This window comes from Bosea sp. F3-2 (assembly GCF_008253865.1).
Taxonomy (GTDB): Bacteria; Pseudomonadota; Alphaproteobacteria; order Rhizobiales; family Beijerinckiaceae; genus Allobosea.
Map to the genome: position 1 here is coordinate 3,217,642 of NZ_CP042331.1, position 92,359 is coordinate 3,310,000.

Here is a 92,359-nt window from a genome sequence, read left to right on the forward strand (position 1 = left end):
CTTGGATAAGCACGTCAATTGCATCGCTCAGATATTCGCGCCCAAACAGGACTGTCGGCTCCGCAATGCCATCTGCCTCCGCCCCCTGCAGCCAGCAGAACTCCACCCGCGTCGCACCGGCGGCATTCCGCAAATTCTCATGGGCGAAGGCGATCCCGTCATCGATCACCGCCATGATGGCCGCCGGCGGAACAGGTGCGGAGGGGCAAGTCGCGTAGCGTTCGGTGATATTGTCAGGATGGAACCCGAGATGCACAGCCGATCGCGGAATCCGGGAGTTGATGCGGATGCCCGTTTCCTGCGCGGCAGGCCGCTTTGCGTGCTCGGATTTGAGCTGCGAGCAAGCTGAGGCGAGATCGCGCAGGCGGTCCGCCCCCGTGCCTGCAACCGGCTCGGCGGTACGCAGCACGGCCGGACAGAACACCCGCTCAGCGCCGTCAAAGGCAGCGGACCAAAGCGTAGGCAAGAGCACTGCCGGGCTGCTGCTCCCCAACGAACCGTTGTTCGCCAGCCCCGCGGCGATCGCATATGGGTCCGTTCCGGCGGGCCACTCCGCGGTGGCTGCCATGAACGGGCTGTCCGCGACGGTGGCTCCCGCAAACGCATAGGCCGCGCCGGTCCCGTGCGCCCAACGCTCATAGGGACCGATCAATTCTGTGAGGTCATCGGACATTGGAGAACCCCGCTCGGATCTGCGTCGCTGTCGCTTCAGGAGAGCCGAAACTCGTCCAGGCTTTTCCTCCACAACCAGTCGAAGAGACTGCTGCGGCGAACAGGGACTCCACGTCCATCGACGTCACGAGAAAGACCCGTGATTTTCGGATCAGCATGATCCGCTGGGACGCCAGGCCACAGATCCGGCCGGAAAGCGCTCACAGAGAAGTCGATATTCTGAGCGACATAGGTTCGCGGCGTCACTTTGACTGATTTTGCGCCGCAGAGGGCCAAAACAATCTGCCCCACCGCCTCGCCCAGAGCGGCCCCCGCCCAGCTATCGATCGGAAAATGCATGCCTGCCACGGTGCGGTTCACGGCAATCCGTTCGGCCTGCTTGAAGACCAGCCGCGCCAGCCGTTCGGAAGACGGGTAGTGCTTCATCGGCGCCACCGCCTTGAGCAGCCCTTCGATAACAGTTGCGACCGCGAAGGCTTCGGCGGCATGAGCGCTGGGAAAAGTTGCATGGCCGGGCGTTGAGATCATCGGCATCACCGTCGTCCCGAGCCGATCCGGCCGCCGGCACGCGAGATGGTGCTTCGCAACCATCGCGACATGGGAGGTGAGCACCTGCGTGGCGGCGATCAGCTCGAACGTGAACCGATTGCGTGCGGCGTTGAGGCCGAGAATTGTCGCGAAATAATCAATCGGATAGCCGAGTTGGGTCAGGATCTCAGCCGACCGCTCGCCGCGCAGATCCATATATTCCCGTACCAGTGCGACCTGTTCGAGGAAGAGCTCCATCGACGGCCTGTGCAGCGAGAGGAAGGTCGGCCTCTGCCATGAGAAGGAAACAGCCCCGATCCCGCCGCGGGCGTCTGCTCTCCAGTCAAGCTGACGCAGGAATTCGCTGAGATAGAGCGACGCGCGGACCCATCCCTCGAAGCCCGCCAGATTCTCGGGATCGGACATCTTCAAGGAGGACGGCCTCTCAACCGGCCCGCTGCCTGCGGCATGCATGATGGCCTGGCTGCAGATCAGCAGGCCCTGTGCTGTCAGTGGATCGACAGGGCCGCCGCCGATGAAGGCGCCAAGGCCGGTGAGGTTTGTCCCTCCCGTGCCACCGGTTCCGCCAGTCCCACCGGTTCCACCGGTGCCCCCCGTACCACCAGTGCCTCCGGTACCGCCTGTTCCGCCAGTGCCCCCAAGTATCGACATGCCCCCTCCCCCTTCACGGAATCCCGGCCGCACGAAGAGCCGCTGCGGCGTTTCGACCGAATGCGTAATCAGCTGCCGGATGACTGCGCTGATACCCCGCGACAGTGAAATCCGGCTGCCGGCGCAGAAGCTCCTGGCCGGCGACGGCCGCGTCCTGGCCCCGCCCCAGATTGTGCAAAGCGACGATCTTCGTGCGCAGCGTCGATAGATGCCGATCGTTCTGGCTTAAGGAACGATCGGCCAAGTCGAGCGCACGCTGGTGATCGCCCATTGCCAAATGCGCGGTCGCATTCAAAGAGTCGTAGAAGTAACCGAAGGGATCGAGGGGCGAGAGCCGACGCGCGCGTTCCGTAGCCTTGACTGCGGATGCTCCCTCATCGCGGAAAGCATGTAACGCGCCCTTGAGAAGCCAGGACAGGCCAGCGCTCGGGTTTCGCTCCAGCGCCGCCGCATAGCGGGTATCGGCGATATCGAGGCGGCGCAGAAGGTTATTCTGGGCAAAGCCGTCGATGGTCAGGCAGAATGCGTTGTCGGGCTCAAGGTCCAGCGCGCGCGCCGTGCTGTCGAGCGCATGCCGCGTCTCCTGCGCAACATCTGCGCTCCAGCCGTTGAAGACGCTGAGCACGTACCACTTGCCGAGCCAGGCATGAAGCTCGGGCGTATAGGGCGCGCGGCGTGCGGCCTCCTCAAGGAGTTCGCGAGCGCGGGCGAAGTCCCGCAACGTGGCGCGGTGCATGAGCGCTACTCCCGCGATCAGGAGCCAGTGATCGTCGATCGCGGCCGGGACTTTGCTCCGCACATAGACGAGTGCTTGTTCCGCGATCGCGGCTCCGACCGCCGCAACGATGGCCGCAAGACCTTCCGCCGACCCGTCGATGAAACGCTCTGCCGCCTGCATGAACTGGCGGGTCCAGAGGATGCGCCCCGAGCGGGTATCCACGAAATCGGTGTCCAGAACGAGGTTGCCGCCCGATCGACGCAGCGTCCCGGTAACGCAGTAATCTGCCTGCAAGGCATTGCGTACGGCCGCCATGTCGATCTGCGCTGACGCTAGGGCCCGGCAGGACAGATGCGAGATAACCGCGAGCAGATGAGAGCGGCTGAGCGACCGGCAGATCTCCTCGGCGACCCAGTCGCCCAAGACACGCGTCGGATGCTCACCGTCAACGGCCCGAAACGGGAGGACCGCCACGACCGGAAGCAGCGGAGAGAACAGCTCCTGGCTGCCTCTGAACAATCCGGCCAATTGTCCAGGGTTCTGTCGAATGCCGGCCACCCATGCGACAAAACCGGGTTCCCGGATGTCGAGGCCCTCGAGGAACGGGCCGGACGAGACATGCCCGAGAAACCGCACGCGTGAGAGATCCAGGGAGAGATCTGCATTGCTACCCGCGATCAACTCTTCGTAGCTCTTCCCCATGATGTGCCGGAGGTCCGAAAGCGCCCGACGAAGACTTTGCCGCCCCGTGTCATAGCAAGTGGCCCCCCACAGCGTCTCCTGAAGGAACGCGCGCGTGCGACGCCCAAAGGGAGCTGTTGCGAGCAGTGCAAGCAGGGCTCGGTGCTTTGCGCCGGACACAACGAAGCCACCGGCCTCGGCTGACGACACCGTGCACGCTCCGAACAGGTTGATAGTCAGTAATTCTCCCAGCATGACGTAGCGCCCCATACGCTCAACCCCAAGTTATGGCAGCGAGCGGAGCGAAGCCAAGCGGTTTCACAGTTTTTTCACGCGCCGGCGAACGCCGAGGCAGCTAGCCTGATCGGCATGACGAATTCAGCCAAAACGACAGAAAATTTCGGGGCCCGGATCATTCTGGTGCCGCCGCGCGACCTCGCCGATTTCTACTTGCGATGGCCAGAATTTCGGATCGTCGCCACTGAAATCGCCGAACGCGAGACACTCAGCGCGACCGAGCAGGAAGTCATGAAGTGGTTGTTGCGGCTCGCCGACCGGGTCGGGCCACGAGACCTCGCCTGAAAGCAATGTCCATTGAAACCCTGCTGACGCAACTGAAACTCGCACTAGACGAGCACCGTACCGCAGTGACGAAATACGAAGCGCTAGCGAACCGGGAAAAAAGTGCGCGGAAGGCCGCAGAGTTCTATTGGATGGTGCAGTCCCATCGCGTGGCGGCACGGGGTTGTCTGGAAGACATTGAAAAGCTGCTGATCTTGGCCCGTTCGATGCAGCGGAGCAGCCCAATCAAGAACACTTCGGGTGCGGAGCCTACCTCGGCCGCCGCCAACCACGAGAACGGCCGCGATATCGTTGCGCCGATCGAAGCCGCCTGATCGTCTTCGGTATGCTTTCTCAATACCTGAAGCTTTAGGGGCTGAATTTTGCGCTTCTATCTCCTGCTACGCTTATGCCGGCCCGGTTTGAAACATTGTGTACCGCGTGGGGCCATCATGTCGCTGAAGCAAGATTATGGACGTTCCATTTCGAGTTACGACGAGTGCTCCGTGCACCTGCTGAGCGCATTTTTTTGTGTAACAGGCCACACCGAGCAAGACGAACGCCTGCGCAAGGCTATCGAAACGGCGTTGGTCAGTCTCAGCAGGGCTCAGAACACAGCCGCTCCTTCGAACATCATCCAGTTCTGCAAAAGAGATGCGCGCCCGAGCCACCGAGCCTAGCGCCCGCATCGCTGCGGGCCGGTCCTGTCTGGCGTGGCATCTGACCCCATGCCGAGTCCCTCGTGATTGGCCTCGACCTTGCGGTAGCTAAAACCATCAGGCCGAGGCCGACCCAATTTGAACTGCGCAGGGCATTGATGAAGTCAAAGCGAAATCAGCTGCGTTTCATTTCGAGCCTGGCGGAGAGTCTGCGATAGTCCATGGCGCGCAGTTCCCGGCTCCTCGTCTGCTCGCCCACGGATATGGCGAACTCCTCCCAGACCCATTGCACCAGATCGATGATCCGCCAGCGCACGCCCCCGTGGCTGGCGGGAATGGGGCCACTCTCCACGATGGCCGCGAGCGCCTCAGTTCCGGACGATCTGGACCGTCACGCCGTCGATCTTTGCCGCCTCGGAGCGTGTGCCCTCATGGATCGCGGCAAGGGGACGACGCGCTTGGGTGCCAGCCGGCATGACGCGGCATCGAAATCAATCCGAAGCGGCAAGGTTCCCATGGCGAACTCCCTCGTTCGCCATGTTGAATCAGAGCAACGTCGCCTTGAGAAGCCCCGACAGAGTCAGCCTCAGTGAGGCTTGCTATAAGGCCGGCCATTGCGCGTCTCGTAATGCTGCACATCCCTCATCGATCATTCGGTGCGCCTCGAACTGGCGCAATGCCGATGCGCAGATGGAATAGCGTCGACCTGAGGGGCCTGATCGTTTAACATCCGAACTGGAGGTCAGTCGCCCCTCTCATGGCGGTTTCGCTGCCGAGACTGCGATCAGGGTGAGCATTTGCGTTCAGAGAGTAAGGCCTGCCCTTTGTATCATTGGGTCTCGTGCGTTTGTAGCTGACGATCCGGCGGCGCCGCTGTACCCATGGCGGGAGGCGCGTCATGAGGCGAGTTCTACGGAACCTCACTACGGCCTTGACCGTAGCGGTGATGCAAGCTGCGGCTGCTCGTGCGGAGATCGTGATTGGCGCGGCGGGGGCCCTCACGGGGCCCAATGCCTATCAGGGCGATCAACAGCAGCAAGGCGTCGAAATGGCGATCGCCGACCTCAATGCCGGCGGCGGCGTCCTCGGCCAATCGCTGCGGCTCATCTCATTCGACGACGCTTGCGACAGCGGCCAAGCCGTTGCCGTGGCGGGAAGGCTCGCAGCCGCCAAGGTGCCGTTTGTTATCGGGCACCAATGCTCTGGTGCGTCGATCCCGGCAGCCAAGGTCTATGAGGCAGCCGGAATCATTCAAATCTCGGCATCCTCGACCAACCCGCGGCTGACAGAGGAAGGCAGGTCAAACGTCTTTCGCGTCTGCGGCCGCGACGATCAGCAGGGCGCGATCGCTGGCGACTATCTTGCTGAGCGCTGGCGGGATGCCAAGATCGCGATTCTCAGCGATGGTTCTGTCTACGGCAAGGGCCTCGCCGATGAAACGCGGCGACGACTCAACAAGCGAGGTGTTGCGGAGGCACTCTACGAAGATCTCACGCCAGGCCAGAGCGACTATGCCCCGCTCATCGCGAAGTTCCGGGCCGCTGGGGTCGGAATAGTCTATTTCGGCGGTTATTACCAGGAAGCGGCATTGCTGGTCCGCAGCGCGCGGGACCAAGGCTACAAGATGCAACTCGTGTCGGGGGATGGGATTGCCAACGAAGCCTTCGGGGAGGTCACCGGAGAAGCTGGCGAGGGAACCCTGTTCACGTTCTTCCGCGATCCGCGCCGGAATTCTGCCGCCGCGCCGGTTGTGGCCCGCTTCCGCCAGCAGGGCTTCGAGCCCGATGGATATACCCTCTATAGTTACGGAGCCGTCCAGGCCTGGGCGCAAGCGGTGACGAAGGCCGGTTCGCTCGATGTAGTGGCTGTTATCGGCGCGTTGCGCGCGAACGAATTCGACACAATCCTGGGCCGGATCAGCTTCGACGCCAACGGTGACGTAAGGCAATCCGGCTTCGACTGGTATATTTGGCGGGGCGGCAAATACGTGCCCCTGGAATGAGGGAGGGGGTTCAGCCCTCGTGGATCATGCCCATCCGGCCTAGCGTCCGCTGGCGTCTCCTCCTCGCCTTCCTCGGCATTAGCGCCTTTGCCGTTCTCGCGGCTGCCGCGGGCACCTACGCATTCCGCCAGATGGCCTATGTCCTCGAGCGGATCACCGAGCAGCGCGTGCCCTCTGCCCTCACCGCGCTCGATCTGTCGCGGCAGGCCGAGCGCATCGTCGCCGCCGCCCCGACCCTGCTGGGCGCGCGCTCCCAAGGGCAGTACCGAGAGGTCTCCACTGCCATCATGATCGAGGTCGACCGTCTCGAGACCCTGCTCGCCCAGATCAGGCGCGGCGCCGTCGATCCCGGGGCGCTCGCCGCGATGGAGCCGGCGGTCTCGGGGCTCCGTCGAAATCTCACCGCGCTTGCCGGTCTCGTCGCGCGCCGGCTCGACGTGTCGGAGCGCAGGGATGCCCTGGTCCGACGCCTCTCGAACGCCACGGTGGCGGCGCAACGACTGGTGGCTCCGGCCATCGTCGTCATGGATTCCAAGATCGCGGCCCTGCGCCGCGCCGCCTCAGGCGACGGGCCGCCGCCGGCGGACTTCGCGCAGGAGATCGCAGCGAACCTGCCGATGCAGAAGGCGCAACTCGAATTCGCGGCGATCAACGATGGCTTGCTCAAGGTCGCTGCGGCAGAAAGCCCGGCGGATCTCCCGGTCTTGGCCTTTCCGCTGAAGCGCTCGCTGGCGGCGTTGCAAGAGATCGCCGCCGGAATGACGGACCCACGCCTGCGCTCCCGTTTCGAGCAGCGTGTCGCCGACTTCGCAAAGTTGATCGAGGGTCCGGACAGTATCCTCGACACGCGTGGGACCGAACTCGGCCTGGTCGGGGAGGCCGAGCGGCTCCTGTCCGAAAACACGGAGTTGTCGGCGCGGCTGACCGCCGCCGTCGACGCACTCGTCACCGCTGCCGGTCGCGACATCCGAGAGGCTGGAGGGGAGGCGCTCGCGGCGCAGCGCATCGGTCGCGGCGTGCTCCTCGGCGTCGTCGCGCTGAGCCTCCTGAGCTCGCTCCTCATCGTCTGGCTCTACGTCGACCGCAATCTCGTCGCACGACTGAGGGCCCTGAGCGACAGCATGATGGCCATTGCCGGTGGCAACCTGCGGGCCCCTTTGCCCTCCGACAGTGCGGACGAGATCGGACGCATGGCGAAGGCGCTCGCGGTGTTCCGGGACACTGCGATTGAGATTGAGGAGAAGAATTTGCGCGAGGTTGCCAACGCCCGGCAGCATCTGATCGACGCCATCGAGAGCATCAATGAAGGATTCGCGTTTTACGACGAACAGGATCGCCTTGTTCTGTACAACAGCCGCTATCAGGACCTCCTCTATCCGGAAACCGATATCGCCATGGTCCCCGGGACGACCTTCGAGGACGTGATTCGGCGCGCCGCGGAGCTCGGCCTCATCGAGGAAGCCAAGGGGCGGGTCGAAGCCTGGGTCACGGAGAGGCTGGTGCGTCACCGCAATCCGCTCGGCGCCGAGATCCAGCATCGCGCCGGCGACCGCTGGATCCAGGTGAGCGAACGCCGGATCGCCGGTGGCGGGACTGTCGCCGTCTACACCGACATCACCGCGATCAAACGCCACGCGGCGCAACTGGAGCTCGCCCGCGATCAGGCCATGGACGCCACGCGGGCGAAGAGCCAATTCCTCACCAACATGAGTCATGAGCTCAGGACGCCCCTGAATGCGATCATAGGCATCACCGAGATGCTGAAGGAGGAGGCCGAAGAGGACGGCGACGCCTCCCTGGTCGAGCCGCTCGACCGGATCCACCACGCCGGCACGCATCTCCTAGCCCTGATCAACGAGATCCTCGATCTCGCAAAGATCGAGGCTGGCAAATTCGAGCTTCATCCTGAGGAAATCGATCTCGCAGCGTTGATGGCCGACATCTCGCACACCACCGAGGCTCTCGCCTCCCGGAACGGCAATCAGCTCGTCGTCGAAGTTGAACGAGATCTCGGGACGGCCCGGGCCGATCCCATCCGCCTCCGTCAAGTGGTGCTCAACCTCCTGAGCAACGCCTGCAAGTTCACCAATCGCGGAACCGTGATCCTACGGGCGGGCCGAGTGGCCGGACCGGCCGGAGACCGGCTCATGATCGCCGTGCAGGACACCGGCATCGGGATGACCGACGAGCAGGTCCGCAAGCTCTTCGAGGAATTCAGCCAAGCGGATAGTTCGACGACGCGGAAATACGGGGGAACTGGGCTCGGCCTCGCCATCAGTCGCCGGCTGTGTCGTCTGATGGGCGGCGACATCGCAGTGACAAGTACCGCGGGCGTCGGCAGCACCTTCACCGTGACGTTGCCCGCAGTGGCGGGCAATTTGACCGGGACCATGGCTCCGGCTCCGCCCCCGAATAGGCCCATCGGGCAGAGCCGACGCGCGCTGGTGATTGATGACGAGGAGACGACGCGGGACCTCTTACGGCGAATCCTCGTTCGTGACGGCTTCGATGTGGTGACGGCCGAGGACGGCCGGGCGGGGATCGAACTTGCCCGGCAGGTCAAGCCCTCGCTGATCACCCTCGACGTGCTGATGCCGGGGCTCGATGGCTGGAGCGTCCTGCAGGAGCTCAAGCGCGACGACGACCTCGGCGACATTCCCGTCCTCATGGTCACCATCGTTGACGAGGAGAATCGGGGCTATGCCCTCGGCGCCGCGGCCTATCTGACCAAGCCGGTTGACCGGGACCGCCTGAGGAGAGCGCTTGTCTCCTGCCACCCCGGCCTTGCCAGCCGGCGGGTCCTGATCGTCGAGGACGACGACCATACGCGCGCGCGGCTCTCACGCATCCTGCGCGAAGACGGGTGGGAAGTGGCCGAGGCCGAGAATGGGCGTGTGGCGCTCGATCGGTTGGCCAAGGCGCACCCGGACGTCGTCCTTCTCGACCTGATGATGCCCGAGATGGATGGCTTTGAGTTCGTCGACGAGATTCGTCGACACGAGGAGACGCGCCGTTTGCCCGTGATTGTGCTCACCGCCGCCGACCTCGATGCGGAGGGGCATCGTCGCCTCAGCGGCGGCGTCAGGCGGATTCTGCGCAAGAGCGCCGGCGGACGGGAGGAGCTTCTTGCCACACTGCGGGAGGCCATTGCTGACCGCCTGCGGCCCGTCAGCGGAAACGAACGGGAACGGGCATGAGCAGGATCCTGTACGTCGAGGACAATGAGGACAACGTGTACATGCTGTCTCGTCGCCTGCGGAAACACGGGTTCGAAATCAGCGTTGCGTCCGACGGTGAGCAGGGCGTCGCGATGGCCCGCGCCGAGAAGCCAGACCTGATCCTGATGGATCTCAGCCTGCCACGCCTCGATGGCTGGGAGGCATCGCGCCTGCTGAAGCATGCGCCTGACACGTGTTCCATCCCGATCATCGCGTTGTCGGCACATGCGATGGCTGGCGACCGGGAGCGGGCGCTCGCCGCCGGCTGCGACGACTACGATGCCAAGCCGGTCGTCCTCGAGAGCCTCCTGACGAAGATCCGGGCGCTTCTGCGGTGTCGGAGCGATCCATGATCAGCGGCGATGTGCGCATCCTGGTCGTCGACGACAACGAGGACAACCGGTATACGCTGGCCCGGCGGCTGCGGCGCGAGGGATGGGCCGATCTGGTTATGGCCGAGAATGGGCGCGAGGCCCTGGACAGGATCGCGAACGAGCGGTTCGACCTCGTTCTCCTCGACATCATGATGCCTGAGGTCAATGGGTATGAAGTACTGGAGCGGCTCAAGGCGGATCCGGGAACCCGCGATATCCCCATCCTGATGATCTCGGCGCTGTCGGAGATCGAGAGCGTTGTCCGCTGCATTGAACTTGGCGCCGAGGATTACCTGCCCAAGCCCTTCAACCCGGTGCTGCTAAAGGCTCGGATCGGCGCTTGCCTGGAGAAGAAGCGGCTGCACGATCGGGAACTAAGCTACATCGCTGAGATCGAGCGGCAGCGGCGCCGCGCCGAAGACCTTCTGCACGCCATCCTCCCGGCACAGGCGGTGGCCGAACTCGAGAGTTCGCAGACCGTGACGCCGCGCCGATATGATGATGTCGTGGTTGTCTTCGCGGACGTCGTCGGCTTTACCGCGCTCTGCGATCTGCTCGCGCCTGAGGCGGTCGTGGCGAATCTTCACCTGCTTGCCTCGACATTCGAGGACGTCGCGGCGGAGTACGGCCTCGAGAAGATCAAGACCCTTGGCGACGGGCTGCTCGCCACCGCTGGGCTACTGCTACCCAATCCAGATCCCGTGATGGCGAGCATCGGGTGCGCGGCAGCTACCATCGGCGCGGCGCGTCGGCTGCCGACACCTTGGGATGTGCGGGTCGGCATTCATATCGGCCCCGTGGTTGCCGGCGTCGTCGGCCGGCAGAAGTTCAGCTTCGATATCTGGGGTGACACCGTGAATGTCGCCGCCCGCCTCGCCAGCTACGGCACAAGCGCCGGCATCCACATGAGCGCCGCCGCCTGGAAGCAGGTCGACGCTCGTGTGAAGGGTGAACCGTTGGGACTGGTTCCGATCAAGGGCAAGGGCGATTTGGAAGTCTATCGTATTGCGCTTCCCGATTAAGTGTTTCGTCTGAACTGCGCTGTGGATGGGAGGCTCAATAGTGATCCACGACGGAGGCTCGCTCCCTCACCGGCCCTCACCCTCATCAATGGGCTTCAGTGATCCAACCGAACATCCAAAAACGCTGTTTTGTGATAGGTTTGGCGGCAAAGATCGGCGGCGTGACGGTCCAGATCGTCCGGGACTGCGGCGCTTGCGGCCATCGTGGAGAGTGGCCCCATTCCTGTCAGCCACGGGGTCGTGCGCTGGCGGATCATCGACCTGGTGCAATGGGTCTGGGAGGAGTTCGCCATATCCGTGAGCGAGCAGACGATGAGCCGGGAACTGCGCACTATCGGATAGGCGCCGACGCATCGGTGCGCTTGCCGAGGGAGTGGAGTCGATCGGTCGCGTACGTCCGCCTCCGAGAAGCTCATGCGTACCTTTGCGCGTCCGTTTAGGGCGCGATCCGGACATCCGAGAGGTGCCCCGCGAACTTCAGCAAACAACCCCCAAGGCGGTCATTTGGGTCCGGCAAATGCTCACGGCTGTGTTGCGCCAACAGCATACGTAATCGGGCGGACCCGCGAGGGGCCAAGCTCCCATTAGGATCTCGGCAGGTCCGAGACGAAGGGAGACGAGATGTTCTACGCTGCGCTGGATGTGTCGCTGCGCGGTGGCGGTCTGCATCATCGACCATGACGGTAAGATTTGTTTCGAGCGCTCGGTGCGCTCCGACGTGCCGGATGGAGCAGCGATAGCGCAGGCAGATATCCGGGATTGGCAAATCGTCAGGCAACCCGTCCAGGCTGATCTCGACGCACCGAACACATGGATTGCACCAAATCTCAGCGCGCGTGTGGCTCCTCTCACACGCTGCGGGTAACCGCGCGCGCCCCCTTTTTTAGGGTCGCGGCCGGGCTGAGGACTCGTTGATCAGAGCCAGAAGACGAGCGACTGGTCGAGGTCTCACATCAGGGCTGGAAGCATTCGCACCGGCTGGTTTTGTCGGACGAAGGGCTGCTGGCCGCGCTGCAGAATCATGACGTCGATGGCGTCAGCGAACTCGCGATTGCGAACAAGAATCCTTAGGCTGGTATAGGCTGGGACAGGCCCTGATTGCACAGGTCCCGCGATCGCGCCCAATGAGCTCGGCTCGCTTCGCCGATGGAGGCGACGCTCAGTGCAAATTGGTCATGCCATGCATTTGCAGGGCTTCGACCACGCCGTCAAATATCAGGCCGCCCCCGATCGCGGAAACAAAGAACCCGACAATGCGCGTGATAGCATCGATCCCCATCGGGCCGATTCTTTGCGTAAGCTTCTCGGCATAGAGCAAGCAGAGATAGGTCGTGAACATCGTCGCGACGATTGCCGCTGATATGGCGATGAACGAGAGGATCTCCTTGGATGAATCCTTGATCGTCGCAGTCATCCCGATGATCGTGGCGATGCCGCCGGGACCGAACATGATCGGCATTGCCAGCGGCACGAAAGCGATATTCGCCTCGTCGGTGTCGGCGTCCGAGAGGCCCAGATCGTCGCCCGATTTCCTGGGCATGAACAGCTCGAAGCCGATTTTCATCAGGATGATGCCGCCGACGACCCGCACCATGCTGAGTGGGACACCGAAAATCCGAAGCAGAAGCGTTCCGAAAATGAAGAAGAAGAAGCAAAGCAATAGCGCATAGACAGAGGCTTTCAGGGCAACCGTGCGGTGCGTTGCGCTATCCTTACCGGACAATAGCTTGAGGAAGACAGGCAGGACCTCGAACGGATTGATGATGGCAAGCAAGGTCGTGAAAGTGCCCACGAAGAGAGAAAGCTCGCTTCTCATCCGCATCTCCCCTCCGGTTGCGTGTACGCGCAGCCTGTATTGTCAGGAGGCCGCTTCCGATCGGCGCCCGGGCGCGAGGCCGATCCGCATGCGCGCGCCAGCAAAGCCGTCGATCCAGTCCACCGAGCCGGAGCGGGCGATCGCCACGTTGCGCCCGAAGCTGAGGTCGCCGACGTCGACGGTCGCGCCCGCATCGAAGAGAGATCGGCGCGGGCGGCGCCGAGCCCGAGGATTATCGACAAGGTGAAGCCGCAGGCCTTCGCGTGGCTGAGTGTCATCGCAATCCCCATTTTTGCGATTCATGCTGCGAATTCCACGACCAGCATCCGCCGAACACTGCTCCCGCTCAATGCGCAACTTGCTTCCCACCGCAAAGCAGCGATGGGTGTGACATATTTACTTATCCGGTCTGCCCGAATTCGACGTCGAAATCACTCGCCTTGCCGGCATGGACCTGGATTTGCTGCTTTTACACGGCCCGTGGCAAGAATGATCCGACGAATTCGTGTCGGCTTCGTGAGAAAATTACCGGCACATTCGTCGTCGCCCGGATTTGCTTCGAACAGGATCGCAGCCTCAACGCACCGAATACTGGCGCAGGTACAGCGGAGACTCGCCGCGACCTTCGCTGCATGTATCCTGAAAGCAACACAGATTTAGATTTGCGCATAGTGAGCAGCCCTTAATCTGGCGCGCCAAAGGGAACTCTGTTCCACTGTTTTCTGGCAGTCTGGACTTCAGGCGGAGCGCATCATGACTGGACGACGCACAGGCTGCGGGCGGTTGGGACTGAGGCTCGCGCTCGCCATCTCAATTGGCTTGGCAAGCTCCTTCGCCATTGCACAGGAGGAGCGCGAGAAAAGCACCGACGATCTGGCCAAGGCGGCGCAGAACCCCGTTGCCGACATGATCAGCGTGCCTTTCCAGAACAACTTCAACTTCAACGTCGGCCCACACAAGCAACTGCAGAACGTCCTCAATATCCAGCCCGTGATCCCGATCACGCTCAACAAGGACTGGAACCTGATCACGCGCTGGATCACGCCGGTGATCGCGCAACCGGCCCTGACGGTGACTGGCGAGCGCGAGTTCGGCCTCGGCGACATCAACCCGAGCTTCTTCTTCTCGCCCAAACAGCCGACGCACGGCATCATCTGGGGCATCGGTCCGACCTTCGTGTTCCCGACCGGCACCGACAAGACCCTCACGGCCGGCAAGTACTCGGCCGGGCCGGCCTTCGTCGCCCTGGCTATCGAAGGCCCCTGGGTGGTCGGCATCCTCGTCAACAACGTCTGGTCCTTCGCCGGCAAGAGCAACCGCAGCGCGGTCAATGCGATGACGCTGCAGCCCTTCGTGAACTACAATTTCCACGGAGGCTGGTATTTGACGTCGTCTCCGATCATCACCGCCAACTGGGAGGCCGGCCATGGCGACCGCTGGACGGTGCCGATCGGAGGCGGTTTTGGGCGCGTATTCAAGATCGGCAAACAGCCTGTTAACGCGCAGCTCGCAGCCTATTATAACGTCGCAAAGCCCAGCGGCGGCGCCGACTGGCAGCTCAGAGCCCAGCTCCAGTTCCTGTTCCCGAAATAGCACCGCGAACAAGCGAGATCGCCTCCCGTTCTGGGTCGCGCGCCGAATTTGGTCGGGGCGCGGGTGGCCTCCGGCCGTCCAAGATGCGTCTGGCAGCGCTCTTCGACCTAACGCAGGAGGTGCCGGGCCAAATGGCCGATGACGAAAGTGACGACATCCCATCCATCGATCTGCACACCACCAAGGGTCATGTTGGTGTCTTCGTTGGGGGGCAGTCAGTCAATCGAAGAGGGCTAATGATCGGCAGCAGGCGATGCACGGTGCAGTGCGTCGGCGAGCTGTCGACGCGGAGACCGCAGATCTCGCCGCCTCTCCCATTGCTCTCATTGCGAGATCCGGCGGTGCACCCTGGACTCGGGCGCGGAGGCCAAGGCAATGTCAGAGGCGCGCGATAATGGGTCAGCCTACCAGGGCAGGATACTAGCCCGTGGAGCAGGTTCCCTTTTCCCATCGCGACAATCGGGTTAGCCCTTGGGTCTCCGCGCCAAGGCGCGATATGCTGCCGGAGAATGGGACTTTCGGCGGGTGAGGCCCCCGGGGTAGCAACGACCGAGATTTCAGGCCGCCTTTTTCCACTTGGAGCGTCAATCACTCTGGCGGGTACTGCACTCCCCCGGATCAATCCATCACAGGAAGGTGAAGCCGCATCTCAGTTTATTTAGGAACAGAACGATCTGACCTTTTGCGAGAAGCGCCACCCGTCGAGGAAACAGCACGAGCTAGATCAAACCCTTTGAGGAGGAAGGTCATGCGAACTGTGTCGCGTCTGCTGGCCACGCTGTCCCTGTCGGCGACCCTGATCAGTCCGACCGCCTTTGCTAGCGGTTTCGAGTGCGGCTGGCGGCCCAGCGCCGATATCCCAGCCGGGGCACAGGATATAGTCTCAATGCTGCCGGTTTCGGACCAGCTCGACCATCCGGCTTCCCTCAATGCCACGGTCGACAAGCTGCGCGAGCAGGGGCTGAGCAATACAATGATCGTCGACAGTTTAATCGGCGCCTATTGTCCGCTGGTGGCAAAGGACATGATGCTGAACGACGCACAGAAGACTGCCCGGATGCAGAGCTTTAGCCTGAAGGCCACGCGCGCCGTCTACGCAATCGAAAGCGCCGAGCGCATCTTCCTCGATGTGCCGCTCAGGCCGGACGTCGTCGACGCGGTCAATGCCAAAGCGCGGGCGGCGGGACTGTCCCCCCAGGACTGGGTGGCGCAGGCGATAGGCAAGGTGCTGGCGGCGCAGCCATGAACGATCCGGCTTCCCCCAAAACAGGAGCGACACAGAACAATCAATGGCGGCCGGAATTGACGGTCTCCAGTTCGTCAGCTTGATTACGAACTGACTGGAACGGGCGTTCCAGGATTTGACGCTCGCCGTAGCCCGGCAACCCTATCCGGCGTTGTGGGGCGTCGAGCGACCGTTCCTGTGGGGTTTGCGCGACAATCCCTAACTCGTGACCCGAGAGCCTGATCCTCGTCCGGTCTGAGGGAGACTCCTGGGTTTCATTTCTGGCCTTAGGCGGCCTGTTTTTCCAGGCCGGATTTGAGTGCGAACTCGGCGGGCGTCATGTTGCTGAGGGGCGTCGTCCGTCTTCTTGAATGGCGGGCACTACCCAAGTCTGGGGGAGGATCAGGGGCTCACGTCACCAGTCATCCGCAACGGGTGACACAAGCAGGGGCGCGTCGCGTGGCCTCGGTCGCCTTTACCCGTTGAACGGGCGTCGGATCCGAGGCCTAATGCCAGGCTGGACGGTGAAACCTGCATACGAACAGACAGAGCTGCGACGAGCTCATCTCCTGCCAGACAGGACAAAGAATTTTGCGATTGCTTGCGCGCCTATTCCAGAGATTGCTCATTTTCTGCCTGGGCGCATTCAGCGTCTGGCTGATCGTCTTCGTCGTATTCGATACGGCGGACCACCGACTTCCATGGATCCTAGCAGTAAGCCTCACTTACGGGCTGGCAGCCTATGTCATTTTGCCAACCGTGGTCCGAATGGGGCTGAAGGTTCTTCACCGGAAACTTATCCCTAGATACACGATCACCGGAGATGGCTTGCCCGGCGATCCGGTAAACCTCGTCCTCATCGGCACCCTTCAACAACTCTGCGATGCGTTTGCAACGGCGGGTTGGTCAACAGCGGATCGTTTGGGAATCGCGAGTTCGTGGCGAATGATACGCGCGTTTTTACTCAACTCTCCGTATCCCACAGCTCCTTTCAGCTCCCTCTATCTCTTTGGACGGAGGCAGGACATAGGTTTCCAAGAGCCCATCAACAACAGCCCGCGCAAGCGCCATCACGTCCGTTTCTGGGCGTTGAGCCTCGCCCACTCGGAGGACGATATGGCAGCGGCGAGATTCTGGTTGAACACGGATAAACCGTCGACCGATCAGCGCGTACTTTGGGTTGGGGCGGGCACCAGAGACACCGGCCTATCACTGGCCCGACTAACGCTCCAAGTGACCCATGCGACCGATTCAGACACGAATGCGGAACGCAACTACGTCATCACCCAGTTAAAGGCAAAGCGGGTGATCGGGGAGGTCGCATTGCACCAATCCGGATCACGGTTGCAGACCGGAAAGGTTAACCACTACATTACCGATGGCGAGATCGCCTTCGCCAGCCTGATAGAAAATTGAACAAGGATCTGTACGACCGCTACTCTCGCTCGGATTCGTGGATCCGCGCTGGGAATCGGTGGGCACCGAAGCCGGCAGTCGAGCTCGAAACCGCATGTGCGACGAAGGCCGATGAGAATTACACGACCAGCGACGTTCTGGCTCGCGGTCTCTGCGCTCGCGTTGGTTACGTTGGTGCTGTTGCGCCAAATCCTGCTGCCGTTCGTGGTCGGTACGTTGCTTGCGTACCTGCTCGTTCCGGTGGTCGACAGGCTGGAGCGGCTCGGGATGAACCGTTCCCTAGCGGCTCTGGCCGTCTTCCTTCCGCTGGTCGCGGCTCTTATCGCCTTTCTGCTCGTGATACTGCCGGCCATTATTGGCGAGCTCAGATTTTTCGTTGAGGAGTTCCCCGCCTACGTCACAAGACTCCAGTCGCTCATGAGCGATGCAAGCCGCCCCTGGCTGCACAGTGTCATGGGCGACGAACTCCACATCGAGCAATCCACCGCCGAAATCGCGAAGACGATGGGCAGCAACTGGCTCGATGGCTTCCTTCGCTCGTTGTGGTCGAGCGGACTGGCCTTGATTTCCCTTCTTTCGCTCATCGTCGTCACGCCGATCATCGCCGTCTATCTCGCAATTGACTGGCAAAGAATGATTGCTACGGTCGATGGCTGGTTCCCCCCGACATACCGCGACGATATGCGGGCGCTTGGGCGTGAAATCCACGATACGGTCGCTGGCTTCGTGCGTGGGCAGGTCGTCATCTGTCTCGTTCTTGCCGTGCTTTATGCGACAGCTCTGAAAATGACAGGGCTCAACCATGCCATTTTGATAGGAATGACCGCAGGCCTCATCAGTTTTGTTCCCTATTTCGGGGCCGCCACCGGGTTCTTAGTTGCGGCCTGTGTTGCAATGGCCCAATTCTGGCCGAATTGGGCACCTGTCGCCGTGGTGGGGGGCATCTTCGTCGTCGGAGAAATGCTTGCCGATTATGTGCTGTCGCCGCGCTTCATCGGTCGCCGCGTCAACCTCAACCCGGTCTGGATGATGTTTGCGCTGTTCGCTTTTGGATGGCTGTTCGGCTTCATCGGCGTGTTGTTGGCGATACCTCTCGCGGCATCGCTGGGCGTGATCCTGCGGTTTGCGAGGCGGCGGTCTCTGGTTAGGTCGTAGCCTCATAAGCGCGAAGCCAAAGCCGCATTTTTGCCTTGTCGCCAAGAAGAGGACGTTCCGGAGATGAGGTTGTCCCTCGCGCCAGGCTGGTTTGGCTAGTCGTTGACGATCGCTTGCAGGAAGCGGCGCGTGCGTTCCTGGCTCGGATTGGCAAAGAAGCTGCGGGCCGGCGCCTCCTCGACGATCTCGCCGGCATCGAGCAGCATGGCGCGGCTGGCGACGCTCTTGGCGAAGCCGATCTCGTGCGTGACCACGACCATGGTCATGCCGTGGTCGTGATGAACCTTGCGGATCACCTGCAGCACCTCCTCGCGCATCTCGGGATCGAGCGCCGAGGTCGGCTCGTCGAACAGCATCAGCGTCGGCTTCATCGCCAGCGCACGGGCGATCGCGACGCGCTGGCGCTGACCGCCGGATAGCTGGAACGGGTAGGAATCGGCCTTGTCGGCCATCCCCACGCGTTCGAGGAGCCGGCGGCCCTCGTCACTGGCCTCCCGTGCAGATTGGCGCAGGATCTTCATCGGCGCGATCGTGATGTTCTGCAGCGCCGTCATATGCGGAAACAGGTTGAAGTTCTGGAAGACGAAGCCGGTCGAGAGTCGGATCGACTGCAGTTCTTCCGACGTTGCGGTCGTGACATTGCGGCCGCCGACCGTGATGGCGCCGGCATTGATCGTCTCCAGCCCGTTGATGCAGCGCAGCAGCGTGCTCTTGCCGCAGCCGCTCGGCCCGCACAGCACCAGCACCTCGCCCTCGGCGACATCGAGCGAGATCCCGTTGAGGACCTTCACCTCGCCATAGGATTTATGGACGTCCTGGATGTGAATGAAGTCACGCGCGGCAGGCATGGCGGCCGTCGCCCTCAGATCGGTTGCCATTTCTGCAGCCTTTCGATCATCCGCATCAGGATGGTGTAGCCCCAGATCAGCGCGACATAGAGCAGTGCTGCGCCGGTGTAGAATTCGAGGGGGCGGAAGAACTGCACCGTCAGCTCCTGCGCACGGAACATCACCTCGGGCACCGCGATCAGCACGGTCACGGTCACGTTCTTGATCACGGTGATGTGGACGTTGGTCAGCGAGGGCAAGGTGGCGAAGAAGGCCTGCGGAAGGGTGATGTAGCGCATCACCTTCCAGCACGAGAAGCCGAGCGACTGCGCCGCCTGCACCTGCGTCTGCGGGATCGCCTCGAGTCCGCCTCGGAAAGCCTCGCAGGCAAGCGCCGCGCCGTTGAGCGAGAGCGCGATGATCGAGCTCGCCGTCGGCGACAGCGAAGTGCCGGTCAGGATCGGCAGCACATAGTGGATCCAGATCAGCAGGACCACCACGGGCAGCGTGCGGAACAGATCAACGAAGATGACGGAAGCGCTGCGCACCAGCCTGCGGCGAGACATGCTCATCGCGGCCAGTACGACACCGAGCAGGGTCGAGAACAGGATTGCCGGAAAGCTCGTCCACCAGGCATGCCAGAGGCCGCCGGCGAGATACGGCCCGTAATCGCTGAGAACGCCGAACTGGAAAGTGTAATTCATGTCCCGACCTGGCCAGAATGCAGGCGAAGAGGGACGCGCCGCCGAACGCGACGCGTCCCCGGGGTGAGGTCAGCGCGGCCCGGTCGCGAGTTCGGACGGCAACTTCCACTTCTCGGCGAGGCTGCGGTACCAGCCGCGCAGCTGCATCGCCCGGACATAGGTGTTGAGGAACACCACGAGGTCGAGATCGGAGTAGCGGACGGCGTGATTCATGCTCGTCCACTCGGTCTTGTCGGCCGCGAACCTGACATTGCGCAGCTCGGTCGGGCGCTCCTCCGCGCGCATCGCGTTCGAGACGGAATCGCCGATATAGGCGGTCGACCGCCCCTGCATGACTTCCAGCACCGCGGCCGCGGTGTCGGAGAGCGGGTTCACCTTGGCGTTCTTGAAGGTCCGCTGAGCGAATTGCTGGGCGGCCGTACCGGTGACGACCGAGACGACATTGCCGGGCTTGTCGAGGTCTTCGGAGCTCTGCACCGGGCTGTCTGCGCGCACCATCGCGGTCGAGGACAGGTAGCCGATCGGATCGGTGAAGGCGACGGCGGTGGCGCGCTCGGGCGTGGCGCCGAGGCCGCTCATCACTACGTCCCATTGCCCGGCCTGAAGTCCCGCGACCAGCCCGCTCCAGGTCGTGTTGACCAGTTGGACCTTGATCCCGGTCATCTGCTCGAAATTGCGAATGTCGTCGGCGATGAAGCCCTCGTATTCGTTGGTTTTCGGATTGAGCAGGACGAAGCGGTTCCAAGGCGCGACGCCCACGACCATCTTCTTCTCCTTGATGATCCGGTCCAGCGTCGGCCCGGCCTTGGCGGCCGAGGCCGAGAGCGCCGTGACCGCGGCGAAGGCGGCGACCATCGTCATGGCTACGAGGCGTTTCAACATGCTGTTCCCCTCCCTGCTTCAGGCTGTCTCTCCGGCAGCCCATTGATGCTGTGCGAGCGCGACCTCAGTGAACGGCGTCGGTGGTGAGGATGCTCTCGAAGCCGACGATCGGCGCCGTGGCGTCCGGGTCGATCACGACATCGAGCACATAGGGTCCATTCGCCGCTTGTCCGCGGGCGAGGCCGGCAGCGATCCCCGCGGGGTCGGTGATGCGCTCGCCCTCGCATTTCAGCACGCGGCCGAGATCGGCGAAGTCGATGTCGAGGAAGTCGCATTCGAGATAGCGACCCATCACCTTCTGCTCCCAATGGCGCTGGAAGCCGAGCGTTCCGTTGTTAAAGACGACGACCAGGACCTCGACGCCGTAACGCGCGGCGGTCTCGAGCTCGTTGAAGACGTAACCGAAGGCGCCGTCGCCGGTGACGCAAACGATCCTGAGCGAGGGATCGGCAAGCTTGGCGCCGATCGCCGCCGGCAGGCTCCAGCCGATGCCGCCGGTGCCGCGCGGCGAGAGGATGAAGCGGCCGGCCTTCGGCACGTCGATATGGCTCATCGCCCAGCCGGTGACATAGCTCGCATCGGTGACGATCAGGGTCTTCTCGTCCGCACGCGCCGAGATCTCGGCGAGCAGGCGCTCGGGCCGGATCGGCATCCGGCCGGAGGTGGCGGCAGGCCGGAATCCCTCGCGCCAGTCGCGGGTCAGCGCATGCAGGCGCTCGCGGCCCGCCGCGTCAGTGCGCGCCAGCCCATCCTCGGCGCAATGGGCGAGCAGGTCGCGCAGCGTGTCGCGGACGTCGCCGACCATGGCGATGTCGGTCGAGAAGTTGCGGCCGATCTCGGCCGGGTCGATGTCGAGATGGATCAGCTTGGTGCCGGGCTTGGGCAGCGACCAGTCGCTGTAGCAGATCTGCCCGGTGCGCGAGCCGAGCACGAAGACGACGTCAGCCTCGGCGAACAGTGTGTTCGAGATCCGGCCGCGGCCATAGCGCCCGCCCGTAGTCGAGCCGAGCGGGCCGGCGGCGAGAGGGTGGCCGTCGGGGATGGCGCCGCGCCCGGTCATGGTCGTCGCGACCGGCATGTCGAAGAGCTCCGCCAGGATGCGGATCTCCTCCTCGGCGCCCGAAATGATCGAGCCGCCACCGGCGATCAGCAGCGGCCGGCGCGCGCCCGCCAGCAATTGGGCGGCACCGGCGATCGACTCCCGGCTCGCCCGGACACGGTTGGCCGGAAAATGGGTATAGGCCGGATCCGCCCAGGTCTCGGCCTCAGCCTCGGCCGCCATCACATCGCCCGGGCAGAGCAGCACGACCGGGCCGGGGCGCCCCGTCGTCGCGATCCGGAATGCCTTGCGCACCGCATCGCCCGCCTGCTCGGGCATGTCGATGCGAATGACTTCCTTGACATAGGGGCCGAGCGCCACCGCGTGATCGAGCGCGCTGCTGGCATGCTTGTTCTTGAGCCGCAGCGCATGGTCCTGCACCAGCGCGATCACCGGCACGGAAGAGCGCTGCGCCTCGAGGAGGCCGGTGATCAGGTTGGTCGCGCCGGGGCCGAAGGTCGCCGCGCAGATGCCGGGACGGCCGGTCACCTGCGCATAGCCATGCGCCATGATCGCCGCATGCTTCTCGTCGCGCACGGTGACGATGCGGGTGAAGGATCGATCGACCGCGTGGAAGACGTGGATCGGGTCCTCCATCCCGAACAGGCACTTCACCCCATAGCTCTTCAAGGTCGCATAGAGCAGCGCACCGCCGGTTCCTCGCATCGTCTTCTCCCTTGACGTTTTGATTTTGTTGCGTATTATGCAACATGTTGTTTATTCATCGTGGCGGCGCTTTGCCGCCGCGTCAAGCCGCAATGCGAGGCGGGATGAAATCGATCGAGAAGGCCGTCAGCGCGTTGCAGCTCATGGTTGAATCCGGTGGCGAGCTGCGGGTCGGCGATGTCAGTCGTCACCTCAAGGTGAACCGCAGCACGGCGTCACGTTTGCTCGCTTCGCTGGCAGGTGGCGGCCTGATCGAGCAGGACCCGCTAACCCAGCGTTATGGCGCAGGAATTCTCGCCGTCCAGCTTGCCGCGGGCTTCCATCGCAAGTTCGACATCGTCGAGCAGGCGCAGAAGGAAATGGAAGCTCTCGCGCGCGAGACGCAGCACACGGTCTGGTTGGGGGTGCTCTCCGGAGCGGAGGTCGTCGTGCTCAAGACGGTGCGCGGCTCGCAGCCGATCCAGTTCGCGGTCGAGCCCGGGCACCGGCTGCCGGCGCATGCCGCGGCGATGGGCAAGGCGCTGCTCTCGCTTAAGCCCGACGCGGAGATTCGCGGCCTGTTCGAAGGCTCCCTGGCTGCGACCACCAAGCAGACGCTCCACTCGGTCGACGAATTGCTCCGCGAGCTGGCCCTGACGCGGCTGCGTGGCTACGCCATCTCCAATCAGGAGCTCTTCGACGGCGTCAAGGCAATCTCGATCGCCCTCACGGAGAAGCACAAGGGCACGTCGATCGCCGTCAGCGTCTCCTATCCGCTCTTCGCCCTGTCTGACGGCAACGATCAGGTGATCGTTGATGCGCTGCTTGCTTTTGGCCGCCATTTCGGCGCCCGCATTGGTGATGCCCGGTGGACACGCTAAGTTATCGATCCGCGAGAAACCTCACAGGTTGAAACGCGGATATCGACACATCGAGCTTCTATTGGCTGGAGAGCAGTCGAGCGCCAGTTGCAGACATTGGGAAGCTGCCCGAGAGATGACGTATCGCGGTGGCTGCGCGCGATCTGGGAGCGGGAGTGCGCGGCCCTTCACATACGGTGCCGGAGAGGTCGGACCTGACCTCGGCAGCGAGCGAAGGAGCGACGGCGATGGCGCATTTCGTAGGTCTGGACGTGTCGGTGCAGGAGACGGCGGTGTGCGTCGTCGACGAAGCCGGCAAGGTTGTGTGCGAGCAGAAGGTTGCGACCGAGCCGGACGATCTCGTCGGGCTGCTCACGTCCATCAGTGGCGACTATGGCCGGATCGGGATAGAGGCCGGTCCGCTCTCGCAGTGGCTGGTGAATGGCTTGGCGGCAGCAGGCCTGCCGGTGATCTGCGTCGAGACGCGGCACCTGAACTCGCTCCTGAAGGCGCGACAGGTCAACAAGTCGGACCGTCACGACGCTCGTGGCATCGCGCAGATGATGCGCGTCGGCCTGTTCAAACCGGTCCACGTCAAGACGCTGGCGAGCCAGGAGAAGCGGATGCTGCTGACCAGCCGGAAACTCCTGCAGCGCAAGATGCTCGACATCGAGTTCGACCTGCGCGGCACGCTGCGCAACTTCGGCCTCAAGGTCGGCGTGGTCAGCACGGCCGGGTTCGAGGCTCGCGTCCGCGACCTGGTGGCGGGCATGTCCAGTCTGTCGGCGATCGTGGAGCCGCTGCTCACCGTCCGGCGCGTCCTGCGCCAGGAGTTCGCGCGGATGCACAAAATGCTGCTCGAAGTGGTTCGCCAGGATCCCGTGTGCCGGCGGCTGATGACCGCGCCTGGCGTCGGGGCGGTCGTGGCGCTCACCTATCGGGCGACGGTCGATCAGCCGCAGCGCTTTGTTCACTCCAGGGCGGTCGGCGCGCACGTTGGTCTGACACCTCGACGCCACCAGTCCGGCGAGAGCGACTATGATGGCGGCATCTCCAAGTCCGGCGACACCATGCTGCGGACGATGCTGTACGAGGCCGCCCAGACGCTGCTTACGCAGAGCCGGCACTGGTCCTGGCTCAAAGCATGGGGCACGCGGGTCGCGCAGCGGCGCGGCATGCGGCGCGCCATCGTGGCCGTCGCCAGGCGACTGGCGGTGATCCTGCATCGCATGTGGGTCGACGGCTCCGACTTCCGCTGGGGGCGCGACCCGGCAGCCACCGTTGAGGCGGCCTGACCCCGCCCCGCACAGGAGCAGCGACAGGTTCTGCCACGGCAGGAAGAGGTCCTCACGGGGACGGTGTGAGACGAGATCGTAATGTCCGCAGCCTCTGCCGCGCGACGGCGGCAAGAGCGCCCGAAAGATTGGTCCGCCTCATCCTCTTACCCCATCATGGGGCGGCCACTGCGCCGACCCCGGAGAGAAGCGCGACCCCGTGCGGCGACCTCACACCGAAATGCCCCCGAGGAGGAACCGACCGCAGCTGGACGCGATCCGCACTGCCGTCGTCACCGCTGGCACAACCGGCGGTCGATCGGTGCCGCCTCTTGACTTAAACCGCGATAGAGAAGTGGACATTACGCACTGACGGGTCGGCTGGCAGCTCTCGACCGAAGTGGGACATAGTCGCCCGCTAGCGCTGTGATCGAAAACGGCCCATTCAGGACTTTGGAAATGTCCTCTAACGGATAAGCCCTGCGACGCTACTCGGCAGCCGATGACTAGGGTGCTGAAAAAGGCGCCGAACGATGCCTTCAATCTGGGACTGGAATCCGGCTTTGAAACGCCTCGGTGTGTCTTCAGGCGGGGTCATACCCCCGTATATATTGCGCGGTTTTTGTTCATGGAGAATGATCCGTCTGCGGTTGTCGTTCGAGACCAAATGATCACCGCATTCCGGAGTGTGTCTTGCTCTGCCCATTTTGCAGGACGCATTGAGCCGCCGCATCTATGATGCGGCGGCTTCTTGCTGATAGTTTTGCGAGGAATTCTCTGTAGAGCTTCTGTCTTTTGTCTGAGAAACGACGTCGTGGCACGCTCCCCTCAAGAGATTCACTGCAGTTGTAGTGTGGGCAGATCACTCCTCTGGATGGGTGAAAGACAAATACCGTTTTGCTCCAGCTTTGCGATTTGGCCATGGAGAGCCCAGCATGTCGAAACGCAACGTCGCCGAACTGATCGTCGAAACGTTGGGCCGTGCCCGAGTCGAGCGGATCTATGGCGTGGTCGGCGACAGCCTGAACGGGCTGACGGAGGCGTTGCGCCAAGCCGGCACGATCGAATGGGTCCACGTGCGACATGAGGAAGTCGCGGCTTTTGCCGCCGCCGGTGAATCTCAAATCACCGGCGAACTCGCTGTCTGCGCCGGATCCTGCGGGCCGGGCAATCTCCATCTGATCAACGGCCTCTACGACGCGCAGCGCAGCCGTACGCCAGTGCTAGCCATCGCCGCTCAAATTCCGTCGGCGGAGATTGGTGGCGGCTACTTCCAGGAAACGCACCCGCAGAATCTATTCCGCGAATGCAGCGTCTATTGCGAGACGATCTCAGACCCGAGCCAAATGCCCTATGTGCTGGAGAACGCCATACGAGCCGCGGTCGGAGAACGTGGCGTCGCCGTTGTCGTGATCCCGGGCGACATCGCGCTGAAGGAGGCGCCCGAGCGCGCCGTTGCACCCGCCGAGGGCCTGCTGCCGCCGCAACCAATCGTCAAGCCTGGCGATGCGCAGGTCGAATCCCTTGCCAACCTGCTCAACAACGCGAAGCGGGTGACGCTCTTGTGCGGGCGCGGTTGCGCGCATGCGCGTGGGCAGCTGATGCAGCTCGCGGAGATGCTGAAGGCGCCCATCGTGCATGCGTTGGGCGGGAAGGAGCATGTCGAATACGACAATCCCTATGATGTCGGAATGACCGGGTTCATAGGGTTCTCCTCCGGCTATGCAGCGATGCATGCCTGCGATCTGCTGCTGATGCTGGGCACCGACTTTCCTTACAAGCAGTTCCTCCCGAGCGGCGTGACAATCTCGCAAGTCGATATCCGGGCGTCGCAGCTGGGGCGGCGGTGCAAGCTCGATCTCGGCGTCGTCGGCGATGTCGGAGCGACCCTCGACGCTCTGCTGCCGCGTCTCATCGAGAAGCAGGACCGGAAGCATCTCGACGATAGTCTCGCCCACTACCGGCGCTCGCGGGAAGGCCTCGACACATTGGCGCGCGGGACGCCGGGCCGCAGACCGATTCATCCGCAATATCTGGCGAAAGTCGTAAGCGACCAGGCAGCACAGGATGCCGTCTTCACCTTCGATGTCGGCACGCCGACAATCTGGGCCGCGCGCTATCTCATGATGAACGGCAGGCGTCGGCTGGTCGGCTCGCTCGTGCACGGATCAATGGCCAATGCCATGCCACAAGCTATCGGCATCCAGGCGGCACAACCCGGTCGGCAGATCATCTCGCTCTCGGGCGATGGCGGCTTCACCATGTTGATGGGCGATCTGATCACTCTCAAGCAGCAGAAGCTGCCGGTGAAGGTGGTCATTTTCAACAATGGGACGCTCGGCTTCGTTGCGCTGGAAATGAAGGCTGCGGGCTTCGTCGAACTGGGCACCAATCTGGAGAATCCGGATTTCGCTGCGATGGCGCGAGCCATGGGCATTCACGCGGCCAGGGTGGAGGATCCAGGTGACCTGCCGGGCGCGGTCGCGGATATGTTTCGTCATGACGGGCCTGCCGTCCTCGACGTGGTGACCGCCACCCAGGAGCTCTCGATACCGCCGACCATTTCGCTGGAACAGGCGAAGGGCTTCGGGCTGTGGGCGCTGCGGGCCGTCATGAGTGGGCGGGGCGACGAGGTCGTGGATCTCGCGAAACAGAATCTGCTGCCGCGCTGAAGCTCCCTTGAATATGCGATCGCCAGACGAGGCCAGTGTCGGTGTCCGGCGCAGCGGGGTCGCGGCGACATGACAGAGCGAGGGCGGATCATGTCCGCCCTCGCTCCACGACGGCTTAGAAGGCACAGAAGCCCGTCAGCCCTCGATGAAGGCGAGCTCAACGGGCATTACGAGGCGAACGACCTCTCGTCATGGCTCGCCTCCAACCCCGTCGATGTGCTCGCGGCCAATCTCCACCTTCCGCGCCAGACTGCCGAGAAGCTGCGACGCCGGCCGCGTTTCGCGATCCCCGGAGCGCGGTCGCCTGCAGCCTGAGCCCCATCAAAGGAGGCGCGCGGGTTTTCCGCTGCAGGACTGCCTCATCTCGCCTCCCGATCGCCTTTACCGCATCCGAGTCCCGCCGCCATCGCACCCGATCGGCGCGCGAGGACAAACGAAGACCAACGGCGATTGGCCCCAATGGCGTCAGGGGATAAGCAGCAGCTTCCCTGTCGTTGCGCGGCTCTCGATCGCAGAATGGGCAGTTTCGACTTCGGACAGTGCAAAGCTGGTAGCGGGAGAAATGCGCAGCCGCCCTTCGCGAACCCATTCGAACAGTCGCAATGTGCGGGAGCGCAGCAGCTCGGGCGTGTAAATATGGTCGAAGAAGACGGCGTATCCGAGCTTGATGCTCTTGGGCAGCGACATGATCGGCACCGTAGTCTGCGAGCCCAAGACGGGGCCGAACCAGCAGAAGGTGCCCGAGCGGCGGAGCGCAGCCAGCGAACCTTCAAAAGTCGCGGGCCCCGATCCATCGAAGACGACATGGACGCCTTCGCCTCCCGACAACCGGATTGCTTCTTCAGCGAAAGCCCCCTCCGCATCAACGATCACATGATCCGCGCCTGCAGCCTTCGCTGCCGCGACTTTGGCTTCGCTCGACACCCTTCCGATAACGATCCCGCCGCGCATCTTGATGATTTGGCTGAGGAGCTGGCCGACGCCGCCGGCTGCGGCATGCACCAGGGCGATGTCTCCCTCCTGCACCGGATAGAAGTCGGTGGCAAAATGACTGGCGGTAAGGCCCTGCATCATCAGCGAGGCGGCCGTCCGATCGTCGATGAAGTCCGGTAGCGGCACGAAGGAAGTGGCACGCCCGACGACACGCTCCGCGTAGCTGCCGGGGACATAAACCCAGGCAACACGCTGGCCGACGGTAAGACCCGTCACTCCTTCGCCGAGTTCGACGATCCTGCCAGCCCCTTCGACGCCCATCGCGTGCGGGAGCGGCACCTCGAGCATCCCGCGACGAATGCCGATATCCATAAAGTTGACGCCGCTGGCGGCAACATCGACCGCGATCTCTCCCGGGCCGGGCTTTGCATCAGGGCGTTCGACGATCTTCAGAACATCAGTTCCTCCGACGGCAGTCATGACAGCGGTTTTCATCTTGCGTTCCTTTTATTTGAATGATCGTTCCATAACGTCACAAAAAAGGGGTTACTTCAGCGCTCGTATGGTCAGTTCGGCGATCGCTGCAACATGTTCGCGGCTGGCGCCCGATCGCGCTGCGATACGCATGCTTGCAATCGCGCTCAGAAGGAATGTAGCGAGTTGTGAGATTCCCAGTCCGGTGCCGACGTCACCTTGAGCTTTCGCTTTAATCAGCGCCTCCACGACAGCCTCGTTGAGGTATCTGCCGAACGTTTCGCGAATTTCCACGAGGTCCGGCTGAGAGCACCCGAACTCGACGATCGACCCTATCCCGAGGCAACCGAGCGAGGCCTGGCTGACCACGCGGTCCAGCATGGCGCGGATCCCGTCGATTCCTCGGTCGCAGCTGGCGAGCATATCGCGATGGGCTCGGGTCTCGTTCTCGGAGTATTGGGCGAGAGCTGCGCGGTAGAGCCCCCATTTGTCGCCGAACGTGTCGTAGATGCTCTGCCGGCCGATACCCATCGCATCCACGAGCATCCGGGCCGACGTACCCTCATAGCCGTGCTCCCGGAACACCGCCACGGCCGCGCTCACCGCATTGTCGACATCGAACTCTTTCGCTCTGCCCATACCGCACAAATAGGATATTTGACCGAACGTTCAAGATTTTTCTTACCAGCGCCCTTGCGGCACGACAGCCAGAGCGAAAACCTGCCACCGCCGCGCAAAGGCATGTTCGACCGCAGCCGCGCTCGCGAAGTTTCCTGACCACTTCAGTCTGTTGGCCTCGCCATCGAGCAGATCGATGAGAATCTCACAGGCTTCCTCGACGGTTCTTGCGTTCCAGCCCGAACGGGGCGTGGCCGCTTCGATCGCCCGGCGCAAAGGCTCGAGAGAGGTCGTCGCCCATTCCATGAGCTTTTGCCGCAAATGCGATGAAGTCGCTGCCTCCAGCGCGACGGCGGAGTACAAGGCCGAGTAGCTGGGAGACGACGAGAAGCCGAAATATGCGCGGGCTATCGATTGCAACGCGTCAATGGGATCCCCGGACGCTCCGCCGGCATCGCGCATCGATCGCTTGAAGCGTTCGACATCCCGATCGACGACCGCTTCGAGCAATGCAAGCTTATTGGGAAAGCGGTTGTAGACAGTGTGCTTCGACCATTTCAGCGTATCCGCGATCTCGTCGATCGACGCGCCTGCATAGCCGCGCTCGCAGAAGAGCGCCCTCGCAATGTCCAGAAGGGCCTCGGTTTTCGCTGCCGCCTGCGCCTTTGTCGGTCGCCCTGCCCCCGTTCGCGAATTCACAATCGTCGCTCCCGCAAAACCGGCTGGTTGCATCGCAACTCCTCCCTATATAATAGCACGTTAAAGTGCTATTATATAGGGACGGTCTCGGAGCGAATGGTCTCGATTAGCGCATCTGACCTGAGCTGGACGACACCTGACGGGCGTTTCGTGCTGAAAGGGCTCGATCTTCAGCTCGGCCGCGAGAGGGTCGGACTTGTCGGCCGCAATGGAGTTGGCAAGACCACGCTGCTCCAGCTTCTTGCCGGCAAACGCAGCGGTGCGGGCGGCAGCGTGACGATCGACGGCCGGGTCTGCCTCATGCGGCAGGACGTACAGGTCGCGGTCGAGGCGACGATCGCCGATCTCTTCGGGGTCAGGGACGCTCTCGCAGTGCTGCGGCGGGCGGAGCTCGGTACGGCGAGCGTCGAGGAGCTTGGCGAGGCCGACTGGACGCTCGAGGAGCGAATGCGGCAAGCTTTCGCCCAGGTCGAGCTGGATGTCGATGGATCGACTTTGCTGCGCATGCTGTCTGGCGGTCAGCAGACACGGGCCAGGCTTGCGGCGGCCATTTTCGAACAACCCGATTTCATATTTCTGGATGAGCCGACCAACAATCTCGACCGCGAAGGTCGAGGAGCCCTGCTCCGTTTCGTCGATCAGTGGACGATGGGGCTGGTCGCGGCAAGCCATGATCGCGAGCTGCTGGAAAAGATGGACGCCATCATCGAGCTGACCACGATCGGGGCTTCGCGGTATGGGGGCAACTGGAGCCAGTACATGGCGCGTAAGGCCGTCGAGCTCGAAGCTGCCGAGCACGATCTCGCCGACGCGCAAAAGAGGCGCGCGGACACCGAGCGAAAGGCACAGCTCGCGAATGAACGCAAAGCCAGGCGGGATGCCGCGGGATCGCGCAAGGCAGCCCGTGGCGACATACCGCGCATCCTGACAGGCGCACGCAAGAATGCGGCCCAAGCCAGCGGCGGCAGCGGCGCTCGTCTCAACGAGAAACTTTCGGTGCAGGCCGCGGAAGCAGTCACGGCCGCGCAGGCGAAAATGGAGGTGCTTCAGCGGCTATCGATCGCCCTGCCCCCGACCGGGCTGCACGCTGATCGACGGGTCCTCGAGCTGCTCGCCGTCGCTGCGGGATACGAACGGGAACGCCCCCTCCTGGAGGGCCTCGAACTCACAATCGTTGGGCCGGAACGCGTCGCCCTCGCCGGCCGCAACGGTATCGGAAAGAGCACCGTATTGAAGGTTGTCTCGGGCGCCCTCACGCCACTCGCGGGTCAAGTGCGCGTGGGGACTCCGACGGTCATGGTCGATCAGCAGGTGTCCTTCCTGGACCCCGCGCGATCGATTCTCGCGAACTTCCGCGTTCTCAACCCGGAGGCGAACGAGAACATGTGCAGATCCGCTCTCGCCAGCTTCCTGTTTCGCGCCGACGCCGCCTTGCAGACCGTCGGTACGCTGAGCGGAGGGCAGATGCTGAGGGCGGGCCTCGCCTGCCGTCTGGGCGGCCCGAGACCGCCGCAGTTCCTCATTCTCGACGAGCCCACCAACCATCTCGATATCGAGTCCGTGACTGCCATCGAGGCGGCCCTCGCGACATATGACGGTGCATTGCTGGTTGTCAGCCACGATGGGACCTTCCTCCGCAATATCTCCATCCAGCGCATCGTTGATCTCGATGCGATCACCGCCCATCGCAGAGGCCTCGAGGATGGGCTGGAGAAATTCCGATGATGCGACCTGTCTGGTTTCGATCGCTCGATGGGACGGGGCGCAGGGCGTTCTGGAGCTCCTATGCGGGCTTCACCATCGATGCGATGAATGTTCAGCTTTACGCTTTCATCCTGCCTACGCTCCTGGCGCTATGGGGGCTGACTCCCTCGGGCGCCGGGCTGCTGGCGTCGGCTGCCCTGATTTCCGGCGCCCTCGGAGGCTGGCTCGCCGGTTCCCTGTCCGACCGCATCGGCCGCATCAGGGTCCTTCGCGGCACGATCATTTGGGTGGCGGCATCCACGCTGCTGTGCGGCCTCGCCCGCGATTATGACGAGCTTCTCCTCGCACGGTTGATCCAGGGCATCGGCTTCGGCGCGGAGTGGGCTGTCGGCGTCGTGTTCATGAGCGAGATCGCACCTCCCGCCACTCGCGGCCGTATCCTCGGCACGCTGCAGAGCGCCTGGGCCGTCGGCTGGGGCCTGGCGGCTGCAACGGTGGCCATCGCCGTCGCATGGCTGCCGCCTGAAATCGGCTGGCGGGTCGTCTTCTTCGTGGCCCTCCTTCCGGCCCTGGCGTTGCTCCTGGTTCGAAAAAATATGCAGGATTCACCCGCTTTTGCGGCGACACGGCAACGGCAGAGCTGGCACAGGATCTTCTCACGAGAGGTCTGGCCCAGCACCGTGAAAGGCAGCATGCTCGCGACGGGTATGCATGGTGGGTATTGGGCCATCGCGACATGGTGGCCGACCATGCTGCGCGTGGAACGGGGGCTGACGACCGCGGAGACTGGCGTTCATACCACCGCACTGATCGGCGGCTCTCTCCTGGGATACGCGCTCGGCGCCTGGCTGACCGATTTCGCGGGACGACGGTTGACTTTGGGAGCATTCGCGCTCGCTGGCATCGTTACCGTGCTGGCAGCCACTCAATTTCAGCTTTCGACCCATGCGCTTCTGGTGCTCACCCCGGTGCTGGGCCTGTTCGCCCTCGGAATCTACAGCACGGTCGGCCCCGTCCTTACCGAACTCTACCCGACGTCCCTGCGCGGATCGGGATTGGGATTCTGCTACAATATCGGGCGTGGCTTCGCGGGGATCACGCCTATCGCGGTCGGAAGCAGCATCAGCGCCCTCGGCTTCAGCCAGGCGATCGGCCTCTATGTTGCGGGTTCATATGCAATGGTGCTGATCGTCGTGGTTCGGCTGCGAGAAACGCGCGGCATCGACCTGCTGACGGGCGACAGCGGGGAAAGCCAAGGCACAGAGCGAACCGCGATCGCCAGCGCGGCTCGATCAGAGGCCTAGTTCGGAGAGCGAGGGATGGTCTTTGGGTCGGGGACCTGCGGCCCAGTGCAGCATTCGGTCGCGTTCCTGGATTGCCTGTTCGTTGGCCGAGGTAAAGCGACGAGCGATGAGGCCAGATTCGCTGAACTCCATCTCCTCGCTGCCGTGCACCCTGAGCCACGCGCCGCTGTCATTGCGAAACTCGGCGGCGAAGCGAAGCGACAGCCGCCTGTCCGTTTCCGCCCAAGGCTCCAGGATCAGCCGGCGGTCCATCTCTCGCCTGAGCTGGCGTTCGATGTAGAGCCGGATTTGCTCGCGGCCCCATAGAAAATCAACGCGATTGCGCCATTGGCAATCGATCGTGTTGCTCAAGACGAGCCTGTCGGAGTCACCCGTGTTCCAGGCGCTTTCGGCGTCGCGGACCCGCTGCTGCATGGCCCGGCTCAATCGCAACATATTGATTTCCGTAACATTTTTTGCCAAGCACTACTCCCGACTTCCAGATGATCTCGAAGTCGTCAGCGCTTGTCCGGTCATGATGACGCGTTCCGGGCTCTCCTCCAGTTAGCTCCTGTTAGTTCCTCCAAGCGCGGCCTCTCCCCCTCGCCGCGGCGAAGACGGACGCGCCCGCGCGTCGCTCGCACGGCATCACAGCGATTAACAGGCGCGTGCGAGGAGGCGGGCGTATCCATTTTGCCATTGCCGATCGCTTTGCAATGGAGAGAAACCATGACCGAACAGCGTGACATCGCCGATCCCCACCGCCGCGAATTCGTACAATTCGCGGCGGCTGCGGCTGCGACGTTCGTCGCCGGCAGCGCCGCCGCCCAGACACCGTCCTCGCATCCGGCGCCGTCGCGCCCCGTCGGGTCGCTCGGGCCGATCAGGCAGGTGGACGCTGGCGTCCTCAGCATCGGCTATGCCGAGATGGGCCCGGCCACCGGAGCGCCGATCCTGCTGTTCCATGGGTGGCCCTACGACATTCACGCATACACCGAGGTCGCCCCACGGCTTGCGGCCAAGGGCTATCGCGTGATCATTCCGCACCTGCGTGGCCATGGTTCGACCGTCTTTCGCTCCGCATCGACCCCGCGCAATGCGCAGCAAGCCGCTCTGGCGGCTGACGGGATCGAGCTGATGGATGCGCTCGGCATCCAGAGGGCGATCGTGGCCGGCTTCGACTGGGGCGCGCGGACCGCCGATATCATGGCTGTCCAGTGGCCGGAGCGCTGCAAGGCCCTCGTGTCGGTCAGCGGCTATCTGATCGGCAGCCAGGCGGCCAACGCAAAGCCCCTGCCGCCCGATGCGGAGCTGCAATGGTGGTACCAGTTCTACTTCGCCACGGAGCGGGGCAAAGCCGGCTACGCGGCGAATACCGACGCCTTCAACCGCCTGATCTGGCAGTTGGCCTCGCCGCAATGGAAGTTCGACGGGGCGACTTTCGACCGCACGGCGGCGTCCTTCCTGAACCCCGATCACGTTGCCATCGTGATCCACAACTATCGCTGGCGGTTGGGTCTCGCGGATGGCGAGAGGAAGTATGACGAGCTCGAAGCCAAGTTGGCGGCGGCCCCTCCCGTGACAGTCCCTTCCATCACTATGGAGGGTGATACGAACGGCGCGCCTCATCCTGCTCCCGCAGCGTATCGGGCGAAGTTCACCGGCCCCTACGAACATCGGCTCATCACCGGCGGGATCGGCCACAACCTGCCTCAGGAAGCACCGGCCGCCTTCGCACAGGCCGTCCTCGACGTCGACAAGCTGGCGGGATGAGCGCTCGGCGCGCCGCCATGTGCGGCGCGCCACGTCCGCTTTCAGGAGGATGCCATGAAGAAAACGATCGCCCGCGCCCTCGCCTTCGTCGCGATTTCGGCGGGCCTTGCCGCCTATGTCTCGGCCCAGTCCCCGGACGAGCTGGGCTCGCCAATCTACGGCGTGAAGCTTCCGGAAGGCTACCGGGATTGGAAGCTCATCAGCGTCGCCCAGGAAAACGGGCAGAACAACGATATCCGCGCCATCCTCGGCAACGAGATCGCGATCAAGGCTTACAGGGAGAACATGCGGCCCTTCCCGGATGGTGCGATCATCGCGCGGCTGGCATGGCGATACCAGTCGTCCCCGCGCAACGACTCCGTCTTCCCGGCTCCGCAGTCCTTCGTGGCGGGTCCGCCGACGAATGTGCAGGTCAGCGTGAAGGATTCCAAGCGTTACGCCGAGACTGCAGGCTGGGGCTACGGCCAGTTCGAGAACGGCTTGCCGACGAAGAACCCTGCCGTCGTGCAGTCCTGCTTCGCCTGCCATGCGAAGCTGCAAAAGCTCGAAGCCAACGCGGATTACGTCTTCACCGACTACTCGCACTGACGCCGGCGAGTCGGCTCTCCCGCCACCCACCGGGGACGTCCCGCAAGGGCCAGTCCGCGCATCTCGCGGCCTGGCTCCTCTTTGCCTTTCGGACGCTTGAGTGGCGCCTCGATCGCAGCGATATCGCCGCGTTCGGCATTCGCGCCCAGGGACAATTGTTCTCGCGCCCTGCGCCAGATGGCAGCCCCGTTGCAAAGTTCCAAACGATTGCGGCCGGCTACACGACAGCGTAGCCGGCCGCAATTTCCGTCATTCCCCCGGGGGACGCGCCACGCGGCGGAAGGCTGCCCTTATTGCGCGGTCGCCGCCTTCTCGATCAGCGTGGCCACGGCGGGCGCATGCGAGACCATCACGACGTGTGACGCCCCCTTGATCTCCACTGTCTGTCGCGACCTGGCGCGCTCGGCCATGAAGCTCATCGCGGCAGGCGGAATGTTCCTGTCCTTCGAACCGTAGATGAACCACGACGGCACGCTCTTCCAGGCGGGCGCCGTCGAAGCTTCCGAAAGGGCGGCTTCCGCGATCGGCCGCTGGCCGGCCGCCATGAGACGCGCCTGTGCGACAGGCACGTCTGCAGCGAACTGCTGGGGAAAGCGCGACTGCTGGATGTAGAGGTCGTTCCCGCCCGACGTCAGCTTGACCGGCGGAGCGAGCGCCCCGCCCAGGCTGCTTCCCGGGAACTTCCCGGTCAATCCGATCGCAGTCTCGCCAGTCTCGGGCGCAAAGGCGGCAACGTAGACCAGCGCCTTGACGTTCGGACGCCCCTCCCCGGCCTCGCTGATCACGGAGCCGCCATAGGAGTGCCCCACGAGAATGACCGGGCCCTCGATGCCTTTCACGACATCCGCGACGGCATCGGCATCGGCGCGGACGCCGCGGAGCGGATTCGCGGCCGCGACGACCTTATAGCCATCCCGTTCGAGGATGGCGATCACGCCATTCCAGCTCGACGAATCCGCAAACGCTCCGTGGACGAGCACGACTGTTGGCTTGGTAGGCTGTGCCTGCGCTATCGGAGCGATCAGTTGGGCGGCAAGCATCAGCCCGCCAGCGATGAGCTTCTTCATTTCAATCTCCAACGGCTGCTCAGACGAGGGAGACGACGGCGTCGATATTGCCCTTGATCGCCTTCGAATATGGGCAGGTCCGATGCGCGACCTCGATGATCTGGCGGGCGACCTCGGGGGCGACACCGGGAGCGCTGACGTTCAGGCGTGCGGCGAGCGAGTAGCCGTCATCTCCGTGCCGGAGCTCGACCTCGGCATCGATGGCAACGTCCGCCGGAAGGGTCACGCCCTTCGCCTTGGCGGCGATCGCCATCGCGCCTTCGAAGCAGGCGGACCAGCCGGCAGCGAAGAGCTGTTCGGGGTTGGTGCCCTCACCGCGGTCGCCGGGCGGCGCAAGCTTGACGTCGAGGCGGCCGTCCGCGCTACGGGCGCTGCCTTCGCTGCCACCGACGACATGGACCTTGGCGGTGTACAGGGTCTTGGTATCTGACATGGTGGTTTTCCTTCACGTGGCTAGGGGTCACCGGAACGGGCGGAACGCGGTCCGCACTTCCTCCGCGAAGATCTGCGGCTGCTCCCAGGCGGCGAAATGGCCGCCATTGCTCGCTTCGTTGAAGTAGACGAGGTTCTTGTAGCAGCGCTCCGCCCAGCTCTTCGGCGCGCGGAAGATCTCGCCCGGGAACACGCTGACGGCGACGGGCAGGTCGATGAGGCCGCGCGCATTGAAGTTATTGGAATGATCTTCCCAATAGATCCGGGCAGCCGACGCGCCGGTGCCGCTCAGCCAATAGAGCGCGATGTCGTCGACGATTTCGTCGCGCGTCAGGACGCGCTCGGGCTGGCCGCCGCTATAGGTCCACTGGGCGATCTTCTCATACATCCAGGCCGCCATGCCGACCGGGGAGTCGACCAGCGCGTAGCCGATGGTCTGGGGCCGGGTGTTCATCATCGCCGCATAGGCGGAGTTGTCGCGATAGAACGCCTCCAGCTGATCGAATGCTGTGCGTTCCTTGGGCGACAAGCCGGCGGGAGCCGGATCGCCTGCCGCCAGGGTCTTTGCGATATCGGCCGGCACCACCGCAGGCATATTCAGGTGAATAGCGAGAAGGCCGGGCACATGTTGCAGCGCCATACGCTGGGAGATCACCGAGCCGCAATCGCCACCCTGGCTCACATACGCATCGTAGCCCAGGCGCCGCATCAGGACCGACCAGGCACGCCCGATCTGATCCGATCCCCAGCCCAGCTTCGACGGCTTCGCCGAGAAGCCGAAACCCGGGATCGAGGGGATGACGAGATGGAAAGCGTCGTCGGCGGTGCCCCCATGCGCCGTCGGATTGGTCAGCGGATCGATAACCTTCAGGAATTCGAGCACCGAGCCCGGCCAGCCATGGGTCAGGATCATCGGCAGCGCATTTTCGTGGCGCGAGCGGACATGGATGAAATGGATGTCCAGGCCGTCGATCTCAGTGAGGAACATCGGCAACCCATTGAGCTGCGTCTCGACCTTGCGCCAGTCGTAGTCGGTCGCCCAATACCGCAGCAAAGGCTCAAGGGTTTGGCGGCGTACGCCCTGGTTGTCGTCGGAAGCAGGCTCGGCATCGGCCCATCGGGTCTCGGTAACACGGCGCTTCATCGCGGCGATGTCCGCCTCCGGAACCGCGACCTTGAACGGCCTGATCACGTTGCCGACGGTTGCCTGAGCGTTTGCGACCGAGGGAAGCGCGCTCATGACTCCCGCGAGTGCTGCACCCGCTATGAGCTGGCGACGCGATGTCGAAAATGTCTCGTGCACGTACTTTCTCCTCAATCGGGAATCCGAACTGATCCCAGATTAAGGACGCGGCGGCGCGGCGCCCGTTAGGTTCGATGATGGAGCGTTAGCGTGTCACGAAGCTGATGAGGTCGGCGCTGAGCGTTCGATTGCGATCGGCGATCAGCTCGCCCTGCCAGGAACTAACACGGGTCATCGTGCCATAACATGAAGCGAGCGGAGACAACCTCCAGACTGCGAGCCGAGATACCGTCTCGTCGCAAGGTTCACCATCATGGCTCAGAGCCACACAATCGGTTTTGTGACGGCCACTCTCCTGGCGGGTGGCGCCTCGGCGGCGGTTGGCCTGACGGGCGCCATCATCGGCCCGGGCTTCGGATTTGGAGCGCTCGGCTCTGCCGCCATCAGATCCTCGCCGATTGGTGCTACCGCGAGCCCCTTGTCAGTGCTGCAAAGGGCAAAGCCTTGGCTTGCTGCCGTTCCCGGCGGTCCGCTGGCGCTGCGGGGTAAGGTCGTCCTCGTTAATTTCTGGACATACTCGTGCATCAACTCGCTGCGGGCGCTGCCGCATCTGCGCTCGTGGAACGAGCGATATGCGAGCAAAGGGCTCGCCGTTGTGGGCGTCCACGCGCCCGAATTTCAATTCGAGCGCGACGCCGCGAGGGTGCAACTTGCTTCCAAACAGCTCGGCGTCGCGTATCCGAGCCTTCAGGACAACAATTATTCCGTCTGGCAAAGCTTCGCTAACGAAGGTTGGCCCGGGTTTTATTTTATCGACGCCGATGGTCGCATGCGGGGCTACCGAGTTGGCGAAGGGAAGTATGCGGAAGTGGAGCAGTTCATTCGCATCCTCCTCGCCGAAGCAGGACAGGACCTTTCCAACATACCCTTGGCGCCCGCTACCGGCGCTGGCATTGAAGCCGAGGCCGACTGGAATAATCTTCGATCGCCGGAATCCTATTTGGGGTACGGCAAGGCGGAGCGCTTTGCATCCCCTGGCGGGGTGGACCGAGATTTGTCTCGGGACTATGCAGCTGCTCCTGGGCTCCCGCTCAATCACTGGGACATTGCCGGGCAATGGACGATAGGGACGGAGTTCGCCACGCTTGATAGTAGCCGCGGTGCCATCCGGTTCCGCTTTCACGCGCGCGATGCTCATCTTGTCCTCGGCGGCGCAGGCGATGGGAAGCCGATCCGCTATCGTGTCACCATCGACGGCGTCGCACTGGGCGTGAATCGCGGCGTTGATGTCGACGCGGATGGCTGGGGCGAGGTCAAGGAAGACCGCCTTTATCAACTGGTCCGACAAGCGGGCGAAATCGCCGATCGCACGATTTCCATTGAATTTTCGCGCCCAGGCGCCCGGGCATATGTCTTCACATTCGGCTGACCTCAATCGGACTGTCGCTAGAACATTGCCTGTATTTCTTGAACGATAGTTCCAGAATGTCATGAGCTGTGCTACGGACCAGCTCATGATACGCACGTGCTTGATAACTGCCAGATCGCGCGGTTTCGGGCGCACCTTATCGAGAGGGTCGTTGAAGCCGACATGCAGCTTCGCCATTGAGTTGTTTCAAACGCGGGCTGTCGCGCAGAATTCGATGATCGCTTCTGAATCTAGCTTCGCATGTCGCCGTTATCTGTCACCGCTATTTTTAGTACGCGTCTATCGGATTTGGGAACGAGGGGATCGTGGCTGACTTAGGCAACCAGCAAAATGGCGAACGTCGCGCCTTCGGTCCCTTTTGCCTCTCTCCGACGGAGCGACTGCTGACGCGGGACGGCAAGCGAATTGAAATGGGCGGCCGGTCTTTTGACCTCCTCGTGGTCCTGACAGAGCAGCCCGGTCGGGTTCTGTCGAAGCGCGAGCTACTCAAGCGCGTCTGGTCGGATGTTGTGGTTGAGGATGGAAGCCTCCGGTTTCACATGGCCGGCCTACGCAAGCTCCTCAACGATGGCGAGGATGGCGCCCGATACATCGCGACCCAGGTAGGCGTCGGCTACGCGTTTGTGGCGCCCGTAGAGAGGATCGACCCTCTGGGGGCGCTCGTGTCGTGGTCGGTTCCTGTCGCAAATGAGGTTGCCTGCAAGCTTCCTGTCGGCACGACCAACCTTCCGCCGCGTCTGCCGCGCCTCATCGGACGAGAGCGCGATGTGCGGCTTCTCATGGAACGCGTAGCCGATACGCCCCTTTTTACGATCGTTGGATCAGCGGGCGTTGGCAAAACGTCGCTTGCCGTGGAAATCGGGCATCAGCTGGTGCCCCAATTCGAGGGCCGGGTCGCCTTCGTCGATTTCAGCATGCTCGAGAATCCGACCGTCGTTCCATCCATGATCGCCGGGGCGATGGGCATCGCGGTCCAGAGCGAGGACCCTCTCGCCGTTATTCTCGGCCATATTCGCGATCACCGTTTCTTACTCGTGCTCGACAATTGTGAACACGTCATCGAGCCCGCCGCCAACATCGTCGAGCGGATTGTTGACGAAGCGCCTAACACCCGCGTGCTCGCCACATCGCGCGAACCTTTGCGAGTTCGCAGCGAAAATGTTCACCGTCTCGACGCCCTTGCTTACCCCGACAATCCGGCAGAGCTGAACCTCGAACAACTTTTGGAGTTCCCCGCGGTCCAGCTCTTCTGCGAGCGAGCCGCCGCCGCAGACAGTTCTTTGGAAATCGACGAAGAAGCCGCGCGCCTGATTGGCGGTATGTGCCATCGGCTTGACGGCATGGCGCTGCCGATCGAGCTCGCCGCAGTCCGCGTCGCGACCCATGGCATCTTGGCGACCGCTCGCCAGCTTGGCGAACGATTCAGTCTAGGCTGGTCGGGCCGAAGGACAGCACGGCCGCGTCAACAGACACTCCAGGCCACACTGGACTGGAGCTATGATCTCCTGTCCGAAACGGAAAAGATCGTTCTGGAACGTCTCGCTATTTTTGTGGGGCCCTTCTCAATCGACGCCGCGCTCGATGTCGCCGCGGACCCTGAAATCGAAACCAACGACGTGGCGGTCGCGCTCGACGAGCTAACGTCGAAATCGTTGATTTCGCCCAATAGATCGCGCGAATCCGGAACCTACCGGCTCCTCGAAATGACCCGTGCCTATGCGCGACAAAAGCTGCATGCGCGCGGACGGGAACAATATGTCGCCGCCGCGCGCCGGCACGCCAGCTATTTCCTCGGCGAGCTCGAAGCGATCGGCAGGCAAGACGAGGATTTGCTGCAGGATCCCCAGCCGCTGCGGCTCCAGCTTGGCAATATCAGGAGCGCGCTGGATTGGTGTTTCAGTAGAACCGGAGATCTGAAGATCGGGGTTCGCCTGGCTGCAGCCAGTGCACCCGTTTTCCAAAACTTGTCTCACTTGCTCGAATGCCGCGCCTGGTCCGCCCGCGCGCTATCTGAATTAGCGGATTCGCAGCGCGGTACCGCAATCGAGCTGGAACTCCAGGGTGCTCTTGGCATCTCGCTCATGTTCACTCGCGGCAACAGCGCAGCGGCCGGCAACGCGCTCGCGCGCGGGCTTGAAGTCGCAACTGACCTGGAAGACCACTGGAACCAGCTGAGAATGCTGGGCGGCTTGCACATCTTTCACGAACGGATCGGCGAGTATTCAACCGCGATGTCGCATGCCCGGCGCGCCGTGGAGGTGGCCGAGGCTATCGGAGAGCCCGAGGCTATCGGCGTTGCCTATTCCCTATCAGGTATCTCCCATCATCTAGCTGGCGACCAAGTTAGGGCCCGCCTTGAGCTCGAGCTCGCACTGGAGAAGAGCCCGCCCTCGCATCGCAGCCGCACGATCCGATACGGCTTCGACCACCGGAACCGAAGCGGTATCGCGTTGGCGCGCGCATTATGGCTGACGGGACATCCGACGCGGGCCGGCGCGGTGGCACGACAGACTGTACGCGAGGCAGCGCAGCTCAACCATCCGGTGACCCATTGCATCGCCCTGATTTGGTCGTTCGATGTCTATCTCTGGATGGATGAGTTGGACGCCGCGCAGGCGGCGTTAGATGCTTTCACGGAGTGCGCTGAGGTCAACGCATTTGGTCCCTACATCGCGGCAGCCGGCGGATTTCGCGGGGAACTGGCGCTCCAGCAGGGGGCGCTCGGTGAAGCACTGGGCGCGATCGAGGAAAGCTTGTCCCGTCTGCGCGCCATTCGCTATGAGCTGCTGACCACATCCTTTTCCCTCGCGCTGGCGCGCGGCCTGATGCAGGGCGCTCGTTACTCTGAAGCGCGCGAATTGATCGAAGTGACGATCGCTCGATGTCATGGCAACGGCGAGCGGTTCGCATTGCCGGAGCTACTTCGTGTGAAAGCTGAGATTGTTTGCCGCGCCGACGGCGACATTGCCGCCTGTGAGGCTCTTCTGAAGGAAGCCCTTATTCTTGCTCGAGAGCAGGGTTCGCGCGCGTGGGAGAGTCGGATCGCCGTAGATCTCGACGGTCTGGTTGCGGAAAATTGATCCTGCGCCGAGTTGCAGTACTTTGTCGGCGCATGCGCCGACACGCCTCCCTGTTGAGCCTGGCACTCCCTTTCACGCCTGACAGGCTCTAGCAGGCGCTAACGAGCAATTTCGCTAGGACACGCGCAGGCTCGGGTTTGAGACGGCTGTGGCGAGACAAACCGAAGGGTTCAGTCTGCCCCGTCTCTGTGGGCTGGTTCGGCTGCTCGGTGCGCCTGGCAACCGAGACGAGGAGACCCAAATGCGCAAGTACGATCAGACTTACATCAGCGGAGCTTTCCGAAGCACCGTGGGCCGCGAGGAAATGCCTCTCTTTGACCCGACGACCGAGGAACAGTCCGGTATTCTGGTCCTGGCCAATGCTGAGGATGCTCGACTTGCCGTCGAAAGCGCGAGCCGTGCATTGCCGGGGTGGTCGGCATCGAGCCGAACAGAGCGCATCGACCTGCTCAACTCTATGGCCGATGCGGTGGAGGCGCGCGCGGACGAGCTGACCGAGGCGACCATCGTCGAATATGGGGGGCCGATTGCGCAGGCCAGGTGGCGTGCCGGTCTCGCCGCCACCAACTTTCGCATCGCGGCGAATCTGCTGAAGGACTTCCCCTTCATCCGTCGCACCAACGGAGCCGAAGTGCTCGCCCAGGCGGCCGGAGTGGCCCTGCACATCGTCCCCTGGAACAGTGTGTACAACTCGATCAGCGTCAAGATGGCCGGCGCGCTGGCCGCGGGTTGCCCAGTCGTGGTCAAACCCAGCGAGTTCAGCCCGTGGCAGGTCGACCTTTTCGCGCAATGCCTGCATGCAGCCGGTGTGCCGGCGGGCGTGGTCAATATCGTAGTGGGGTTGGGCAGCGAGGTCGGCACGGCACTAACCGCAAGTCCCGACGTGCGTAAAATCTCGTTCACGGGCTCGACCGCGGTCGGCAAGACGATCCTGCAAGGAAGCGCGAAATGGATGCAGCGGGTCACCCTAGAATTGGGAGGCAAGGCTCCCACGATTGTCATGGACGACGCCGACTTAGCTGAGGCGGCGCGCCAGGCACTCGCCATCGGCTTCGCCAACAACGGCCAAGCCTGCATCGCAGGCACTCGCATTCTCGTGCGGCGTGACCACCTGGATGAATTCTGTAGGGCTATCCCCGATGCCGCGCGAACGGTCGTGCAAGGAGATCCCCGCGACCCTCGGACGACCCTCGGCCCCCTTGTCAATCGTCGACAGTTCGAACGCGTGCTGCGGTACATTTCGCTGGGCATCGTCGAGGGGGCTCGCCCCGTGATCGGCGGTGAGGGGCGACCGCCGGAGTTCGACCGAGGATACTTCGCGCGTCCGACCGTTTTCGCCGACGTTACCAACGACATGACGATCGCACGTGAGGAAGTTTTCGGCCCGGTGCTGTGCATCATCGCCTATGATGACGATGAAGACGCGATCCGCATTGCCAACGATACACCCTATGGCCTGCACGCCTACATCCTCGGCAACGATATCGCTCGCGCGCGCGCCATTGCCGGGCGGCTCGACGCCGGGCGCGTCGCTATCAACGGGATGGCACACGAACCGATGGCTCCTTTCGGCGGCTTCAAGCAGTCGGGGATTGGTCGGGAGTACGGCATATACGGGATCGAGGATCACCTTGAATTCAAAGCCGTCACAGGCGGCACCGTGTGAGCGTCGTCTGTAGGTTGGTTTCGGTCATGCGGCTTCCACGCTCGCAGAGTCCGCTCCCGGGCGCCAACCCAAGACTGCTCCTGGCACGGATCGGCAGCGACTGAGGTGGGATCGGAGGCTGTGGCATGAGCTAACTCGAAACTAACGAACCGATCCCGGCCGGATCGTCCCACGCGGACGACGGGATGGATGAAGCCGCAAACTTCTGCTGCGCTGCGAGCGCGTCCAAAAGCGAGGCTCGCCAGACCCTGATCCCATGCATGCGTGCAACGGCTCCGCTTGGAAGGAGCCATCAGACTGCGAAGAGAAGCGTGACCCGCGTGAACGATAAGGCCAGTGCAGATCAAACCTGAGCTTGACACTCATGCCCGATTAGAGAAGCGGAAGTTGGCTGGCTACCCGGAATCGGACATTCCGACCGGGCCGACGAAGGTCGGCTCGCGACCGAGGTCGTGTGAAAACGCGATTGCGTCAGTGCCGATGACGGCCGCCTTTGCGCATGCAGCGATGACGCGCGCCGGCAGTCAGTGGAGATCAGGCGGCGATGGCTTTCGTAGGAGTTTCTGAACTCGATCGCCCCCCGGAAAGCCGGCAGCAACACTTGCGCAAATTTACCTTGATCATCAAGATAAATTGCGGCAAAGGCGCCGCCTCATCATCAACGGGGAGCGTGACCTTTGGAAATCCTGCTGGGAATGACGGCGCTGTCGGCAGCGCTCGGCGTCGGCGGCGGCATCTACGAGATGACCGTCATCAATCCTGTGTGGCCGCAGCGGCCGGACATCGTGCATCCTGCGTCGGGCGGGATCTCGCGCAAGCGCTTCTGGATTGCGATCCACGTCCAATTCGAACTGCTGCTGATCGCGTCGCTGATCGTCGCATGGTCGACGCCAGCGGTCCGGACCTGGCTCCTCGTGGCGTTCGCGAGCCACGCCGCGATGCGCATCTGGTCGGCCTTCGACTTCATTCCCAAGGCCCTCGCCTTCGAGCGGTCCGAACTCGGAACCGTCTCGCTCGCCGAGTCGAAATCGTGGGTGTCGCGCAGCCGCCTGCGGATGCCGCTGGACCTGATCACGGTCGCCGGCGTCGCCATGGCGTTCGCCGCATCGATCGCGCGGTAACAGATCCTATGTCGAACGTCGAAAAGGGAACGCTGGTCCACAACGTGGGTCTCGCCGTGCGCCAACTCGGCGCGCAGAGCGTGCTGGCCAGCGCGGTCATGGCGAAGCACTTCCAGCTCCACCCGACCGATCTGGAGGTACTGGACCTCATCTTCGTTCGCAAGTCGGTCTCGGCCGGCGACATCATCAAGGCAACGGGACTGACCTCGGGATCGATCACCGCGTTGCTTGACCGCCTCGAGAAGCGTCAGCTCATCGTTCGAGAGCGCGACCCGAACGATGGGCGTCGCACCTGCGTCTGCCTCAATCGGACGGTCTCGGCGCCGATCGAAGCGGCCTATTTGCCCCGGCAACGCGCGATGTCTGCGCTATGGTCGACTTACGATGATGCGGCCCTTGAGATTGTCATCGACTTCCTCACGCGCAGCACCGCGCTTCTGGTCGAATGCACGCAGCAGGTCGGACAGGACGTCGCCGGGCCCGCGCCGGGAAGCGGTTCGGAGGCAAAGCCGCGCAGGCGACGTGCGGCAACGCGGGATTGAGGTGAAAGCCTTCCCCTGACGGCGAATCCAAGGTCTCGCCGTACCCCTTCTGCGGGGCCAACCTTCAGAGGTGCATCTGCTGGCGAACGACAACCGACAGGTGCCATTGAAAATTCAGCCAAGGTGATCCAGCGCCCCTTGGACAACGGCACGTCGACCTGCCGCAGCTTCGCGGCTACCTCTCCGGGGAGGCAGGCCAGTCGACAGAGTGCGCAATTGCCGTACCCGATCCGTTCTGGCGCTGTTGACGCTGCCCCTCGAAGATGAGCCCGAGCCCGAACGCTTCAGGCGCGATCCCGCCCACTTGATCTCGGGACTGAACACATCCTGACACCAGCCTCTCAAACCATTTTGGAGCCGGCATCACGACATCAACGGGGCATAAGCCATTAAGCAGCCTCAGATCTCTCCTTTGCTTCTACAAGCTCATCGATCTTGCGCTGGATCTGCACGATGATTTCATCAATTTCAGCACGTTGCTGGCGCGCAAAAGCGAGTTGCTGCTTGAATTTGGCAAGGTCGAATTTGCTGCCCTTTATCTCGGCGATCGTAAAGCCCAGCTTCCGCAGGATAACAATCTCTTTGAGGCGCTCACGGTCGGCTTTGCTGTAGGTTCGGTTTTTCCCCAGCCGTGCGGGTCGCAGCAAGCCTCGCTGTTCATAGAAGCGAGCAGTACGTAGCGTGATGCCCAACTCCTCCGTGATTTCTGAAATGGTAAAGAACACTTTATCGCCCATCGCAGAACTTTCCACGGCAAGACCCGTGCCAAACACAGGACTCATCGACCAACCTTACAGGCCTTGTCGGAAGGCGTCCGGTAGTCCAGGCGATGCAGCTATCTGCCGTAGACGCGGACATAGTCGACCCTCAGCCGAACCTCTCTGTCCTCCGGTCTGAGCGGTTGCGGAAACGGGACGTCGGATCGCAATGCGAGCGTGATCAGAAGCCAGAAGGCATCTCCTTGCGCATCGAGTTCACCCGCGCGCCCGATGCGCCAGTCAAGCACGCGGCCGGTCTTCGGATCGCGGATCGGCTTGCGCTCGAAATAGAGTACGCAGCGATCGCCATCGATCAGCCCGCCAAAGCGGAAATAGCCGCTGGTCAGATCGACATCCGTGGGGACGCCGACCCCCTCGTGTCGCTCGCCCGGCTGGCCCCACTCGTGCAGATAGGCGCCGTAGAGGCTGCGCTCCCAACCCTTGTGCTCGACGATGTCGATCTCGACGCTGGTCTGAGGGAAGAGGATGCTGCGGCTGTTCATCAGCCAGAAGGCAGGGAAACTCAGCGGATGAGCCGGAAACCGCATCCGAGCCTCAAAGTAACCGTTGCGCCAACCTCTCAGGATCGTTCCGTCCCGGCGCGCCGTCTGGAGATTGCCGGATATCCACTGAAATTCCGGCAGCGCGTTGCCGTAATAGGCCGGCACATTCATCGGTCGCCCGAGATACCGAGCAGAAATCTGCAGGGCGTGCCCTCCGGACGCCAGCGGATCAGCGACGATCGCATAGGGATCAAATCCCTCCTCGCCGCCGCGCCGGCTGAAGGCCGAGCGACCGTAGAAGCCGGGCTCATGGGTGGTCGCCTTCGGGCCGGCCTGCCATATGGTCGGATCGAGGCTGGCGAAGGATTCATCGAAGACGAGCGTGCGGCCGACCGTCGGGTCCGGTGCATCCTGCTGTGCGTCAACCAACGTGGACCTCGCGCCTGTCGCTGTCGCGAGAGCCGCGGCTCCGCGCAGAAGCGTCCGGCGGGATGGCATGATGGGCATCGCTCTTCTCCGTATGAGGGGAAGGAGTGTCTGCGGCGGCTCCAACGTATTCAACTCGTGCGGGGCAGCGCCGACCTGGCCTTGCGGCCGAATTGTGAGAGCGCCTCGTCGTAGACATCGAGCGTCTCGCGAGCGACGCGGGCGATCCTGAGACGATCGATCCGGTGTTGGCTTCGGTCTCGCCAATGGTTAATCGCATCCGGAGCCGCGATCAGTCCGGACAGGGCGGCGGCAAGCGCATCGGGGTCGCGGGCCGGCACCAGCACGCCAGCCTCCCCGCCCTCGAGTAATTCGGGAATGCCGTCGACATGCGTCGCCACGACGGCGCAACCCGCCTCCCGAGCCTCCGACAGGACAAGTGGCGCGGGGTCGGCATGGGAGGGCAGCACAAAAATGTCGGCGCCGAGCATCCAGGGAAAGGGATCGGATTTGCTGCCTTCAAAGCGCACAGCCTCACGGCAGGAAAGTCCGGCGACCAAGTCGCGGTAACCCTCCGCAAAGGGCCCGTCGCCGACGATATGCAGGCGTGCTTGCGGATGTCGATGATGGACCAGCTCGAACGCAGCAAAGAGATCGGCCAATCCCTTGCGCGGGTGAAGCCCCCCGACGAAGAGGAGACTCGGCGAGGCCAGTGCGATCGGCGTCGTTTCGCGACTCGCCAGACGGGCCGAGCCGATTGTGCCATTCAGGATGACGCGCAGTTTCGCCGCCGGAATGCCGCGCCGTCGCATAGAAGAGCCGACCGCTGCGCTGACCGCGATAACGCGCGTGCCAAGCCCCATGAGAATCGCGCTCTTCTCGAACTCGTTGTGAACGGTCGCGACCAGCGGGATGCCCACCAGCTTGCAGACGGGCCAGGCCAGCACAGCGCTCGTCATCATATGGGCATGGACGATGTCGGCGCTGAAGGCTCCGACCAGCCGCCGCAGCGCCCAGGCTGACCTCAGCAGCGTCGCCGCTTTGCGCCGATGGTCGATCGTGAAAATCTCGACACCGTTGCGGGAGAGCAGCGCATCGAAATCACCTCCGCCGCTGGCAACCGCGACGGCATGGCCGAGCTTGCTTTGCTCGCAGGCAAGGTCGACGGCAGCGTGGACATGGCCATTCGATTGGGTCGTATGATTTAGCAGGTGGAGGATACGCATGGGCCCATCACGATGCTCGCACCCCAACTCGCTGGCGCTCGCGGCCGGGTGCAAAGGCCTAGCATTTACCGTGCCGGGACGGTGGGAGCGCGCCGCAGCGACGCTTCAGCCTCTATCGTCGAGACGCGCGCCGTCGGCTGATAGTTGAAGCCGCCCTGGCGTCCGAAGGATTCGATCCCGAAGGCCTTCAGGGCCTTGACTGCCTCGGCAGCACTCTCGTCGGCTCCGTTGCGATAGATCGGATAGGCGTTGTCGAGGAACTGACTGCCTTCGAGCCTGAGATCGCCGGAGAAGAGCCCGTTCGCCGCGACATGGGCACGGAAATCCGCCTCGGCCCGGGCGACCGACTTGCCGATATGGTTGGCGATCACCTCGACGCCGAAATACTCGCGCCCCTGCGCCCGGCCGTAGAAGTCGGAATACATCGTCAAGCGCTTCCAGGCGCCGCCATAGGAGAAATTGTAGATGATCTCCTCGTTGAAGCCGCGCGCGCCCTCAAAGCTGAAATAGAGCGCCAAAAGCGTGATCGTCTCGAGTTCATGCGAGACCGGCAGTTTGCAGAGCGCCTGCACGCGCGGGATCGGAATCGTCGAGACGATGCGGTCCGCGACCATCGCCCCGCTCTCGTGAAAAAGGATGAAATGGTTGTCCAGCTTCTCGATCCGGTCGAGCTTTGCTCCGGTCAGGAAACGGACGCCACGGGCAGACAATGCCGCGGCAGCGGCAGCGTATAGCGCTGCAAAGCCTTCGCGCGGGCGCGCCAACTGGCGATTGGTCGGTGCCGGCGGCTTCGTCCGACGCAGGCGACCGAGCATGGCGCGCAGCGAAGCATGCTCAGCGATCCATTGCATGCGCTTGCGCGCCAACTGGATGCCGATCTGATCGGAGGCGATGCCGTAGAAGCGGGTCATGTAGGCGTCGAGGCCCGATCGGTGCAGCAGCCGAGCCCCGATCCAATGGCGGGCGAACTCGCGGGCGTTGCGCATACGCCGCTTGAAAAGGCGGGCATAGGCCGCCGATGTCAGGATGCGAGCGAACTCAACCGGTCCGGCGCGAAGGATGTCATCCTTCAGCGAAATCGGATAGGCCGTGATCAGCCGTTGCGGATTCAGCCTCGCCCAGCGCGGCCGGATCGGCACGTAGAGTGGCAGCAAATCCGGAAAATGCTGCAATAGCGGCGAGTCGTCCTGGAAGATCAGGCTACCGATGTCAAAGGTGTACCCCCCTGACGACCAATCAATGTGGTTGCCCCCTATATGTGCATATTCTTCGACGACGACGATCCGCCTATAGCCCTGCTGGGCGAGTACCGAGGCCGAAACCAGGCCGGAGACGCCCGCCCCAAGAACGATGGCGTCGTAGCGCTCGGGGGCCGCCTTGTCGGCATCGTCAATCCGCGGGATCACCTCTTCCATCGCCGAACCTCAGTGATCGGACATGTCAGGAGGCTAGTCGTCCCTAAGGTCATCCGGAAGCAATACTCGCCGGCACATTGGTCTTTTTCCTGCTCAATCGCGCGGCGAATGCGATCTGATTGAGCAATCGGGCCTAAGGCCCGCCAAAGGCGCCTTTCCTAGACTGGCACAGTCCCTGCTTCATCTGCGTAAGGCATGCTTTTCCGCATGCAACCGTCAGCGTCGTCGCTGCGGTCTCAATCATTGCGTCTGAGCACGGAGCGTATCATGCCGGGCTGGCCACACCCGAACGAGGCGGCGCTGTTGGAGGAGGTCGATCTGGTCTCGACAGACCTGTTCGATACGTTGCTGTTGCGTACGCTCCGCTCGGAGCGCGCCCGTATCGTCGCCGGCGAGCGCATGTTCGCTCGAAGGCTGGCTGAACAGGGCCTGCCGGCTTCGGATGACTGGCTGGTCGAGGCGCGTCTGGAGGCGCAGCGCCTGGCCTATCGGGCCCTCGATATGACCGGGCAAGATGGCGAGGTCGTGCTACGAGACGTTATCCGGCGCCAGCTCGCCATTCTCGGGGTGCCCAAAGAACGGATGGAGGCGCTATGCGAGGCGCGGCTCGCGATTGAGCTCGCGATCGAAAAGGAGTCGCTGCGGCCAAACCTGCAACTCGCAGCGCTGCTACGCCGTTGCCGCGCCGAAGGCCGGCGTGTCATCGCGATCAGCGACATTGGGCTCCCAAACTCGATACTCGAAGCGTTGGTTACCCATGTCCATGGCCCCGATCTGCTCGATCGGATCTATTCCAGCGCCGATATCGGCCTGACCAAGCGGCGCGGCGGCCTCTTCGATGCAGTCCTCGCAGCAGAAGGGATCGATGCCCGCCGCACCTTACATGTCGGTGACGATCGGCTCGCTGACCACGCCGTGCCGTCGGCACTCGGCCTTCGCACACTCTTCGTTCCGCGTCCGAAGCTCCGGCGCCGACTGTCGCGCCTTCATGGCGGCGCAAGTGAACTGGGGCGCATCATCCGCAGGCGGCCGGCTGATGCGCCCCCTCCCGCGGAACAGGTCCGCGATCCCCATGCGTTCGGGCGCGAGGTACTCGGGCCGATCGTGGCCGAGTTCTGCCTGGCGATCTGGCTCTACGCCGCGGAAGCCGGCAAGCGGGGAGACGCGGCTCTGCTATTCTGTGCACGAGGGGGGCTCGGGATCCGGGCAGCGTTCGAACGCATCGCCGAACGGTTGAGCCTGCCCCTCGCGCTGCCGCGCGAAAATTTGATGATCTCGCGACTGGTCGCGGCCAGAGCGGCCGTCATGGCCCGCAGCGGAGCGGCGCTCGACGAGCTCGGGCGCGAATTCCACGGCCACAGCTTCGCCGATGTCGCAGCCGCCTTGGGCGGCCAACGCTACCAACTTCTCCAATGCTGGGACGAGCCATTCGCGCCCGATCGCTTCTTCGCCATGCTCGACAGGTCTGCGGGGGAAGAAATCCTGGCCGACATCGATCGGCAGAACACACTCTTCCGGCGCCATCTTGCCGCATCCAGCGGCGGCGCAGGGCGGATCATCCTGAGCGACACGGGACTCTACGGCAGCACGCAGCGCCTGCTCGCGGCCGGGCTGCCGGATCTGAGCTTCGAGACCATCCAGCTTGCGCGCTGCAACTATAAGGGCCTCAGCGAGGACCATTTCCCGCGCGTCGTCGGGCTCGCCGTCGAACGCAACCGCTACAGCCCCTTCGCGGTCCGCTCGACGGTGCTGCGCTACTGGCAATTGATCGAAAGCCTGTTCGAGCCGGCGATCCCGTCGGTGCGTTCCTTTGCGGAGAACGCGGGTGGCGAAGTCACCTGCAATGCCGGCGACATTACCTTTGGCGCGGTCGATCCCGCCATCGGCAACCCGCTGCTGGCCGGGGCGCTCGCCTATATCGACGGGGTCCGTGGCGGAACGGCGATTATGGTTGATGCGGCCCGTGCCTGGCCGCGGCTCAGGCAGGCCATAACCCGGCCGGTCGAGGCCGATCTTACCGCACTGGCGATCGGCGAGCGCTCGGTCGATTTCGGCCGGTCCGGCACCGTCGGAGATAGCGGCGCATTGCCCGGTGGCCCGCTATCCCGCCTGGCTTCGATCCGCAGCCAGCTCTGGCGTGAGGGCGCGATCGTGCGTGCCTTTCCGCGCTCGCGCCTGCCGCTGCTCACGGCGGTCGAGGCCTTCCACGCGCTGCGCGGGCTCTCCGCCGGCTTCCATCGCTGATGGGAAGCCGTGTGAGCCAGGTGGCTTTCGGAATAGTCGCCGTGGACCGAACCTTGCGCATGCGCGTGCCGGCCGGATGCAAGGGCGGATCGCCATGCTGGCGATGAAGGCGTTCCAGGGCGCCGGCTGGCTGGTCGCTTCGCGTTTCCTCGGCCGGTTCATCGATTTCTTCACGCTGCTGATCATGGCGCGGATGCTGACGCCGGCGGATTTCGGCCTGACGGCGCTCGCCATGTCCTGCGTGGCGATCGTCGACATGGTGCTTGAGATCCCGGTGACGCAGGCGCTGGTCCGACTGCCACATGTCGACAAGGCCCATCTCGACACCGGCTTCACCCTCGGTGCCCTGCGCGGTCTCGCAATTGCGCTTTTGCTGCTCGCCGTGGCTTGGCCGTTCTCCTGGATCAACGGCGACCCGCAACTCGCCCCGGTGATTCTCGCGCTCGCTTTCGCGCCGATCGCGCGCGGCCTCGCCAGTCCCGGCCTCGTCCTGTTCATCCGCGAGCTCGGCTTCCTGCGCAATTTCCTCCTGGAGACCGGCGGCAAGCTCGCTGCCTTCTGCCTCGCCATCGCGACGCTCCTGCTCGGCGGCGGCTACTGGGCTCTCGTCGTCAACTTCGTCGCCGCCCCCGTCTTCGGCTGCGCCATCTCCTATCTGCTTGCGCCCTACCGCCCGGCTCTGTCCCTCTCCCGCCAGAGGGATTTCGCCAGTTTCGTCGGCTGGTTCACCTGCGCCCAGCTCGTCTCCGCAGTGAACTGGCAATTCGATCGCATCCTGCTCGGGCTCGGCGGCAGCAAGGAGGTTCTGGGGCGATATGCGGTCGCGGCCGACCTGTCGGTGATGCCCACCCAGAGCCTGATCGGGCCGGCGCTGCAGCCGATCATGGCCGCCTTCGCCCGGATCCAGGGGGAGGACCAGCGCCTGAGGCTCGCCTTCCTGAAGGCGGCGCGCTTCAGCATGCTCGCTTCGGTGCCTTGCAGCCTGGGGATAGCCCTGACCTCGGATTTGATCGTCGAGGTCCTGCTCGGCCCGAAATGGCATGGCGCCGGCTGGCTGCTCAGTCTGCTCTCGCTCTCGGTGATGGCGACGCCCTATTTCCAGACGCTGTACTCGCTGAGCCTGGCGCTCGGCCGGCCAGAGGTGATCTTCCGACTCAATCTCTACGATCTCGCCATTCGCTCTCCCGCCGTCGTCATCGGCTTCCTGCAAGCGGGCGCCATCGGCATGGCGGCCGCTCGTCTGGTCGCGGCCGCGATCATGGCAGTCTTCTTCCTGCGCTGGCTCCGCGGCCTGCTCGCGATCGGCATCGCCGAGCAGCTCCTCAACCTCTGGAAGATCGCCGTTGCAGGGGCGGTCATGACGGCTGGCGTCCTCGGTCTGCGCAGCACCCTCGCCCCATGGCACCTGCCGGCCCCGGCCGAGCTCGCCATCGCCGCGGCCCTCGGCGCGCTGTCCTACGGTGCGACCCTGCTCGCCTGCGGCATATGGCTCGCCATCGGCGCCGGGCGTCTGGAGCTCTCCGATCGCTGGTGGCGACCGCGGATCGCCGCCGACAAGGTTGGGGAAGGCTCGTGACCCAAAGACTTGACCATCTCGACGGGCTCCGCGGCGTCGCGGCGGTCGCGGTCGTGATCTTCCACCTGATGTCGGCCCTGACGCCATGGCTCGTGCCAGAGCAACAGCCCGGCGCGCACTGGCTCGCCTATACACCCTTCGCGGTTCTCTGGAACGGAACCTTCGCGGTCTCGGTGTTCTTCATCCTGAGCGGCTTCGTCGTGACCAATGCGACGCTGCGCAAATCCGACCCGATCTGGATCGACGTCACCATCCGCTATCTGCGGCTCGCAGTCCCGGCAACGGCCAGCACCCTCGCGGCCTGGCTTTTGCTGAGCGCTTTCCCGACCTCCGCGACGGAGCTCGCCGCGCTCACCGGCAGCCGCTGGCTCGGCTGGACCTACCAGGGGACGATCCCCGGCCCCGCGGCCGCGATCTACAACGGCATGGCCGGGATTTTCCTGAGCGGCGGCTCGTTCTTCAACAACGTCCTGTGGACGATGCGGCCCGAGCTGCTCGGCTCGATCCTGTGCTTCGCGGCCTGCGCTTTCGCGAGGCCCCGGTTCCGGCTCGCAATCGCGATCGGCAGCGCCGTGATCTTCATCGCGCTGCGACGCTACGACTATGTCTGTTTCCCGCTCGGCATCATCCTGCGCGAGGCCTGGAAGGCGGGGCGACTACCCTCGACCCTACCGATACTCGCGATGCTGCTCGGTCTCCTCATCGGCTCGCAGAGCGGTGATGCGGCACGTCTGTTAGGCCTGGACTCGCTGCCGGAAGCCTTGAAGCCTGAAAGGAAGGGCGGGCTCCTCTACCCGATCGCCGCGATGCTGATCGTCTACGGCTGCCTTCGCTCGCCTTGGCTGATCGACGCTCTCTCGGGCCGGATCGGCCGATATCTCGGCGCGATCTCCTTCCCGCTCTATCTGACCCACGTGTCATTCATCTATACGATCGTGGCCGAGGCATATCTGCGTACGAGCCAGCATGGCCTAGCGTTTGCCTTCCTCCTGCCAGCAAGCATCGTCCTGATGTTCGCCATGGCGCACGCCGCCGAACGCTGGCTCGAGCGACCGTTCCTTGGCCTGCTCGGTCAATTGCGCAGATGGTTGAGGGGGCTCACGATCGGGCGCCGCGACGTGCGCGGCGCTTCCAGCTGAGAATCATGACCTCCCGCGATTGATCGCGGCGCCGATGACGGTGACGCCGGCGCGCTGAAGGACTGCGAGCGCATCGTTCAATTCGTCATAGGTCGTCTTACCCTCGGCGCCGACGAGGACGACGATGTCGGCATGGGTCGCAAGCGCGACCGCATCGGAGGGTTCGCCGAGCGGCGGCAGGTCGATCAGCACCTCGCCGCGCTGCCTTGCCTCCGAGATGACAAGCGCCGCGCGCGGATCGCGGAAATCGACGAAGCGGTTGAGCTGTGGCGTCGCCGAGCGGATCGGAATCAGGCGCACCCCGTCGACATTGGCATAGGCTGCCTGCACCGCGCTGCTGGAAGCGATTACGTCGGTCAGCGACGGTCCGGCGGGGCCGCCGTCCTCGCCGCGCGCCGGGGACGCATCAGCGCTGAAGACGCTGACCTGCCGGCCACGATGATTGAGCAGCTGCGCGAGGTTCATCGTCAGCAGCGCGGCGCCAGCGCCCCGACGCCAAGAGCCGATCGCCACGACCGGGCGGCCTTCGGAACGACTTGCGGCCCAGGCAATCTCGATCGCCGTTCCCAGATCCCGGATCGCTGCCGCGAAGGAGTCGGCGTGCTCGCGCGTCACCAGCTTCGCGCTGTCCGAGGCAGAGATGCGCGCCTTCCCGCGCTGTCCACCTGCCTCGGGAACGACGACGAGGCAGGACAGGCCCGTCTCGCGTGCCAGGTCCTGCGGACTGCGGACGCGGCGATCGAAGACCGACACGAGCGCCGCGACGAACACGCCGGTGAGCAGGCCGAAGACGCCGGCGAATGCCATGATTAGGCTGCCATGCGGAGCCGAAGGGCCGAGCGGCGCCTGAGCCGCGCCGATGATCCGCGCATCCGCGTCCGGGATCGGCTGCGCCGGCAGCGCGCCGCCGCGGACGGCGGCATTGGCGGCCCGGACCTGAGCTGCGAGGGCATCCAGCCTGCCCTGCAGGAATTCGGCGCCGCTGCGGGCGGCATCAGCCTTGAACGCGACCGACTGCAGCAGGTAGGCGGAGGCGGCCGCATTGGCGACGCGCGCCGGCAGCTCCGGATCGGCCGAGGAGTAGGCGATCTCGAGCACATAGGACTGGCCAACCCGCCGCGCCGAGAAGCGCCGCGCGAAATTCTCGAAAGCGTTGCGCCGCGGATCGACGCGAAGCAAGGCTTCGGCGCCCTGGTTCGCCGGCTGAGCCGCGGCGCCGGTCAATGCGGTCCAGATACCGCGCAGGGCGGCTGCGGCACGGCCGGTCAGCGTCTGTAACAGTCCAGGCGGGCGGGGACCCAGCTCCGATTGGTCGCCCAGGGCGAGTGCGTCGAACACTGTGCTCAACAGGCGCTCCGAGCGGATCACCTGCAGTTCACTGTCGGCGGCGTTCAGGTCGAGCGAGCTCGGTGCGGCTGTCTCACGTGCCGCGCTCGGGCCCTGCCGCCGCGGCTCAAGCAGCACGGTCGCGGACGCGGTGTAGGTCGGCGGCGTCGTTCGAACATAGGCGAAGGCCGCCCCGAGGCAGAGCGCGACCCAGACGGCCAGTTTGCCCTTGTGACGCAGACCAGCGGTACCGATCGTGCGTAGCAGGGCGACCGGACCATCATTTGCCTGCGACGTATGGGGATCCGGCAGGGGCAGGATCCGGAATGGCGCGCCGGATGCGCCCGGCTTTCCCAGCATCATCTAAATTTCCCCCTCGGCTGCAAGGCGGCGGCGCGCTCGGGCTGCATGCGGCCGCGCAGGATGTCGGCGATCCCGAGCAGATTGCCCCTGAGGCGACCGCGTCGATCGATGAACGGCTCGGGACGCAGTGAGCGACCGAGATTGCTCGAAATGTTGCGGAAGAGATGATCGGCCACCTGGCCGAGCGTCATCGTGCCCTTGCGCAGCATGTAGAGCGGGTTGACGATCTGCGAGTAGCCGAAGCGCTCGCCGGCCATGCGACCGCCCTTGACGCCCATATGGACTCCGATCGCATCGGCGGACTTGACCAGCCGACCGCCGCGCCGCGCCAATGCCGCTGCGAAGTCGCGGTCCTCCAGCCAGCCATAGAGCACGAGCCGCTCGTCGAAACGCAGGTCGCCGATGCTGGCGAGGCGAAAGGCCATGTTGCAGCCATAGGGGCTGTAAGGTTCGATCCAGGACCAGTCGCTCGGTGGCGGGGCTGCGACCAGCCTTGCCGCCTCCGCGAGCGCGATGCCCGGTCCGGTCACGCCGTCGGCGAGGACCCGGCCGGTGAAGGCGACGATGCTGGCTTCGTCGCGGAAGGTCCGGGCGGCTGCCGCCAGCCAGTCTCCATGGGCGACGAAATCGTCGTCGAAGAAGGTGACGAACTCAGTGCCGGGCGGCAGATTCGCGAGAGCCGTGTTGCGCTGGGCCGCAAGCCCGGCCGGCCCGGTCAGTACCAGGACATCGTTGCGGCCCTGCAGGCCGCCGGCATCGGCCGGATCGATGCAGGAGACGATGACGCTGTCGGGCTTGAGCGTCTGGTGCTTGAGCAGATGCAGGACCGTCTCCGTCACGACCTCCGGCCGGCCGCGGGTGGCGATGACGGCGGCGATGCGCGGAGCCGGAACTGCGGGTTGCGCCGGAACAGCGCGGTACGCTTTCGGCGATTGCGCCAGATCCAGATAGCCCTCGGCGGTGTTGCGCCAGGAGAACAGCGGCAGGCGCTCGCGGCCGCGTTCGCTCAGCTCCTGCCGCAGGGCAGCCGAATCCGCCAGTGTTCTGATATGGCCGACCCAGGCGACCGGATCAGCGGGCGATGCGAGCAGCGCGGCATCGCCGCAGACCTCCGGCATACTGGCGCAGTCGGAGGAGATGACCGGACAGCCCCGTGCCATCGCCTCGAGGATAGGCAGGCCGAACCCTTCGGTCCGAGACGGAAAGGCGAGACAGAGTGCGCGTTCGAACAAAAAGGCGAGATCATCGTCGCTGACCCGCCCCAACAGGCTGACATTGGCGGCTTGCGCCAGTTGCTCCTGCGCGAAAATGTCGTTGCCGCCCCCGGCGATGACGACGTCGATGCCGAGTTCCGCCAGGCGCGGCGCGATCTCGACGAGGAGGGCAAGGTTCTTGTGGCGCGCGCGCGAGCCCAAGGCGAGGACGAATGGCCGCTCGGCATCGGCCCGCGCCGCCAGCAGCGCCGGAGCCCGCTCTGCCCTGGCCGTATCCCAGGCGAGCGCATGCTCGTGGCCGTTCGGGAGCACGGCGATATCGGCGGCGCGCAGCGGCAGGTGGCGCGCCAGCTGCCGGGCCGAGGCGTGTGAGACCGTGGCGATCCGGGCGCTACGGCGCGCCAGCAGCGGCTGCAACGCCTTGTAGGCGGTCCGAAAGCCGCGGCCATAGCTCTCCGGCGCTGTGAAGACGTTGGCGTCGTGGATGCAGACGATCTGATCGCCCTTCATCAACGGTGCGGTATTGCAGAGATTGAGCAGCCGTCCTCCCCAGAGCCGCGGCAGCTCGATCTGCTCCCAGCCATAGCCGCTCAATCGCCCGCCATGGACCGTATCGATGGCCTGCAGCGCCATGGCGTCGGTGGCCTGCGGCGCAATCAAGGTCGCCTTCCGGCCGGCCCCCGCGAGGCTCGCATCGAGGGCAGTCACCACGTTGCGCGCATAGCGCTGAACGCCGGTCATATCCTGCGACAGGAAGCGGCCGTTCACTGCGAAGGTTTCTGTCATGGCCTCGCTCCGACGACCAAAGGGAGAGGTTTGACGGCTTTCGAGGCTCGCGGCCTGATCGCTGCGGCCAGCGCGGCCAGCATGCAGAAGAAGAAGCCCTGATCGATAATCGGGCCGACGAGTAGGTCGCCGATGAGCAGACCGGCGTAACCATTACGCGCGGCAGCGGCGATGTCGGCCTCCAGGCTGCCTGGCTGGCCGCGCGGGCGCAGGAAGCATTCGAAGACGAAGACCGTATAGAAGAGAGCGCCGGGAATCCCGACGCTCGCGAGCAGCGCGACGGCAAAGCTCGAGGCACGGGCAGTCCCCAGCCCGACGCCGAGCCCCCAGCTGTCGAGGAAGTTTTGGAATGAGACGACATTCCAGGAGCTGCGCTCGATGCCGGAATCGGAGCTCGCCTTGTTCAGCACGACGAGATCGACATAGCCGTAGACTTTCGCAGCCGCGTCCGGGTCGAGCAGGAGCAGCAGCACGACGGCCAGACCGATGATCGGCGCGCCGAGGGCAAACATGGCCGCCTGCCGCGCCGCTTTGCCCTGGATGAGCCGAACGAAGGCGAAGGCGTAGAGCAGAAGCAGCATCACCGGCGCGCCGGCGAGCCCGGTGGAAGAGGTCGACAGGACGACCAGGACGAACGACAGCGCGGTGATCGTTCCGGTAAGCCGCGAACGCACGCCGCAGAGCCACAAGGTGCCGGTGAAGCCGAGCACGCCGAGTGTCGACCGCGCGAAGACCGAGGCCTCCGTATACGAGCCGACGATCCGCTTCATGCCGGCGATCTCGGAGTCGGTGTGGAGCGTGTAGCGGGCGTTGCGGATGAAGCCGAGCAGTTCCTGGGTGCCGGTCGCATAGGTCGCGATGTCGAGGATGGCGAAGGCGCTGTTGGCGACGCAGCAGGCGAGAAGCGCGTTGAGGACGGCCGAGAAGCCCTCGCGCGTCGCGGCGATCGCGGTCATCGTGATCAGGCCAAGCAGAGTGGTGAAAAGATAGAGGCTCTGCGTGACATTGCTGGAGACCGGCGTCAGCGGCACGGTCGAGCCGGTGTCGTCGAAGGCCGTGGTGCCGAGCGGGATGATCTCGGTCGCACCAGCGAGCACGCGCGGCATCAGAAAGGCACTGGCGACGCCATAGGCGACGAGGCAGGCGAACCAGAAGCCCGGCTCGTTCGGGTGCACGGCGCGGATGGCTGCTGCGGCCTCGCGGCGCCGGCTCAGCGTGCCGAAGGCCAGGAAGACCAGCATTACATGCCCAGGCTGGATGTTAGCGGCGCCGATCAACATGGCAGCCGCGGCCCCGAGGACCGCCATAATCGCGAGCCCATGGACGAGCGCGCCCGTGCCGAGCATGAGGCAGATCAGGCCGACCAGAATGGTCAGTGCGCCGATCGGCTCGATGCTCATGGCGCCAGCGCCTGTCGCCGCGGCGGCGACCGCCCGCCCCTGCTCTGGTCGTACCCGTCCGCCATGGTCATTCGGCAAGCACCAGCAGCGAATAACCGCCGAGCACGCGCACCGTCAGATCGGGGTTGAGCGAGAAGCAGAGCCGGCGCGGCAGGCGCATCAATCGGCTGCTCAACGCCTGGTTCGGCAGCTCCAGCCGGCTCGCCGTATAGGCGTGATCGATGACCTTGTAGCCGCAATCGACCAGGGTCGCGAGCGCGGTTTCCTTGAAGAAGTAATGCAGGTGACCGACGTTCTCGCGCAGCTTGGTGATTGGCCAGCCGCGCAGCAGCGACTGGACCGAAAGATCGAGCGGGATGTGGAAGATCTTGTAGCGGCCCTTGCCGTGCAGCGCCTTGATGAAGGCGATGTAGTCCTCGACATGCTCGATCACGTCGGCGACCACGAGCAGGTCGTAGTCCGATGCGCCCTCCGCCGTGAAATCGCCAAACGAGAAGCTGACTTTGTCGGTTTCCTTGTATTTGGCGCGTTGATAGGCGTGCGGCGAGATCTCGTAACCGTGGAAGCGCGCCGCCGGAAAGGACTTCGCCAGGTTGAATAGGATCTCGCCGGTCCCGCAGCCGACCTCGCAGGCCTTATCGAAGCCGATCGCGTTCTTACGCAGGATCGTCTCAATCTGCCGCGCCTTCCAGGGCGAATCCTCTTCATGCCAGCTTGGGTTCAGGTCCGCATAGATTTCGCTCTGGTAGATCGTTTGCATCAAATTCTTCCCGGATATCGCTGAGGGCCGGCCTCGATCACGCCAATCAAGCCAGGCTCTGGACCAGGACCGGGCGCGGCTGTGGCGCCGGCATGGGCATCGAGATCGTCCCGGCGAGCGGCTTGAGCAGTTGGTTGATATGAAGTCCCATCTGTTTCTCGAAGACGGCGGTCGAGAAGTTGCGGGCATAGGTCGCGATCTCGCGCGGCTGCCAGCTGATCGCCCGTGCCCGCTCCTCCGCGGCGATGAGCGCATCGACGCTCTGTTCGTCGAAGAAGACGCCGCTCATCCCGTCGACAACCGTCTCTGTCGCGCCGCCTCGGCGGAAGGCGATCACCGGCCGCCCGCTCGCCATGGCTTCGACTGGCACGATCCCGAAATCCTCCTCGCCAGGGAAGATCAGGGCGCGGCAGCGCGAATAGTGATAGCGCAGCACGCTGAAAGGCTGAGACCCGAGCACGCTCACGTTCGGCTTGGCGATGCGGCGCAGTTCTGCCAGCATCTCGCCACCGCCGATCACCACCAGGCGCCGGCCGGTGCGGTTGAAGGCTTCGACGGCGAGCTCGGGCCGCTTGTAGCCAACGAGCTCGCCAACCATTAGGCAGTAATCCTCGACGAGGCCGTTCGGCAGTACCTCGAACGCGTCGACGTCGACCGGCGGGTGGATCACGGTCGAGGCACGGCGATAGTAGCGGTGCAGCCGGGCGGCGACGGTCTCGGAATTGGCGACGAAATGATCGACGCGATTGGCCGAGATACTGTCCCAATTGCGGATGTAATGCGCCAGTGTCGGCATGACCAGACGTGTGATCGGCCCGGAACGATCTCTGTATTCGTGGAACATATTCCAGATGTAGCGCATCGGCGAATGGCAATAGCAGATGTGCATGGCGCCCGGCGGCGGCACGATACCCTTAGCTGGCCCGGACTCGCTGGAGATGATCAGGTCGTAACCGCGCAGGTCGAGTTGTTCGAGTGCCAACGGCATCAGCGGCAGATAGCGCTGGTAAAGCTTCGCCGAGCGCGGCAGCCGATCGATGAAGCTCGTCGTCACCTTATGGCGCCGAATCTCGTCTGAGACTGCGTCGGGCACGTAAACATGCGTGAAGACGTCCGCGTCGGGATACATCCGGCACAGCGCCTCGATCACCTTCTCGCCGCCGCGCATGCCGACAAGCCAGTAATGAACGATCGCGACTTTCATGGCCCGAAGAACTCCATGGAACTCAATTGGTCTGGGCACGAGTTTGCTCGGCAGGCTCGCAGCCGGTAGGAAAGTCCCTACCGACTGCCGCGCTGCATCAGCACCGCAGGCACCGTCCTGACCAGGATCTTGGCGTCGAGCAGGAGATGCCATTCCGAAGCGTATTCACTGTCGAGCGAGATCCGAGTTGCGTAGGAGCAATCGCTGCGCCCGCTGATTTGCCAGAGGCCGGTGAGCCCCGGCGGGACCGAGAAGCAATGGCTGAAAGCCTCGCCATAGCGCTCGCGCTCCGCCGCTACGATCGGACGCGGTCCTACGAAGCTCATATCGCCGGCGACGATGTTGAAGAGCTGCGGCAGCTCGTCGAGGCTCGATCGCCGCAGGAAGGCGCCGACAGACGTGACTCGCGGATCGCGCGTGAGCTTCTGGCTTTCAGCCCATTCCTGCGCCGCGGCCAGATCGGTGGCAAGTAGGCGCTGGAGCGCCTCATCGGCATTGCAGGCCATGGTGCGGAATTTCCAGCAACGGAAACTTGAGCCGCTGCGGCCGATCCTGGCCTGTTGGAAGAGGGCGGGACCACCGTCGCCTACTCTGATCAAGGCGGCGATCAGCAGCATGAGGGGCGCGAGCAGGAAAATAAGAACCAAGCCGGCCGTAAGGTCAAATGTCCTTTTTACCGCAAATTGTGCCATCTTGTATTCATCGCTCCGCATTCGCAGAGGCAGCGAAAAGGATGCCGGCAATTTCTGCGAGTCCTGAAGTCGGCTCATTGCAGCGCTCCGCGCACACATCGCATCTAATTAGATTATTAACCTGAAATTAATACATGACAATAGCATATTGTGCACTGCAATATATTTGTTCAGCGTGGTTTAGAGCTGATTACAATCTGGACGTTGTCAGTAAAATACCTGACAAATTTTATATGATTCCGCCCCTTTCTGCGGCATCTCGGCGAACGAGCCATCGAGAGACGCCAGCGCCCGGCTGCGCGGTGACGCAGCTGGAGCGGCGCTGCGAATGCTTGGATCGATCGGCAAGAACCTAAATTCTTGAATCGCGCTACTGAAACCATCCTCGGGTGATGGCGTACTGCACGATCTGCTGGCGACTATCGATTCTCAGCTTATTGCTGGCGCGCGCCTTGTAGGTTTCCGCCGATTTCGTCGTGATTCCGATGCGCTCCGCCGCCTCGCGAATACTGAAGCCTAGCGCAATCAATCGCAGAACCTCTTGCTCCCTCTGTGTCAGGATCGAGCCGCGCCGCCCCCCTTCCTCCGTCAGAACCGCATCTGCGGCGTCGAGGAAGCTGCCGCCGCGAATTATTGTCGCGATCGCCTTGCACAGGACCGATCCGGGCGATTGCTTCAGGAAATAGCCACGTGCTCCCAGCGCAAGCAACCGGTGGGCCCGGCTATTGTCGAGTTCGTCCGCGAGGATAAGGATTCGCTGCGATGGAAGATCGTTCAGCAGGCTCTCAGCGACGGAGACGCCATTGAAACTTTCGCTGACGACGGCGACGTCCGGAGCAGTCTTGTCGATGACTTGCGCAAGATGGGCGGACGAATGAACCTCACCGACGACGTCGATATTGGATTGCTCAGCCAGGCAGGACCGCAAACCCACGAGGAAGATCGGGTGCTCGTCGGCCAGAAAAATGCGGGCAGGCCGTTCGAATGACAGCATGGCGCAACCTCTACGCGAACGAGGGCCTGAACCGGACAGAGATTGCGCGACGACTGCGGGCCTGCCGCGACAGGCCTAGTTCTGCGCGCCAGCCGCACCGGACGGCGGCAGCGACGAGATGATCGCTTGCAGCGACGCCCGCTCCACCCTGACGATGTCGCCCGGCAGGATCGGCGACGCCTCGTCGACGGCGATTTCCTGGACGGTGCCGCCCTGGCGCCGTTGGACACTGAAACGCATGCGCGTGAGCTGCTTTTCCTGCTCGGTTTGCAGCCGCGGTGCGAGCGCGGTTGACTCATGGATGAGTGCGCGTAGCGCCGCGATCCGGTCGTCCGTCTGCTTGAGTGAAAGCTGGGTTTCGCGCAGCTCGCGCCCGATATCGATCTCGCGCTGGTTCTCAAGATCAGCTAACGCCCGCTCGATGCGGCTGATCTCCTGCTTCGCCCGGGCCGTAGCGAGCACCAAGTCAAGCGCCTGGCTCTCAGATTGCGCGAGGTTCTGCTCGACCGCAAGCTGGCGCGGACTGACCGCCAACCCCTTGCTGATCAAGCTGTTGATGTTGTTGAGCTCGCGCCGAATGAGATCCTGCTGGCGCTGCTGGGTGACGGCCTTGGTGCCGAGGGTCCGTAGCTCTTCTTCAAGCAGGGTGCGTGATTGCTGCAGGAGATCGAGTTGTGAGCGGACGGCTTTGCGGCGCGCGTCGAACAAGGCACTTTCCTCGCGCATCGCTTGGGCGGCACCGTCATCCAGGCTGCGGCGGACGTCCTCCGAAAAAGTGATCGCATCGGCCCTGCGCGCCTCTGCCAGAAGTCTGTCGCGGCGAATCCGCAGGGCAAGAAGCTGTGTTTGTTGCACGCGAATCTCGCCCTCTGCGACAATCGTCTCGCGCTCGAAACGGCCCAACGCCAGCTCCATGCGCTGCACCCCACCGGCGATGGCGACCGCCTGCAGCGCCGTCATCGTCGGCCGAAAGGCGTACTCCCCCGGCCTCTCGACGGCGCCGACCACATAAATCGGCCTGTATTGTGCGATCTCGACGGCCGCAGCCGGCGCGTTCACGAGTCCAGCCGTGCCCTTCAGGCGCTCCGAGATCAACGCTGCGATCTCGGCCGGCGCCTTGCCATCGACCGAGAAGGTGCCGACGACGGGCAGCGAGAGCATGCCAGTCGAACTGATGGCAAATTCGCCGCTGAGCGCCGACCATTCGAACAGTTCGCGCGAATTCGGCCGCCATTCCGACACCTTGATCTTCAGCCGATCCTGCGCGGCGACACGATATTCGAACTCATTCGCATAGGCCTGACCGGTACGGCCTGCGGCAGGTAGCAGGAACAGCGCCGTGAGCAGCATTGCGATCACTCGCGCAGCGGCTTGAGCGAGGGGCGGAACAAGACGGTCGAGTAGGGTGAGAAACCTCACGAAACGCTCCACTGCAGACTACTCTAACAATCCCAAGCAAAACCGTTGCCAGCTCGGGAGGCCGTTAGCGCACCCTTAACCCATGAGGCGCAGCCTTGTGGGTGTCCCTTGCGCCCCTGAAGCCTTTCTTCGGTCGCGGAGCGACGCTATAGTCATTGCTGATAGCGAGCCGCGAAAGCACGAGTGATGCTGATCGTCTTCTTCCTGGCTGCATTCGCCAGCGGCGCACTGACCCTCTGGCTAATGTGGTCGCACGGCTTGCTGGTTGCGTTGATCGCCACCGCTCTTGTCAGCAGCGCGACTGTCGCTCTTTTCGCCGTCGTCTCAACCGTCTTCAGGTCGCGCGTCGCGACCGGCGGCGAGCCGCGGCCACGCGGCATCCCCGACATCGTCGGACCGCGCCAGCGGCGCTGATCTGCCGCGCAATCGATCGTTTGGCACATCAATTGCTGATCAACCCCGTAAAGGCGGTTGGCGCGATCGCGCATCGTACCGCCGCCCACCATTGCGATGGGAGACGGGACAATGACGCTTCCGGCGCGGTTTCGCGCTTCGCATCGAGACCAACAGACGGATCTCGATAGGCTTGGACCGCTCTACCGGCAACTCGAACAGGTTCTCGCCGGGATCGAACGTGAATTCGCCGGGCTGTCACGCCGGCTCGACGAGGCCCGCACGCGCGCGGCAGCGCTGATGGGCAATGAGGACGGCATCTATTTCGATCGTGAGCCGGCTGATGAGGCCAGGCTGGTCGAAGCAGAGGCGCAGATGATGGCGGCTTTCCGCCGGATCGAGCAGTTGCGGGCGCAAAGATCGATGCTCGCCGCCTGGCGCGCCCAGATCGAGGATTCAGGCATCGGCCGCGCATTGCGCGACGGGGCCGGCTCGAGCGGACGGTTCTCCCGTTTTCTGCGTCTGATGCGGGCGCGGATGGCGGTGATCCGGCATCTCTCCCGCTTCTCCGGCTGGGTACTGATGCTCGTCATCATTTATGCGACATTGTCTGGAATCGAGCAGCGGCCATCCGTCGCCTGGCTGATGCCAGACATCGAACGCAGCCTCGCCTTCCTCGCCGCAGCGGCTGCCTTCGCGATCGGCTACCCACGGCAGCGCCCGCTCATCTTCGCCGCCGGCCTCGCCGCAGTCATCTCGCTCGAATTCGCCCAAGGCTGGGCGCCGACGCGCCATGGCACGCCTCACGATGCCTGGGTCAAGGCCTTCGGGCTCTGTACCGGCCTGCTGCTCGTTATCGGTATTGAGCGCCTCAGGCAGCCCGGGAGGAGCTCATGAAGCTCGATCCTCACGCACAAGCGTCAGCCGTGATTTCCGCACCAGCCGCTGCCCGCACGATCGTTCCGATCGTCCTGTGCGGCGGCGCCGGCTCTCGCCTCTGGCCGGCCTCGCGCGAAGCCTTTCCGAAGCAGTTCATCGCGCTGCTCGGCGAGGAATCGATGTTCCAGCAGACGTTGGGCCGGATCCGGGACCCACTGTTTGGCGCTCCGGTGATCGTGACCCACGACGATTTCCGCTTCCTCGTGCTCAGCCAGATAAAGCAGGTCGGGATGACCGGTGAAATCCTGCTCGAGCCAGCCCGCCGCGATTCTGGCCCGGCAATCGCCGCCGCCGTCAACTTCGTCCAGAAGCGCGACCCGCAAGCCCTCGTGCTCGTGCTCGCCTCCGACCACCTGATCGGCGATCTCGCGGCTTTCCGCAGCGCCGTCGAGACCGCGACATCCGGGGCGGCGCAGGGTCGGCTCGTCACGTTCGGCATCGTTCCCGACAAGCCTGCCACCGGCTATGGCTATATCCGGCCGGAACCGGGCAACGAAGGCGTCCGCAAGGTGTTGAGCTTTGTCGAGAAGCCCGATGAGGCGACGGCCGCGCGCTATCTCGACGAGGGGTATCTCTGGAACAGCGGCATGTTCCTTTTCCGCGCCGACAGCTTCATGGCCGAGTTATCCAAGCACGAACCGGCGATGGCGAGCGCTGTAGCGGCGGCCGTGGCGCACGCGCACGAGGATATCGGCTTCCATCGCTTGAACGCTGAACACTTCGGCGCCGCGCCGCGCAAATCGATCGACTATGCCGTGATGGAGCAGACCGATCTCGCCAGCGTCGTCCCTGCCTCCTTCGGCTGGTCGGATGTCGGGAGCTGGTCGAGTGTCTGGGAGGCTTCGCCGCGAGACGAGTCCGGCAACGCCGGCGGCCACAATGTCGAGTTCGTCGACAGTCGCAACTGCTATGTCCAGAGCAGCGGCCCGCTCACGGTGCTGGTCGGTGTCGAGGATGCCGTGGTCATCGTCGAAAACGATGCGGTGATGGTGACGAAGCGCGATCGCGCCGAGCAGGTCAAAGGCGCCTTCGAACGGCTCAAGGCCGATGGGCACCCTTCCGTCGTCAGCTCCCGGAGGGTCTATCGGCCATGGGGATATTACCAGACGCTCGATCTCGGCGCGCGCTTCCAGGTCAAGCGCATCGTCGTCGACCCCGGCCAGAAACTGTCCCTGCAAAGTCATCACCATCGTGCCGAACACTGGGTGGTGGTCCGCGGTATTGCCGAGGTGACCCGCGACGACGAGACCATTCTCGTGCACGAGAACGAGTCGATCTACCTGCCGATCGGCTGCGTTCACCGGATGGCCAACCCGGGCAAGATTCTGCTCGAGATCATCGAGGTGCAGTCCGGCTCGTATCTCGGCGAGGACGACATCGTCCGCTACGAGGACATCTATCGCCGGGTGTGAGCAGCAATCGCTGCCTCCTCAAGATGCTCAGGCGGGTTCAATGCTCAAGCTGTTCCCAGCAATATGTGTCTGCGGCCCGACGCGCCCATCGGCGGCGAGCAAGGCTCGCGCATGGGCATGCACGACCTTGTCGAGGCTGAAGCGGTCGATGTAGTCGGCGCGGTACTGCGCATGGCGGCGCTCGGACGCAACGTTGTCATGATAGTGGATCATTGCGGCGACGAAGCCGGCCATATCTCCCAACGCGACGAGACGGCCGATCCGCTCGTCGCGAATGATGTCGCTCGGTCCGAATTCGCAATCGAAGGCGACCACCGGCAGGCCGAAGCGCAGCGCTTCGCAAATGGCGAGCGACCAGCCTTCCCAGCGCGCGCCTGAGAGGTAGATGTCGCAGCGCGAAAGCGGGAGCGCCGGGCTGTCCGGGTAATGCTCGATCGTGACCCGCCCGGCGAGGCCGAGCTCGTCGATCAGGGCACGGATTGTCGGCCCCTCCTCACCATAGCCGACCAGGACGAGCTCTGCGCCCCCGCGCTTCTCGCAGAATGCGGCGAACGCGTGCAGCAGGATGTCGTAGCCCTTCTGATAGGCGAAGCGGCCAACGGTGACGAAGCGGACCGGACGGTCCGCGTCCGTCGGCGCAGGCACCACCATATCAAACGAGCGCACCGGATTGGGCACCCAGACACATTCGACCTTGCTCGGATAGTCGGCCCGGAAGGCGTCGAGCTGGCGCGGCGACGTGCCGAAGACGCGTGCCAGCTGCGGCAGGACCAGGAACCGCATCGCCTCGAACAGCAGGCTCGCCTTGAACGAGCGGCGCTCGAGCCTGGGATTGCCGTGGAGATAGAGGACGAAGCGGCGTTGGATACCGAGGCAGCAAAGCCAGAACACGGCTGTCGGCTCGACCTGCGGGACGACGACGAGATCGAATTGCCCATCGGCAACAGTGCGACGGACCCGGCGCAGCAGGTCGAGCCGTCCGCTGGAGAAGCTCAGAATGACGTCGTATGGCCGCGACTGGCCGATGATCTGCTCGAAGGGTGAAGTGTAGAGGACGGAAACCTCGAGATCCTGCTCATACTGGATAGCCAATGCCGAGCAGATCGAGTCGGTGACGCGCTCGATGCCGGCGAAGGAGCGCGTCGGCGGCACGATGTAAAGGACTCTGGTCTTCTCGTCCGACATCGCTCTCTTGATCGCCATCGCCCCGAAGCCGCCGGTTGGCATGCTTAGCGGTACGGCTCTTGCAATGTCCGCGCCAAGGGGCGCCCTGCCGCCAGTGGCGAATACCATGTCGGCAATTCGAACAGCGCCAGGCTCAAGGCTTCAGCGGGGCGGCGCATGACCGGTTCCACATTCAAGCTCGCGGTGATCGTCAATTGCTACAACTACGCCGAATATGTCGGCCGTTCGGTCCGCAGCGTGCTCGCGCAGGGCCGCAGCGACTGCGAACTCATCGTCGTCGACGACGGCTCGACTGACGCCTCCTGGGAGGTCATCGGCCAGACGGGAGTCACTGCCTATCGGATCGAGAACAGTGGCCAGCGCCGAGCCTGCGCGTTTGGTCTCGACCGGACGACGGCGCCGTTCGTGCTGTTCCTCGATGCCGACGATGAACTTGCTCCGGGCGCGCTCGATGCGATCATCCCGCATCTGCAGCCCTCGATCGCCAAATTGCAATTCTGCCTGAGCCGCATCGACGGCAACAACAACCACCTGGGTTCGGCTGTCCCGGAACCCGAGCTGCTTCGCACAACCGGTGACCTCAGGGAGCGTGTACGCAAAACCGGCGCCTATATCAGCCCGCCAACGTCCGGGAATGTGTTCAGGCGCGATCTCTGCGAATTGCTGCACGACGCCGAATATGACAACGCGGTCGACGGGATTATCATCCTCGCGGCTCCCTTTTTCGGCGAGGTCGTATCCCTGCCGGAGGAACTTGGGCTCTACCGTGTCCACGGTCGCAACATGTCAGGCGTAGGGCGCACGATCGACGCCGACAAGATCGAACAGCACATGCAGCGCTTCAAGAATCTCATCGAGCACCTCAACAGAGTTATGCCCAACGATGCCAAACCGCGGCAACTCGATGTGGAGCGAACGTTCTTCTACCTCGAGAAGAAGATGATCCTTGCGTCAATCAACGGTAGAATGGGTCGCTATCGGCAAATCCCCAAGCTCGTCCGGATTATTATTGGGGAGTATTTCTCACCAGCACGGAAATTTGCGCTTTCGCTGTTTCATATTCTCATTGCTCTTCTGCCGTTCGGTATCTCACGCCACCTCATCGAGATCCGTTATCGCCCCGAGCTGCGGACAGTTGCAGCTCTGACAAAAACGGTGATCCGCAACAGCGGCTAACCGAATCTCAGTAGAGGCCCCCTAATTTACCGGCAGTGGACGGCGAGCCCACTTGTGACCGGCAGCATGTATTAAGAGTCGCGGCGGCGCGACCTGCTTCAGTAACTGAGCCACTCCGCAACACGGCTGTTGAGCGATCCGGACGGTCCAGCGCCGCTACTGACACCAACGCCCAGTCAGCGCGACGGTGGGCCGAACAGGCGCTCAAGGTCGAACAACACGGCCCTCACCGGAGGCGATAAGGAACAACACCTGCTCTCAATGAACGGGTTTGCGGGCACTCTCCCCCGCAACAGAGGAAGTCGGGGGCGAGCGTGGAACTGTCCAGTGCCTCGATGAACCGGGCCCGTGGAACGCTCCTACAGAGCATGCTTTTCACAACCTCTCCGCAGCCGGGCGAAAGCCCTCCGCCTGGCCGTACCAGAGGCCATCCGGCCCTCGTTCGAGAAGCGGGGTTGCGAAACAACCTTCGACGCGCTCGGGCCAATCCGAACCGAACGCGGCCAGAAGAGCACGCCAGCGCAGCGACTGCAGCATGGCCGCTCCAACCGCGACCGGAACGATGCCCTGCGAGGCCAACAGGCTCAGCCCGGCCCGAACCGATGCGCCGCTCGATATGACGTCGTCGACGAGCGCCACCCGCCGCCCTTCGATCAGGGGCAGCATGCGGGGATCGATGTAAAGCCGTTTGGCCTGCTGCGTCGTAATGGAGGAAAGCGGTACGGATAGCGCCTCATCGTACCAGAATTTGCGCGAGGTCCCGAGTGGAACATAACGATCATGGCCGAGCTTGCGCGCGACCTCCGCAGCAAGCGTGAGGCCTAGTGTCGGTAAGCCGATGACGATGTCGGGCCGAAACGCCGCCAGCCTTCCGGCGAGGTCGCCGGCGAGCGCGTCGACGACGGCGAAACTTGCCTGGTTGACGATCAGGGACGCGAGCCCGTGACGACCGTCGGCGAGAGCCCTGATGGGAAGCAACAGTTGACGGCCATCGGCGAGAACAGCGGGAAAAGTGTCCCGATGCCCAGCCTCGGCCCCATAGCTCCCGCCTGGATGGAGCACCTGCCAGAACTCGTGCGGTCGCACGCCGCTCACCCTGTCGTGAGTTCGCATTCGACGAGTCGCGTCCAGAAGCGGACGCCCGGCCCGATCGCGGCATCGTTGAAGTCATAAGCCGAGTTGTGATGCAGGGCGCCGTCCCGTGCCGGTCCGTTGCCGAGCCAAACATAGCAGCCCGCCGCCTCGGCGGCGAAGAAGGCGAAATCGTCGCCGGCCGTCGAGGGCGGAAAGCTCCGCCGCACCTTGCTGCCGAAAACGTCGCGTGCCGCGGCGAGCGCGCGGGTCGTGGCATCGGGATGATTGACGACGGGCGGAATACGCCGCTCGAAGCGATAATCCGCCGCAACGCCGAACATGGCGGCGGCCCCCTGCGCCAGGCGCCCGATTTCCGTTTCGAGCTGATCGCGCACCGCGGCCGAATAGGCGCGGGCCGTGCCACCGATCTCGACCGTCTCGGGGATGACGTTGAGAGCCCGCGGATCGCCCGCCTGAAGCGAACAGGCGCTGACGACGGCCGGCTGGAGCGGGTCGACGACGCGCCCGACGATCGTCTGCAAACCAGCGATGAAGGAGCCGGCGGCGGTAACGGCATCCCGCCCGAGATGGGGCTTGGCCCCGTGGGTTCCGACGCCACGCAAAGTCAGCCGCCAACTGTCGGAGGAGGCGAGCTGCGGGCCTTCGACCACGGCGATCTCGTCGGGATCAAGGCCGGGCATGTTGTGGAGGCCGTAGACCGCATCGCAGGGGAAAAGCCGGAACAGTCCGTCCTGGACCATGCGACGGGCGCCGCCGCGCCCCTCCTCCGCCGGCTGGAAGATGAAATGCACAGTGCCGCTGAAGCTACGGACCTTGGCCAGCGCCCGCGCCGCGCCGAGCAGCAGCACCGTGTGGCCGTCATGGCCACAAGCGTGCATCTTGCCAGCGGCCTTCGATTTATAGGGCCGCTCGGCCGCCTCCTGCATGGCGAGCGCGTCCATGTCCGCGCGCAGGCCGATGGAGCGTGAGCCGTTTCCCACCGTGAGCGTGCCGACGACGCCGGTACCGCCGAGCCCGCGATGAACGGCAATGCCGGCCTCTTCCAGAATGCCGGCGACGATGCCGCTCGTCCGCTCCTCCTCGAAGCCTAGTTCGGGATGCGCATGAAGGTCGCGGCGGAGCGCCGTCAGGAAGGGAAGATCGGTCTCGATCGCGTCCATCACGATAGCTCCGGAGCCAGGATTTCCAGCACGGGCGTGGCGAGCACACGCCCGCTCGCCACATCGGCGATGCCGCGGTCGGTTTGGTGGGGGCCGGCATTGCAGGCGAGCGTGGCGCCGAAGCAGGCCTTGAACACCAGATAGGGCGGCTGCCAGTCCACGATCGCGTCCATTGCCTGCCTGAGCGCGGCGAAGCCGGCGGCGACGGCGGCAAGCGGCGCGTCCGAGACCAACCCGGAGACAGGGAGCGGCAGCAGCGCGGTCACGCGCCCGTCAGCCACCACGGCCATGCCGCCGCCGGCTGCGATGACGGCATTGGCGGCGAGCGCCATGTCCTCGGCATTGCCGCCGAAGACCGTCAGGTTGTGGCTGTCATGCGAGACGGTGGTGGCGAAGGCGCCCTTCCAGCTCCCCCATTCCCGCAGATATCCCACGCGGGGCTTGCTGTCGGCGAGGCCGTGCCGATGAGCCACCGCTATCAGCGTCGCCCCTTCGGGTGGCACGACTGTGCCGTCGCTGACCGTAGTCTCGGCCTCGCCCCAGCGCGTGAAACGCGGCCGGTCAATCGTCGCGACGCGCACGCGGCTGCCCTGCGAGCGCACGCCGAAATCGGTCGGGGAGAGCGCACCGATCTTCATCGAGGCGCCGAAGGCACCAGGAGGCGTCGGGCGGGCGGGCTCGGTCACGCGGCCATCGCGGGCGACGGTGCGGCCGTTCGTGAGCACATGGCGGGCGCGGAAATCCGTGAGGTCGTCGAACACGACGAGATCGGCGCGCCGCCCCGCTGCGACGAGGCCGAGGTCCTCACGGCCGAGCCGGCGCGCGGCATTGAGCGTGGCGGCCTGTAACGCCCAGAAGGGATCGAACCCATAGCGGACGAGGCGGCGCACGACATCGTCGAGCCCGCCGGCATTCAGGAGATCATCCGGGAAGACGTCGTCGGTGCACAGCGTCACCGTCTGCGGCAGGCGGCCGAGCTGGTTCAGGGCGGCGACGAATTCGGGCAGTAGATGGTCGTGCGAGCCGCGCAGTTCGATGGTCAGCCCGGCCCGCAGCTTCTCCATCAGGTCTGCGCCCGAGACGAGCTCGTGATCGGAGGTCACGCCGGCCGCCATGAAGGCCATGAGGTCGGCACCGGCGAGGCTGCGGGCGTGGCCGCAGACGGGCTTGCCCGCCGCAAGGCCGGCCTGGACGATGCCACTCATGCGCGGTTCGCCGGCGATGACGTCGCGCATGTTCATCACCTCGGCGACGCCGCCGATCTCGGGGCGTACGAGGATCGCGGCAACCGCCTCGGGGCCGAAATCGGCGCCGGCCGCCTCCAGCCCCGGCGCGGACGGCACGCAGGACGGCGCGAGAACGACGAAACGCAAGGGCAGGCCACGCGTGGCGGCGATGGCGTAGTCGACCCCCGCCAGCCCGTGCACGTTGCCGAATTCGTGCGGGTCCCAGACGACCGTGGTCACGCCGCGCGCCAGCACCGCGTCGGTATAGGTCGCGGGCGTCACCATCGAGCTTTCGACATGCATATGCGTGTCGATCAGCCCCGGAACGACGTAGCCACCCGCTGCGTCGACAATCTCGGAGGCGTCGCCGCGCCCACCGCGCCCGTGGACCGAGGCGATCAGCGGCCCGACGAGGCCGATATCGGCCTCGCGCAGCTCGCCCGTCGCCATGTCGAGCAAAATTCCCCCGCTGACGAGACGATCGAAGGGTGCGTCGCCGCGCGCCGCCGCAACGGCACGCAGGCGCAGCGCGGGGGCGGCGAGGTCGAACGGTTCGGCAAGTGTTCCGGTCACGGCTTGGCCGCCTCTTCACGCAGCGCATCGAGGATCATGGTGCGGATGGCGTCGCTGTCGCCGCGGACCGCATAGGACGCATTGAAGACGGCATGCGAGGCGCGCGTCTCGACCACCGTCCGGCCTCTCGTCACCGTCCCGGCGAGCTCGACCGCGATATTCGCCCGCTCGAAGCGCGCGAGGCCCGGTCGAAGGAAGATCGCCGCCGCGCAGGCGTCGTAGAGCGACATGGCCGCCCTTCCGCGTGCGGTCGCGATGGCGATGAAGCCGGCGGTGAGGTCGGCGAGCAGCGCGGCATTGCGCCCGCCAGCCTGCCGGATCGGCTCGACATCCCCAGGTGAAGCGAGGATCTGCCGGCAGAAATCGAGATCGACCATCGTCAAAGGCAGGCCGTGCGACAGGACGACGGCCAGGGCTTCCGGATCGGCGAAAGCGTTGAACTCGGCCGAGGCGGTGTGGTTGCCGCGCGTCACCCCGCCGCCCATCCAGACGAGTTCGTCGATGCGGGCCGCGAGGTCCGGCCGGGCGACGGCCAGCGCTGCGATATTGCCGAGTGGACCCAGCGCCAGGATGCGCTTGGGTCGCTCGCCCACCGTCAGCCAGTCGCACAGGGCGGGAAAGGCAGCCGCCATCGGCAACGGGTCCGTTTCCGGGAGCGCGCGGCCGGAGGTCGGCATTCCGGTTTCGCCGAGGATGGCTGCTGCTGTCTCGATCGGCGCCAGCAGTGGCTGCTCGCGGCCGGAGAAAATCGGGAAACCGAAGCCGAAGACGGCTGCCGCCGCCGCCGCATTGGCGCGAACCCGCTCGATCGGCGTGTTGCCGAAGGTGAGGGAGATGCCGTCGATGCCGTGCCCGCCTTGCCTGACCAGCAGGATCGCGGCGAGGTCATCGAAGCCCATATCTGTGTCGATCCAGACGCCCATGGCTGCCTCAATCGGTCGCGAGGGGCGCGGCCTTGTCGACCGGCAGGTCGAAGGCTACCGCCGCACCCGGCTCATGCGCCGGGAGAGCGGCATCGGCCTCGGCCTTGATCGGGCCGAACGGCGTTTCGAGCACATATTCGCGCGTGCCGCCGGCGAAGGAGACGCCGCGCACGACCCCGCTCAGGGGGCCGGCACCCAGCGCCACCGACCGCGGCCGGAAGGCGAGGCCCGCGACCGCCGGCAACGCGGCCGGCAGCGGGACCGCCACCTCGCCCGCCCATAGCTTGCCGTCGCGGATCGAGAAGATGTTCTCGAAGCCGACGAAATCCGCGACGAAACGCGAGACGGGGCGATTATAGATGTCCTCGGGCGCGCCGATCTGCTCGATCCGGCCGGCGCGCATCAGGACGATGCGGTCGGCCAGCGCCAGCGCCTCCGCCTGGTCGTGCGTGACGAAGATCATGGTCACACCGGTCTGGGCCTGCACGCGCTGGAGCTCGGTGCGCATGTCCAGACGCAGCCTTGCGTCGAGATTGGAGAGGGGTTCGTCGAGGAGCAGGACCTTCGGCTCCATCACCATCGAGCGCGCCAGCGCGACGCGCTGCTGCTGGCCGCCCGAGAGCTCGGGGGGCTTTCGCCCGGCATAGACGGCAAGGCCGACCGAGGTGAGGCCGGCTTCGACCTTGTCGCGCAGCGCCGTCCCGCGGAGCCCCTTGAGCCTGAGCCCGAAGCCGACGTTGTCGAAGACCGTCAGATGCGGAAACAGCGCATAGGACTGGAAGACCAGCCCGATCTGCCGGCGATTGGCGGCCACGCGCGTGATATCCGCGCCGTCGAGCCGGATCGTGCCGGCGCTCGGGGCGAGCAGGCCGGCGATGGCGCGCATCGTCGTGGTCTTGCCGCAGCCGGACGGCCCCAGCAGCGCGACGAGTTCGCCCTTGCCGATGGCGAGATCGAGCTTCTCGACCGCGACCGTGTCGCCATAGCGCAGCGTCAGCCCGTCGAGGGTGAGATAGGTCGGATCAGACATAGCGGGAAAATCCGAGGAAGCGTTCGGCGGCGAACACGATGCCCATGGAGAGGAAGGCCAGCAGCGACGACAGGGCCGCGACAGAAGGGTCGAAGACGATCTCCATGTAGCCGAGCATGTCGACCGGTAGGGTCCGCACGCCCGGCCCCGACAGGAACAGCGAGACCGGAACCTGGTTGAAGCTCGTCACGAAGCCCAGGATGAAGGCCGCGAGGATGCCGCCGCGGATGTTGGGCAGCACCACCTGGAAGAAAGCGCCGAGCCGCGAGGCTCCGAGCAGGACCGCCGCCTCCTCGATGTCCGCGCGCAGATTGGCCAGGCTCGCCGAGACGACGCGGACCGCATAGGGCAGCACGAGGGCCGTATGCGCGAGGAAGAGCGCCAGCGTGATCGGCATGCCGATCGGCACGACGACATAGCGCAGCAGGGCGAGGCCGACGATGATGCCCGGCACGATCACAGGCGCCGAGACGATCGTGCGCACCGTCTCCGTGAAGGGCAGCTGGTAGCGCGACATGGCGTAGGCGGCGGGGACGCCGAGCGCCAGCGCCACCAGCGTTCCGCCGACCGCGAGGATCATCGAGGTGACGAAGCTCTGGCGGAAGCTCTCGACCGTGAAGACCTTGGCGATCCATTTCAGCGAGAAGCCTTGCGGCGGGAAGGCGAGCGTGTCGCCGGCGGAGAAGGACGCCGCGACGATGATCAGGAACGGACCGATCAGGAACAGGACGACGAGCGACAGGACGAGTGCCGCCGGGAAGCGCAGGCTCATGTGCCGGCCCTCGCGGTGGCGATGCGTTTCAGCAGCAGGTTGGTGGAAAAGCTCATGGCGACCAGGATGAGCGCGATGACGCTGGCCGAGACGAAGTCGTTGGCCACGGTGACGCGCTGGTAGAGCAGCGTCTCGAGCATCAGCACCTTCGAGCCGCCGAGGATGGCCGGCGTGATGTAAGCGGTGAGCGAGCCGGTGAAGACGAGCGTGCCGCCGATCACGAGACCTTCCCGCGTCAGCGGCAGCACGACCTTCCAGAAGATCTGCAGCCAGTTGGCGCCGAGCACGCGGGCCGCCGGCACCACGTCCTTCGGAAGGTTTTCCAGCGCCGAGATCAGCGAGATGATCATCAGCGGCAGGAAGAGCTGGAGCAAGCCGATGAAGATCGCCGTCTCGCTGAAGAGGATGCGCACGGGCGCGTCCGTCAAGCCGAGGCCGTGCAGCGCCTGGTTGACGATGCCGGTCCGGCCCAGGATCACGATCCAGGCATAGGTGCGCGCGACCGGCGAGACCATCATGGGCAGCATGATGAGGCCGATCATCCGTCCCTTCGACCCGGGCGGCAGCGAGACGATAGCGAAGGCGGCGGCATAGCCAATAACGGCGGAGACCGCCGTCACCTCGAGCCCGAGCTTCAAGGTGCGCCAGAAGACCGTCTGGTTGAGCGGCTCGGAAAAGAAGCCCGCATAGGCCGCAAGGCTCCAGCCGGCCGGCGAGCGGAAGCTCTCCGACAGCAGGATCGCGACCGGCACGAGGAAGACGACGGCCGCGAACACGGCCGCCGGCAGCGCCAGCAGCAAGGCCTCGGTCCGGTTATGGAACATCGGCTGTCCTCCCGCGCGCCGAAGCCGGCCCGCCCTCGCCTGCTACTGGCCGACCTTGCTGTTCCACGCCTTCAACCACGCGTCGCGCTGGTCGAGTGCGACGGCCGAGGGAATGAGTTTCAGGGATTTGACGGTGTCGGCGCCGTAGGTGATGTTCTCCGCCACCTCCGGGGGAATCTTCACCTCCTTGTTCGCCGGGCTGTCGACGAGCTTCTCGGCCAGTTTCGTCTGCACCTCGGTCGACAGCCAGTAGTCCATGAACTGAAGCGCCAGATCGCGGTTCTTCGAGCCCTTGGCGACGATCATCACGTTCATGCCGCCGGTCTGGCCTTCCTTCGGCGTCGCCCAGGCGAGGGGCAGGCCGAGCTTGGTAAACGGTGCCCAGGAGAAGCGTCCGATGGGCGCCGCCCAGATCTCCTCCTGCTGCATCAGCTGCACCAGCTGCGAGGACTTCACGTAGAAGGTTACGATATCGTCCTTCTTCGCCCCTACGGCGGCGATCGCCTCCCTGAAGTCGGGGCTGTCCTTGCCCATCGCCTGCTCGAGCATATAGAGCGCCGGCGGCCCCTGGTTGGTTGTGACGTTCGGGAAGGCGACATGCGAGACGATCTCCGGCTTGAGGAGATCAGCCCAGGATTCGATCTTCATCTTGTCGCTGCGGTAGACGATCGAGGTGGCGTAGAAGGTATAGCCGACGCTCATGCCGTCGCCGTTCGGATCCTTGGCGAGATCGTAGAGCTTGTCGTGATTCGCGAGCTTGGCGGTGTCGATCCTGTCGACCAGGCCGGCGCGGGAGGCCTGCAGCGCGTCGGCCATTGAGACCACCGCCATGTCGATGACGGGATTTGCCTTGTTGGCCTCCATCTTGGCCAGCCGCTCGACGCTGTTGCCAGTCTCGATCACGAGCTTGCAGCCGCATTTCTGCTCGAAGGGGGCATAGAGCATCTCCTTGTATTCGTCCTGCGCGAAGGCGTAGACGGAGATGGTCAGGGTCTTGTTCTGGGCCTGGGCGGCGCCAGCGAAAAGCGCGAGCGTGGACAGGGCGACGGCTGTCTTCAGCATGGTCCTACTCCGGGGATCGAGTGCAGTCGTTCGACAGTCTGCTGGATGGATTCGAGACGGCCGCGCTGGTGTCCCTGACGACCAGCGACATGGGTACGCGCGAGACATCGACAGAAGGCACGATGCCGGCTTCTGTCTTCAATTTGCCGTCGATGACCCGCACAAGCGAGGCGACCGCGATCTCGGCCAGCCGCGGCAGGTCCGTGCGCACCGAGGTCAGCGGCGGAATGATCGCCGCCGACCAGAGCAGATCGTCGAACCCGGTGATACTCACCTCTTCGGGGATTCGCAGGCCCGCCCGGCTGAGCTCGGTCATGGCGCGCAGGGCGTGAATGTCCGAGACGGCCGCGAAGCCGGTGAAGCCGCGCGCGGCCCAAGCGCCGAGGCCGAGCGGGGTGCCCGCACCGTGCTCAGCCTCGTGCCGCTCGATCCATAGAACCGCGGTTTCGACGCCCGCGCCCAACCCGGCGCGCATCCCGCCGATCCGGTCGTTCTGCACGTTGGAGGCCGGGTTGTTTCCGATCAGCACCACCTTGCGATGGCCGAGTCCGGCGAGGTGTTCGCCGACGAGCTGCCCGCCCTGCCAATGGTCTGCCGACACCGTGTTGCCCGGAGTCGAAGGGCTGTCGATGACGGCGACCGGACAACCCAGATCCGCGATACGGGTGCCGCGCCGCGGCACCACGATCAGGCCGTCGACATCGCGCGCGACGAGGCGATTGATGGCGGATGTTTGCTGCGCGACATCTCCGCGGGAATCGGCGATCAGGACGCCATAGCCGGCCTGGTTGGCGGCGAATTCGATGGCCTGCGCGATCTGCGGAAAGAGCGGGCTTGCAATATCGGGCAGGACGAGCCCGAGCACGCTGCTCCGCCCGGTCCGCAGCGCGCGTGCCGCAAGGCTCGGAACATAGCCGAGACGCGCAGCCGTTTCGCGAATGCGCGGGATCAGCTCAGCCGAGACCCTGCCCTTGCCGGACAGCGCATTCGACACCGTCGCGACGGAAACACCCAGAACCTGAGCGACGTCGCCGAGATTGGCTGCCTGCTTCGATATCGACATACGGCGAGCACACGTCAACAAGTTGCTTAAACGATTAAGCAACTGGGAGACGCGAAAGTCAACCCTCCGGCCGCCGCAAAGCGGCCGGCCAGGCTGTTGCTACGACACCTCGGAGGCCCGGCCGCTCGGCCCGGGTCTTTGCTTTGAGACGTCGGCAGCGCCATTCTCAGCCGGATAGAGGTCTTCGGATTCGGCAATCTGCTGACATGACGGCGCGACGATGCGGCCGGCAAACCGGCGCGATTGTGGCTAGCCGGACCCGCCAACCGGAACATGGCGGGCCCGGCTTCTATCCGGCGACGATCGCCGAGTTCACTCGGCGTAGGATTGCGTTGCCCAGGCTGCCTTCAACTTCGGGCCGACATGGGCGCCGAGCGGCCCGAACCACTTCATGTACAAGGCTTCAGCCTCACCCGACTTGAACATCTTACCCATCGTGTGATTGACGATCCAAAGGATGGTCGGATTGAGCTTGGGCACCATGAAGCCCTGCGGCGCGTAACCATATTCGTCGCCGACGATCTCCAGGGCGTCGGGCTTCTTCGATTGCTTGATTAGCCCGTAGAAGGCCCCATTGTCGCTGAAATAGGCATCGGCCCTGCGGGTTTCGACCGCGATCAGCGCGGCAGCATGGTCATCGACATTGATGACGCGCAGATTGAGTTTCCGCTCGGCCACCAGCTTCTTGAGATCGGGTTCGCTGGTGCCGCCCGTCGCCACGGCGACGATCTTGCCGTTGAGGTCGTCATAGTTCTTGATGCCAGAGCTCTTGAGAACCAGGAGCTGGCTCGCCGAGACATGGCTGACCGACGAGAAGTCGACCTGCTTGTTGCGGCCGAAGGTGTTGACCGTTCCCTCGCATTCGAGGTCGATCGTGCCGTTAGCGACGAGCGCCTGACGGTTCTGGATCGTCATTGGCACATATTTGATCTTGATCTCGGGCAGCTTCAGCTCGGTCTTGATGTCGTCGATGATGCGCTTGCAGAACTCGACCGCGTAGCCCGTCGGGTTCTTGTTGTCGTCGAGATAGCTGAACGGAAACAGCGCCTCGCGAACGCCCATGGTGATGGTCTGGGTGTCGCGCAATTTCTTGACGATCGCGTCGACCTCCTGGGCCCCAGCGGCCGAACTCGCCAGATTCAGCGCCAGAAATGCGCCCGCGGCTGCAGCAAGATGAAATTTCATAAGCTCTCTCCCGTTTTTGCGATCGCTCGCTTGGTGCCCGCCCTCGATGGAAGACGGTGTCTAGAATCCGTCCTTCGCCCGCGCCGCCAGATCGTCGCGAGTCATCTTGTCGAAGCCGAGCGCGGGCAACAATTCGTTCTCGCGGGCGAAGTCACGCCCATAAGCGGCCGACAGCAGGGTCAGCCCAGCCTCGTGCAAGGTCGCCGGGCGCCCGACGAGCCGGCCGAGCAGCACGGTGGGCAATAATCCGTATGGCGCATCCTCGAGAACATAGCGGCTCTCCAATGTCGCTGGGCCGAAACCGCCCTTACCGCGGCTGTGGAGTTCGGCATTCATCTCCGCGATGCTGGCGACCGGGAGATGATAGGAATAGGCGTAGTGCTCGTGGATTGTCCTGACCGAAACGCCGAATGCTTCGGCGATGGCGAGCCGCTCGGCATCGAGCGCTTCCATCACGCGCCCGATCGCGGGCGTGACATTCTCCGCCTGGCCCCAGCTCTCGCCCCGCTCCATCCGAGTCAGGTTGAACAGGGCGATCGCAAGATGGTTTTGCGGATTGAGATTGCTCAGCGCGATCGCGAGCAGCCCTTCGCGCAGGACGAAACGCTCGTCGAACAGCGACGTGCACAGCGCCAGCGCCCCGGCCGAAGCGTCCCGCGGCACCGTCGCGAGATCGATCTTCGAGCGCAGCGAATTCACGGCAACTTCAGTCGGAGAGACCTTGCGGCCGGTCGTCAGCGTCGTGCCCCAGGCGATGATCGGCACCTGGATCTTTCGAGCGGCCAGTAATCGCGAAAGATAGAGCGCGCCGAAAGAGGCATGCGAGCTGATGATGACAGGCTGCCCTTCCCTCAGATGAGGGGCAACCGCGTCGAACGCCATCTTGTGGGCATAACCCGGCATCGCGAGCATCACGACGTCGGCGTTGGCCACGGCTTCCGCGGCACTGCCCGCAATGCGCGGGTAGAAGCTGGTTTCGATCGCGGCGGTTGCGCGCAGCGGTGACCCCGCCGCGAGCGCCTCGGTGCTCCGGCCTGACGGCGACCAGAGCATGGGATCATGCCCCATTACCGATAGCTGGGCTGCGGCGCCGCAGGCAGCTGCCCCTGCACCCAAGATACTAACGCGCATTTGAAATCGCCTCTTCTGCTGGGAGCGGCAGCCCGCCACAAATCGCGCCGGCCGCTTCGGAGAAATTGAAATCTGGGTAAATTTGCGTCTCAAAAGGCATTTCGACCCTTCGACGACTTGCGATAGAGCAGCACCATCAGACCGCGCGACGGCTTCTCCAGCGGATTGCTGATGGAATGTGCCACATCGACCGGATATCGCGCCGTCTCACCTTGCCTGAGCAGCTGGCGCGAAGTCCCGCTGGCGATCACGAACTCGCCCGACAGCGCCGTGAAATGCTCGACGGCGCCGGCTGCATGAGGCGAACTGTGGAGGCATCCGCCCGGCGCGATCTCGACATCGTACCATTCGATGTCGCCGGACAGGTTGGGTGGACTCAGGATGCGCAGCTGACAGGAGCTGTCGGCACTTCGGATCGTCGGCGTGTGCTCCAGCGACAGCATTTCGATGGCGTTGTCGGCGCCCGCCGTCGCCTGCCCTTCCCCCAGCAATGCAACGAAGTCGATGCCCAATCCGCGCGTCAGGCTCCAGAGCACGGCAAAGGTGGGATTGGCCTCCCCCCGCTCGATCTGCGACAGCATCGATTTTGAAACGCCCGACAGCGCGGAGAGCTGCTGCAACGTCAGACCCCGCTCCTTGCGTTGGCGTTGGAGAAGCGGGCCGATCTGAGGGGCGTTCAGCTCGCTCATCGCCCCCTCATCAATGCGTCAGGACTTGCTTCAGGAATTGCTTCGCCCGCTCTGAGGAGGGGGCCGTGAAGAACTGGTCCTTGGGCGTATCCTCGACGATCTCGCCGCGATCCATGAACAGAACGCGATCGGCGACACGCTGGGCGAAACCCATCTCATGGGTGACGACGATCATGGTCATGCCTTCGAGGGCGAGTTCCTGCATCACTTCCAGGACCTCGTTGATCATTTCCGGGTCGAGCGCCGAAGTGGGCTCGTCGAACAGCATCGCCTGCGGATTCATGGCCAGCGCCCGGGCGATCGATACGCGCTGCTGCTGCCCACCGGAGAGTTGAGACGGACGATGCTCCAGCTTGCCGCCGAGTCCGACCCGCGTCAGGATCTTTGCGGAGCGCTCGTCGGCCTCCTTCTGCGAACGCTTCAGCACATGGACCTGCGCCAGGCTGACGTTTTGCAGCGCCGTCATGTGCGGGTAGAGCTCAAAACTCTGGAAAACCATGCCGATCCGCGAGCGCAGGGCGGGAAGATCGGTTTTCGGCGACGAGACCGAAACACCGTCGACAGTGATCGTGCCCTGTTCGAAAGGCACGAGGCCATTGATGCACTTGATCAGCGTGCTCTTGCCGGAACCGGACGGCCCGCAGACCACCACGACCTCGCCGAGACGAATTTCGGCCGAACAGCCGCGGAGGATCTGCTGCGAGCCATAGAATTTATGCACGTCGTCCAGAACGATCATGACGGACGCCTCCTCCTGTAGAACTCGGCAACCTTCGTGATCGACAGGCAGATCACCAGATAGACGACGGCAACCAGCGAATACATCTCGGTCGCGCGCCCGTCGCGCGAGGCGACGACGCTCGCCGCGGTAAGGAAATCGTGCAGCGACACGACATAGACCAGCGACGTGTCCTGGAAGACGATCACGATCTGATTGAGGATCAGCGGCCCCATGGCCCGCATCGCCTGCGGCATCACGATCAGTCGCAGGACCTGCCAGCGGCGCAATCCGGTCGCCAGCCCCGCATCGCTCTGCCCCTTGCGAACGCTGCCGATTCCGGCGCGGATGATCTCGCAATAGAACGCCGCTTCGAACAGGACGAAGGCGATCAGCGCCGAGGTGAGCGAGCCGACCGGCCGGCCGATGGCGAGCGGCATCAGGAAATAGAACCAGAACAGCACCAGCACCAGCGGCAACGAGCGCATCACCGTGACGTAGCTGGCCGCGGGGACGGAAATCAGCCGATGCTCAGACAGGCGCATCAGTGCCAGCCCGAAGCCGACGACAAGGCCGCCCAGCGTCGCGACCAGCACCAGCAACGCGCTGAGCGCCATGCCCTCCGCGAGGAAACCGGACGAGCGGGCGATTACGCCCCAGTCGAAATCGCTCACGTCGTGGCCTTTCGCAGCGCGGCCCCGCCGATCCGGCTATCGATTAGGCGCATCAGCCCGGTCGCGCACAAACCGATGACCAGATAGCCGATGGTCGCGAAGGTGAAGGCCTCGAAGCCCTGAAAAGTATAGTTCTCGACGTGGCGGCTCTGCGCGGTCAGTTCGAGCACGCCGATCGTCAAGCTGAGCGATGACAACTTGATCGTGATCAGGAATTCCGAGGTCAGAGGCCCGACGATGGCGCGCAGGCCGAGCGGCAACGCGATCAGCCGGAAGGCCTGCATCGGGCGCAGGCCGGTCGCGAGAGCCGCCGGCAGCAGCGGTGCACCAACGGCCTCGATGCCAGCGCGAACCTGCTCGGCTACGCGCGAGCCTGCGAACAGGCCGATTGCGATCACCGCGGTGACGATCTCGGGATAAGGCAGGTCGCGCTTCAACCACAGGCCGACCACGTCGGGAACGATCTCGGGTAGGACGAAGTACCAGAGGAACAGCTGGACGAGCGGCGGCACGCTGCGAAACACATCGATATAGATGCCGGCCAGCAGGCGAGCCACGCGCGACGGGGAGCTGCGGGCAACGCCGACGACGATGCCAATCGCCAGCGCCACCGCCCAGCTCACGATGCTGATCGCCAGGGTCAGGAGCAGGCCGCTCCACAGCCAATCGACAAAAGGCTCCCGTATCAGGACCGACCAGTCCCAGCGGTAGTTCATCCGCCCCCCACTATCGCAAACGCAATCTCTGCGGATTCGCTATTCCGATATACCGGAATTGACCCATCTGCTGACAGGATTGTCAATCGGCATTTTTTGCCATCTAAATTGCAGGCGTAAATTCGAGAATTATCGATTAAACCGCTACACCCGCCCAATATCGAAGTATCGCAGATAGTAACTTGTCTATTAAGCCGGATAAGAACAACCGGAGGCCATCCAAGTATATCCGATATAACGAACATACAGCTGCAAGGTCGGGGCGCTCGATGGCATGAAAATCGTGCCCATCGAAAGCACGTCTCTGGCATTCCCTCGCGCATTGTCGGAGCGCTCATCGATGAGCGCGCCCCTCGCGCGTGTTGATGGTTGCGCGAACCAGAAGCGCCAACTGTGGACATTGCACGGCCGCCCGGCAGCGGACATTCGCAACCGATCGATGTCTGCCGCAGCGGCTTTGCACGCCGGTCGGAATGAGCCTCCGCCCCGGCTTTTGCCAACCTTCACACGACAAGCACGTCGTCGGTTTCAAAACCGAGCGGATTGGTGGGATCTGGTCATCGCGAACGGGACCTCGGATCTGAGGCGTCACGCAGCGCGTCGCCGAGAAGGTTGAGCGCGAGTACCGTCGTCAGGATCGCGAGGCTCGGGAAGACGGCGAGCCACCAGGCATCGAGAATGTTCTCGAAGCCCTCGCGGATCATGCTGCCCCATGTCGCGGTTGGCGGTGGCACGCCGAGCCCGATGAAGCTAAGCGAGGCCTCGGTCCGGATGGCAGAGGCGAGCCACAGCGAGCTCATCACCACGACGTCGGAGAGCATGTTGGGCAGGATGTGGCGCGTCATGATCCTGAACGGACCACAGCCATAGGAGCGGCTGGCCTCGACGAAATCGCGCTGGCGCAGCGTGATCGTCGGCGCGCGCGCGACGCGGGCGAAAGGCGCGATTTCGGTCACCGCGATCGCGATGATGAGGTTTTCCAGGCTCGCGCCCAGCATGGCGGCGATCATCAGGCCGAGCAGCAGGGTCGGGAAGGCGAGCAGCACGTCGAGCACGCCCATGACGAACTGGTCGAACGCACCGCCGACATAGCCGGAGACGACGCCGATCGCCGTGCCGACCAGCATGGCGATGAGGATGGCGACGAAGCCGACGAAGAGCGAGATCCGCGCCCCATAGATCAGCCGCGAGAGCACGTCCCGGCCATAGGAATCGGTGCCGAGCCAGAACTCGGCCGAGGGCGGCTCCAGCCGCGCCACGATGTTCTGCTCCAGCGGATCATAGGGCGCAAGCCAGGGCGCGAGGATCGCAACGAGGACGATGAGCGCGAGCAGGACGAGCCCGACCCATGCCAGCTTGTTCTGCGCGAAGGCGAGCCAGAGGCCGCCGGGGCGGATGTCGACGGTCGTCGCGACTGCGCTCATGTGTATTTCACCCTTGGGTCGACGAGGCCGTAGGCCAGGTCCGTCAGTGTGTTCACGACGATTACGCAGATGGCGAAGATGATCATCAGCCCCTGCAGGAGCGTGTAGTCGCGGGCGTTGAGCGCGCCGATGATGAGCTTGCCCAAGCCCGGCCGGTTGAAGATGATCTCGGTCAGGACGGAGTTTCCGATCAGCGTGCCGAAATACAGCCCGACCACGGTGATGATCGGGATCAGGCTGTTGCGCAGCGCATGCGTCGTGACGAGTCGGCCGGGGCTCACGCCCTTGGCGCGGGCGGTGCGTATATAGTCCTCCGTCAGCACGCCGAGCATCGCGGCGCGCGTCACGCGCATCACATAGGCGGTCATGATGATGCCGAGGTTGAGTGCCGGCAGCGCCAGCGAACGCAGCCTGTCCGCCAGGTCTCCGGAGGTGCCGGTGTTGCCCAGGACCGGGAACCAGCCGAGTTGGATCGCGAAGACGATCAGCATGAGGATGCCGGAGACGAAGGCCGGAAAGGACAGGCCGACCAGCGAGACGACGCGCGAGACGTAGTCGACCCAACCATTGCGGGAGAGCGCAGCGGCCACCCCAAGCGGCAGGCCGAAGACGAGGCCGATCGCGACTGCGGCAATGGTCAGCTCAATCGTGGAGGGCAGGACGAGAAGCACCTCCCGGACGACGCTATGGCCCGTGCTGAGCGACTGCCCGAGATCGCCGGTGAGCACCTTGCCGATGAAGGCAAGATACTGGGCGTAGACCGGCTGATCGAGCCCGAGCTTCTGCCTGAGCGCGGCGAGCGCGGCTGCGCTCGCGTGGTCGCCTAGGATGACGGAGGCGGGATCGCCCGGCACGAGCCGGACCAGCACGAAGATCGCTGTCAGCATGACGAGCAGCGTCGGGACGGCGAGGAGGATGCGTCTGAGAACGTAGCTCGTCATGCCGCAGCCCTTTCTTCCATCAGGCGCTGCGGCGCGAAAGCCGCGATTTCGCGCCGCGTGCCGCCCTCAATGACGAGTTCCGCGAGAATGGCGCCGACCACCGGTACGAGTTGGAAGCCGTGCCCCGAGAAGCCGAAAGCGTGGAACAGGCCGGCGGCGCTTGGCGAGGCCCCGATCACCGGCAGATGGTCGCGCGTCTGCGCTTCGATTCCCGTCCAGCAGCGGGCGATCCGGACGCCGCGCACGGCGGGGAAGAGATCGCTGGCGGCGCGCGCGCCCTTGGCAAGCTCGGCGAAGTTCACCGTACTGCGCTCGCGGTCGAGATCGGCCGCGCCCTGCAAACCACCGCCGATCACCAGCGTGCCCTGATCCGATTGCTTGAACGAGAGCGCCCGGCCGACGACGCTGACGACCGGCTCGATCAGGGGCGCAAGACGCTCCGTCACGATCATCATCGAGGCACGGACCCCGAGCGCGATCCGGTCCCCGAACAGTGCCGCGAACCGGGCCGCCCAGGCGCCCGCCGCGTTGACGACGACAGGCGCCCGGAACCGTCGCGCGTCGCAGACGAGAAGCCAGTCCGCCTTCTCTCGGTCGACGGCCTCGATGCCGCAGCCCTCGGCGATCATCACGCCCGCGGCCTCGCAGGAGTTGCGAAAGGCAAGCACGGTGCGGTGCGGATCGGCGGCGCCATCGCCTCGCGCCACCAGCGCCCCGACGCAATGCGGGCTCAGCGCCGGCACGAGACGCCGCAGCTCGGCGGCGTCGATCATCTCTTCATGGCCGTAGCCGAGCGCGCGCATGCGGACCTCGCGCTGGAGCAGGTCCGGCATATGCTCCTCCCGCTCCGCGATGCGGAGCTGGCCATGGGCATGGAAGCCGCAATCGTCGCCGACGATCGACGCGATCCGGTGCCACATCTCCATCGCCTCCAGCGAGATCGGAATCTCGGCGATGTCGCGGCCCAGCGTGCGCACGCCCGCGGCCGTAGCACCGGAGGCATGCCGGCCGGTCCAGTGGCGCTCGATCACCACGACCCGGCGGCCGCGACGCGCCAGATGCAGCGCCGCCGACAGGCCGTGCAGCCCGCCTCCGACCACCGCAACGTCGAACGCCTCGGTATTCATGCCGCCGGCTTCCGTTCGTCGAGGCTGGCGAGTTCGCCGAGCGTCACGGGCTTCAGCGGCGGGCGGATGCGATAGAAGCCGACCTCCTCGACCGGCCGGTTCTGCGCGGCGGCGATGATATGGGCCATGGTGTAGCCGCATTGCCGGCCTTGGCAGGGGCCCATCCCTGCGCGGGTGAAGGCCTTGAGCTGGTTGGGACCCGGCCGGCCCTGCACGGCCCGCGCCCGCAATTCGCCGGCCCTCACCTCTTCGCAGCGGCAGACGAGCGTCTCGTCGGTGGGCGCGAACACCTGCGGGCGCGGCGCATAGAGCCCATCGAGGAAAGGGCGCAGGGCGAGCGCGCGCGCCAGCGCCGCCCGTTCCAGCCGCGCGGCCGTTGCAACCCTGGCTTCGTCGAGCTTTCCGAGCTGCATCGCAACGCGCAGCGCAGCGAGCCGCCCGCGCGGCTCGGCCGCCTCGGCGCCGCCGATGCCGCCGCCATCGCCGGCGACGAAGATGCCGGCCTGCGAAGTCTCCCCCCAGGCGTCGAGCACTGGCACTTGGCAGTGCTGGCCGCCATCCCATCTCACCGCACAGCCGAGCGCCAGCGGCGCATGGATGTTCGGCACGACGCCCTCATGCACGAGCAGCACTTCGGCGGCAGTCTCGCCCTCCCGGCCATCCGCTGTGCGGTAGCGCAGCCGCTGAAGGCGCCCATCGCCTTCCGCTCGCAACTCGGCGACGTGGCGGATGATCGGAAACCCGGCCCGCTTCAGCGCCACCGACCACGACAGCCCCTTGATGAGATCGCCCAGCCGCCTAAGTCCACGCGGCAGGTGGCGCAGCGCAGCGCCGATGCGCCCTTTCGGCGTGGTGTCGAGGAAGCCCGCGATCTTTCCGCCCGCCGCGAGCAACTGCGTCATATAGAGCAGCGGCAGCGGCCCGCTGCCGGCAATCCAGACCGGCTTTTCCGGCACGGAATCGGCCGTCTTGAGCAGGATCTGCGCCGCGCCGACCGTCAGCACGCCCGGCAGCGTCCAGCCGGGGAACGGCACCGGCCGCTCCTGCGCGCCGGTGGCGAGGATGACGGCACCGGCCGTCACGCTGCGCGCCTGGCCGTCACGGGTCAGGAACGCCCGAAAACCCGGCTCGATCTGCCAGAGCTGGCTCTGCGGCTCGTAGAGCGCGCCGCAGAGCCGGAAGGCCGCGGCACGGTCGACGCCGGCGCGATAGGCCGCACCAAGCCGGGCCAGGCGCGGCGAGGCGGCGACGGTCTCGATGCCGCGCCAGATCTGGCCGCCGGGCGTCGGTTGGTCGTCGACGACCCGCACGGACAGGCCATGCTGGCGGGCGGTGACGGCAGCGGCCATGCCGGCCGGCCCCGCGCCCACGATAAGCAGGTCGGTATGGTCCTCGTTTTTGGCGAAAGGCGCGTTCATGCCGACAGGCTCCTGCGCCCCTGCTGGCGGATGATGTGCATGCCGTCCTTCACGGGCGTCAGGCATCCCTGGACGGAACCATAGCCGTCGATCTCGACGAGGCATTCGAAGCAGACGCCCATCATGCAGTAGGGCGCGCGCGGGCTCAGCGAGACCGGCGTGGTTCGGCTCCAGCCCTCGGACTGGCGCAGCAGCACTGCCGCGACGCTTTCTCCGGCCTCGGCGATGACAGGCCGCCCGTCGATATGGACCGTGACGGCGGCCGGCCCCGGATCATGCAGCTTGCGGAACATCGAAACGACTCTGGTGGAATGGGGAGAACGCGTCCGGCAGGGAACCCGCGGCGACCGCGGCGACCAGCGCCTCGGCATGGAATGCGGCGAGCGTCACGCCCGAATGGCAGAGCGCGACGAAGGCGCCGGGATGGCTCTCGGACTGGGCGTAGATCGGATAGCCGTCCGGCGTCATGATCCTCAGCCCGGCCCATTGCCGGACGAGCCTGACATTGGCCAAAGCGGGCACGATGTCGACCGTCTTGCGGCTCAGCCAGGCGGCCGCCTGTGTCGTCGTCGAGACGTCGAAGCCGCTATGGTCCTTGGTCGCGCCGATCATCACCGTGCCTTCCTCTGTCTGGCGCAGGCCGCTCGCCGGCAGCGGCAGGAAGGGCGCGAGGCGCTCGGTGACGAGCACCTGCCCGCGCTCCGGACGGACCGGCACCTCGAGCCCGACCTGACGGGCAAGCGCCGGCGAGCCCAGGCCCGCCGCGATGACAATCCGTGGCGCGACGAACGTCTCGCCTTCGAGGGAAAGCCGGAAGTCGCTGCCCGCGGGCTCGATCCGATCGACACGCGCCTTGTGGCGGATGCTGCCGCCATGCCGCAGGACGGCTCCGTGCAGCGCCGCGAGCAGCCGCAGCGGATTGCAGTGACCATCGTAGTGGCCGAGGCTCGCGCCCGAAATTGCCCGGCCGAACTCGACCTTCGGCACGAGCCGCTCCAGGGAGGAGCGGTCGAGCATCTCCCAGTCCGGCTCGCCCTCGCCAAACTGATTGTGCAGCCGCATGAGCTCGAGGCGGCGCTTCTCGAATGCCTCCTCGCCGAAGCAGAAGGCGAGGCCGCCGTCCTGCCGGTAGCACAGATCAACCCCGCTTTCGTTCTGGAGCGTGTCGCGAAAACCGCCCCAGCGCACAATGCTGTCGCGCGTCAGAGCCTGATAGGCCGGCATGCCGAGCCCCTTGCCCTGCAGCCAGACCAGCCCGAAATTCGCGCGTGCCGCCCGCAAATCGCCGTCGTCCCCATCGAGCAGCAGCACCTTCTCGCGTTGCTTCGCCAGGCCATAGGCCACGGCCGCACCGACCGTTCCTCCTCCGATGACGACGATGTCCGGACGCATGCGAATTTCCCTTGCCGGCTTCGACGTTAGGAAGCCATGTTGTATTTCGTCAAAGTCGTTTTTCTCTCGACACTATTCCTCAGGGTTATGCGATGGTGCGGCGGCTCAACCTGCGTCAGATCGAGGCCTTCAAGGCGGTCATCGAATACGGAACGGTGAGCCGGGCTGCCGAGATGATGAACATCTCGCAGCCCGCCATGAGCAAGCTGATCGCCCATCTGGAAGAGGATACGGCGCTGCGGCTGTTCGACCGCGTCAAGGGCCGGCTGGTGCTGACCCGGCGTGGAATGAGACTCTATGAGGAAATCGACCGGATCTTCGCAGGCGTACGCCAGGTCGAGAATGCGGTCGAAGCGATCCGCCGCGACGAGCAGAGCCGGCTGCTGATCGGCGTGATGCCGGCGCTTTCCGGCTCCTTCATCCAGCAGGCGACCTCGCGCTTCCTCGCGCGGCAGCCAGGCGTGTTTTGCTCCGTGCAGTCGCGCAGCTCGCAGTGGATCGCCGACGGGCTCGTCACCCGGAAGCTCGACGTGGGCTTCACCGTTGCGGCGATCGACAACCCCTACATTGCCAGCGAGCCGCTGATGGCCCATCCACTCGTCTGCATCCTGCCGCTCGACCATCCGCTGGCGGAGAAGGGCGTGATCACGCCCGACGATCTCGATGGGACCGCTTTCGTCTCGTTCGATCCGGAGAGCTTCACGAGCCGGCGCATCGGGCAGGTGTTCGAGGCCCATGG

Annotated in this window: 83 protein-coding genes and 1 pseudogene (2 of these 84 running past the window's edge); 32 read left to right on the plus strand and 52 right to left on the minus strand. The window is 64.3% G+C overall.

Annotation, left to right across the window (positions count from 1 at the left end; genetic code table 11):
- The 3 genes from FQV39_RS14925 to FQV39_RS14935 form a co-directional block, all read right to left on the minus strand.
- Window positions 1–673, minus strand: the start of a protein-coding gene (locus FQV39_RS14925) for a S8/S53 family peptidase (protein ID WP_149131013.1). It extends 1,505 nt beyond the left edge of the window; only the first 673 of its 2,178 coding nucleotides appear in the window; the start codon lies at window positions 671–673; the stop codon falls past the left edge of the window.
- Window positions 674–708: 35 nt separating this feature from the next.
- On the minus strand, window positions 709–1,626 hold the full coding sequence (locus FQV39_RS14930; protein WP_248313406.1) for a phosphatase PAP2 family protein: 918 nt from the start codon (window positions 1,624–1,626) through the stop codon (window positions 709–711).
- A 259-nt stretch (window positions 1,627–1,885) separates the two neighbouring features.
- Window positions 1,886–3,541, minus strand: coding sequence for a tetratricopeptide repeat protein (locus tag FQV39_RS14935; RefSeq protein WP_248313014.1), 1,656 nt, complete (start codon window positions 3,539–3,541; stop codon window positions 1,886–1,888).
- A gap of 99 nt (window positions 3,542–3,640) precedes the next feature.
- Here FQV39_RS14935 and FQV39_RS14940 point away from each other — a divergent pair, with 99 nt between their 5' ends.
- Both FQV39_RS14940 and FQV39_RS14945 read left to right on the plus strand, forming a co-directional pair.
- A complete protein-coding gene (locus tag FQV39_RS14940) occupies window positions 3,641–3,853 on the plus strand; it encodes a hypothetical protein (RefSeq protein WP_149131015.1) in 213 nt (70 codons plus the stop codon).
- Window positions 3,854–3,858: 5 nt separating this feature from the next.
- Window positions 3,859–4,167: a hypothetical protein gene (locus tag FQV39_RS14945; protein ID WP_149131016.1), complete on the plus strand. Its 309-nt coding sequence runs from the start codon at window positions 3,859–3,861 to the stop codon at window positions 4,165–4,167.
- Between the two features lie 499 nt (window positions 4,168–4,666).
- On the opposite strand, the gene FQV39_RS34400 is transcribed toward FQV39_RS14945, so the two are convergent.
- Window positions 4,667–4,843: a winged helix-turn-helix domain-containing protein gene (locus FQV39_RS34400; RefSeq protein ID WP_187639935.1), complete on the minus strand. Its 177-nt coding sequence runs from the start codon at window positions 4,841–4,843 to the stop codon at window positions 4,667–4,669.
- A 546-nt stretch (window positions 4,844–5,389) separates the two neighbouring features.
- Between FQV39_RS34400 and FQV39_RS14955 the strand changes: the two genes are divergently transcribed.
- The 6 genes and pseudogenes from FQV39_RS14955 (at window position 5,390) to FQV39_RS33725 (ending at window position 11,449) form a co-directional block, all read left to right on the plus strand.
- Window positions 5,390–6,493 (plus strand): branched-chain amino acid ABC transporter substrate-binding protein, encoded by a 1,104-nt coding sequence (locus FQV39_RS14955; RefSeq protein ID WP_149131017.1) that lies wholly within the window; start codon window positions 5,390–5,392, stop codon window positions 6,491–6,493.
- Between the two features lie 131 nt (window positions 6,494–6,624).
- A pseudogene (locus FQV39_RS34405) lies at window positions 6,625–6,978 on the plus strand (adenylate/guanylate cyclase domain-containing protein); the annotation flags it as partial.
- A 174-nt stretch (window positions 6,979–7,152) separates the two neighbouring features.
- Complete coding sequence (locus FQV39_RS14960) at window positions 7,153–9,690, plus strand: response regulator (protein WP_187639936.1); 2,538 nt, start codon at window positions 7,153–7,155, stop codon at window positions 9,688–9,690.
- A complete protein-coding gene (locus tag FQV39_RS14965) occupies window positions 9,687–10,064 on the plus strand; it encodes a response regulator (RefSeq protein WP_149131019.1) in 378 nt (125 codons plus the stop codon). Before FQV39_RS14960 ends, FQV39_RS14965 begins: the two co-directional genes overlap by 4 nt.
- Window positions 10,061–11,107: an adenylate/guanylate cyclase domain-containing protein gene (locus FQV39_RS14970; RefSeq protein ID WP_149131020.1), complete on the plus strand. Its 1,047-nt coding sequence runs from the start codon at window positions 10,061–10,063 to the stop codon at window positions 11,105–11,107. The genes FQV39_RS14965 and FQV39_RS14970 overlap by 4 nt, the downstream gene beginning before the upstream one ends.
- A 240-nt stretch (window positions 11,108–11,347) precedes the next feature.
- A complete protein-coding gene (locus tag FQV39_RS33725) occupies window positions 11,348–11,449 on the plus strand; it encodes a winged helix-turn-helix domain-containing protein (RefSeq protein ID WP_187639937.1) in 102 nt (33 codons plus the stop codon).
- A gap of 817 nt (window positions 11,450–12,266) precedes the next feature.
- Here FQV39_RS33725 and FQV39_RS14980 read toward each other — a convergent pair.
- Window positions 12,267–12,923 carry a MarC family protein gene (locus FQV39_RS14980; RefSeq protein ID WP_149131021.1) on the minus strand — a complete coding sequence of 219 codons (657 nt, stop codon included), beginning with the start codon at window positions 12,921–12,923 and terminating at the stop codon, window positions 12,267–12,269.
- A gap of 42 nt (window positions 12,924–12,965) precedes the next feature.
- Window positions 12,966–13,280, minus strand: a complete 315-nt coding sequence (locus tag FQV39_RS14985; RefSeq protein WP_149131022.1) for a hypothetical protein — start codon at window positions 13,278–13,280, stop codon at window positions 12,966–12,968.
- 396 nt (window positions 13,281–13,676) lie between these two features.
- Between FQV39_RS14985 and FQV39_RS14990 the strand changes: the two genes are divergently transcribed.
- The 4 genes from FQV39_RS14990 to FQV39_RS15005 all read left to right on the plus strand — a co-directional run bounded on the left by FQV39_RS14990 (window position 13,677) and on the right by FQV39_RS15005 (window position 18,312).
- Entirely contained in the window at window positions 13,677–14,516 is an 840-nt protein-coding gene (locus tag FQV39_RS14990; RefSeq protein ID WP_149131023.1) for a hypothetical protein, read from the plus strand.
- 748 nt (window positions 14,517–15,264) lie between these two features.
- Window positions 15,265–15,762 carry a hypothetical protein gene (locus FQV39_RS14995; RefSeq protein WP_149131024.1) on the plus strand — a complete coding sequence of 166 codons (498 nt, stop codon included), beginning with the start codon at window positions 15,265–15,267 and terminating at the stop codon, window positions 15,760–15,762.
- Between the two features lie 570 nt (window positions 15,763–16,332).
- Complete coding sequence (locus tag FQV39_RS15000; RefSeq protein WP_149131025.1) at window positions 16,333–17,157, plus strand: LssY C-terminal domain-containing protein; 825 nt, start codon at window positions 16,333–16,335, stop codon at window positions 17,155–17,157.
- A 111-nt stretch (window positions 17,158–17,268) separates the two neighbouring features.
- Window positions 17,269–18,312, plus strand: coding sequence for an AI-2E family transporter (locus tag FQV39_RS15005; protein WP_149131026.1), 1,044 nt, complete (start codon window positions 17,269–17,271; stop codon window positions 18,310–18,312).
- A 95-nt stretch (window positions 18,313–18,407) separates the two neighbouring features.
- On the opposite strand, the gene FQV39_RS15010 is transcribed toward FQV39_RS15005, so the two are convergent.
- The 4 genes from FQV39_RS15010 to FQV39_RS15025 form a co-directional block, all read right to left on the minus strand.
- Complete coding sequence (locus tag FQV39_RS15010; RefSeq protein WP_149131027.1) at window positions 18,408–19,190, minus strand: amino acid ABC transporter ATP-binding protein; 783 nt, start codon at window positions 19,188–19,190, stop codon at window positions 18,408–18,410.
- A complete protein-coding gene (locus tag FQV39_RS15015; RefSeq protein ID WP_149131028.1) occupies window positions 19,175–19,843 on the minus strand; it encodes an amino acid ABC transporter permease in 669 nt (222 codons plus the stop codon). The genes FQV39_RS15010 and FQV39_RS15015 overlap by 16 nt, the downstream gene beginning before the upstream one ends.
- A gap of 69 nt (window positions 19,844–19,912) precedes the next feature.
- Window positions 19,913–20,725, minus strand: coding sequence for a transporter substrate-binding domain-containing protein (locus tag FQV39_RS15020; RefSeq protein ID WP_149131029.1), 813 nt, complete (start codon window positions 20,723–20,725; stop codon window positions 19,913–19,915).
- A gap of 64 nt (window positions 20,726–20,789) precedes the next feature.
- Window positions 20,790–22,490 carry a thiamine pyrophosphate-binding protein gene (locus FQV39_RS15025; protein WP_149131030.1) on the minus strand — a complete coding sequence of 567 codons (1,701 nt, stop codon included), beginning with the start codon at window positions 22,488–22,490 and terminating at the stop codon, window positions 20,790–20,792.
- Window positions 22,491–22,594: 104 nt separating this feature from the next.
- Here FQV39_RS15025 and FQV39_RS15030 point away from each other — a divergent pair, with 104 nt between their 5' ends.
- The 4 genes from FQV39_RS15030 to FQV39_RS15045 all read left to right on the plus strand — a co-directional run bounded on the left by FQV39_RS15030 (window position 22,595) and on the right by FQV39_RS15045 (window position 27,590).
- Window positions 22,595–23,350: an IclR family transcriptional regulator gene (locus FQV39_RS15030; RefSeq protein ID WP_187639938.1), complete on the plus strand. Its 756-nt coding sequence runs from the start codon at window positions 22,595–22,597 to the stop codon at window positions 23,348–23,350.
- Window positions 23,351–23,577: 227 nt separating this feature from the next.
- A complete protein-coding gene (locus FQV39_RS15035; RefSeq protein ID WP_149131032.1) occupies window positions 23,578–24,624 on the plus strand; it encodes an IS110 family RNA-guided transposase in 1,047 nt (348 codons plus the stop codon).
- 914 nt (window positions 24,625–25,538) lie between these two features.
- Complete coding sequence (gene poxB, locus FQV39_RS15040) at window positions 25,539–27,275, plus strand: ubiquinone-dependent pyruvate dehydrogenase (RefSeq protein ID WP_149131033.1); 1,737 nt, start codon at window positions 25,539–25,541, stop codon at window positions 27,273–27,275.
- A gap of 90 nt (window positions 27,276–27,365) precedes the next feature.
- Window positions 27,366–27,590, plus strand: coding sequence for a cupin domain-containing protein (locus FQV39_RS15045; protein WP_248313016.1), 225 nt, complete (start codon window positions 27,366–27,368; stop codon window positions 27,588–27,590).
- Between the two features lie 150 nt (window positions 27,591–27,740).
- Here the strand turns inward: FQV39_RS15045 and FQV39_RS15050 are convergent, their stop codons facing one another.
- From FQV39_RS15050 to FQV39_RS15060, 3 genes are all read right to left on the minus strand, one after another.
- Window positions 27,741–28,703: a quinone oxidoreductase family protein gene (locus tag FQV39_RS15050; protein WP_149131034.1), complete on the minus strand. Its 963-nt coding sequence runs from the start codon at window positions 28,701–28,703 to the stop codon at window positions 27,741–27,743.
- A 51-nt stretch (window positions 28,704–28,754) separates the two neighbouring features.
- Window positions 28,755–29,285 carry a TetR/AcrR family transcriptional regulator gene (locus FQV39_RS15055; protein ID WP_248313017.1) on the minus strand — a complete coding sequence of 177 codons (531 nt, stop codon included), beginning with the start codon at window positions 29,283–29,285 and terminating at the stop codon, window positions 28,755–28,757.
- A 78-nt stretch (window positions 29,286–29,363) separates the two neighbouring features.
- Window positions 29,364–30,032 carry a TetR/AcrR family transcriptional regulator gene (locus tag FQV39_RS15060; protein WP_149131036.1) on the minus strand — a complete coding sequence of 223 codons (669 nt, stop codon included), beginning with the start codon at window positions 30,030–30,032 and terminating at the stop codon, window positions 29,364–29,366.
- A gap of 63 nt (window positions 30,033–30,095) precedes the next feature.
- On the opposite strand from FQV39_RS15060, the gene FQV39_RS15065 reads away from it, so the two are divergent.
- A complete protein-coding gene (locus FQV39_RS15065) occupies window positions 30,096–31,724 on the plus strand; it encodes an ABC-F family ATP-binding cassette domain-containing protein (protein WP_149133859.1) in 1,629 nt (542 codons plus the stop codon).
- Window positions 31,724–33,007: an MFS transporter gene (locus FQV39_RS15070; RefSeq protein ID WP_282570336.1), complete on the plus strand. Its 1,284-nt coding sequence runs from the start codon at window positions 31,724–31,726 to the stop codon at window positions 33,005–33,007. Before FQV39_RS15065 ends, FQV39_RS15070 begins: the two co-directional genes overlap by 1 nt.
- Here the strand turns inward: FQV39_RS15070 and FQV39_RS15075 are convergent.
- A complete protein-coding gene (locus tag FQV39_RS15075; protein WP_248313019.1) occupies window positions 32,996–33,469 on the minus strand; it encodes a DUF1348 family protein in 474 nt (157 codons plus the stop codon). The genes FQV39_RS15070 and FQV39_RS15075 overlap by 12 nt on opposite strands.
- A 246-nt stretch (window positions 33,470–33,715) precedes the next feature.
- Between FQV39_RS15075 and FQV39_RS15080 the strand changes: the two genes are divergently transcribed.
- Both FQV39_RS15080 and FQV39_RS15085 read left to right on the plus strand, forming a co-directional pair.
- Window positions 33,716–34,759, plus strand: a complete 1,044-nt coding sequence (locus FQV39_RS15080; protein WP_149131038.1) for an alpha/beta fold hydrolase — start codon at window positions 33,716–33,718, stop codon at window positions 34,757–34,759.
- 54 nt (window positions 34,760–34,813) lie between these two features.
- Window positions 34,814–35,347, plus strand: coding sequence for a cytochrome P460 family protein (locus FQV39_RS15085; RefSeq protein ID WP_149131039.1), 534 nt, complete (start codon window positions 34,814–34,816; stop codon window positions 35,345–35,347).
- 290 nt (window positions 35,348–35,637) lie between these two features.
- On the opposite strand, the gene FQV39_RS15090 is transcribed toward FQV39_RS15085, so the two are convergent.
- Genes FQV39_RS15090 through FQV39_RS15100 form a run of 3 tightly spaced genes read right to left on the minus strand, consistent with a single transcriptional unit; the run spans window position 35,638 to window position 38,086 of the window.
- Entirely contained in the window at window positions 35,638–36,414 is a 777-nt protein-coding gene (locus tag FQV39_RS15090) for an alpha/beta fold hydrolase (RefSeq protein WP_149131040.1), read from the minus strand.
- 19 nt (window positions 36,415–36,433) lie between these two features.
- Window positions 36,434–36,847, minus strand: a complete 414-nt coding sequence (locus FQV39_RS15095) for an organic hydroperoxide resistance protein (RefSeq protein WP_149131041.1) — start codon at window positions 36,845–36,847, stop codon at window positions 36,434–36,436.
- A gap of 27 nt (window positions 36,848–36,874) precedes the next feature.
- A complete protein-coding gene (locus FQV39_RS15100) occupies window positions 36,875–38,086 on the minus strand; it encodes an epoxide hydrolase family protein (RefSeq protein ID WP_149131042.1) in 1,212 nt (403 codons plus the stop codon).
- A gap of 316 nt (window positions 38,087–38,402) precedes the next feature.
- Here FQV39_RS15100 and FQV39_RS15105 point away from each other — a divergent pair, with 316 nt between their 5' ends.
- The 5 genes from FQV39_RS15105 (at window position 38,403) to FQV39_RS15125 (ending at window position 45,927) form a co-directional block, all read left to right on the plus strand.
- On the plus strand, window positions 38,403–39,518 hold the full coding sequence (locus tag FQV39_RS15105) for a redoxin domain-containing protein (protein WP_149131043.1): 1,116 nt from the start codon (window positions 38,403–38,405) through the stop codon (window positions 39,516–39,518).
- A gap of 305 nt (window positions 39,519–39,823) precedes the next feature.
- Window positions 39,824–42,598 carry an ATP-binding protein gene (locus FQV39_RS15110; protein WP_210251103.1) on the plus strand — a complete coding sequence of 925 codons (2,775 nt, stop codon included), beginning with the start codon at window positions 39,824–39,826 and terminating at the stop codon, window positions 42,596–42,598.
- Window positions 42,599–42,839: 241 nt separating this feature from the next.
- The gene (locus FQV39_RS15115) at window positions 42,840–44,264 is read left to right on the plus strand and encodes an aldehyde dehydrogenase family protein (RefSeq protein ID WP_149131044.1); all 1,425 of its coding nucleotides are present in this window, start codon (window positions 42,840–42,842) and stop codon (window positions 44,262–44,264) included.
- A gap of 677 nt (window positions 44,265–44,941) precedes the next feature.
- Window positions 44,942–45,385, plus strand: a complete 444-nt coding sequence (locus FQV39_RS15120) for a hypothetical protein (RefSeq protein WP_248313020.1) — start codon at window positions 44,942–44,944, stop codon at window positions 45,383–45,385.
- A 44-nt stretch (window positions 45,386–45,429) separates the two neighbouring features.
- A complete protein-coding gene (locus FQV39_RS15125; RefSeq protein ID WP_187639940.1) occupies window positions 45,430–45,927 on the plus strand; it encodes a MarR family winged helix-turn-helix transcriptional regulator in 498 nt (165 codons plus the stop codon).
- A gap of 389 nt (window positions 45,928–46,316) precedes the next feature.
- On the opposite strand, the gene FQV39_RS15130 is transcribed toward FQV39_RS15125, so the two are convergent.
- The 4 genes from FQV39_RS15130 to FQV39_RS15145 form a co-directional block, all read right to left on the minus strand.
- Window positions 46,317–46,709 carry a MerR family transcriptional regulator gene (locus tag FQV39_RS15130; RefSeq protein ID WP_149131046.1) on the minus strand — a complete coding sequence of 131 codons (393 nt, stop codon included), beginning with the start codon at window positions 46,707–46,709 and terminating at the stop codon, window positions 46,317–46,319.
- 53 nt (window positions 46,710–46,762) lie between these two features.
- Entirely contained in the window at window positions 46,763–47,695 is a 933-nt protein-coding gene (locus FQV39_RS15135) for a glycoside hydrolase family 16 protein (protein ID WP_149131047.1), read from the minus strand.
- 50 nt (window positions 47,696–47,745) lie between these two features.
- The gene (locus tag FQV39_RS15140) at window positions 47,746–48,840 is read right to left on the minus strand and encodes a glycosyltransferase family 4 protein (RefSeq protein WP_149131048.1); all 1,095 of its coding nucleotides are present in this window, start codon (window positions 48,838–48,840) and stop codon (window positions 47,746–47,748) included.
- 65 nt (window positions 48,841–48,905) lie between these two features.
- A complete protein-coding gene (locus FQV39_RS15145; protein ID WP_149131049.1) occupies window positions 48,906–50,255 on the minus strand; it encodes an NAD(P)/FAD-dependent oxidoreductase in 1,350 nt (449 codons plus the stop codon).
- Between the two features lie 267 nt (window positions 50,256–50,522).
- Between FQV39_RS15145 and FQV39_RS15150 the strand changes: the two genes are divergently transcribed.
- From FQV39_RS15150 to FQV39_RS15160, 3 genes are all read left to right on the plus strand, one after another.
- Window positions 50,523–52,499 carry an HAD family hydrolase gene (locus FQV39_RS15150; RefSeq protein ID WP_149131050.1) on the plus strand — a complete coding sequence of 659 codons (1,977 nt, stop codon included), beginning with the start codon at window positions 50,523–50,525 and terminating at the stop codon, window positions 52,497–52,499.
- Between the two features lie 94 nt (window positions 52,500–52,593).
- On the plus strand, window positions 52,594–54,075 hold the full coding sequence (locus FQV39_RS15155) for an oligosaccharide flippase family protein (RefSeq protein ID WP_149131051.1): 1,482 nt from the start codon (window positions 52,594–52,596) through the stop codon (window positions 54,073–54,075).
- Window positions 54,072–55,214, plus strand: a complete 1,143-nt coding sequence (locus FQV39_RS15160) for an acyltransferase family protein (RefSeq protein ID WP_187639941.1) — start codon at window positions 54,072–54,074, stop codon at window positions 55,212–55,214. Before FQV39_RS15155 ends, FQV39_RS15160 begins: the two co-directional genes overlap by 4 nt.
- Before the next feature lie 3 nt (window positions 55,215–55,217).
- On the opposite strand, the gene FQV39_RS15165 is transcribed toward FQV39_RS15160, so the two are convergent.
- From FQV39_RS15165 to FQV39_RS15205, 9 genes are all read right to left on the minus strand, one after another.
- Entirely contained in the window at window positions 55,218–56,903 is a 1,686-nt protein-coding gene (locus FQV39_RS15165; protein ID WP_149131053.1) for a Wzz/FepE/Etk N-terminal domain-containing protein, read from the minus strand.
- On the minus strand, window positions 56,900–58,903 hold the full coding sequence (locus FQV39_RS15170) for a glycosyltransferase (RefSeq protein ID WP_149131054.1): 2,004 nt from the start codon (window positions 58,901–58,903) through the stop codon (window positions 56,900–56,902). The genes FQV39_RS15165 and FQV39_RS15170 overlap by 4 nt, the downstream gene beginning before the upstream one ends.
- Window positions 58,900–60,303, minus strand: coding sequence for a hypothetical protein (locus FQV39_RS15175; RefSeq protein WP_149131055.1), 1,404 nt, complete (start codon window positions 60,301–60,303; stop codon window positions 58,900–58,902). The genes FQV39_RS15170 and FQV39_RS15175 overlap by 4 nt, the downstream gene beginning before the upstream one ends.
- 67 nt (window positions 60,304–60,370) lie before the next feature.
- Complete coding sequence (locus tag FQV39_RS15180; RefSeq protein WP_149131056.1) at window positions 60,371–61,063, minus strand: class I SAM-dependent methyltransferase; 693 nt, start codon at window positions 61,061–61,063, stop codon at window positions 60,371–60,373.
- 46 nt (window positions 61,064–61,109) lie between these two features.
- Entirely contained in the window at window positions 61,110–62,267 is a 1,158-nt protein-coding gene (locus FQV39_RS15185) for a glycosyltransferase (RefSeq protein ID WP_149131057.1), read from the minus strand.
- Between the two features lie 77 nt (window positions 62,268–62,344).
- A complete protein-coding gene (locus tag FQV39_RS15190; protein ID WP_149131058.1) occupies window positions 62,345–63,058 on the minus strand; it encodes a sugar transferase in 714 nt (237 codons plus the stop codon).
- A gap of 271 nt (window positions 63,059–63,329) precedes the next feature.
- A complete protein-coding gene (locus tag FQV39_RS15195; protein WP_149131059.1) occupies window positions 63,330–63,953 on the minus strand; it encodes a LuxR C-terminal-related transcriptional regulator in 624 nt (207 codons plus the stop codon).
- A gap of 75 nt (window positions 63,954–64,028) precedes the next feature.
- The gene (locus FQV39_RS15200; RefSeq protein WP_149131060.1) at window positions 64,029–65,303 is read right to left on the minus strand and encodes a polysaccharide biosynthesis/export family protein; all 1,275 of its coding nucleotides are present in this window, start codon (window positions 65,301–65,303) and stop codon (window positions 64,029–64,031) included.
- A gap of 221 nt (window positions 65,304–65,524) precedes the next feature.
- On the minus strand, window positions 65,525–65,860 hold the full coding sequence (locus FQV39_RS15205; protein WP_149131061.1) for a hypothetical protein: 336 nt from the start codon (window positions 65,858–65,860) through the stop codon (window positions 65,525–65,527).
- A gap of 37 nt (window positions 65,861–65,897) precedes the next feature.
- On the opposite strand from FQV39_RS15205, the gene FQV39_RS15210 reads away from it, so the two are divergent.
- Window positions 65,898–66,662: a hypothetical protein gene (locus FQV39_RS15210; RefSeq protein WP_149131062.1), complete on the plus strand. Its 765-nt coding sequence runs from the start codon at window positions 65,898–65,900 to the stop codon at window positions 66,660–66,662.
- Window positions 66,659–68,116 (plus strand): mannose-1-phosphate guanylyltransferase/mannose-6-phosphate isomerase, encoded by a 1,458-nt coding sequence (locus FQV39_RS15215; RefSeq protein ID WP_149131063.1) that lies wholly within the window; start codon window positions 66,659–66,661, stop codon window positions 68,114–68,116. The genes FQV39_RS15210 and FQV39_RS15215 overlap by 4 nt, the downstream gene beginning before the upstream one ends.
- A 27-nt stretch (window positions 68,117–68,143) precedes the next feature.
- Here FQV39_RS15215 and FQV39_RS15220 read toward each other — a convergent pair whose 3' ends face one another.
- Window positions 68,144–69,319, minus strand: a complete 1,176-nt coding sequence (locus FQV39_RS15220; RefSeq protein WP_149131064.1) for a glycosyltransferase — start codon at window positions 69,317–69,319, stop codon at window positions 68,144–68,146.
- Between the two features lie 138 nt (window positions 69,320–69,457).
- Between FQV39_RS15220 and FQV39_RS15225 the strand changes: the two genes are divergently transcribed.
- Window positions 69,458–70,477 (plus strand): glycosyltransferase family 2 protein, encoded by a 1,020-nt coding sequence (locus FQV39_RS15225; RefSeq protein ID WP_149131065.1) that lies wholly within the window; start codon window positions 69,458–69,460, stop codon window positions 70,475–70,477.
- 375 nt (window positions 70,478–70,852) lie between these two features.
- On the opposite strand, the gene FQV39_RS15230 is transcribed toward FQV39_RS15225, so the two are convergent.
- The 21 genes from FQV39_RS15230 to FQV39_RS15330 all read right to left on the minus strand — a co-directional run bounded on the left by FQV39_RS15230 (window position 70,853) and on the right by FQV39_RS15330 (window position 91,620).
- Entirely contained in the window at window positions 70,853–71,590 is a 738-nt protein-coding gene (locus FQV39_RS15230; protein WP_149131066.1) for a phosphoribosyltransferase, read from the minus strand.
- Window positions 71,569–72,732 carry an amidohydrolase gene (locus FQV39_RS15235; RefSeq protein WP_149131067.1) on the minus strand — a complete coding sequence of 388 codons (1,164 nt, stop codon included), beginning with the start codon at window positions 72,730–72,732 and terminating at the stop codon, window positions 71,569–71,571. Before FQV39_RS15235 ends, FQV39_RS15230 begins: the two co-directional genes overlap by 22 nt.
- Window positions 72,732–74,531: an adenine deaminase gene (locus FQV39_RS15240; RefSeq protein ID WP_248313021.1), complete on the minus strand. Its 1,800-nt coding sequence runs from the start codon at window positions 74,529–74,531 to the stop codon at window positions 72,732–72,734. The genes FQV39_RS15235 and FQV39_RS15240 overlap by 1 nt, the downstream gene beginning before the upstream one ends.
- Entirely contained in the window at window positions 74,528–75,454 is a 927-nt protein-coding gene (locus FQV39_RS15245; protein ID WP_149131068.1) for a nucleoside hydrolase, read from the minus strand. Before FQV39_RS15245 ends, FQV39_RS15240 begins: the two co-directional genes overlap by 4 nt.
- A 7-nt stretch (window positions 75,455–75,461) precedes the next feature.
- Window positions 75,462–76,484 carry an ABC transporter ATP-binding protein gene (locus FQV39_RS15250; RefSeq protein ID WP_149131069.1) on the minus strand — a complete coding sequence of 341 codons (1,023 nt, stop codon included), beginning with the start codon at window positions 76,482–76,484 and terminating at the stop codon, window positions 75,462–75,464.
- Window positions 76,477–77,256, minus strand: coding sequence for an ABC transporter permease (locus tag FQV39_RS15255; protein ID WP_149131070.1), 780 nt, complete (start codon window positions 77,254–77,256; stop codon window positions 76,477–76,479). Before FQV39_RS15255 ends, FQV39_RS15250 begins: the two co-directional genes overlap by 8 nt.
- Window positions 77,253–78,080: an ABC transporter permease gene (locus FQV39_RS15260; RefSeq protein ID WP_149131071.1), complete on the minus strand. Its 828-nt coding sequence runs from the start codon at window positions 78,078–78,080 to the stop codon at window positions 77,253–77,255. The genes FQV39_RS15255 and FQV39_RS15260 overlap by 4 nt, the downstream gene beginning before the upstream one ends.
- A 42-nt stretch (window positions 78,081–78,122) precedes the next feature.
- Window positions 78,123–79,142, minus strand: coding sequence for an ABC transporter substrate-binding protein (locus tag FQV39_RS15265; protein WP_149131072.1), 1,020 nt, complete (start codon window positions 79,140–79,142; stop codon window positions 78,123–78,125).
- A gap of 4 nt (window positions 79,143–79,146) precedes the next feature.
- The gene (locus FQV39_RS15270) at window positions 79,147–80,205 is read right to left on the minus strand and encodes a LacI family DNA-binding transcriptional regulator (RefSeq protein WP_149131073.1); all 1,059 of its coding nucleotides are present in this window, start codon (window positions 80,203–80,205) and stop codon (window positions 79,147–79,149) included.
- A gap of 312 nt (window positions 80,206–80,517) precedes the next feature.
- Window positions 80,518–81,390, minus strand: a complete 873-nt coding sequence (locus tag FQV39_RS15275) for an amino acid ABC transporter substrate-binding protein (protein ID WP_149131074.1) — start codon at window positions 81,388–81,390, stop codon at window positions 80,518–80,520.
- A gap of 60 nt (window positions 81,391–81,450) precedes the next feature.
- Entirely contained in the window at window positions 81,451–82,521 is a 1,071-nt protein-coding gene (locus FQV39_RS15280; RefSeq protein ID WP_149133864.1) for an NAD/NADP octopine/nopaline dehydrogenase family protein, read from the minus strand.
- Between the two features lie 89 nt (window positions 82,522–82,610).
- Window positions 82,611–83,210: a helix-turn-helix domain-containing protein gene (locus FQV39_RS15285; RefSeq protein ID WP_149131075.1), complete on the minus strand. Its 600-nt coding sequence runs from the start codon at window positions 83,208–83,210 to the stop codon at window positions 82,611–82,613.
- Window positions 83,211–83,220: 10 nt separating this feature from the next.
- Complete coding sequence (locus FQV39_RS15290) at window positions 83,221–83,949, minus strand: amino acid ABC transporter ATP-binding protein (RefSeq protein WP_149131076.1); 729 nt, start codon at window positions 83,947–83,949, stop codon at window positions 83,221–83,223.
- A complete protein-coding gene (locus FQV39_RS15295; protein ID WP_149131077.1) occupies window positions 83,946–84,602 on the minus strand; it encodes an amino acid ABC transporter permease in 657 nt (218 codons plus the stop codon). The genes FQV39_RS15290 and FQV39_RS15295 overlap by 4 nt, the downstream gene beginning before the upstream one ends.
- The gene (locus tag FQV39_RS15300) at window positions 84,599–85,318 is read right to left on the minus strand and encodes an amino acid ABC transporter permease (RefSeq protein WP_149131078.1); all 720 of its coding nucleotides are present in this window, start codon (window positions 85,316–85,318) and stop codon (window positions 84,599–84,601) included. Before FQV39_RS15300 ends, FQV39_RS15295 begins: the two co-directional genes overlap by 4 nt.
- Window positions 85,319–85,875: 557 nt before the next feature.
- Window positions 85,876–86,742 (minus strand): ABC transporter permease, encoded by an 867-nt coding sequence (locus tag FQV39_RS15305; protein ID WP_149131079.1) that lies wholly within the window; start codon window positions 86,740–86,742, stop codon window positions 85,876–85,878.
- Complete coding sequence (locus FQV39_RS15310) at window positions 86,739–87,683, minus strand: ABC transporter permease (RefSeq protein ID WP_149131080.1); 945 nt, start codon at window positions 87,681–87,683, stop codon at window positions 86,739–86,741. Before FQV39_RS15310 ends, FQV39_RS15305 begins: the two co-directional genes overlap by 4 nt.
- Window positions 87,680–88,810 (minus strand): NAD(P)/FAD-dependent oxidoreductase, encoded by a 1,131-nt coding sequence (locus FQV39_RS15315; protein ID WP_149131081.1) that lies wholly within the window; start codon window positions 88,808–88,810, stop codon window positions 87,680–87,682. The genes FQV39_RS15310 and FQV39_RS15315 overlap by 4 nt, the downstream gene beginning before the upstream one ends.
- A complete protein-coding gene (locus FQV39_RS15320; protein ID WP_149131082.1) occupies window positions 88,807–90,228 on the minus strand; it encodes an FAD/NAD(P)-dependent oxidoreductase in 1,422 nt (473 codons plus the stop codon). Before FQV39_RS15320 ends, FQV39_RS15315 begins: the two co-directional genes overlap by 4 nt.
- Entirely contained in the window at window positions 90,225–90,521 is a 297-nt protein-coding gene (locus FQV39_RS15325; RefSeq protein WP_149131083.1) for a (2Fe-2S)-binding protein, read from the minus strand. Before FQV39_RS15325 ends, FQV39_RS15320 begins: the two co-directional genes overlap by 4 nt.
- Window positions 90,502–91,620: an NAD(P)/FAD-dependent oxidoreductase gene (locus FQV39_RS15330; protein WP_149131084.1), complete on the minus strand. Its 1,119-nt coding sequence runs from the start codon at window positions 91,618–91,620 to the stop codon at window positions 90,502–90,504. The genes FQV39_RS15325 and FQV39_RS15330 overlap by 20 nt, the downstream gene beginning before the upstream one ends.
- A 92-nt stretch (window positions 91,621–91,712) precedes the next feature.
- Here FQV39_RS15330 and FQV39_RS15335 point away from each other — a divergent pair, with 92 nt between their 5' ends.
- Window positions 91,713–92,359, plus strand: the 5' portion of a protein-coding gene (locus tag FQV39_RS15335; RefSeq protein ID WP_149131085.1) for a LysR substrate-binding domain-containing protein. The gene runs 271 nt beyond the window's last position; 647 of the gene's 918 nt are visible here — the first part of the coding sequence; its start codon is at window positions 91,713–91,715; the stop codon falls past the right edge of the window.

Coding starts and splice junctions, on each gene's coding strand:
- FQV39_RS15005 (WP_149131026.1), top strand. CDS start 17,269: ATGAGAATTACACGACCAGCGACGTTCTGGCTCGCGGTCTCTGCGCTC.
- FQV39_RS15010 (WP_149131027.1), bottom strand. CDS start 19,190: ATGGCAACCGATCTGAGGGCGACGGCCGCCATGCCTGCCGCGCGTGAC.
- FQV39_RS15115 (WP_149131044.1), top strand. CDS start 42,840: ATGCGCAAGTACGATCAGACTTACATCAGCGGAGCTTTCCGAAGCACC.
- FQV39_RS15130 (WP_149131046.1), bottom strand. CDS start 46,709: ATGAGTCCTGTGTTTGGCACGGGTCTTGCCGTGGAAAGTTCTGCGATG.
- FQV39_RS15030 (WP_187639938.1), top strand. CDS start 22,595: ATGAAATCGATCGAGAAGGCCGTCAGCGCGTTGCAGCTCATGGTTGAA.
- FQV39_RS14940 (WP_149131015.1), top strand. CDS start 3,641: ATGACGAATTCAGCCAAAACGACAGAAAATTTCGGGGCCCGGATCATT.
- FQV39_RS14965 (WP_149131019.1), top strand. CDS start 9,687: ATGAGCAGGATCCTGTACGTCGAGGACAATGAGGACAACGTGTACATG.
- FQV39_RS14970 (WP_149131020.1), top strand. CDS start 10,061: ATGATCAGCGGCGATGTGCGCATCCTGGTCGTCGACGACAACGAGGAC.
- FQV39_RS14935 (WP_248313014.1), bottom strand. CDS start 3,541: ATGGGGCGCTACGTCATGCTGGGAGAATTACTGACTATCAACCTGTTC.
- FQV39_RS15095 (WP_149131041.1), bottom strand. CDS start 36,847: ATGTCAGATACCAAGACCCTGTACACCGCCAAGGTCCATGTCGTCGGT.
- FQV39_RS15265 (WP_149131072.1), bottom strand. CDS start 79,142: ATGCTGAAGACAGCCGTCGCCCTGTCCACGCTCGCGCTTTTCGCTGGC.
- FQV39_RS14990 (WP_149131023.1), top strand. CDS start 13,677: ATGACTGGACGACGCACAGGCTGCGGGCGGTTGGGACTGAGGCTCGCG.
- FQV39_RS15105 (WP_149131043.1), top strand. CDS start 38,403: ATGGCTCAGAGCCACACAATCGGTTTTGTGACGGCCACTCTCCTGGCG.
- FQV39_RS15070 (WP_282570336.1), top strand. CDS start 31,724: ATGCGACCTGTCTGGTTTCGATCGCTCGATGGGACGGGGCGCAGGGCG.
- FQV39_RS15175 (WP_149131055.1), bottom strand. CDS start 60,303: ATGAGCATCGAGCCGATCGGCGCACTGACCATTCTGGTCGGCCTGATC.
- FQV39_RS15275 (WP_149131074.1), bottom strand. CDS start 81,390: ATGAAATTTCATCTTGCTGCAGCCGCGGGCGCATTTCTGGCGCTGAAT.
- FQV39_RS15325 (WP_149131083.1), bottom strand. CDS start 90,521: ATGTTCCGCAAGCTGCATGATCCGGGGCCGGCCGCCGTCACGGTCCAT.
- FQV39_RS15225 (WP_149131065.1), top strand. CDS start 69,458: ATGACCGGTTCCACATTCAAGCTCGCGGTGATCGTCAATTGCTACAAC.
- FQV39_RS15285 (WP_149131075.1), bottom strand. CDS start 83,210: ATGAGCGAGCTGAACGCCCCTCAGATCGGCCCGCTTCTCCAACGCCAA.
- FQV39_RS15080 (WP_149131038.1), top strand. CDS start 33,716: ATGACCGAACAGCGTGACATCGCCGATCCCCACCGCCGCGAATTCGTA.
- FQV39_RS15085 (WP_149131039.1), top strand. CDS start 34,814: ATGAAGAAAACGATCGCCCGCGCCCTCGCCTTCGTCGCGATTTCGGCG.
- FQV39_RS14930 (WP_248313406.1), bottom strand. CDS start 1,626: ATGTCCGATCCCGAGAATCTGGCGGGCTTCGAGGGATGGGTCCGCGCG.
- FQV39_RS15235 (WP_149131067.1), bottom strand. CDS start 72,732: ATGGACGCGATCGAGACCGATCTTCCCTTCCTGACGGCGCTCCGCCGC.
- FQV39_RS15140 (WP_149131048.1), bottom strand. CDS start 48,840: ATGCGTATCCTCCACCTGCTAAATCATACGACCCAATCGAATGGCCAT.
- FQV39_RS15190 (WP_149131058.1), bottom strand. CDS start 63,058: ATGTGTGCGCGGAGCGCTGCAATGAGCCGACTTCAGGACTCGCAGAAA.
- FQV39_RS14945 (WP_149131016.1), top strand. CDS start 3,859: ATGTCCATTGAAACCCTGCTGACGCAACTGAAACTCGCACTAGACGAG.
- FQV39_RS15230 (WP_149131066.1), bottom strand. CDS start 71,590: ATGCGAACTCACGACAGGGTGAGCGGCGTGCGACCGCACGAGTTCTGG.
- FQV39_RS15315 (WP_149131081.1), bottom strand. CDS start 88,810: ATGAATACCGAGGCGTTCGACGTTGCGGTGGTCGGAGGCGGGCTGCAC.
- FQV39_RS15045 (WP_248313016.1), top strand. CDS start 27,366: ATGTCCGCCCTCGCTCCACGACGGCTTAGAAGGCACAGAAGCCCGTCA.
- poxB (WP_149131033.1), top strand. CDS start 25,539: ATGTCGAAACGCAACGTCGCCGAACTGATCGTCGAAACGTTGGGCCGT.
- FQV39_RS15150 (WP_149131050.1), top strand. CDS start 50,523: ATGCCGGGCTGGCCACACCCGAACGAGGCGGCGCTGTTGGAGGAGGTC.
- FQV39_RS15270 (WP_149131073.1), bottom strand. CDS start 80,205: ATGTCGATATCGAAGCAGGCAGCCAATCTCGGCGACGTCGCTCAGGTT.
- FQV39_RS15020 (WP_149131029.1), bottom strand. CDS start 20,725: ATGTTGAAACGCCTCGTAGCCATGACGATGGTCGCCGCCTTCGCCGCG.
- FQV39_RS15300 (WP_149131078.1), bottom strand. CDS start 85,318: ATGAACTACCGCTGGGACTGGTCGGTCCTGATACGGGAGCCTTTTGTC.
- FQV39_RS15165 (WP_149131053.1), bottom strand. CDS start 56,903: ATGATGCTGGGAAAGCCGGGCGCATCCGGCGCGCCATTCCGGATCCTG.
- FQV39_RS15290 (WP_149131076.1), bottom strand. CDS start 83,949: ATGATCGTTCTGGACGACGTGCATAAATTCTATGGCTCGCAGCAGATC.
- FQV39_RS15210 (WP_149131062.1), top strand. CDS start 65,898: ATGACGCTTCCGGCGCGGTTTCGCGCTTCGCATCGAGACCAACAGACG.
- FQV39_RS15305 (WP_149131079.1), bottom strand. CDS start 86,742: ATGAGCGCAGTCGCGACGACCGTCGACATCCGCCCCGGCGGCCTCTGG.
- FQV39_RS14955 (WP_149131017.1), top strand. CDS start 5,390: ATGAGGCGAGTTCTACGGAACCTCACTACGGCCTTGACCGTAGCGGTG.
- FQV39_RS15060 (WP_149131036.1), bottom strand. CDS start 30,032: ATGCAACCAGCCGGTTTTGCGGGAGCGACGATTGTGAATTCGCGAACG.
- FQV39_RS15135 (WP_149131047.1), bottom strand. CDS start 47,695: ATGCCCATCATGCCATCCCGCCGGACGCTTCTGCGCGGAGCCGCGGCT.
- FQV39_RS15330 (WP_149131084.1), bottom strand. CDS start 91,620: ATGCGTCCGGACATCGTCGTCATCGGAGGAGGAACGGTCGGTGCGGCC.
- FQV39_RS15180 (WP_149131056.1), bottom strand. CDS start 61,063: ATGCAAACGATCTACCAGAGCGAAATCTATGCGGACCTGAACCCAAGC.
- FQV39_RS15025 (WP_149131030.1), bottom strand. CDS start 22,490: ATGCGAGGAACCGGCGGTGCGCTGCTCTATGCGACCTTGAAGAGCTAT.
- FQV39_RS15035 (WP_149131032.1), top strand. CDS start 23,578: ATGGCGCATTTCGTAGGTCTGGACGTGTCGGTGCAGGAGACGGCGGTG.
- FQV39_RS15050 (WP_149131034.1), bottom strand. CDS start 28,703: ATGAAAACCGCTGTCATGACTGCCGTCGGAGGAACTGATGTTCTGAAG.
- FQV39_RS15215 (WP_149131063.1), top strand. CDS start 66,659: ATGAAGCTCGATCCTCACGCACAAGCGTCAGCCGTGATTTCCGCACCA.
- FQV39_RS15310 (WP_149131080.1), bottom strand. CDS start 87,683: ATGACGAGCTACGTTCTCAGACGCATCCTCCTCGCCGTCCCGACGCTG.
- FQV39_RS15145 (WP_149131049.1), bottom strand. CDS start 50,255: ATGGAAGAGGTGATCCCGCGGATTGACGATGCCGACAAGGCGGCCCCC.
- FQV39_RS15100 (WP_149131042.1), bottom strand. CDS start 38,086: ATGAGCGCGCTTCCCTCGGTCGCAAACGCTCAGGCAACCGTCGGCAAC.
- FQV39_RS15195 (WP_149131059.1), bottom strand. CDS start 63,953: ATGCTGTCATTCGAACGGCCTGCCCGCATTTTTCTGGCCGACGAGCAC.
- FQV39_RS15250 (WP_149131069.1), bottom strand. CDS start 76,484: ATGTCTGATCCGACCTATCTCACCCTCGACGGGCTGACGCTGCGCTAT.
- FQV39_RS15200 (WP_149131060.1), bottom strand. CDS start 65,303: ATGCTGCTCACGGCGCTGTTCCTGCTACCTGCCGCAGGCCGTACCGGT.
- FQV39_RS15155 (WP_149131051.1), top strand. CDS start 52,594: ATGCTGGCGATGAAGGCGTTCCAGGGCGCCGGCTGGCTGGTCGCTTCG.
- FQV39_RS15205 (WP_149131061.1), bottom strand. CDS start 65,860: ATGCGCGATCGCGCCAACCGCCTTTACGGGGTTGATCAGCAATTGATG.
- FQV39_RS15185 (WP_149131057.1), bottom strand. CDS start 62,267: ATGAAAGTCGCGATCGTTCATTACTGGCTTGTCGGCATGCGCGGCGGC.
- FQV39_RS15260 (WP_149131071.1), bottom strand. CDS start 78,080: ATGTTCCATAACCGGACCGAGGCCTTGCTGCTGGCGCTGCCGGCGGCC.
- FQV39_RS14995 (WP_149131024.1), top strand. CDS start 15,265: ATGCGAACTGTGTCGCGTCTGCTGGCCACGCTGTCCCTGTCGGCGACC.
- FQV39_RS15220 (WP_149131064.1), bottom strand. CDS start 69,319: ATGGCGATCAAGAGAGCGATGTCGGACGAGAAGACCAGAGTCCTTTAC.
- FQV39_RS15255 (WP_149131070.1), bottom strand. CDS start 77,256: ATGAGCCTGCGCTTCCCGGCGGCACTCGTCCTGTCGCTCGTCGTCCTG.
- FQV39_RS15015 (WP_149131028.1), bottom strand. CDS start 19,843: ATGAATTACACTTTCCAGTTCGGCGTTCTCAGCGATTACGGGCCGTAT.
- FQV39_RS15065 (WP_149133859.1), top strand. CDS start 30,096: ATGGTCTCGATTAGCGCATCTGACCTGAGCTGGACGACACCTGACGGG.
- FQV39_RS15170 (WP_149131054.1), bottom strand. CDS start 58,903: ATGACAGAAACCTTCGCAGTGAACGGCCGCTTCCTGTCGCAGGATATG.
- FQV39_RS15280 (WP_149133864.1), bottom strand. CDS start 82,521: ATGCGCGTTAGTATCTTGGGTGCAGGGGCAGCTGCCTGCGGCGCCGCA.
- FQV39_RS15245 (WP_149131068.1), bottom strand. CDS start 75,454: ATGGGCGTCTGGATCGACACAGATATGGGCTTCGATGACCTCGCCGCG.
- FQV39_RS15320 (WP_149131082.1), bottom strand. CDS start 90,228: ATGAACGCGCCTTTCGCCAAAAACGAGGACCATACCGACCTGCTTATC.
- FQV39_RS14980 (WP_149131021.1), bottom strand. CDS start 12,923: ATGAGAAGCGAGCTTTCTCTCTTCGTGGGCACTTTCACGACCTTGCTT.
- FQV39_RS15090 (WP_149131040.1), bottom strand. CDS start 36,414: ATGAAGAAGCTCATCGCTGGCGGGCTGATGCTTGCCGCCCAACTGATC.